At 53.0% G+C, this 112,475-nt stretch carries 119 protein-coding genes and 1 pseudogene (2 of these 120 only partly in view); 60 read left to right on the forward strand and 60 right to left on the reverse strand.

All coding sequences use genetic code 11. From position 1 onward, the window contains the following. The 3 genes from rsmF to yebS all read right to left on the reverse strand — a co-directional run. Positions 1-1,371, reverse strand: partial view of a 16S rRNA (cytosine(1407)-C(5))-methyltransferase RsmF gene (rsmF, locus tag O3S68_RS03525; RefSeq protein ID WP_269230798.1) — the 5' portion only. It extends 69 nt beyond the left edge of the window; only the first 1,371 of its 1,440 coding nucleotides appear in the window; it begins with the start codon at positions 1,369-1,371; its stop codon lies off the left edge, out of view. A 78-nt stretch (positions 1,372-1,449) separates the two neighbouring features. Continuing rightward, positions 1,450-4,083 (reverse strand): PqiB family protein, encoded by a 2,634-nt coding sequence (locus tag O3S68_RS03530; protein ID WP_269230799.1) that lies wholly within the window; start codon positions 4,081-4,083, stop codon positions 1,450-1,452. After that, a complete protein-coding gene (gene yebS / locus O3S68_RS03535; protein WP_269230800.1) occupies positions 4,052-5,335 on the reverse strand; it encodes a membrane integrity lipid transport subunit YebS in 1,284 nt (427 codons plus the stop codon). Before yebS ends, O3S68_RS03530 begins: the two co-directional genes overlap by 32 nt. Before the next feature lie 132 nt (positions 5,336-5,467). Here yebS and O3S68_RS03540 point away from each other — a divergent pair, with 132 nt between their 5' ends. The 4 genes from O3S68_RS03540 (at position 5,468) to htpX (ending at position 9,891) form a co-directional block, all read left to right on the forward strand. After that, positions 5,468-5,965, forward strand: coding sequence for a GAF domain-containing protein (locus O3S68_RS03540; RefSeq protein WP_160269710.1), 498 nt, complete (start codon positions 5,468-5,470; stop codon positions 5,963-5,965). A gap of 96 nt (positions 5,966-6,061) precedes the next feature. Continuing rightward, complete coding sequence (proQ, locus tag O3S68_RS03545) at positions 6,062-6,748, forward strand: RNA chaperone ProQ (protein WP_020454095.1); 687 nt, start codon at positions 6,062-6,064, stop codon at positions 6,746-6,748. A gap of 19 nt (positions 6,749-6,767) precedes the next feature. Further along, positions 6,768-8,816: a carboxy terminal-processing peptidase gene (gene prc / locus O3S68_RS03550; RefSeq protein WP_045511371.1), complete on the forward strand. Its 2,049-nt coding sequence runs from the start codon at positions 6,768-6,770 to the stop codon at positions 8,814-8,816. A 193-nt stretch (positions 8,817-9,009) separates the two neighbouring features. Continuing rightward, positions 9,010-9,891 (forward strand): protease HtpX, encoded by an 882-nt coding sequence (gene htpX / locus O3S68_RS03555; protein ID WP_044489388.1) that lies wholly within the window; start codon positions 9,010-9,012, stop codon positions 9,889-9,891. 177 nt (positions 9,892-10,068) lie between these two features. On the opposite strand, the gene O3S68_RS03560 is transcribed toward htpX, so the two are convergent. Beyond that, positions 10,069-11,442 (reverse strand): MFS transporter, encoded by a 1,374-nt coding sequence (locus tag O3S68_RS03560; RefSeq protein WP_020454092.1) that lies wholly within the window; start codon positions 11,440-11,442, stop codon positions 10,069-10,071. Positions 11,443-11,619: 177 nt separating this feature from the next. Here O3S68_RS03560 and kdgR point away from each other — a divergent pair, with 177 nt between their 5' ends. Beyond that, positions 11,620-12,411 carry a DNA-binding transcriptional regulator KdgR gene (kdgR, locus tag O3S68_RS03565; RefSeq protein WP_017456967.1) on the forward strand — a complete coding sequence of 264 codons (792 nt, stop codon included), beginning with the start codon at positions 11,620-11,622 and terminating at the stop codon, positions 12,409-12,411. Positions 12,412-12,462: 51 nt separating this feature from the next. Here kdgR and O3S68_RS03570 read toward each other — a convergent pair whose 3' ends face one another. Further along, a complete protein-coding gene (locus O3S68_RS03570; RefSeq protein ID WP_097399583.1) occupies positions 12,463-12,702 on the reverse strand; it encodes a YobH family protein in 240 nt (79 codons plus the stop codon). A 161-nt stretch (positions 12,703-12,863) separates the two neighbouring features. On the opposite strand from O3S68_RS03570, the gene mgrB reads away from it, so the two are divergent. From mgrB to rlmA, 6 genes and pseudogenes are all read left to right on the forward strand, one after another. Further along, positions 12,864-13,007, forward strand: a complete 144-nt coding sequence (gene mgrB / locus O3S68_RS03575; protein WP_017456969.1) for a PhoP/PhoQ regulator MgrB — start codon at positions 12,864-12,866, stop codon at positions 13,005-13,007. Positions 13,008-13,081: 74 nt separating this feature from the next. Next, complete coding sequence (locus tag O3S68_RS03580) at positions 13,082-13,369, forward strand: YebO family protein (RefSeq protein WP_269230801.1); 288 nt, start codon at positions 13,082-13,084, stop codon at positions 13,367-13,369. Between the two features lie 18 nt (positions 13,370-13,387). Next, on the forward strand, positions 13,388-14,377 hold the full coding sequence (locus O3S68_RS03585; RefSeq protein WP_269230802.1) for an MBL fold metallo-hydrolase: 990 nt from the start codon (positions 13,388-13,390) through the stop codon (positions 14,375-14,377). Between the two features lie 511 nt (positions 14,378-14,888). Continuing rightward, positions 14,889-15,030 (forward strand): annotated as a pseudogene (locus tag O3S68_RS03590) (DUF2627 domain-containing protein). Between the two features lie 12 nt (positions 15,031-15,042). Further along, the gene (gene cspE / locus O3S68_RS03595) at positions 15,043-15,252 is read left to right on the forward strand and encodes a transcription antiterminator/RNA stability regulator CspE (protein ID WP_001062678.1); all 210 of its coding nucleotides are present in this window, start codon (positions 15,043-15,045) and stop codon (positions 15,250-15,252) included. A gap of 140 nt (positions 15,253-15,392) precedes the next feature. Further along, positions 15,393-16,208, forward strand: coding sequence for a 23S rRNA (guanine(745)-N(1))-methyltransferase (gene rlmA / locus O3S68_RS03600; protein WP_269230803.1), 816 nt, complete (start codon positions 15,393-15,395; stop codon positions 16,206-16,208). Here rlmA and mntP read toward each other — a convergent pair. The 5 genes from mntP to manX all read right to left on the reverse strand — a co-directional run bounded on the left by mntP (position 16,205) and on the right by manX (position 20,352). Then, complete coding sequence (gene mntP, locus O3S68_RS03605; protein WP_045511389.1) at positions 16,205-16,771, reverse strand: manganese efflux pump MntP; 567 nt, start codon at positions 16,769-16,771, stop codon at positions 16,205-16,207. The two genes, rlmA and mntP, sit on opposite strands and share 4 nt — an antisense overlap. 375 nt (positions 16,772-17,146) lie before the next feature. After that, positions 17,147-17,605 (reverse strand): DUF986 family protein, encoded by a 459-nt coding sequence (locus O3S68_RS03610; RefSeq protein ID WP_269230804.1) that lies wholly within the window; start codon positions 17,603-17,605, stop codon positions 17,147-17,149. Positions 17,606-17,661: 56 nt separating this feature from the next. Further along, complete coding sequence (locus O3S68_RS03615) at positions 17,662-18,513, reverse strand: PTS mannose transporter subunit IID (protein WP_020454084.1); 852 nt, start codon at positions 18,511-18,513, stop codon at positions 17,662-17,664. Positions 18,514-18,525: 12 nt separating this feature from the next. After that, complete coding sequence (locus tag O3S68_RS03620) at positions 18,526-19,326, reverse strand: PTS mannose/fructose/sorbose transporter subunit IIC (protein ID WP_017456976.1); 801 nt, start codon at positions 19,324-19,326, stop codon at positions 18,526-18,528. A gap of 63 nt (positions 19,327-19,389) precedes the next feature. Next, positions 19,390-20,352 (reverse strand): PTS mannose transporter subunit IIAB, encoded by a 963-nt coding sequence (gene manX / locus O3S68_RS03625; protein WP_020454083.1) that lies wholly within the window; start codon positions 20,350-20,352, stop codon positions 19,390-19,392. A 314-nt stretch (positions 20,353-20,666) separates the two neighbouring features. Here manX and O3S68_RS24250 point away from each other — a divergent pair, with 314 nt between their 5' ends. Both O3S68_RS24250 and yoaE read left to right on the forward strand, forming a co-directional pair. After that, entirely contained in the window at positions 20,667-20,822 is a 156-nt protein-coding gene (locus O3S68_RS24250) for a protein YoaL (RefSeq protein WP_409521875.1), read from the forward strand. Continuing rightward, positions 20,810-22,369 carry a CNNM family cation transport protein YoaE gene (yoaE, locus tag O3S68_RS03630; protein WP_160269716.1) on the forward strand — a complete coding sequence of 520 codons (1,560 nt, stop codon included), beginning with the start codon at positions 20,810-20,812 and terminating at the stop codon, positions 22,367-22,369. The genes O3S68_RS24250 and yoaE overlap by 13 nt, the downstream gene beginning before the upstream one ends. Positions 22,370-22,372: 3 nt before the next feature. Here yoaE and O3S68_RS03635 read toward each other — a convergent pair whose 3' ends face one another. The 4 genes from O3S68_RS03635 to pabB all read right to left on the reverse strand — a co-directional run bounded on the left by O3S68_RS03635 (position 22,373) and on the right by pabB (position 27,603). After that, entirely contained in the window at positions 22,373-23,971 is a 1,599-nt protein-coding gene (locus O3S68_RS03635; RefSeq protein ID WP_045509876.1) for an EAL domain-containing protein, read from the reverse strand. Positions 23,972-24,129: 158 nt separating this feature from the next. Next, the gene (sdaA, locus tag O3S68_RS03640; protein WP_044489386.1) at positions 24,130-25,494 is read right to left on the reverse strand and encodes an L-serine ammonia-lyase; all 1,365 of its coding nucleotides are present in this window, start codon (positions 25,492-25,494) and stop codon (positions 24,130-24,132) included. A gap of 174 nt (positions 25,495-25,668) precedes the next feature. Continuing rightward, a complete protein-coding gene (locus O3S68_RS03645; RefSeq protein WP_020454079.1) occupies positions 25,669-26,247 on the reverse strand; it encodes a CoA pyrophosphatase in 579 nt (192 codons plus the stop codon). 3 nt (positions 26,248-26,250) lie between these two features. Next, positions 26,251-27,603, reverse strand: a complete 1,353-nt coding sequence (gene pabB / locus O3S68_RS03650; RefSeq protein ID WP_269230805.1) for an aminodeoxychorismate synthase component 1 — start codon at positions 27,601-27,603, stop codon at positions 26,251-26,253. A gap of 84 nt (positions 27,604-27,687) precedes the next feature. On the opposite strand from pabB, the gene O3S68_RS03655 reads away from it, so the two are divergent. Beyond that, entirely contained in the window at positions 27,688-27,870 is a 183-nt protein-coding gene (locus tag O3S68_RS03655) for a YoaH family protein (protein WP_017456983.1), read from the forward strand. Here the strand turns inward: O3S68_RS03655 and O3S68_RS03660 are convergent, their stop codons facing one another. Next, a complete protein-coding gene (locus O3S68_RS03660) occupies positions 27,871-28,215 on the reverse strand; it encodes a RidA family protein (RefSeq protein WP_269230806.1) in 345 nt (114 codons plus the stop codon). A 113-nt stretch (positions 28,216-28,328) separates the two neighbouring features. Between O3S68_RS03660 and O3S68_RS03665 the strand changes: the two genes are divergently transcribed. The 5 genes from O3S68_RS03665 to rnd all read left to right on the forward strand — a co-directional run bounded on the left by O3S68_RS03665 (position 28,329) and on the right by rnd (position 34,712). After that, positions 28,329-30,239 (forward strand): ATP-dependent DNA helicase, encoded by a 1,911-nt coding sequence (locus O3S68_RS03665; protein ID WP_045509869.1) that lies wholly within the window; start codon positions 28,329-28,331, stop codon positions 30,237-30,239. Positions 30,240-30,297: 58 nt separating this feature from the next. Beyond that, entirely contained in the window at positions 30,298-30,993 is a 696-nt protein-coding gene (tsaB, locus tag O3S68_RS03670) for a tRNA (adenosine(37)-N6)-threonylcarbamoyltransferase complex dimerization subunit type 1 TsaB (protein WP_269230807.1), read from the forward strand. A 36-nt stretch (positions 30,994-31,029) separates the two neighbouring features. Further along, the gene (locus O3S68_RS03675) at positions 31,030-31,623 is read left to right on the forward strand and encodes a Slp family lipoprotein (protein WP_269230808.1); all 594 of its coding nucleotides are present in this window, start codon (positions 31,030-31,032) and stop codon (positions 31,621-31,623) included. Between the two features lie 206 nt (positions 31,624-31,829). Next, entirely contained in the window at positions 31,830-33,515 is a 1,686-nt protein-coding gene (gene fadD / locus O3S68_RS03680) for a long-chain-fatty-acid--CoA ligase FadD (protein WP_269230809.1), read from the forward strand. A gap of 69 nt (positions 33,516-33,584) precedes the next feature. Beyond that, positions 33,585-34,712 (forward strand): ribonuclease D, encoded by a 1,128-nt coding sequence (gene rnd, locus O3S68_RS03685; protein ID WP_269230810.1) that lies wholly within the window; start codon positions 33,585-33,587, stop codon positions 34,710-34,712. A gap of 89 nt (positions 34,713-34,801) precedes the next feature. Here the strand turns inward: rnd and minE are convergent, their stop codons facing one another. Genes minE through minC form a run of 3 tightly spaced genes read right to left on the reverse strand, consistent with a single transcriptional unit; the run spans position 34,802 to position 36,599 of the window. Next, positions 34,802-35,068 (reverse strand): cell division topological specificity factor MinE, encoded by a 267-nt coding sequence (gene minE / locus O3S68_RS03690; RefSeq protein WP_017456990.1) that lies wholly within the window; start codon positions 35,066-35,068, stop codon positions 34,802-34,804. Between the two features lie 3 nt (positions 35,069-35,071). Further along, positions 35,072-35,884, reverse strand: a complete 813-nt coding sequence (gene minD / locus O3S68_RS03695; RefSeq protein WP_017456991.1) for a septum site-determining protein MinD — start codon at positions 35,882-35,884, stop codon at positions 35,072-35,074. A 22-nt stretch (positions 35,885-35,906) separates the two neighbouring features. Beyond that, entirely contained in the window at positions 35,907-36,599 is a 693-nt protein-coding gene (gene minC / locus O3S68_RS03700; RefSeq protein ID WP_269231652.1) for a septum site-determining protein MinC, read from the reverse strand. Positions 36,600-36,721: 122 nt separating this feature from the next. Between minC and O3S68_RS03705 the strand changes: the two genes are divergently transcribed. From O3S68_RS03705 to O3S68_RS03715, 3 genes are all read left to right on the forward strand, one after another. Beyond that, entirely contained in the window at positions 36,722-36,997 is a 276-nt protein-coding gene (locus O3S68_RS03705) for a YcgL domain-containing protein (protein ID WP_045509846.1), read from the forward strand. Positions 36,998-37,143: 146 nt separating this feature from the next. Then, on the forward strand, positions 37,144-37,803 hold the full coding sequence (locus O3S68_RS03710) for a fumarylacetoacetate hydrolase family protein (protein ID WP_269230811.1): 660 nt from the start codon (positions 37,144-37,146) through the stop codon (positions 37,801-37,803). A gap of 92 nt (positions 37,804-37,895) precedes the next feature. Next, positions 37,896-38,342, forward strand: a complete 447-nt coding sequence (locus O3S68_RS03715; RefSeq protein ID WP_269230812.1) for a YcgN family cysteine cluster protein — start codon at positions 37,896-37,898, stop codon at positions 38,340-38,342. A 127-nt stretch (positions 38,343-38,469) separates the two neighbouring features. Here the strand turns inward: O3S68_RS03715 and O3S68_RS03720 are convergent. Beyond that, a protein-coding gene (locus tag O3S68_RS03720) for an IS3 family transposase (protein WP_269230813.1) occupies positions 38,470-39,590 on the reverse strand; the annotation gives its coding sequence in 2 pieces (ribosomal slippage) (positions 38,470-39,332 and positions 39,332-39,590; 1,122 coding nt in all). A 318-nt stretch (positions 39,591-39,908) separates the two neighbouring features. Between O3S68_RS03720 and O3S68_RS03725 the strand changes: the two genes are divergently transcribed. Together O3S68_RS03725 and tolA are read left to right on the forward strand one after the other, a co-directional pair. After that, on the forward strand, positions 39,909-40,409 hold the full coding sequence (locus tag O3S68_RS03725; protein ID WP_269230814.1) for an anti-virulence regulator CigR family protein: 501 nt from the start codon (positions 39,909-39,911) through the stop codon (positions 40,407-40,409). Positions 40,410-40,710: 301 nt separating this feature from the next. Next, on the forward strand, positions 40,711-41,130 hold the full coding sequence (gene tolA / locus O3S68_RS03730; protein ID WP_269230815.1) for a cell envelope integrity protein TolA: 420 nt from the start codon (positions 40,711-40,713) through the stop codon (positions 41,128-41,130). A 71-nt stretch (positions 41,131-41,201) separates the two neighbouring features. Here tolA and O3S68_RS03735 read toward each other — a convergent pair whose 3' ends face one another. Continuing rightward, positions 41,202-41,441 carry a DinI family protein gene (locus tag O3S68_RS03735; protein ID WP_020454063.1) on the reverse strand — a complete coding sequence of 80 codons (240 nt, stop codon included), beginning with the start codon at positions 41,439-41,441 and terminating at the stop codon, positions 41,202-41,204. 552 nt (positions 41,442-41,993) lie between these two features. On the opposite strand from O3S68_RS03735, the gene leuE reads away from it, so the two are divergent. Next, positions 41,994-42,632, forward strand: coding sequence for a leucine efflux protein LeuE (gene leuE / locus O3S68_RS03740; protein WP_269230816.1), 639 nt, complete (start codon positions 41,994-41,996; stop codon positions 42,630-42,632). Next, a complete protein-coding gene (locus O3S68_RS03745; protein WP_269230817.1) occupies positions 42,592-42,939 on the forward strand; it encodes a hypothetical protein in 348 nt (115 codons plus the stop codon). The genes leuE and O3S68_RS03745 overlap by 41 nt, the downstream gene beginning before the upstream one ends. Positions 42,940-43,002: 63 nt before the next feature. On the opposite strand, the gene O3S68_RS03750 is transcribed toward O3S68_RS03745, so the two are convergent. The 3 genes from O3S68_RS03750 to O3S68_RS03760 all read right to left on the reverse strand — a co-directional run bounded on the left by O3S68_RS03750 (position 43,003) and on the right by O3S68_RS03760 (position 45,497). Further along, positions 43,003-43,317, reverse strand: a complete 315-nt coding sequence (locus tag O3S68_RS03750) for a PTS sugar transporter subunit IIB (RefSeq protein WP_020454059.1) — start codon at positions 43,315-43,317, stop codon at positions 43,003-43,005. Between the two features lie 108 nt (positions 43,318-43,425). Next, positions 43,426-43,896, reverse strand: a complete 471-nt coding sequence (locus tag O3S68_RS03755) for a GNAT family N-acetyltransferase (protein WP_269230818.1) — start codon at positions 43,894-43,896, stop codon at positions 43,426-43,428. Positions 43,897-43,952: 56 nt separating this feature from the next. After that, positions 43,953-45,497 carry a methyl-accepting chemotaxis protein gene (locus O3S68_RS03760; protein WP_160270624.1) on the reverse strand — a complete coding sequence of 515 codons (1,545 nt, stop codon included), beginning with the start codon at positions 45,495-45,497 and terminating at the stop codon, positions 43,953-43,955. 395 nt (positions 45,498-45,892) lie between these two features. Here O3S68_RS03760 and O3S68_RS03765 point away from each other — a divergent pair, with 395 nt between their 5' ends. Together O3S68_RS03765 and O3S68_RS03770 are read left to right on the forward strand one after the other, a co-directional pair. Beyond that, positions 45,893-46,147: a hypothetical protein gene (locus O3S68_RS03765; RefSeq protein WP_020454056.1), complete on the forward strand. Its 255-nt coding sequence runs from the start codon at positions 45,893-45,895 to the stop codon at positions 46,145-46,147. A 299-nt stretch (positions 46,148-46,446) separates the two neighbouring features. Beyond that, positions 46,447-47,301: a glycosyltransferase family 32 protein gene (locus O3S68_RS03770; RefSeq protein WP_269230819.1), complete on the forward strand. Its 855-nt coding sequence runs from the start codon at positions 46,447-46,449 to the stop codon at positions 47,299-47,301. Between the two features lie 237 nt (positions 47,302-47,538). Here O3S68_RS03770 and O3S68_RS03775 read toward each other — a convergent pair whose 3' ends face one another. The 4 genes from O3S68_RS03775 to O3S68_RS03785 form a co-directional block, all read right to left on the reverse strand. Then, positions 47,539-49,128 (reverse strand): methyl-accepting chemotaxis protein, encoded by a 1,590-nt coding sequence (locus O3S68_RS03775; RefSeq protein ID WP_269230820.1) that lies wholly within the window; start codon positions 49,126-49,128, stop codon positions 47,539-47,541. Positions 49,129-49,338: 210 nt separating this feature from the next. Beyond that, complete coding sequence (locus tag O3S68_RS03780) at positions 49,339-51,171, reverse strand: EAL domain-containing protein (protein WP_045511613.1); 1,833 nt, start codon at positions 51,169-51,171, stop codon at positions 49,339-49,341. A 98-nt stretch (positions 51,172-51,269) separates the two neighbouring features. Next, positions 51,270-51,323: a hypothetical protein gene (locus O3S68_RS24255; protein WP_071925284.1), complete on the reverse strand. Its 54-nt coding sequence runs from the start codon at positions 51,321-51,323 to the stop codon at positions 51,270-51,272. Positions 51,324-51,441: 118 nt separating this feature from the next. Beyond that, entirely contained in the window at positions 51,442-52,470 is a 1,029-nt protein-coding gene (locus O3S68_RS03785; RefSeq protein ID WP_045511611.1) for a sensor domain-containing diguanylate cyclase, read from the reverse strand. Between the two features lie 318 nt (positions 52,471-52,788). On the opposite strand from O3S68_RS03785, the gene O3S68_RS03790 reads away from it, so the two are divergent. Then, positions 52,789-53,022 carry a putative hemolysin gene (locus O3S68_RS03790; protein ID WP_020454050.1) on the forward strand — a complete coding sequence of 78 codons (234 nt, stop codon included), beginning with the start codon at positions 52,789-52,791 and terminating at the stop codon, positions 53,020-53,022. Between the two features lie 92 nt (positions 53,023-53,114). Continuing rightward, a complete protein-coding gene (locus O3S68_RS03795; RefSeq protein WP_020454049.1) occupies positions 53,115-53,420 on the forward strand; it encodes a hypothetical protein in 306 nt (101 codons plus the stop codon). On the opposite strand, the gene O3S68_RS03800 is transcribed toward O3S68_RS03795, so the two are convergent. Further along, entirely contained in the window at positions 53,417-53,764 is a 348-nt protein-coding gene (locus O3S68_RS03800; protein ID WP_020454048.1) for a DUF488 domain-containing protein, read from the reverse strand. The genes O3S68_RS03795 and O3S68_RS03800 overlap by 4 nt on opposite strands. Next, positions 53,761-54,264: a DUF523 domain-containing protein gene (locus O3S68_RS03805; protein WP_045511650.1), complete on the reverse strand. Its 504-nt coding sequence runs from the start codon at positions 54,262-54,264 to the stop codon at positions 53,761-53,763. The genes O3S68_RS03800 and O3S68_RS03805 overlap by 4 nt, the downstream gene beginning before the upstream one ends. A 154-nt stretch (positions 54,265-54,418) precedes the next feature. Here O3S68_RS03805 and O3S68_RS03810 point away from each other — a divergent pair, with 154 nt between their 5' ends. Beyond that, positions 54,419-55,126 (forward strand): CTP synthase C-terminal region-related (seleno)protein, encoded by a 708-nt coding sequence (locus O3S68_RS03810; RefSeq protein WP_020454046.1) that lies wholly within the window; start codon positions 54,419-54,421, stop codon positions 55,124-55,126. A 76-nt stretch (positions 55,127-55,202) separates the two neighbouring features. On the opposite strand, the gene O3S68_RS03815 is transcribed toward O3S68_RS03810, so the two are convergent. Next, the gene (locus O3S68_RS03815; protein WP_269230821.1) at positions 55,203-56,384 is read right to left on the reverse strand and encodes a CynX/NimT family MFS transporter; all 1,182 of its coding nucleotides are present in this window, start codon (positions 56,382-56,384) and stop codon (positions 55,203-55,205) included. Positions 56,385-56,483: 99 nt separating this feature from the next. Between O3S68_RS03815 and O3S68_RS03820 the strand changes: the two genes are divergently transcribed. The 5 genes from O3S68_RS03820 to O3S68_RS03840 all read left to right on the forward strand — a co-directional run bounded on the left by O3S68_RS03820 (position 56,484) and on the right by O3S68_RS03840 (position 60,561). After that, a complete protein-coding gene (locus O3S68_RS03820) occupies positions 56,484-57,269 on the forward strand; it encodes an AraC family transcriptional regulator (RefSeq protein ID WP_020454044.1) in 786 nt (261 codons plus the stop codon). A 203-nt stretch (positions 57,270-57,472) separates the two neighbouring features. Then, positions 57,473-58,297 carry an ABC transporter substrate-binding protein gene (locus O3S68_RS03825; RefSeq protein WP_269230822.1) on the forward strand — a complete coding sequence of 275 codons (825 nt, stop codon included), beginning with the start codon at positions 57,473-57,475 and terminating at the stop codon, positions 58,295-58,297. A gap of 2 nt (positions 58,298-58,299) precedes the next feature. After that, on the forward strand, positions 58,300-59,121 hold the full coding sequence (locus tag O3S68_RS03830; protein WP_269230823.1) for an amino acid ABC transporter ATP-binding protein: 822 nt from the start codon (positions 58,300-58,302) through the stop codon (positions 59,119-59,121). Continuing rightward, entirely contained in the window at positions 59,121-59,879 is a 759-nt protein-coding gene (locus O3S68_RS03835) for an amino acid ABC transporter permease (RefSeq protein ID WP_269230824.1), read from the forward strand. The genes O3S68_RS03830 and O3S68_RS03835 overlap by 1 nt, the downstream gene beginning before the upstream one ends. Continuing rightward, entirely contained in the window at positions 59,869-60,561 is a 693-nt protein-coding gene (locus O3S68_RS03840) for an amino acid ABC transporter permease (protein WP_269230825.1), read from the forward strand. Before O3S68_RS03835 ends, O3S68_RS03840 begins: the two co-directional genes overlap by 11 nt. Here O3S68_RS03840 and O3S68_RS03845 read toward each other — a convergent pair. Then, positions 60,544-60,990, reverse strand: coding sequence for a DUF441 domain-containing protein (locus O3S68_RS03845; RefSeq protein ID WP_020454039.1), 447 nt, complete (start codon positions 60,988-60,990; stop codon positions 60,544-60,546). The genes O3S68_RS03840 and O3S68_RS03845 overlap by 18 nt on opposite strands. A 204-nt stretch (positions 60,991-61,194) precedes the next feature. On the opposite strand from O3S68_RS03845, the gene O3S68_RS24260 reads away from it, so the two are divergent. Next, positions 61,195-61,290, forward strand: coding sequence for a hypothetical protein (locus tag O3S68_RS24260; RefSeq protein ID WP_020454038.1), 96 nt, complete (start codon positions 61,195-61,197; stop codon positions 61,288-61,290). Positions 61,291-61,304: 14 nt separating this feature from the next. On the opposite strand, the gene O3S68_RS03850 is transcribed toward O3S68_RS24260, so the two are convergent. The 7 genes from O3S68_RS03850 to O3S68_RS03880 all read right to left on the reverse strand — a co-directional run bounded on the left by O3S68_RS03850 (position 61,305) and on the right by O3S68_RS03880 (position 70,025). Continuing rightward, positions 61,305-61,802 carry a YbaK/prolyl-tRNA synthetase associated domain-containing protein gene (locus O3S68_RS03850; RefSeq protein WP_020454037.1) on the reverse strand — a complete coding sequence of 166 codons (498 nt, stop codon included), beginning with the start codon at positions 61,800-61,802 and terminating at the stop codon, positions 61,305-61,307. A gap of 398 nt (positions 61,803-62,200) precedes the next feature. Beyond that, the gene (locus tag O3S68_RS03855) at positions 62,201-63,481 is read right to left on the reverse strand and encodes a YeaH/YhbH family protein (RefSeq protein ID WP_020454036.1); all 1,281 of its coding nucleotides are present in this window, start codon (positions 63,479-63,481) and stop codon (positions 62,201-62,203) included. Positions 63,482-63,546: 65 nt separating this feature from the next. Continuing rightward, a complete protein-coding gene (gene yeaG, locus O3S68_RS03860; RefSeq protein ID WP_020454035.1) occupies positions 63,547-65,481 on the reverse strand; it encodes a protein kinase YeaG in 1,935 nt (644 codons plus the stop codon). 491 nt (positions 65,482-65,972) lie between these two features. Beyond that, the gene (locus O3S68_RS03865) at positions 65,973-66,194 is read right to left on the reverse strand and encodes an acyl carrier protein (protein WP_020454034.1); all 222 of its coding nucleotides are present in this window, start codon (positions 66,192-66,194) and stop codon (positions 65,973-65,975) included. Positions 66,195-66,210: 16 nt separating this feature from the next. Beyond that, positions 66,211-67,644 carry an AMP-binding protein gene (locus O3S68_RS03870; protein WP_269230826.1) on the reverse strand — a complete coding sequence of 478 codons (1,434 nt, stop codon included), beginning with the start codon at positions 67,642-67,644 and terminating at the stop codon, positions 66,211-66,213. Continuing rightward, positions 67,641-68,759, reverse strand: coding sequence for an MBOAT family O-acyltransferase (locus tag O3S68_RS03875; RefSeq protein ID WP_269231653.1), 1,119 nt, complete (start codon positions 68,757-68,759; stop codon positions 67,641-67,643). Before O3S68_RS03875 ends, O3S68_RS03870 begins: the two co-directional genes overlap by 4 nt. Positions 68,760-68,885: 126 nt before the next feature. After that, on the reverse strand, positions 68,886-70,025 hold the full coding sequence (locus O3S68_RS03880) for a D-alanyl-lipoteichoic acid biosynthesis protein DltD (protein WP_269230827.1): 1,140 nt from the start codon (positions 70,023-70,025) through the stop codon (positions 68,886-68,888). Positions 70,026-70,365: 340 nt separating this feature from the next. Between O3S68_RS03880 and O3S68_RS03885 the strand changes: the two genes are divergently transcribed. Further along, positions 70,366-71,112 carry a MipA/OmpV family protein gene (locus tag O3S68_RS03885; RefSeq protein ID WP_020454030.1) on the forward strand — a complete coding sequence of 249 codons (747 nt, stop codon included), beginning with the start codon at positions 70,366-70,368 and terminating at the stop codon, positions 71,110-71,112. An 89-nt stretch (positions 71,113-71,201) separates the two neighbouring features. Further along, entirely contained in the window at positions 71,202-72,059 is an 858-nt protein-coding gene (locus O3S68_RS03890) for an aldo/keto reductase (RefSeq protein WP_269230828.1), read from the forward strand. A 42-nt stretch (positions 72,060-72,101) separates the two neighbouring features. On the opposite strand, the gene O3S68_RS03895 is transcribed toward O3S68_RS03890, so the two are convergent. Continuing rightward, positions 72,102-72,986, reverse strand: coding sequence for a D-hexose-6-phosphate mutarotase (locus O3S68_RS03895; protein ID WP_269230829.1), 885 nt, complete (start codon positions 72,984-72,986; stop codon positions 72,102-72,104). 75 nt (positions 72,987-73,061) lie between these two features. Continuing rightward, positions 73,062-74,057 (reverse strand): glyceraldehyde-3-phosphate dehydrogenase, encoded by a 996-nt coding sequence (gapA, locus tag O3S68_RS03900; protein WP_020454027.1) that lies wholly within the window; start codon positions 74,055-74,057, stop codon positions 73,062-73,064. 343 nt (positions 74,058-74,400) lie between these two features. Between gapA and msrB the strand changes: the two genes are divergently transcribed. After that, positions 74,401-74,814, forward strand: a complete 414-nt coding sequence (gene msrB / locus O3S68_RS03905) for a peptide-methionine (R)-S-oxide reductase MsrB (protein WP_020454026.1) — start codon at positions 74,401-74,403, stop codon at positions 74,812-74,814. 38 nt (positions 74,815-74,852) lie between these two features. After that, positions 74,853-75,128 carry a YeaC family protein gene (locus O3S68_RS03910; RefSeq protein WP_269230830.1) on the forward strand — a complete coding sequence of 92 codons (276 nt, stop codon included), beginning with the start codon at positions 74,853-74,855 and terminating at the stop codon, positions 75,126-75,128. A gap of 42 nt (positions 75,129-75,170) precedes the next feature. On the opposite strand, the gene pncA is transcribed toward O3S68_RS03910, so the two are convergent. The 3 genes from pncA to sppA all read right to left on the reverse strand — a co-directional run bounded on the left by pncA (position 75,171) and on the right by sppA (position 78,754). Next, positions 75,171-75,812, reverse strand: coding sequence for a bifunctional nicotinamidase/pyrazinamidase (pncA, locus tag O3S68_RS03915; RefSeq protein WP_269230831.1), 642 nt, complete (start codon positions 75,810-75,812; stop codon positions 75,171-75,173). Positions 75,813-75,822: 10 nt separating this feature from the next. Beyond that, on the reverse strand, positions 75,823-76,839 hold the full coding sequence (gene ansA, locus O3S68_RS03920; RefSeq protein ID WP_086869499.1) for an asparaginase: 1,017 nt from the start codon (positions 76,837-76,839) through the stop codon (positions 75,823-75,825). 61 nt (positions 76,840-76,900) lie between these two features. Beyond that, a complete protein-coding gene (gene sppA / locus O3S68_RS03925) occupies positions 76,901-78,754 on the reverse strand; it encodes a signal peptide peptidase SppA (RefSeq protein WP_269230832.1) in 1,854 nt (617 codons plus the stop codon). Between the two features lie 162 nt (positions 78,755-78,916). Between sppA and O3S68_RS03930 the strand changes: the two genes are divergently transcribed. From O3S68_RS03930 to O3S68_RS03940, 3 genes are all read left to right on the forward strand, one after another. Continuing rightward, positions 78,917-79,468, forward strand: a complete 552-nt coding sequence (locus tag O3S68_RS03930; RefSeq protein ID WP_097407034.1) for an NAD(P)H nitroreductase — start codon at positions 78,917-78,919, stop codon at positions 79,466-79,468. A gap of 109 nt (positions 79,469-79,577) precedes the next feature. Further along, positions 79,578-80,156 carry a hypothetical protein gene (locus O3S68_RS03935; RefSeq protein WP_233500381.1) on the forward strand — a complete coding sequence of 193 codons (579 nt, stop codon included), beginning with the start codon at positions 79,578-79,580 and terminating at the stop codon, positions 80,154-80,156. A gap of 14 nt (positions 80,157-80,170) precedes the next feature. Next, a complete protein-coding gene (locus O3S68_RS03940; protein ID WP_269230833.1) occupies positions 80,171-80,749 on the forward strand; it encodes a hypothetical protein in 579 nt (192 codons plus the stop codon). A 25-nt stretch (positions 80,750-80,774) separates the two neighbouring features. Here the strand turns inward: O3S68_RS03940 and phoC are convergent, their stop codons facing one another. After that, positions 80,775-81,521, reverse strand: a complete 747-nt coding sequence (phoC, locus tag O3S68_RS03945) for an acid phosphatase PhoC (protein WP_020454018.1) — start codon at positions 81,519-81,521, stop codon at positions 80,775-80,777. A gap of 264 nt (positions 81,522-81,785) precedes the next feature. Between phoC and selD the strand changes: the two genes are divergently transcribed. Together selD and O3S68_RS03955 are read left to right on the forward strand one after the other, a co-directional pair. Then, the gene (gene selD, locus O3S68_RS03950; protein WP_269230834.1) at positions 81,786-82,829 is read left to right on the forward strand and encodes a selenide, water dikinase SelD; all 1,044 of its coding nucleotides are present in this window, start codon (positions 81,786-81,788) and stop codon (positions 82,827-82,829) included. A 4-nt stretch (positions 82,830-82,833) separates the two neighbouring features. Then, positions 82,834-84,789, forward strand: a complete 1,956-nt coding sequence (locus tag O3S68_RS03955) for a DNA topoisomerase III (protein ID WP_269230835.1) — start codon at positions 82,834-82,836, stop codon at positions 84,787-84,789. Positions 84,790-84,818: 29 nt separating this feature from the next. Here the strand turns inward: O3S68_RS03955 and gdhA are convergent, their stop codons facing one another. Continuing rightward, positions 84,819-86,162, reverse strand: a complete 1,344-nt coding sequence (gene gdhA / locus O3S68_RS03960) for an NADP-specific glutamate dehydrogenase (protein WP_269230836.1) — start codon at positions 86,160-86,162, stop codon at positions 84,819-84,821. A gap of 236 nt (positions 86,163-86,398) precedes the next feature. Here gdhA and O3S68_RS03965 point away from each other — a divergent pair, with 236 nt between their 5' ends. Then, a complete protein-coding gene (locus tag O3S68_RS03965; RefSeq protein ID WP_020454014.1) occupies positions 86,399-86,686 on the forward strand; it encodes a DUF1496 domain-containing protein in 288 nt (95 codons plus the stop codon). Here O3S68_RS03965 and O3S68_RS03970 read toward each other — a convergent pair. The 4 genes from O3S68_RS03970 to xthA are packed head-to-tail and all read right to left on the reverse strand — an operon-like array spanning position 86,652 to position 88,740. Then, on the reverse strand, positions 86,652-87,068 hold the full coding sequence (locus tag O3S68_RS03970; protein ID WP_020454013.1) for a pyrimidine (deoxy)nucleoside triphosphate diphosphatase: 417 nt from the start codon (positions 87,066-87,068) through the stop codon (positions 86,652-86,654). The two genes, O3S68_RS03965 and O3S68_RS03970, sit on opposite strands and share 35 nt — an antisense overlap. Continuing rightward, on the reverse strand, positions 87,068-87,457 hold the full coding sequence (locus O3S68_RS03975) for a sulfurtransferase (RefSeq protein ID WP_269231654.1): 390 nt from the start codon (positions 87,455-87,457) through the stop codon (positions 87,068-87,070). The genes O3S68_RS03970 and O3S68_RS03975 overlap by 1 nt, the downstream gene beginning before the upstream one ends. Positions 87,458-87,489: 32 nt before the next feature. Next, the gene (locus tag O3S68_RS03980; protein WP_269230837.1) at positions 87,490-87,930 is read right to left on the reverse strand and encodes a hypothetical protein; all 441 of its coding nucleotides are present in this window, start codon (positions 87,928-87,930) and stop codon (positions 87,490-87,492) included. A gap of 3 nt (positions 87,931-87,933) precedes the next feature. Then, complete coding sequence (gene xthA, locus O3S68_RS03985) at positions 87,934-88,740, reverse strand: exodeoxyribonuclease III (protein ID WP_020454011.1); 807 nt, start codon at positions 88,738-88,740, stop codon at positions 87,934-87,936. A 434-nt stretch (positions 88,741-89,174) separates the two neighbouring features. Here xthA and astC point away from each other — a divergent pair, with 434 nt between their 5' ends. The 7 genes from astC (at position 89,175) to ves (ending at position 96,876) form a co-directional block, all read left to right on the forward strand. Continuing rightward, positions 89,175-90,395: a succinylornithine/acetylornithine transaminase gene (astC, locus tag O3S68_RS03990; protein WP_269230838.1), complete on the forward strand. Its 1,221-nt coding sequence runs from the start codon at positions 89,175-89,177 to the stop codon at positions 90,393-90,395. Beyond that, complete coding sequence (gene astA, locus O3S68_RS03995; protein WP_269230839.1) at positions 90,392-91,441, forward strand: arginine N-succinyltransferase; 1,050 nt, start codon at positions 90,392-90,394, stop codon at positions 91,439-91,441. Before astC ends, astA begins: the two co-directional genes overlap by 4 nt. Next, positions 91,438-92,916, forward strand: coding sequence for a succinylglutamate-semialdehyde dehydrogenase (gene astD / locus O3S68_RS04000; protein ID WP_269230840.1), 1,479 nt, complete (start codon positions 91,438-91,440; stop codon positions 92,914-92,916). Before astA ends, astD begins: the two co-directional genes overlap by 4 nt. After that, positions 92,913-94,238, forward strand: coding sequence for an N-succinylarginine dihydrolase (gene astB / locus O3S68_RS04005; protein WP_269230841.1), 1,326 nt, complete (start codon positions 92,913-92,915; stop codon positions 94,236-94,238). Before astD ends, astB begins: the two co-directional genes overlap by 4 nt. A gap of 11 nt (positions 94,239-94,249) precedes the next feature. Continuing rightward, entirely contained in the window at positions 94,250-95,215 is a 966-nt protein-coding gene (astE, locus tag O3S68_RS04010) for a succinylglutamate desuccinylase (RefSeq protein ID WP_269230842.1), read from the forward strand. A gap of 314 nt (positions 95,216-95,529) precedes the next feature. Next, positions 95,530-96,009: an ATP-independent periplasmic protein-refolding chaperone Spy gene (gene spy / locus O3S68_RS04015; RefSeq protein ID WP_045511546.1), complete on the forward strand. Its 480-nt coding sequence runs from the start codon at positions 95,530-95,532 to the stop codon at positions 96,007-96,009. A 309-nt stretch (positions 96,010-96,318) separates the two neighbouring features. Then, positions 96,319-96,876 carry an environmental stress-induced protein Ves gene (ves, locus tag O3S68_RS04020; RefSeq protein ID WP_020454004.1) on the forward strand — a complete coding sequence of 186 codons (558 nt, stop codon included), beginning with the start codon at positions 96,319-96,321 and terminating at the stop codon, positions 96,874-96,876. Here the strand turns inward: ves and cho are convergent. Both cho and nadE read right to left on the reverse strand, forming a co-directional pair. Continuing rightward, entirely contained in the window at positions 96,873-97,736 is an 864-nt protein-coding gene (cho, locus tag O3S68_RS04025; RefSeq protein ID WP_020454003.1) for an excinuclease Cho, read from the reverse strand. The genes ves and cho overlap by 4 nt on opposite strands. Before the next feature lie 82 nt (positions 97,737-97,818). Then, on the reverse strand, positions 97,819-98,649 hold the full coding sequence (gene nadE, locus O3S68_RS04030; protein ID WP_020454002.1) for an ammonia-dependent NAD(+) synthetase: 831 nt from the start codon (positions 98,647-98,649) through the stop codon (positions 97,819-97,821). 253 nt (positions 98,650-98,902) lie between these two features. On the opposite strand from nadE, the gene osmE reads away from it, so the two are divergent. After that, complete coding sequence (gene osmE, locus O3S68_RS04035) at positions 98,903-99,241, forward strand: osmotically-inducible lipoprotein OsmE (protein ID WP_017456537.1); 339 nt, start codon at positions 98,903-98,905, stop codon at positions 99,239-99,241. Positions 99,242-99,309: 68 nt separating this feature from the next. Here the strand turns inward: osmE and katE are convergent, their stop codons facing one another. After that, the gene (gene katE / locus O3S68_RS04040; protein WP_269230843.1) at positions 99,310-101,565 is read right to left on the reverse strand and encodes a catalase HPII; all 2,256 of its coding nucleotides are present in this window, start codon (positions 101,563-101,565) and stop codon (positions 99,310-99,312) included. 215 nt (positions 101,566-101,780) lie between these two features. On the opposite strand from katE, the gene cedA reads away from it, so the two are divergent. Further along, positions 101,781-102,023, forward strand: a complete 243-nt coding sequence (gene cedA / locus O3S68_RS04045) for a cell division activator CedA (protein WP_017456539.1) — start codon at positions 101,781-101,783, stop codon at positions 102,021-102,023. Between the two features lie 86 nt (positions 102,024-102,109). Here the strand turns inward: cedA and O3S68_RS04050 are convergent, their stop codons facing one another. The 4 genes from O3S68_RS04050 to hxpB all read right to left on the reverse strand — a co-directional run bounded on the left by O3S68_RS04050 (position 102,110) and on the right by hxpB (position 105,897). After that, a complete protein-coding gene (locus O3S68_RS04050; protein WP_269230844.1) occupies positions 102,110-103,501 on the reverse strand; it encodes an L-cystine transporter in 1,392 nt (463 codons plus the stop codon). A gap of 130 nt (positions 103,502-103,631) precedes the next feature. Continuing rightward, positions 103,632-104,222: a metal-dependent hydrolase gene (locus O3S68_RS04055; protein ID WP_020453999.1), complete on the reverse strand. Its 591-nt coding sequence runs from the start codon at positions 104,220-104,222 to the stop codon at positions 103,632-103,634. Between the two features lie 97 nt (positions 104,223-104,319). Then, entirely contained in the window at positions 104,320-105,081 is a 762-nt protein-coding gene (kduD, locus tag O3S68_RS04060) for a 2-dehydro-3-deoxy-D-gluconate 5-dehydrogenase KduD (RefSeq protein WP_269230845.1), read from the reverse strand. 147 nt (positions 105,082-105,228) lie between these two features. Next, positions 105,229-105,897 carry a hexitol phosphatase HxpB gene (gene hxpB / locus O3S68_RS04065; RefSeq protein ID WP_269230846.1) on the reverse strand — a complete coding sequence of 223 codons (669 nt, stop codon included), beginning with the start codon at positions 105,895-105,897 and terminating at the stop codon, positions 105,229-105,231. A gap of 144 nt (positions 105,898-106,041) precedes the next feature. Here hxpB and O3S68_RS04070 point away from each other — a divergent pair, with 144 nt between their 5' ends. Next, the gene (locus tag O3S68_RS04070) at positions 106,042-106,578 is read left to right on the forward strand and encodes a YniB family protein (protein ID WP_097407048.1); all 537 of its coding nucleotides are present in this window, start codon (positions 106,042-106,044) and stop codon (positions 106,576-106,578) included. Between the two features lie 44 nt (positions 106,579-106,622). On the opposite strand, the gene O3S68_RS04075 is transcribed toward O3S68_RS04070, so the two are convergent. The 3 genes from O3S68_RS04075 to pfkB form a co-directional block, all read right to left on the reverse strand. Then, positions 106,623-107,483, reverse strand: coding sequence for a fructosamine kinase family protein (locus O3S68_RS04075; RefSeq protein ID WP_045511531.1), 861 nt, complete (start codon positions 107,481-107,483; stop codon positions 106,623-106,625). A gap of 104 nt (positions 107,484-107,587) precedes the next feature. Further along, positions 107,588-107,878, reverse strand: a complete 291-nt coding sequence (ghoS, locus tag O3S68_RS04080; protein ID WP_249882108.1) for a type V toxin-antitoxin system endoribonuclease antitoxin GhoS — start codon at positions 107,876-107,878, stop codon at positions 107,588-107,590. 111 nt (positions 107,879-107,989) lie between these two features. After that, positions 107,990-108,922 (reverse strand): 6-phosphofructokinase II, encoded by a 933-nt coding sequence (gene pfkB / locus O3S68_RS04085; protein WP_269230847.1) that lies wholly within the window; start codon positions 108,920-108,922, stop codon positions 107,990-107,992. Positions 108,923-109,213: 291 nt separating this feature from the next. Between pfkB and O3S68_RS04090 the strand changes: the two genes are divergently transcribed. Together O3S68_RS04090 and O3S68_RS04095 are read left to right on the forward strand one after the other, a co-directional pair. Next, on the forward strand, positions 109,214-109,969 hold the full coding sequence (locus O3S68_RS04090; protein ID WP_044489379.1) for a DUF481 domain-containing protein: 756 nt from the start codon (positions 109,214-109,216) through the stop codon (positions 109,967-109,969). Between the two features lie 263 nt (positions 109,970-110,232). Continuing rightward, entirely contained in the window at positions 110,233-110,448 is a 216-nt protein-coding gene (locus O3S68_RS04095; RefSeq protein ID WP_269230848.1) for a hypothetical protein, read from the forward strand. 166 nt (positions 110,449-110,614) lie between these two features. Here O3S68_RS04095 and O3S68_RS04100 read toward each other — a convergent pair whose 3' ends face one another. Beyond that, complete coding sequence (locus O3S68_RS04100; RefSeq protein WP_269231655.1) at positions 110,615-112,060, reverse strand: flagellin N-terminal helical domain-containing protein; 1,446 nt, start codon at positions 112,058-112,060, stop codon at positions 110,615-110,617. Positions 112,061-112,338: 278 nt separating this feature from the next. Here O3S68_RS04100 and fumD point away from each other — a divergent pair, with 278 nt between their 5' ends. Further along, a protein-coding gene (fumD, locus tag O3S68_RS04105) for a fumarate hydratase FumD (RefSeq protein ID WP_097407051.1) crosses the window boundary here: on the forward strand, positions 112,339-112,475 show its 5' portion. Its footprint extends 76 nt past the window's final position; 137 of the gene's 213 nt are visible here — the first part of the coding sequence; it begins with the start codon at positions 112,339-112,341; the stop codon falls past the right edge of the window.

Genomic DNA, 112,475 nt, shown 5'->3' on the forward strand with positions numbered 1-112,475 from the left:
ACCAATTTTTTTGGCAAGCCCCAGAGGCTGGCCCTGGAAAGTGACAATCACTTCATCATTTTTGGGAGGATTTTGCGGGTAAATATCGCGCCCGCGATACCACTCTTCCGCCTCCGCGAGCGTCAGCGCAAACGCCAGCGGATTATTAAGACCGGCGAGAGCAATAACGGCCTCATGCTGCCAGCGATACCCTTTGTTATAGGTCTCAGCAAGACGAATACCAATACGCGAAAAACGGACTTTGCCAATCAGTGGCTCGATCTGCGCCGGGAACAGCCAAATCTCTTTATCCCGCTGCCATAATGCAAGCTCGTCGCTCCATTGAAGACCAACCTGCGCAGCTGCTGCTGCCACCTGCGCGGCGTCTTTGGGTTTCAGCGGGGTAAAGGGAAAATTACCGACCTTGTAAGTCGGCGCGGGCAACGGCGCTATCGCGGCGGTTTTGCGCAGGCGGGCAACAAAAAAACCTTCACAGTCGTAAATCTGCGGGAACACATGCAGAAAACCTTCTGCGGTGAGCGCCTGGCTGGCTTGCGGGAACAGTTCACCGAGCGGCAAAAATTGTACAGCATGCGGGTACTTAGCCTGCAGCCAGTGGCAGATCGCTTCGTTTTCGTCACGATTAAGGGTGCAGGTTGAGTAGACCAGGGTTCCCCCGGGTTTTAAGGCGTGGAATGCGCTGTCGATCAACTCGCGTTGGGTGGCGGCAATCTCAAGGTTACTTGCAACAGACCAGTTTTTTAACGCGTCAGCATCTTTACGTACCACGCCTTCGCCTGAGCAGGGCGCATCAAGCAAAACGGCATCGAACATTTCTGGTAATGCCGGACCGAATACGCGTCCGTCAAAATGGGTCAGCGCCACGTTGCTGATGCCGTTGCGACTGATGTTGGCATGCAATACTTTTACGCGGCTGGCGGAAAACTCATTTGCGAGGATCGCGCCCTTGTTGCCCATCCGTGCGGCAATCTGCGTGGTTTTAGAACCGGGGGCTGCGGCGACATCTATCACCCGCTGCGGCATTTCCCCGTCGGCAAAAAGCGCTGCTACGGGCAACATTGAACTGGCTTCCTGAATATAAAACAGGCCGCTCAGGTGCTCGGCGGTGCTGCCCAGTGGCAATGTGTCTTCATCATCGCGCTCGATCCAGAAACCTTCCGCACACCACGGTACCGGCGTTAATTGCCAGCCATAAGGCGCGACCAGTTCCAGAAAGTCGTTAACGGCAATTTTCAGCGTATTGACGCGGATACTGCGCCGCAGTGGGCGTTGACAGGCAGCAATAAATTCATCGAATGAGAGATGTTCCGGCATGGCTTGACGCATTTGCGCCAGAAATTCATCCGGAAGATAGACAGCGTTTTGAGCCACGGGGCGTACCACAGGAGTAAAAACAGGCGCGCAGTGTAACACAAAGGCTCCGGCGCAAGCACGCCGGAGCCTGCTGGCTTAACGCGGCAGGGCGGTGCCCCACTGGCGCCACTCTTTGGGTTCGCTTTCGAGCAGCAGGAAGTGTTTACCCGGTTGCGCTTTCGGCGCCAGTGGTGTTTCCGGCGGCGTAGCGAAGGCGATACCACCGCGAATAAACTGGTTGAAAGTCCCTGTTTTCACCACACCGCCAACCAGACCAAAGTCCAGCGAGTAACCGGAAGCGAGCCAGAACACCGAGTTATTCCGTACCAGGTGCTGATAGCGTTTACTGATCCGCATGCCAATCATCACGCGATCGGAAAGCGTTCCCAGCATCATGCCGGTAACGGTGCCAACTTCGATACCGCGGAATAACACCGGGGTGCCGATGTTGATCGAACCCGCTTCCGGCGCTTCGACAACGATATTCAGACCATCGAGGTAGCGGGAATCGGTAATGGTGGCTTCTGAAATTTCAAAGTCGCGCCGCGCGTCGCCGCGTCCTGGCTCCACATTGATATAGGGCTGCAACAAGGTATCGAGGTGTTCGACACCCGCAGCGGAGATTTGCGGGGTGATCACCGAGAAGCGTGACCCGGCGCGGGCAAACGTCTGGACATATTCCGGATACAGCACGGCGCTCGCCTGGACTTCGTTCTTATCGGTAATCAGTTGCAGGTCCTGAATCTGGCCGATATCGATTCCCAGATAACGAATAGGCATGCCCGCCGCCATTTTTCCGGCGTCAAATGCATGTAATGTAATCTGCCCACCGACCGCGCGAGCCGCGGTTTCTGAAGCATAAAGTACGCGTTTATCACCTTTGCGCACACGTCCACTGGCACCGCTAAGGTTATCGAAACTGATAGCGCCCTTGATGGCGCGCGAGAGCGGGGCGGCCTGCACGGTGAGGCCGCTACCGTTCAGTTGTACTTTCGCGCCACCTTCAGCCCAGAAAACGCTATTGCTGGTCAGTAAGTTGCGGTATTCCGGTTTGATATGCAGTTCAATATCAAACGCATTCGCGCGCGGACGCACGGTAATCACTTCGCCGACTTCAAACTTGCGGTACAGCACCACTGAACCGGCCTGAACGTCCGGTAGCGTGTCCGCCGTCAGCGTCAGCGTGGTGGTTGGCAGGTCGCTCAGGCTGTTTTCGAGAGCCTTATCGAGATTGGCGAACAGAGGGTAACTGTTTTTCATCTCGCCTTTGGCACCAGGCAGAATGCGGATGCCGCCGCTGAGCCACTCATTAGCGCTGGCGGCGAGGAACTCAACGCCATCCAGTCCTACTTTGACATCAACACGGCTGTTGACGACGAACTTACTGTCGCCGTGCACTAAATCGCGATACTGCGGATCAATAGCGACAGCAAACGTAACGCCCTGGCTCGTCAGGTTGCGCTCCAGCACCTGGCCGACCTGCACGCCATGGAGCACCAGCGGTTGTCCGGCGTCAATACCGTAGCTTTCCGGTGCGGTGAGTGTCAGGGTTACCACACCAGGTTCCTGCAACAGGTTTTTGTCCGCCGGCAGGACAACAAACTGATTACGCGGTTGACCTTCACCCGGCACCAGCTCCAGCGTGCTGCCGGTCAGCAGGGAGCTGAGATTGGTATTGCTCAGTGAAATTTTGGGATTGTGCATTTCGATGCGCGTGTTATCGCGCAACAGGTTCACCACACTCGGATCAACCGTTAATTCGCCGCTGACAGCGCCGCCAGGGTTGAGGTTAATTTTAGTCAGTTGCCCCACTTCCAGCCCCTGATACATCAGCGGTGTTGAACCGGCTTTTAATCCCTGGCCGCCCGGCAAATCGAGTTTCACCAGTACGCCGCGCTGGCTGTGCGCCAGGTCTTCGTATAAGCCATATTCGTCGTCCTGGGCGGCGGGTTGCGAGGCTTCAGGCGAGTCAAAAGCGATTGCACCGTTGACCAGTGCCGCCAGACTTTCAAGTTCGAATTTTGCACCGCTCAAGCCGACATCGGCTTTCACACCGGAAACGTTCCAGAAACGGCTGCCTTTTTTCACCAGATTGGTAAAACGGCGCTCGATCAGTACATCAATGGTGACGCCCTGTTTATTGGTGTTGATCGAATAGTCATACACGCGCCCGACCGGAATTTTACGGAAGTAGACCAGTGAACCGCTGTTCAGCGCCCCTAAGTCCGGAGCATGAAGATGGATCATTAATTCGCCGTTGTTCAGGCGATATTTCGGTTGCGTATCCAGCGCGGTGAAGTGCTCCTGCGGTTCGCCTTTGCCTGGCATCATGCCAATATAGTTACCGCCTACCAGCGCATCGAGCCCTGAAACGCCCGCCAGCGACGCTTTCGGCGTAACCAGCCAGAACTGAGTTTCACTGCGCAAGGCGTCTTTCATATTGGATTTGATACTGGCGCGGACTTCGATTTTCTTCAGATCTTCGCTCAGGCGGATGTCCTGCACCGTGCCGACTTCAACGCCCTGATAGCGGACAGGGGTACGCCCTGCAACAATGCCATCGGCAGACATAAAATCAATCGTGATGGTGTTGCCGCGATCTTCATAACTGCTCCAGATAAGCCAGCCCGCAATGAGCAGGGCGATGACCGGGAGCAACCAGAAAGGCGAAATGCGCCGTTTTGTTTTAATACGCGCTTCAGTCGGCGAAGCGGGGGTTTCCTGACTCATGTGCATCCCAAAGTAAGCGGCTGTCCAGCCATTCCACAGCAAGAATAGTCAAAATTACCGCTGCACCGAAATAAAACGCAGCGGGTCCCATAGTAAAAGCGAGGAGTTGGTCGCGGTTAATCAGTGACATCATTAATGAAATGACAAACAGATCGAGCATCGACCAACGCCCAATCCAGGTCACAAAGCGCAAAAGTAAAATACGAGTGCGTAACCCCTGTTCAAATTTGAAATGGATGCTAAGAAGCAGTGTAAACAGCACGATCACTTTGGTAAACGGCACCAGAATACTGGCGATAAACACCACACCCGCCACGGCAACATTGCTGTGCGCCAGCGAAATTATCCCCGACATAATCGTATCTGCTTGTCGTGTGCCGTTGACGTAAATAACGGAGATTGGGAGCAGGTTTGCCGGAAACAGAAAGATCAATGATGCGAGAAGTGATGCCCAGCATTTCTGCAAACTCTGTTTACGACGATGCGTTAATGGAATGTGGCAGCGAGGGCAGCGACCGCGAACGTCCGGATAACCGGTAAAATGGCAACCCAGACAGATCAGTAACTTGGGATCGGGGCGTCTCGCCGGGCGTTGCGGATAAAAGCGCTCCCACAGCTGTTCAACGTTCAAATGGATGAGCGTCATTACGCTTAAAATCACGAGCGCGACAAACGCAAACAACCCGATACCCGGTTGGATGTAGGCATAGTCCTGCACTTTAATCGAGGCGACGCCAACGCCAACCAGATAGATATCCAGCATCACCCACTCTTTCAGTTTTTCCAGCATTAACAACACCGGGCGCAGGTTCATGCCGAGGATGTTGCCAAGCCATAAATAGGCGATAGCTGTAACCAGCACCAGCGGCGCGCCAACGGTGCAAAACAGCACCATCGCGCCGGTGATCGGCGAGCCTTGGGCGGTCATTTGCCAGATACCCTGCAACAAATTGGCGTCAATACGAACACCGAGTAAATAGAGATGTAGCAGCGGTTCACCCCAGGCGAAGGGCATCAAGAGGATCATAGTCACCGCCATCGCACCGAGGCGCGTTAATGACCAGTCCCGTCCGTCACGAACTTTCGCATCACAACTGGGGCAAAATGCACTTTGGTGCGATTTCATAACCGGTAACGCAAAAAGCGTATCGCACTGGGGGCAGCGCTGGTAATGTGCGCGTGGCAGCGCTTCACCCACGCGATGAACGGCGATTTTTTTCCCCGGCGTAATTTGTTGTATCTTTAGTGCCATTGCGGGTATCAGAAAATGTTTAGATGCATCTATCTTAACTCATGAATGGAACATCTTGAGCATCAACGCATTTAATGCTTATTTTAATAGGCTAAGCAGTTTTTCGAAGTAAGACACCAAAGTGGTTGGATAATGAACAAAACAGAATTTTACGCGGATTTAAACCGCGATTTTCAGGCGTTAATGGCAGGTGAAACCAGTTTTTTAGCGACGCTCGCGAATACCAGTGCGCTGTTATTTGAACGCCTTGATGGGGTGAACTGGGCCGGTTTTTATCTTCTGGAAGTGGATACGCTGGTGTTAGGGCCGTTCCAGGGCAAAATTGCCTGTGTGCGCATTCCGGTTGGGCGAGGAGTTTGCGGCACTGCGGTTGCGCAAAATCGCGTACAGCGTGTGGAAGATGTGCATCAGTTCGATGGTCATATTGCCTGTGATGCGGCAAGTAATTCTGAAATCGTACTGCCGGTAACGGTAAATAATCAGATTGTTGGCGTGCTGGATATCGACAGCGTCGTCTTTTCTCGCTTCACCGCCGAGGATGAACAGGGGCTGCGCGAACTGGTTTCGCATCTTGAAAATGTTCTTGCGGCGACCGATTATCAAAAAATCTTTGCACCCGTCGCAGGATAATCAACGGATAACGTAGCATTTACCGATAGCGTCATTATAATGACGCCTGTTCATGCCTGCGCTTGTTGGCAACGTCCGTTGTAATCAGGAAATTTCATGGAAAATCAACCTAAGTTGAATAGCAGTAAAGAAGTTATCGCTTTTTTGGCCGAACGTTTCCCTCACTGTTTCAGTGCTGAAGGCGAAGCACGCCCCCTGAAAATCGGTATTTTTCAGGATCTCGTCGAGCGTGTTGAGGGTGAGATGAATCTCAGCAAAACCCAACTTCGTTCCGCTTTACGTCTTTATACTTCAAGCTGGCGTTACCTCTACGGTATCAAAGCTGGTGCGGCGCGTGTGGATCTCGATGGCAACGCGTGTGGCGTGCTGGATGAGCAACACGTAGAACATGCCCGCAAACAGCTTGAAGAAGCCAAAGCGCGCGTTCAGGCACAACGTGCTGAACAGCAAGCTAAAAAACGAGAAGCCGCTGCTGCCGCAGGTCAAGAAGAGACGCCACGCCGTGAGCGCAAAGCTCGCCCGGCTCCGCGTCGTAAAGAGGGTGCTGAACGCAAACCTCGTACTGACAAACCTGTCGCGAAAACCCAGCGTGCACCTCAGCAGGAAGAGCGCCATACACCAGTTTCAGATTTATCTGTGCTGAGCGTTGGTCAAAACCTGAAGGTGAAAGCAGGGAATAATGCGATGGACGCCACGGTGCTGGAAATCACTAAAGATGGCGTTCGCGTACAGCTTAGCTCGGGTATGTCGATGATTGTACGCGCAGAACATTTAATGTTCTGAAACGGAGGCCTGGCCTGGCATGAACACTTTGTTTAAGCGCACAGCATTGGCTGGTCTGTTATTCGTAACAGGCCACGCTCTGGCTGTGGAAGATATTACCCGTGCCGATCAAATTCCGGTATTAAAGGAAGAGACCCAGCACGCGACGGTGAGCGAACGCGTTACCTCGCGTTTCACCCGCTCTCACTACCGTCAGTTTGATTTAGACGCCGCTTTTTCGGCGAAGATTTTCAATCGTTATCTCAATCTGCTCGACTACAGCCACAATGTGCTGTTGGCGAGCGATGTTGAACAGTTCTCCCAGAAAAAAAGCCTGATTGGCGACGAACTGCGCAGCGGTAAACTGGACGTATTTTACGACCTGTACAACCTGGCGCAGAAACGTCGTTTTGAGCGCTACCAGTACGCGCTGAAGGTGCTTGAGCGCCCAATGGATTTTTCCGGCAATGACACCTTTAACCTTGACCGTAGCAAAGCGCCATGGCCAAAAGATGAAGCGGAACTGAATGCGCTGTGGGACGGCAAAGTTAAGTACGATGAGCTTAGCCTGAAGCTGACCGGAAAAGACGAGAAAGAGATCCGCGACACGCTGACGCGTCGTTATAAGTTTGCGATTCGCCGTTTGGCGCAAACCAATAGCGAAGACGTGTTCTCGTTAGCCATGACCTCTTTTGCGCGTGAAATTGACCCGCATACCAACTACCTTTCTCCACGTAATACCGAGCAATTTAACACCGAAATGAGCCTGTCTCTTGAGGGGATTGGCGCGGTGTTGCAGGGAGATGATGACTATACCGTGATCAACTCTATGGTCGCGGGCGGCCCGGCGGCGAAAAGCAAAGCTATCAGCGTTGGCGATCGCATCGTAGGTGTAGGTCAAACTGGCCAGAACATGGTTGATGTTATCGGCTGGCGTCTTGACGATGTGGTTGCGCTGATTAAAGGACCAAAAGGCAGTAAAGTGCGCCTCGAAATCCTGCCGGCGGGTAAGGGCACCAAAACGCGTATTGTTACCCTGACGCGTGAACGGATTCGTCTCGAAGATCGCGCCGTGAAAATGTCAGTGAAGAGCGTCGGCAAAGAAAAAGTTGGCGTTCTCGACATCCCTGGCTTCTACGTTGGTCTGACTGACGATGTTAAAGTCCAGTTGCAAAAACTTGAAAAACAAAACGTTAGCAGCGTGGTTATCGACCTGCGTACTAACGGCGGCGGCGCGCTGACGGAAGCGGTATCGCTCTCCGGTCTGTTTATTCCGTCCGGCCCGGTAGTACAGGTTCGTGATAACAACGGTAAAGTGCGTGAAGACAGCGATACCGACGGCGTGGTCTATTATAAAGGCCCGCTGGTGGTGCTGGTTGACCGCTTTAGCGCCTCTGCATCAGAAATCTTTGCAGCTGCAATGCAGGACTATGGTCGCGCGCTGATCGTCGGCGAACCGACGTTCGGTAAAGGGACTGTTCAGCAATATCGCTCGCTCAACCGTATTTACGATCAGATGCTTCGTCCTGAGTGGCCGGCGCTGGGATCGGTGCAGTACACCATCCAGAAATTCTATCGTGTTAACGGTGGGAGCACGCAGCGCAAAGGCGTAACGCCGGACATTATTATGCCAACGGGCACGCAGGTTACTGAAACCGGTGAAAAATTTGAAGACAACGCACTGCCGTGGGACAGCATTAACGCGGCTACGTTCGTCAAGTCTGGCGATTTAAAACCGTTTGGCGCGGAGCTGCTCAAAGATCATGAGGAACGGATCGCCAAAGATCCTGAGTTCCAGTACATCATGAAAGACATTGCGCGTTTCGATGCATTGAAAGATAAACGTAACATCGTTTCTCTTAACCTGGCGCAGCGTGAGAAAGAGAATGCGGAAGATGATGCCATTCGTCTCTCTCGTCTCAACGATCGCTTCAAACGCGAAGGCAAACCGTTACTGAAAAAACTGGATGATTTGCCAAAGGATTATCAGGAGCCCGATCCGTATCTCGATGAAACGGTTCATATTGCCCTGGATCTGGCGCATCTGGAAAAAGATCAACCAGCGGAACAGCCCGCTCCCGCCAAGTAAAATAAAACAGGCACAAGAAATTGTGCCTGTTTTTTTTAACAACTCCTCTCTGGCGTAAGCAATGTACTACAAAATGTAAAGTTGTGTTTTTCTCGTGACTTACGCCGCTCGGATGCTTGAAAATAACCGCTATGCCCATACGATGTGGGTAATCGCACAGTGCGTTTTGTTAAGTCGAGGTTAAAAGAAAATTATGATGCGAATCGCGCTCTTCCTGTTGACTAACCTGGCCGTCATGTTGGTGTTCGGTCTGGTACTTAGCCTGACGGGCATTCAGTCGAGCAGCGTTCAGGGCTTGTTAATTATGGCGCTGCTGTTTGGTTTTGGCGGCTCGTTCATTTCGCTGTTGATGTCGAAATGGATGGCGCTGAAATCTGTCGGTGGTGAAGTGATTGAACAGCCACGTAACGATATGGAGCGCTGGCTGATTGACACCGTTGCCCGGCAGTCTCGCCAGGCGGGTATCGCGATGCCGCAGGTGGCTATTTACCATGCGCCGGATATCAATGCCTTCGCAACTGGTGCGCGCCGTGATGCTTCGCTGGTTGCTGTCAGCACCGGCCTGCTGCAAAACATGAGCCGCGATGAGGCCGAAGCCGTTATCGCCCATGAAATCAGCCACATTGCGAATGGCGACATGGTCACCATGACGCTGATTCAGGGTATCGTGAACACCTTTGTTATCTTCATTTCACGTATCATTGCGCAAATAGCGTCAGGTTTCCTCAGTGGCAACCGTGATGATGGCGAAGAAACTAACGGCAACCCGCTGATCTACTTCGCTGTTGCAACCGTGCTGGAGCTGGTGTTTGGTATTCTGGCGAGCATTATCACCATGTGGTTCTCGCGTTACCGCGAATTCCATGCCGATGCCGGATCTGCAAAATTGGTTGGCCGTGAGAAGATGATTGCTGCCCTCCAGCGTTTGAAAACCAGTTATGAACCGCAGGAAGCAAGCAGCATGATGGCTTTCTGTATCAACGGTAAGTCAAAATCGCTGAGTGAACTGTTCATGACTCACCCGCCGCTGGATAAACGTATTGAAGCATTGCGTTCTGGCGAATATCTGAAATAACAGGTTACCTGGAATAAAAAACGCGTCGAATGACGCGTTTTTTATTGCCCAGCTAAAACCACGTTCTGTGGATGCGGTAAGCACTAGATTGAGCTTTGCCCTACAGCATCCGGATTTAAAGCTTACCGAACGGGCAGGGCGTTAATTCCTTCGACGATGTGCTATACAAGCGATTCTTTACTCACTGGCGCGCGGCTGTGTAATACGTAGACTGCTGATTACGGCGGCGATCGTGGCGAGTGTTCCTGCCAGTAGCAACGAGATATGCGTCCCATGTGTTTCAAAAAGATTAAACATCAACGCTACCAGCGCAGCTCCGGCGCTTTGTCCCAGCAACCTCGCCGTACCCAGCATGCCGCTGGCACCACCGCTGCGCTGTCGTGGCGCTGCAGTGATAATAGTGTGGTTGTTGGGCGACTGAAACAGACCGAAACCTGCACCGCATAATGCCATTCGCCAGATGATATCAGTATCAGCCGGTGCCGATGGTAGCAACGCCAGTGCAAATAACCCGCCCGCCATCATGACCATTCCTAACCCACCCAGAAGCCCGGCATGAACGCGCTCAATCAGATATCCTGCCAGCGGAGCCATTACCATTGTCGCCAGCGGCCAGGGCGTTAACAGCAAACCTGTTTCCACTTCACTGCGCCCAAGCACCGTCTGCAAAAAGAAGGGCAGGGAAACCAGTGCCAGCATCTGTGCGCAAAATGAACAGACCGAAGTGCCAATCGACAAAGAAAAAAGCGGGATCCGCAGCAAATCTACTGGTAATAAGGGCACCGGTAATTTCAACTGTCGGCGAATAAAAAGTGAGCCAATCAGCAACAATGCGGCCAACTCCACCAACACTAACACCGTGGATTGCCCCTGTGCGAAGCTGCTAAGAGCAGTGATTAACAGGCCGAATGTCAGCGCGTTCATCACTGCGCTGGGCAGGTCGAATTTAGGTTTTGCACTGCGTGCCGCATTGGGAGGTAAATATTTTATTGCCAGCAGCAAGGCGAGAATACCCAGCGGTACATTGATCAGGAATAACCATTGCCAGGAAGCAACAGAAAGAATGGCCGCTGCAATGGTCGGCCCTGCTGCAGATGATACGGCGACAACGAACGAGTTAATGCCCATGCCGCGTCCCAGGCTTCGATAGGGGTAAATCAGCCGAATGAGCGCAGTATTAACGCTCATCAGCGCGGCACCGCCAAAGCCCTGCGCAACACGCGCTAGTGTCAAGGTCAATAACGAGTCGGAAAGCGCGCAAAATAGCGAGGTAAGCGTAAAGAGCACCAGGCCACATTGATAAACCCGGCGATAACCAAACATATCGCCAAGGAATGAAAGGGTCAGTAGTGAAACGACGATCGCAATTTGATAGGCATTCACAATCCAGATTGAACTGGCAGCGGAAGCATTGAGATCCCGGGCAATGGTCGGTAGAGCAACGTTTGCAATTGCACCGTCCAGCACGGCCATGGCGATGCCAATAATAATTGTCAGAATTGCGCCGTAACGCTGTGGAATGGGCAAGCCATCAAGGGAAGTTTTATCCATGGAAATTTCAGGGCTAATGTCACAAAGTTATTTGTATAATAATTCTATCATTGGCATTCCGGTTTTATGTCGCAGATTTGTAACGAAGTTGACAAACGCGCATTGCGGTGACCGGATGACGAATTTATAATAAAAACCGATTCTGAATTTTATAAAACACAGGCGATGAGGTGATTAATGGCAATCGCAGATTTGGACAAGCAGCCAGATTCTGTCTCTTCTGTATTGAAGGTATTTGGCATTCTGCAGGCGCTCGGAGAAGAGCGTGAAATCGGCATCACCGAGCTTTCGCAACGTGTCATGATGTCGAAAAGCACCGTTTATCGCTTTTTGCAAACCATGAAATCGTTAGGTTATGTCGCGCAGGAAGGGGAGTCTGAAAAATATTCCCTGACGCTGAAGCTTTTTGAGCTTGGTGCGCGCGCATTGCAAAACGTTGATTTGATCCGCAGCGCGGATATCCAAATGCGTGAGCTTTCTCGTCTGACGAAAGAGACCATCCACCTGGGCGCGCTGGATGAAGATAGCATCGTCTACATCCATAAAATTGATTCAATGTACAATCTGCGCATGTATTCGCGCATTGGTCGCCGTAATCCGCTGTACAGTACCGCGATTGGTAAAGTCCTGCTGGCATGGCGCGATCGTGAAGAAGTGAAGCAGATTCTTGAAGGTGTTGAGTATAAGCGCAGCACTGAGCGCACTATCACCAGTACCGAAGATCTGTTGCCGATGCTGGATATTGTGCGTCAGCAGGGTTATGGCGAAGACAACGAAGAGCAGGAAGAAGGCTTACGCTGTATTGGTGTACCGGTTTTTGACCGTTTCGGCGTTGTGATTGCTGGTTTAAGTATTTCTTTTCCGACATTGCGCTTTTCGGAAGAACGCCTGCATGAGTACGTAGAAATGCTGCACAATGCCGCGCGTAAAATTTCCGAACAGATGGGTTATAACGACTATCCGTTCTGAATGAAGATAAAAAAAGCCGCCTGAAGAGGCGGCTTTTTTTTGTGTAAAGGATTAGCCGTTATCGACTACGGTATCGCTTTTACGCAACAGCGGGCAGTTTGCCAGACCAAAAAAACCATTACTGGAATGCACATATTGTGCGGTGCTGGTGCCTCGTGCAGTAGCATATTTACATTGCAAGCCCAGCCCAGCAGCGTTTTCCGTACTGTTAATCAACACCCCGTAACCGCTCAGCAAGAGCCCAATCCACAGCAGCGCCAGAATAATAACGCTTCGTATGAGTGTACGCATATTTGCTCCTTGCACATCGGTAGACTGTATCACAAGGCTACGGTATTTACCTGGTGAAACAAGTCCAGCATTCCTAAAAATACCGAAAGGAGATACAGTTAGTCGCGGTTTAAGGAAGCCATGATAACCTGGTTACACCTTGCAACGTATCGGAGAGTGGAGTGAGAAAATATAGATGGCTGATTCTGGCTGCCGTATTGGTAGTCTGCCTGCTGCTCTGGACTCAAATGCTTAACGTAATGTGTGATCAAGATGTACAATTCTTCAGCGGCATCTGCGTCATCAATAAATTCATCCCCTGGTAATGGCATTTTTTCAGTGAGAGATTTCCTTCCTTGACGTCAGTGGTAGAATGCCGCGTCTATATAGAGGTGGTGAAATGAACGAAGTATTAAATTCAGGCGCGATCAACCTTGCGTCAATAGTCCTTTCTTTGGTGGTTCTGCTTGTCGGTCTGGTTTTGTGGTTCTTTATCAATCGCGCCAGTTCACGTACGAATGAACAAATCGAGTTACTCGAAGCTCTGCTGGATCAGCAAAAACGACAAAATGCCTTGCTGCGCCGGCTGTGCGAGTCAAATGAACCTGAAAAAGAAGAAGCGGTTGAGCCAGCAAAAGCGCAACAAAAAGGCGATGATGATTTCATTCGCCTGGTCGCAGAGCGCTAGCCAGACCGGGAGTGCGAGATGGCGTGGAGAAACCCCTGGTATAACCCTGCAATCTCGCACCACACGCTGGAAGGTTTTAGCAATTCGACCTCTGTCGCCCATCAAGCCGGAGATGTTAAGCGCTGGCGGAAAGAGCGCAAAGCCGCCGGGCTTCCCAGACCACCCTCCAGTGGTTACCCGGGGTTTATCGAACAGTGGTGGCAAAAAGCCAATATTACTGGTGATGCTGATGGCCTCTGGTGGTTAGGCCATGCCAGTATGCTCTTGCGCCTGCAGGGCCAATATCTCCTCACCGATCCCGTCTTTTCCCACCGTGCTTCACCTGTTAGTTTTGCGGGTCCTCAGCGGCATACACCGCCAGCACTCGCGATTGCCGACATTCCGCAACTGGACGCGATCCTTATTTCCCACAACCACTACGATCACCTGGACGCGTGGACGGTGCGTGCGCTGCTGTGTCGCTTTCCGGATGTGCATTTCTTTGTGCCTCTGGGGGTGGGCGATTGGCTTCGTCGTCGCGGTGCACAGCATGTTACTGAGTTAGACTGGTGGCAAAGTTTTACATTTCAGGGAATGACCTACACCGCGGTGCCTGCACAACATTGGAGCATGCGCACTTTGTGGGATCGCAATCGCTCGCTGTGGTGCGGCTGGGTCATTGAATCATTAACGCAGCGTTTTTGGTTTGCTGGTGATACAGGTTACACGCCAGAATTGCTCACCATTCCTCAACGATTAGGTCAACTGGATACTATCGCGCTGCCGATTGGGGTTTATGCGCCACGCTGGTTTATGGCAATGAATCATATGGATCCGCAAAGGGCTGTCGCGCTTTGGCAACAACTGGGGGCACCACTTGCGATTCCCATTCATTGGGGGGTATTTGAGCTGGCGGACGAATCGCTTGATGAGCCTGTAACAGAGTTACAGCGAGCATTAACCGAAACGGCAGCAGAGAATGATAACTTTCGGATCTTAAAAATTGGGCAGTATTTGCCCTTTTGTTAATTCAGACTCTCCTCCAAAAAGATGAGTTCTTTTATAATCATGTTGTTTTATTTATATCGAAACGTTTTCTTTGCCTTTTTATGAGGCAGTGTCATCATAATTTCATTATTTTGGTGCACAACTTTGCTTATTTGCACAAGAAATATCCATACCGGTTTAAGGTAATAGTTTCTCCGATGCGTATATTTGTTTAAGAATCTTCCTGGTCTCAGAAAAAAGCATAAGTATGCTCAAAAAGTTCTTACGATATACGCTATATGCATAGCGGGGATGGAGCTGACATGGAGCAACGGAACTTATTGAGCTATAGTAATAAATTGGCTGCTTTGAGTATTGGTATTGGTGTTCAGAGCGTCTGTTATAGCGTTCAATGTTATGCATAAACGTGCACAACAAGTCTCGGTTCCTGTTGAATTTGTGCGACGGATCCAGACATGTTTAAAAATGGCTTGCCATAATTTACGTATTATGTGATAACACGTTTTGGGTCAATCGAGGTACAGTTCTGTTTATGTGTGGCATTTTCAGTAAAGAAGTCCTGAGTAAACACGTTTCGTTGAATACAGCTTCTCTGCCGAACCTTATATTAGTGCCTCAAGCAGTAATGTCTCAGTTTTCTCAGTCAATGCCTGCGGGCGAAGTATATACATTAAGGAATTTTGCAAATGGCAAAGATTAAAGGTCAAGTTAAGTGGTTCAACGAGTCTAAAGGTTTTGGTTTCATTACTCCGGCTGACGGCAGCAAAGATGTATTCGTACACTTCTCTGCGATCCAGGGTAACGGCTTCAAAACTCTGGCCGAAGGCCAGAACGTTGAGTTTGAAATTCAGGACGGCCAGAAAGGCCCGGCTGCAGTTAACGTAACTGCTATCTGATTTCGACACCCCTGAGCTTGAAGCGCATGTAGCGCATCAATGTCAGACATAAAGCCTCGCCTTAGTGCGGGGCTTTTTAATTTCCACGGCATAACAAATGGCGGTACACTTTCGCCCTTTAAGAACGCCCCGGAGTTTTTATGGCTTTCAGTTGTCCGCTCTGCCACGAACCTTTGCACCGTCGAGATAAATCCTTCTTTTGCGCACAGCGACATCAGTTTGATATTGCGAAAGAGGGGTATGTCAATCTTTTGCCCGTTCAGCATAAACGCTCGAAAGATCCTGGTGACAGTGCGGAGATGATGCAAGCGCGCCGTGCCTTTCTGGATGCGGGGCATTACCAGCCACTGCGTGATGCGATTGGCGACATTTTGCATGCGCGGCTACCGTCGTTAGCCGATGCGGTGCTGGATATAGGCTGTGGAGAAGGGTATTACACCCAGGCTTTTGCCGCGATTGCTCAGCGACATGGTGCACAAATGTTAGGTCTGGATGTTTCAAAAGCGGCGATCCGTGCAGCGGCAAAACGCTATTCGGCGATCATGTTTTGTGTTGCATCCAGCCACCGCTTGCCTTTTGAGGATGGTTGCATTGACGGGCTGGTGCGTATTTATGCGCCCTGTAAGGCGCAAGAACTGGCACGCGTAATGAAACCAGACGGTATTGTTATCACTGCATCACCTGGGCCACGCCATCTGATGGAACTTAAGGGGCTTATCTATGATGAGGTGCATTTACATGCGGAAAACAGCGGCGATATTGCGGGATTCAAACTGCTGGAACAGCAATCGCTCTCTTATGAGATGACATTGACGGGCCAGCAAGCCGTTGCGTTATTGCAGATGACGCCTTTTGCCTGGCGGGCAAAACCGGAGGTGTGGGAAAAGTTAGCGGCAATGGAGCAGTTCCACTGCCAGACCGACTTTACAATCCACTGCTTACAGCGGGAAAGTTAAGCGGCGAAGTGGCTCCACAAGATCTGCGCGCCTATGCCAATGAGTACGATCCCACCGAGGATCTCGGCGCGCTTTCCAAGCAAGGGGCCAATAAAGCGACCAATCATTATTCCTAACGTGGACATAATAAAAGTGGCGCAGCCAATCGCCAGCGCAGTTGCGAGAATATTGACTTGCAGGAACGCGAGGCCAACGCCAACCGCCATCGCGTCGAGACTGGTAGCAATTGCGGTGGTTACCAGCAACCAGAAACCATGACGATGGGGCGTTTCCGCTTCACAGTCGTCATCGCCACGTATTCCCTCAAGCACCATTCGACCACCGAGAAACACCAGCAGCACAAACGCTATCCAGTGATTCCATTCCAGAACGAATTTTGTGGCCAGCAGGCCCAACCCCCAGCCAATCAGCGGCGTCAGGGTTTCAATCACGCCAAAGATAAGGCCAGTGCGCAATGCTTCGGAAAACTTCGGTTTATGTAAGGTGGCACCCTTACCGATAGAAGCCGCGAAAGCATCCATCGACATGCCAAAAGCGAGGAGAAGAGTGGCAGATAAATTCATGTGAGCATCCTGACCGGGAATTCCATATAACACATCTCTGCCCCCAGTAAACAGCAGTTGATGTGCCAATGGTCTCGCCTGACTGATGGTTTCAGTCCGTACGCGCCACGTTTTGCAACGAGTATGTTGACACGTACATTTCCGGGTGGTGGAAATCGGCTACTCCCCAACGACGGACGCACCTTAACATATTTTGAGAATATAAAACAACAACGGCAATATATAATGTTGCTTGCCGTGTGATAACGATTAGCGTTTAGATTTATTGGTGAAAGTTACGTTAAAAAATATAAGTAAATCTCCCATAAATATAGCAATGGCTATAACTCTGCTGATTATTTGCGCGGAGCGATTTTCGCCCTCTCAAATGCTAACTTACTGAGTTTTAAGTAAAACTGTTGAGATCTTTTCCAGGTCGTCGATATTTCGTACGCGAATAAGCAAACGTCGTTGCTCTAATTGCATCACTAACACACCATCTTCCGATAAATTCATCTCTTTTATACGGCTATATTCAATCCAGGCATTAGCAAAGAAAAAACCACGCATTTTAAAGATGATTTTGGGGGCGCGGATCCAGAATAGATAAATACCCAGCAAAGCCAGGGCAAATAATAACCACATGGTTAATGATGAACCGCCATTGGCTGTGTTGTTATAGATAAGGATCACCAGTAGGCCGACAAAAATAGCCCCATCGGTACGGCTTCTGCGTAACAGGGGAACCGCCAGGAGCGTGGCACCATTGCGGCGTGGCATGATGAATTCATCATAGATGGCGAAAGCCAGCAGGGCGGCGATAAACAGTACCAATACGATATCCGTAATCGTCATTGTTTCTCCTTACATAAAAAAAACCGGGGGCAAGCCCCCGGTTATCACATCACATATTAAAGACCCAGAAGACCGATAGCGTAACCCACAATCCCGATGACGAAGAAGCCAACGATGATCCACAGCGGGTTAACTTTCTTACGCAGCAGCCACATACAAGCGAAAGTCAGCAGCAGCGGTACCAGGCCTGGCATCAATTGATCGAGAATGGTTTGTACTGTCGTAACGTTGGTTTTACCGGTCTGATCGGTAATTTCTGATACCACCAGTGGAATGTTCACATGCGTCCACTTGTTAACCAACGCCCCCATAACAAACAGGCCGAGAATTGACGCCCCCTCGGTCAGTTTTTGCAGGAAACCACCGCCCATATCTTTAACAATATCGATACCTTTACGGTAGCCGTACGCCACGCCGTAATAACGTGTTGCCAGACGGACGATATTGAACAAGACGAAGAACAGCAGTGGCCCGAGCAGGCTACCGCTCATGGCAATCCCTGCTCCGAGCGCTGCAAATACCGGGCGCACCGTACCCCAGAAAATCGGGTCACCGACACCTGCCAGCGGCCCCATCAGACCAACTTTAATACCGTTAATCGCGCCATCGTCGATCTCTGCACCATTCGCACGCTGCTCTTCCATTGCCAGCGTAACGCCCAGTACCGGCGCTGCAACGTACGGATGGGTGTTAAAGAACTCCAGATGACGTTTAATAGCCTGACGGCGCGCTTCGTTATTTTCCGGGTACAGGCGTTTAATCGCCGGCACCATTGAGAAGCAGAAGCCCAATGCCTGCATACGTTCGAAGTTCCATGACCCCTGGAACAGGTTAGAACGCAGGAACACGCCACGAATGTCACTCTGGGTGAGTTTTTTCTCAGTCGGAGTTTTTGTCATATCAACCATGTCGTTCACCTGTTAATCCAGTTCGTTATCAAGATCGTTGGAACCCGCAGCCGGAGCAGCGCCGCCTGCTGAACGGTTATATTTCGGGCTGAGCTGAATGTAGAGGATCGCCATGACTGCACCAATAACACCCAGCGAGACGAGGTTGAAATTGGTGAATGCCGCCGTCACGAAGCCGAGATAGAAGAACGGCATCAGGTAGCCTGCGCGCATCATATTGATGACCATCGCATAACCTACCACCACGATCATACCACCGGCGATATTCAGACCGCTGGTCACGACTTCAGGAATGGCGTTCAGCATGCTCTGAACTTCACTGGTACCGACAGAGATAGCGACAATGACCGCCGGGATAGCGATACGCATAGCTTGCAGGAACAGGGAAGAGACGTGGATCCAGGAAAGTGCCGTCAGGTTGCCGGTTTCGGCTGCCTTATCCGCGGCATGCTGGAAGCCGACGGTAATGGTACGAACAATAATGGTCAGAACCTGGCCTGCTGCCGCCAGCGGAATGGCCAGCGCGATACCAGCACCGATGCTCTGATGACCGCCAATGACCAGAATGGTCGAGATAATCGACGCCAGCGCCGCATCGGGAGCGACCGCCGCACCGATGTTCATCCAGCCCAGAGCAATCATTTCCAGCGTACCGCCGATAATAATACCGGTTTTCATATCACCCAGAACGATGCCCACCAGCGTACATGCCACCAACGGACGGTGGAACTGGAATTCATCGAGTATCGACTCCATACCGGCAATACACGCGACGACGAACACCAGCACAATCTGAAGAGTGGTAATCTCCATTGTACTTCTCCTATAGCTAAATCAGACGTAAGTGTGAAAACTGAGTCAATCAGGCCGCCGCGGTTATTTCGCCACTTTGCTGATTAAATCCATCATTTTCAGTTTCGGATCGTTTGAAACTTTGCGGACTTCCAGCTCAATATTGCGTTCGTTCAATTTCCTGAAGGCGGCAATATCTTTCTCGTCCACCGAAACTGCGTTATTCACCTGGGTTTTACCCTGACGATAAGCCATACCGCCAATGTTGACGGAGGTGATTTTTACCCCTTCTTCAACGACGCGCAGCACATCCGTCGGATTGGTGAACAACAGCATCACGCGCTCGCCCGCGTATTTAGGGTTGTTGTACACACGCACCATTTTGGCGACATCAACGACATGCGCCGTCACACCTGGAGGCGCAACCTGAGTCAGCAGGGTTTTACGGACATTATCTGCTGCCACTTCGTCGCTCACGACGATAATACGCGTAACGTTAGTCTCTTTTGTCCAGCGGGTAGCAACCTGGCCATGGATCAGACGGTCATCGATACGGGCAAGGCCGATAACCATATAATCATTAGGCCCCATAGGTTTGGCCGGTGCTGCCGCTTTCGGTGCCACAGGAGCCGGTGTGGGTTTTGCCACCGGTTGTGCTTTCAGCGCTTTCACGCCTTCACGTCCGGTTTCCACCGCCAGCGCCACCAGTTCGTCAAACGTCGGGTTGTCATCGCGGGCCATCAGTGTTTCCACCAGCATCGGAATATTGACGCCAGCAATAACTTCATAATGCTCTTTATCGACGACAATACGGCTGGCAGCGTTAAACGGACTGCCGCCCCATGTATCAACGAGAAACAGCACACCTTTGCCGGTATCCAGCTTCGCCAGCTGTGCGTTGTACTTTTCGATCAACGTTTCCGCATTTTCACCGGGAACAAAATCAATCCAACCGACGTTCTCCTGCTCGCCCAGCAGCATCTCGGCGGTTTTGAGCAACTGTTCCGCAGCCCAACCATGTGTGCCTATAACAATAGCAATGGTCACTTGCTACCTCCTTCTTCTTGTCGTTAACACACCATTAATTGATGTATTGTGAATCTGTCCCGGTAACGGTAAACCGAATCGATTCAGATAAGGGTTAAAGAGAACACCTATGACTTTCGGGAATTATTTTAGATAGCGAAAAAATAATTTATGTGATGAAGATCCGTAATTTAGGTTTCCTCTTCGTGAAATTTCGAAGCGCAAAATATCCACACAAATTGCAAATTCCGGTAAATCTTTGCAAATGCCAAAGTCTCTCTGATATGTTTATCCTCCGTTTAATGAGTCAGGAGTATAGGGCAGCAGCCCACCGTATGGATCGTCACCGACGTCAGTTCACTTTTTGGCCTTCTCGTGCCACGCAGCCCGGCGTTTTCCGCCATTTCCCAACGACGTTCAATGTCACATTTGTGCGTTTGTGCACACTGAATAACGCATCTCTTCTCAGGAGCCTGTCATGGAATTCTTAATGGATCCCTCGATTTGGGCGGGATTATTGACGCTGGTTGTTCTGGAAATTGTTCTCGGTATCGACAACCTGGTGTTTATTGCCATCCTTGCCGACAAACTGCCGCCGAAACAGCGTGATAAAGCGCGTCTCATTGGTCTGTCGCTCGCGTTGGTGATGCGACTGGGGCTGTTGTCGCTGATCTCGTGGATGGTCACGCTGACACAACCGCTTTTTTCCGTCTGGGATTTCACCTTCTCCGGGCGCGATCTGATTATGTTATTCGGCGGTGTGTTCCTGTTATTTAAGGCGACGACGGAGCTGCACGAACGACTGGAAAACCGCGAGCATGACAGCGGGCATGGCAAAGGCTACGCCAGTTTCTGGGTAGTGGTCGTGCAGATCGTTATTCTTGACGCCGTCTTCTCACTCGATGCGGTCATCACCGCAGTAGGCATGGTCAATCACCTGCCAGTAATGATGGCGGCTGTCGTTATTGCGATGGCAATGATGTTACTGGCGTCAAAACCGCTGACGCGTTTTGTGAACCAACATCCCACGGTGGTCGTGCTCTGTCTGAGCTTCCTGCTGATGATTGGTTTGAGCCTGGTGGCTGAAGGTTTTGGCTTCCATATTCCGAAAGGTTACCTGTACGCGGCGATTGGTTTCTCTATCATCATTGAGTTCTTTAACCAGATTGCGCGCCGCAATTTTATTCGCCATCAGTCGCATCTGCCGCTGCGCGCCCGTACGGCTGATGCCATCCTGCGTTTAATGGGCGGCCGCCGTCAGTCGAACCCGCAAATTGAAGCTGATAGCCAGGCCTCTGTACCGGTGCCGGAAGGGGCGTTTGCGGAAGAAGAGCGTTATATGATTAACGGCGTATTAACGCTGGCTTCACGCTCGCTTCGCAGCATTATGACGCCGCGCGGTGATATCAGTTGGGTGGATGCCAACCTCGGTATTGAACAGATCCGCCAGCAATTGCTGTCCTCGCCGCACAGCTTGTTCCCGGTTTGCCGTGGTGAGCTGGATGAAGTCATTGGCATTGTGCGCGCAAAAGAGATACTGGTGGCGCTGGAAGAGGGCGTGGATGTTGCGGCGATCGCTTCGGCAACACCGGCGATTGTGGTGCCGGAGACGCTGGATCCGATTAAGCTGCTGGCCGTATTGCGCCGGGCGCGCGGGAGTTTTGTTATCGTCACCAATGAGTTTGGTGTCGTGCAAGGCCTGGTAACGCCGCTGGACGTGCTGGAAGCTATCGCCGGTGAATTCCCGGACGCGGATGAAACGCCAGAAATCGTTGCCGATGGTGACGGCTGGCTGGTGAAAGGCACCACAGACTTGCATGCGCTGCAACACACGCTGGGTCTGGACAACTTCATCGATGAAGACGAAGACATTGCCACCGTGGCGGGTCTGGTGATTGCCGCGCGAGGGCAAATCCCGCCAGTGGGCGAAACCTTCGAAATGGCACCGTTGCATATCACCGTGCTGGAAGCCAACGATTACCGTGTTGATCTGGTCCGTATTGTTAAAGAGCAACCTGCTCACGACGAAGAAGAGTAATCTTTACCCCGGCATTAACGGCGCGACATGACCGTTATGCCGTTCCGGCGGCGGGGAGATATTCCCCGCCAGCCAGGCCGGAAAATCCTTCACCGGCATCGGTGCTGCAAAAAGAAATCCCTGCAACATATGCACACCCTGTTGACGTAAATACAGCGCTTGTTGCGTTGTCTCCACCCCTTCCGCGACCAGCTCAATATTCAACCGTTGGCCGAGCGCGATAATCATATCGGTTACCGTCGAGTTCACCGCATCCGTACCAATAGCCGCGGTATAAGACTTATCAATTTTCAGGATGTCCGGGTGTAATTTCTCCAGCCACGAAAGCGAACTATTACCCGTACCGAAATCATCAATGGCAATCTTCGCGCCATGGCGATGAAGCTCACGCAGCATGCGGGATTCGACATCCAGCAACGCATCGCGCTCCGTGAGTTCAATGGTTAACTGCTGGGCAGGATTTTTGTTAAACCAGAGCTGGACGAGATCTTTTAACAATTCACCGTGGCGCAAATGGCTTGGTGCGGCGTTGATGCCGATATGAAAGTGAGGATCATCAGGAAAGAGCGCCAGTTGACGCTGGGTTTCAGCCAGCACATAACGTGTCAGTGGGGCAATCAGATGCTGCTCTTCGGCAATCGGGATAAATATCTCCGGCGGGATCCAGCCCTGACGCGGATTGTGCCAGCGCAACAAAATTTCGACGCCCGCACACTGCATATTGTGTGCATTGAGTAATGGCTGGCAAAACAGCTCAAACTCATGCCCGGCAAGCCCGAGGTTTATCTCGCGGGAAAAACTCATCCGGCTGGCGGTGGCAAACCAGGCAATAAAACCGGTCAATAAACTCATCATCAGCGCCAGCGGCAACTGCGAAGGCAAATGCCACAGCGCCAGTCGCGTAGAGCCCGGCCCGGTTACGCTAATGGTAAAAGGAAAATGGGCAGAAGTACGCTGGTAGCGCTTTTCGTTTTCCAGCGGCGGCAAGTTATCCAGCACACCTTTGCCTTCGACCAGATGTTTGCCGCCGACGCTGAGGCTGACGCTGGTAATCAATGGCGCTTGCGGCTCCAGCATTAAATTACTCAGCAGCTCAATATTTACCGCCTCCATCACGCCACTTTGTCCGTCCTCACTGGTGGGATACCACATGATCAAGATAGGGCGATCTTTTAGCAGTGACTGATCGGTGGTGAGCACCAGCTTTTGCGAACGTGAAGGCAGCGAGGGCTGAAGCTGGTGAATGGCAACATCGCGCTGGCCAAAGATACTCGAACAGTAGAGCGTTCCGTTCTGAATCAGGCCGATAGAGCGCACGGTTTGCAGGCTTGCTGCCAGCTTGCGAAGCTGCAGGTGAATATCGCTACAGGGAATGCCAACCAGCGGCACCAGCACACTGCGACCCGCCTCCAGCGGCAGCATCAATCGCTCAAGGGTTTTAACCGCGTGGTTGGTAAAGGCGTAAATACGCTGATGATTTAAATTACGCTCCGAAATAAAGCGAAACGTGAGGGTTAAAAATAGTGCGACAGCGCCAACCAGCACGCAAACAATGGCGCGCCGTCGTCGGTAACTTTTAATGATCCGTTGAGCCGTCTGCATGCCGCTGCCGCCTGTAAAATCCCTGGCCTGATTTCCATGCCAGAACACTCAAAGTGTAGTGGGGAATTACCGGAGCGACGATAAATCGGTGAAAGCTCACTTTACTGCAGTAAACATGAAAAAACGCCGTTCGGCTGAACGGCGTTGATAAGCAAGAATTAATCACACTGTACTTTGATGGCTAGCCCGCCACGCGATGTTTCACGGTATTTGGCGTTCATATCTTTACCGGTCTCATACATCGTTTCGATCACTTTATCGAGCGAAACGCGCGGCGCGCTGGTTCGGCGCATCGCCATGCGCGAGGCGTTAATCGCTTTCACTGAAGCAATAGCGTTACGCTCAATGCACGGCACCTGGACTTGCCCGGCCACCGGATCGCAGGTCAGGCCAAGGTTGTGTTCCATGCCAATTTCCGCCGCCACGCAGACCTGTTCCGGGCTGGCACCCAGCAGTTCTGCCAGACCCGCCGCAGCCATCGAACAGGCAACGCCCACTTCGCCCTGGCAGCCAACTTCGGCACCAGAAATGGAAGCGTTCATTTTATACAAAGCGCCGATAGCGCCAGCGGCGAGAAAATAGCGGATATAAATATCCGGGCTGACGGATTCAATAAAGTGATCGTAATAGGCCAGCACCGCCGGAACGATACCGCAGGCACCGTTAGTTGGTGCGGTTACCACGCGGCCACCGGCGGCGTTTTCTTCGTTAACCGCCAGCGCAAACATGTTCACCCAGTCGATAACGTTCATTGGATCGCTGGAGAGCTTATCGCTGGCAACCAACATGCGGCGCAGTGCGGAAGCACGGCGCGGAACGCGCAGCGGCCCCGGTAATACGCCTTCCGTATTCATGCCGCGATCGATACAGGCGCGCATGGTGGACCAGACATTACCGAAGTACTCTTCAATCTCTTTTTTCGAGTGCAATGCCAGTTCGTTCTGCATAACCATGCCAGAAAGCGACAGGCCGGTTTCTTTGCAATACTCCAGCATCTGGGTAGCGGAATTGAACGGATAAGGGACATCGACCGAGCTGGTGGTCTCTTTACCAAAATGCTCTTCATCGACGATAAAGCCCCCGCCGATGGAATAATAGGTTTTGCTGTAAATGACGCTTTCGCCATTCAGCGCGGTGATACGCATGCCATTCTCATGCAACGACAGGTTATCGCTGTGAAAACGCATCCCGTCATCTTTCGGGAAATCGACTTCATGACGCCCCTGCGCCAGCAACAGACGACCGCGATTTTCCACATCACGGATAAAACCCGGAATTGCATCGATATCGACTGTGGCCGGCTCGTTACCCGCCAGTCCCATAATGATCGCGATATCGGTATGGTGGCCTTTCCCGGTAAGGGAGAGCGAGCCGTACACATCCACTACCACGCGGGTGACGTCATCCAGCAATCCTTTTTCGACCAGATCATCGACGAACTGCTTACCGGCCTTCATCGGGCCTACAGTGTGGGAAGATGAGGGACCAATCCCCACCTTAAACATGTCGAATAGACTAATCACATTAACGCTCCTGACAGGGTTACCGGCGTTTCCAGTAACGATGTAATAACTGCGCATAGTGTAAGAGGGAAGGCCATCATCAGCTTAACTATTCACATGAATTAAACTAATGGCTAACCCTGATTTTACTAATAGCGCGTACGCTGTCACAAAAGTGCTATATGTAAAGTATAGTCAAGGTCTGCGCCCAATCTGCAGCGCCAGCGAGCGAATAATTCCTGCCGTCATGCCCCAGACAAAATAATGCTGATACCAGGATAACCACACCCGATGCGCATTGCCGTGGCGGTGGATATCCAGCGGATGATAGCGGCCAAGACGCAGCGCTTCGGCGAGCGGCATTTCAAACACCGCCGCCACTTCATCTTCACTGGCGTGATAGGGCAAATCCGGCGGGATAATGCCGACCACTGGCGTAACCTGAAAACCGGTCACGCTATCAACTGGCGGCAAAACGCCAATCACCTCGACGGCCTCAGGCGGAATGGCGACCTCTTCCTGCGCTTCGCGCAGTGCCGCAGCGATTAGCGACGCATCCGTGCTGTCAACCGCGCCCCCGGGGAACGCTACCTGACCGGCATGCTTGCGAAGCAGAGGCGAGCGTTGCGTCAGTAATAAGCCGGGCTGCTCACGGCGCACTACCGGCACCAGTACCGCCGCCTGACGTGTATTTGCCACCGCCGGGTTGAGTTGCGGGCGTAAAAGCTGAAAGCGCGATAAAAAATCATCCAGAGTTAAAGCCGGTTGCTCCACGAATCATCTCTCCAGTTGCCGCAGGATACGGTTAACTTTATCAAAAGTTTCCTGATACTCCGCCTCTTCCAGGCTGTCGGCCACAATGCCGCCGCCTGCGGAACAGTAAATTTTCCCCGCACAGGCGCTGAGCGTGCGAATGGTAATGCTGGTATCCATGTTCCCGCAGAAACTGAGATAACCAATCGAACCGCACCAGGCGTTACGCCGCTGCGGTTCAAGCTCATCGATAATTTCCATCGCCCGCACTTTCGGTGCGCCGGTGATCGAGCCGCCCGGAAACGCCGCGCGCAGCAGATCGCTGGCATGGCGTCCGGCGGGCAATTTCGCCGTTACAGTGCTGACCAGATGGTGCACGGCAGGAAAAGGTTCGACCACGAACAGTTCCGGCACGCGCACCGACCCCGGTGTCGCCACGCGACCGATATCGTTGCGCATCAAATCAACAATCATCAGGTTTTCGGCCTGATCTTTGGGTGAGGCGGCGAGTTTCTGTGCCTGCTGCGCATCGGCCTGCGGGTCGGCAAGCCTTGGCAACGTGCCTTTAATCGGCCGTGTTTCGATATTGTCGCGTTCAAGGCGAATAAAACGCTCCGGCGACAGGCTCAGGATCGCGCCGTGTTCAAGGCGTAGAAAAGCGCTGAACGGCGCGCGGTTTTCGCGATTGAGTTGGCTAAACGCCAGCCACTCATCCCCGCAATAGTCGGCAGCAAAACGTTGCGCCAGATTGACCTGGTAGCAGTCGCCGCTGTGTAACCATGCCTGAACCTGGCGGAATTTTTCGCCATATTCGACACGCGTCATATTGGCCTGCCAGGCGGAAGTCAGCCGAAACGGTTGGCGCTGCGGTTCACTTTGCGCCTGTAACCATGCCAGCCTGGCGTTAACATCGCTATGGCTGAGCAATGTCACACGCTGCAACTGATGATCGACAATCAGCGCCCAGTCATAAATCCCGACCGCCATATCCGCGATGCGAATGTCCTGTTCGGCAATCGCGGGCAGCTTTTCGAAACGACGGCCTAAATCATAGCCAAACAGCCCCAACGCACCACCCTGAAACGGCAGATCGGCATGAGGTTCGCATCGAAACGGGTAAGCATCCAGACGTTGTTGCAGCAGGTGTAGCGGATCTTCCTGCGATATCTCGCTACCATTAAGGGTAGTGGCCTCGCCGTGTGTCGTCAGTGTCTCCAGCGGATCGGCAACCACAATATCAAAACGATTATGCGGATGTTCAGCATGGCCAGAATGCAACAGCATGGCCCAGGGCTGGTGGCTGAGTGGCGCAAAGTAGTGTTCGGCGGCGTCCTGGCGCCACGGCAGCGAAATAACGGCGGGGGATAACGTCTTCATTGATCCTGACTCATGTGCGTCTGCGCTGGTGAAGCGCGCCGACGCATGGAATAATTAGCGCCAACAATTTAGCAGGAGTTGACAATGTTTGCAGGTTTACCTTCCCTCAGCCACGAGCAGCAGCAAAAAGCGGTAGAGCGTATCCAGGAATTAATGTCCGGTGGCATGAGCAGCGGGCAGGCGATTGCGCAGGTTGCTGAAGAGTTACGCGCCAGCCATACCGGCGAACGGATCGTGGCGCGCTTTGAAGATGACGATGACGAGTAATTACACCGCGGCGATGATTTTGATTTCCACTTTATAACGCGGGTTCATCAGTTTTGCCTGCACGGTGCAGCGCACCGGTGCATGGCCCGCAACAACCCAGGCATCCCACGCTCTATTCATGGCGGCGAAGTCGTCGCCATCGGCCAGAAAAATGGTGGCATCAAGAATGCGCGTTTTATCGCTGCCTTGCTTGAGCAGAACCGCATCAATTTGCGCCAGCGTGTTGGCCGTCTGTTCAAACGCATCGGCATCGAGGTTTTCCGGCACGCCAGTGTAGTAAAGCGTCTGATTGTTGATAACCACATCAGACCAGCGGTCTGCCGCATCAATACGCACAATTGTCATTGTCTTTTCCTTCTTATTGGCCATGAATTCGCGGGCAAGAGTGCCATAAAAACCTGGCTGGCGTAAATCCGCTCACCCTGACATAATCACTGGCGATTTAACCAGGGGGTAGTGTGACGGACGATTTTGCAACAGACGGCCAGTTAGCCAAAGCCATTGCGGGATTCAAACCGCGTGAACCGCAGCGCCAGATGGCGCAAGCCGTCACACAGGCGATTGAGAATACGCAGCCGCTGGTGGTGGAAGCGGGAACCGGTACCGGTAAAACCTACGCCTACCTCGCGCCTGCGCTGCGCGCCGGGAAAAAAGTGATCATCTCCACCGGTTCGAAAGCCTTGCAGGATCAGCTTTACAGCCGCGATTTACCTACCGTCGCCAAGGCGCTTGAGTTCACCGGGCGTACCGCGCTGCTGAAAGGGCGCTCCAACTACCTCTGTATTGAACGTCTGGAGCAGCAAGCGCTGGCCGGTGGCGATCTGCCGGTACAAACGTTAAGCGATGTGATTTTGCTGCGCTCCTGGTCGAATCAAACCACCGATGGTGACATCAGTACCTGCGTCAGTGTGGCGGAGGATTCGCAGGCGTGGCCGCTGGTGACCAGTACCAACGATAACTGTCTGGGTAGCGACTGCCCGATGTATAAAGACTGTTTCGTGGTCAAAGCGCGCAAAAAAGCGATGGATGCCGACGTGGTGGTGGTCAACCATCACCTGTTTCTTGCCGATATGGTGGTGAAAGAGAGCGGCTTCGGGGAGCTGATCCCGGAAGCCGAAGTGATGATCTTTGACGAAGCGCACCAGCTTCCTGATATCGCCAGCCAGTATTTTGGTCAGTCACTCTCCAGCCGCCAGCTTCTTGATCTCGCTAAAGATTTCACCATTGCCTACCGCACCGAACTGAAAGATACCGCGCAGTTACAGAAGTGCGCCGATCGTCTGGCGCAGAGCACGCAGGATTTTCGCTTGCAGTTAGGTGAGCCGGGTTATCGCGGTAACCTGCGCGAGCTGCTGGCAGATGCGCATATTCAACGTGCGCTGTTGCTGCTCGATGATGCGCTGGAACTCTGTTACGACGTGGCGAAGCTGTCGCTGGGCCGCTCCGCACTGCTGGATGCCGCGTTCGAACGCGCGACGACATATCGTGCCAGGCTGAAACGGCTCAAAGAGATCAACCAGCCAGGTTACAGCTACTGGTATGAATGTACTTCACGTAACTTCACGCTGGCGTTAACGCCGCTGACCGTAGCGGATAAGTTTACCGAGGTAATGGCGCAGAAAAAGGGCAGCTGGATTTTCACCTCTGCAACGCTTTCGGTGAATGACGATCTGCACCACTTTACCGCGCGACTTGGCATTGAAGGGGCGCAATCGCTGTTGCTGCCAAGCCCCTTTGATTATGAGCGCCAGGCATTGCTGTGCGTACCGCGCAATCTTCCCCAGACCAATCAGCCAGGCGCTGCACGCCAGCTGGCAGCGATGCTCAGACCGATGATCGAAGCCAACAATGGCCGCTGCTTTATGCTGTGCACCTCGCACGCCATGATGCGTGACCTCGCCGAGCAATTTCGCGCCACCATGAGCTTGCCCGTCTTGCTGCAGGGAGAAACCAGCAAAGGGCAACTGTTGCAGCAATTTGTGAATGCCGGTAACGCGTTACTGGTGGCAACCAGCAGTTTCTGGGAAGGGGTGGACGTGCGTGGTGACACGTTATCGCTGGTCATTATTGATAAGCTGCCGTTTACGTCTCCGGAAGATCCGTTGTTAAAAGCGCGGATGGAAGATTGCCGTCTGCGTGGAGGCGATCCGTTTGATGAAGTTCAACTGCCGGACGCGGTGATTACCCTGAAACAAGGCGTCGGGCGCCTGATACGTGATATTGACGATCGCGGCGTGCTGGTCATTTGCGATAACCGTCTGGTGATGCGCCCCTATGGCGCGGTGTTTCTCGCCAGTCTGCCGCCTGCGCCGCGAACCCGTGATATTCGCCGCGCGGTTGAATTCCTCGCCTCTCCCCCGGCGCAGTAATTTTCTGTGGACTGTGGTAAGATGCGCGCCATTTTGTTTTTCATGGACCGCTATACCCATGCGCATTCTGGCTATTGATACTGCCACAGAAGCTTGTTCTGTCGCCTTATGGAACGATGGAACCACCTTCGCTCACTTCGAACTTTGCCCACGCGAACACACGCAACGCATCCTGCCACTGGTCAGGGATGTGCTTGGCGACGCTGAACTTAACCTGACGCAACTGGACGCACTGGCGTTTGGTCGTGGTCCGGGAAGTTTTACCGGCGTGCGCATCGGCATTGGCATTGCGCAGGGGCTGGCGCTCGGCGCTGATCTGCCGATGATTGGCGTTTCAACGCTGGCGACGATGGCGCAGGGCGCGTGGCGCAAAACGGGCGCGCCCCGCGTGCTGGCGGCGATTGACGCACGCATGGGCGAAGTCTATTGGGCAGAATATCAGCGCGATGAAAATGGCGTCTGGCACGGCGAAGAGACGGAAGCGGTATTAAAACCGCAAGCCGTCACTGAACGTTTGCAGCAGCTGGATGGCGAGTGGGCGATGGTTGGTACTGGCTGGCCCGCATGGCCTGAGATGGGCAACAACAGTACGGCAACCCTGCGTGATGGTGAGATCTTATTGCCCGCCGCGGAAGATATGTTGCCCATCGCTCGTCAATTGTTGGCTGCGCAGAAAACCGTCGCCGTCGAGCATGCCGAGCCGGTTTATTTGCGTAACGAAGTGGCATGGAAGAAACTTCCTGGCCGGGAATGAATCTCAGTAGTATCCACTGGGGTAAGGAGTCGCATCATGGCGGGTCAAAAAAAGGTTGTGCGCAGGTTGCTGGCAGGGCTGGCAATTGCGGTATTAAGCGGTTGTGTTTCTGTGCCTGACGTGATTAAAGGAACCAGTCCCACGCCGCAGGATGATTTAGTGCGCGTGATGAGTGCGCCGTCGCTGTATGTCGGCCAGGAAGCCCGTTTCGGTGGCAAAGTGGTGGATATTCAGAATCAGCAGGGGAAAACCCGGCTGGAGATCGCTGCCGTACCGCTCGACAGCGGCGCGCGTCCGGTTCTGGGCGAGCCATCCGTTGGGCGAATTTTTGCTGATGTGAACGGTTTTCTCGATCCGGTCGATTTCCGCAATCAGCTGGTCACCGTGGTTGGCCCGATAACCGGCACGGCAGACGGCAAAATTGGCAACGCGCCGTATAAATTTATGGTGATGCAGGCAAATGGTTACAAACGCTGGCGGTTAACCCAGCAGGTGATGTTGCCGCCGCAGCCAATCGACCCGTGGTACTGGGGGCCGGGGCCGCATCCGCGTGCGTGGCACGGCGGGTACGGTGGATGGGGCTGGTTCCCCCCTGAACCTGCACGAGTTGAGACGGTCGTAACAGAGTAATTTCTTGTTTTATCAGGAAAACGAAACAGCGGCTAAGCCGCTGTTTTTTATATTGGGCTTTGTATAAGAAAAATAATTAGTGACGCGCTTCGCAACCTTCAATCCGCTTAATTAATAAACTGGTACGCTGAGTTAATATTATGTTAACGACTTGTTTGTTAACTGGGGTTGTGATGACCAAGAATACTCATTTTAGAGGTGATGCATTGAAGAAGGTTTGGCTAAACCGGTATCCCGCCGATGTTCCGGCGGAGATCAATCCTGACCGTTATCAATCCCTGGTTGAATTATTTGAACACTCCACGGCGCGTTACGCCGACCAGCCTGCGTTTATCAACATGGGCGAGGTCATGACGTTCCGTAAACTTGAAGAGCGCAGCCGGGCGTTTGCGGCTTACTTACAGCAGGGGCTGGGGCTGCAAAAAGGCGATCGCGTCGCGTTGATGATGCCGAACCTGTTGCAATACCCGGTGGCGCTGTTTGGTATCTTGCGCGCCGGGATGATCGTGGTGAACGTCAACCCGCTTTATACGCCGCGTGAACTGGAACACCAGCTTAATGACAGCGGGGCTGCCGCGATTGTTATTGTGTCGAATTTCGCCCATACGCTGGAAAAGATCGTTGATAAAACGCAGGTGCGGCATGTCATTTTGACGCGCATGGGCGACCAGCTTTCCCCGGCAAAAGGGACGCTGGTGAACTTCGTGGTGAAATACGTGAAACGGCTGGTGCCCAAGTATCATCTGCCGGACGCCATCTCCTTCCGTCGGGCGCTGCAGACCGGTTACCGCATGCAGTACATCAAACCGGAAGTGGTCGCCGACGATCTCGCCTTCCTGCAATACACTGGCGGCACAACCGGCGTGGCAAAAGGGGCAATGCTGACGCACCGCAATATGCTGGCAAACCTTGAACAGGTGAACGCGACTTACGGGCCGTTGCTGCATCGCGGGAAAGAGCTGGTGGTCACTGCGCTGCCGCTGTACCACATTTTCGCCCTGACCATGAACTGCCTGCTGTTTATTGAGCTCGGCGGGCAAAACTTATTGATCACCAACCCGCGCGATATTCCGGGGCTGGTGAAGGAGCTTGGCAAATATCCGTTTACGGCCATGACCGGCGTGAACACGCTATTCAATGCCTTGCTCAATAACGACGATTTCCGCAAGCTGGACTTCTCCTCGCTGCACCTGTCCGCTGGTGGCGGGATGCCTATTCAGCAGGCGGTTGCCGATCGGTGGGTGAAATTAACCGGGCAGTATCTGCTGGAAGGTTACGGTCTGACCGAATGTGCGCCGCTGGTCAGTGTGAACCCGCATGATATTGACTACCACAGTGGCAGCATTGGCCTGCCGGTTCCCTCAACGGAAGCCAAACTGGTCGATGACGACAACAATGAAGTCTCACCGGGCGAACCGGGCGAGTTGTGCGTGAAAGGGCCGCAGGTCATGCTGGGATACTGGCAGCGCCCGGACGCCACGGATGAGATCCTGCGTGACGGCTGGCTGCACACTGGCGATATTGCGGTGATGGATGACGAAGGCTTCCTGCGCATCGTCGATCGCAAAAAAGATATGATTCTGGTGTCCGGTTTTAATGTCTATCCGAATGAAATCGAGGATGTGGTGATGCAACATGCCGGCGTGCAGGAAGTGGCGGCTGTCGGCGTACCGTCGGAAAACAGCGGCGAAGCGGTGAAGATTTTCGTGGTGAAAAAGGACGCTTCGCTAAGCGAAGAGGCATTGATCGCTTTCTGTCGCCGTCAGCTGACCGGATATAAAGTGCCGAAGCTGGTTGAATTTCGCAATGAACTGCCAAAATCGAATGTCGGTAAGATTTTAAGGCGAGAATTGCGTGACGAAGCGCGTGGCAAAGTGGACAATAAAGCCTGAGCTATGCGTGAGTCCCCTAACGCCGGTTAAGCCGGCGTTTTTTATGGGCGCAACTAAAGAGAAAATGACGTGAATTACCAGATGATAACGACGAACGATGCGCTGGCAGCAGTATGTGAAGCCGCCCGCGCATTTCCAGCGATTGCCCTGGACACCGAGTTTGTCCGCACCCGCACCTATTATCCGCAACTGGGGTTGATCCAGTTGTATGACGGTGAACATGTGGCGCTGATTGATCCGCTGACCATCACCGACTGGACGCCGTTTCGCGATTTGCTCATCAACACCGCCGTGACCAAATATTTGCATGCGGGAAGTGAAGATCTGGAAGTGTTCCTCAATACGTTTGGCGTACAGCCACAGCCGATGATTGACACGCAGATCCTCGCCGCGTTCTGCGGCCGCCCGCTGTCGTGGGGCTTTGCAGCGATGGTGGAAGAGTTTACCGGGCTGGTGATTGATAAGAGCGAATCCCGTACTGACTGGCTGGCGCGTCCGCTGACCGAACGCCAGTGCGATTACGCCGCCGCCGATGTGTGGTACCTGCTGCCTATCGCCGGTAAATTGCTGGCGGAAACCGATCAGGCGGGAAGACTGGATGCCGCGCTGGATGAGTGCCGCCTGATGATGCAACGCCGCCAGGAAGTGTTAGCCCCGGAAGAGGCGTGGCGCGAGATTACCAACGCATGGCAATTACGTACGCGCCAGCTTGCCTGTCTGCGCTTACTTGCCGACTGGCGGCTGCGCAAAGCGCGTGAGCGCGATTTAGCCGTCAACTTTGTGGTGCGTGAAGAGAACCTGTGGGCCGTGGCGCGTTATATGCCTGGCAGTATGGGCGAACTGGACAGTATTGGTCTTTCCGGGAGCGAAATCCGCTTCCATGGCAAAACGCTGCTGGCGCTGGTTGCGCAGGCGCAGGCATTGCCGGAAGAGGCGCTGCCAGAGCCGCTGCTTAATCTGATGGATATGCCGGGTTATCGTAAAGCGTTCAAAGCTATCAAAGCGCTGGTGCAGACCATCAGCGAGAGTCAGGGTATTAGCGCTGAGCTACTGGCATCACGCCGGCAGATTAATCAATTACTCAACTGGCACTGGAAATTGAAACCGCAAAATTCGTTGCCGGAATTAATTAGCGGCTGGCGTGGGGAATTGATGGCCGATCAGCTGAAAATATTACTTGCGGAATACCCGCGTTAAATACTGTAAATAAATACAGCTTATTTGCGGAAATAAAATAAAAAAGGCAGAAAATATTCTGCCTTTTTTTATCCCGGTACTTGGGAAATCTATTTTGTCTCTTCGGTTTCCGGTAGGGTGACGTTCAGTTCCAGAATGGAAATATCATCCCCTTTTTGCTCCAGTTGCACCGACACCATTTCCGGATCGATTTGCACGTATTTGCAGATCACTTCCAGAATGTCCCGCTTCAATTGCGGTAAATAATGCGGTTCAGCATCGCTGCGGCGGCGTTCAGCAACAATTATCTGCAGACGCTCTTTCGCAATGCTAGCGGTGTTCTTTTTTCTGGAGAGAAAAAAGTCGAGTAATGCCATAACTTATCCTCCGAACAGGCGTTTGAGGAAACCTTTCTTCTCTTCTTCAATGAAGCGGAAAGGACGATCTTCTCCCAGCAGACGTTCCACGGCATCGGCATAAGCTTTGCCGGCGTCAGCATTGGTATCCAAAATAACCGGCTCACCCTGGTTCGACGCACGTAACACCGACTGATCTTCCGGGATCACGCCAATCAGTTTGATACGCAGGATTTCCAGTACATCTTCCATACTGAGCATGTCACCACGGTTTACGCGACCCGGGTTATAACGGGTGAGCAGCAGGTGCTCTTTAATCGGCTCTTCGCCATTTTCCGCGCGGCGGGATTTCGACGCCAGAATACCGAGAATTCGGTCAGAGTCGCGCACGGAAGAGACTTCCGGGTTGGTGGTAATAATCGCTTCATCAGCGAAGTAGAGCGCCATCAATGCGCCTGTCTCAATGCCTGCCGGGGAGTCGCAGACGATAAAATCGAAGTCCATTTTCTTCAGGTCTTCCAGCACCTTATCGACGCCTTCGCGAGTCAGGGCGTCTTTATCACGCGTTTGCGATGCCGGGAGAATGTAGAGGTTCTCAGTGCGTTTATCTTTGATTAACGCCTGATTGAGTGTGGCATCGCCCTGAATAACGTTAACGAAATCATAAACCACGCGGCGCTCGCAGCCCATAATCAGGTCGAGGTTACGCAGGCCGATATCGAAGTCGATAACGACGGTCTTTTTGCCCTTCTGGGCTAAACCAGTAGCGATGGCCGCGCTGGAGGTGGTCTTGCCAACGCCCCCTTTACCCGAAGTAACAACAATAATGCGTGCCATAGGAGTTCCTTGTTAAAAGGGCTTAATTTAAGGGTTGAATTGTCAAAGCGTCGTTGGCCAACTGCAAACGCGCCGCTTTGCCATAAAATTCGGCCGGGATTTGATCGCTCAGCCAGTATTCCCCCGCAATGGAGACCAGCTCCGGCGTGAGATGAGAACAGAATATTTGGGCGTCTTTATCGCCACTGGCGCCTGCCAGCGCCCGGCCGCGCATCATGCCATAGACATGAATATTGCCATCGGCGATGAGTTCTGCGCCCGCGCTGACGTGGCTGGTCACAATCAAATCACAATTTGGCGCATAAATGCGCTGGCCAGAACGCACCGGCGCGTCAATTAAGCGTGTTTTTGTGATCGGCGCCGCAACCGGCGTCGGTTCCGGTGCGCACTCGTTACGCGCTGCTTTCTCTTTTCCTTCCGTCAGCAGCGGAAGACCGGCGCGTTCAACTTCAGCCTTCAGTTCTGGATCTTTGCAACCGCTAATGCCAACCACATGTAAATCTGTCGTGGTAATAGCCTGCAACAGCGCGGGCCAGTTAACAGCGCCTTCCAGCGCGGAAACATTGACAACAATAGGAGCGTGCAGCAAAAAAGCGGGAGCCTGAGCGATTTTGTCTTCTAACGCCTGACGTATAACCTCGGGTTTTGCATCATGCAAGTGAACCACTGATAAGGTAAAACTACTGCCTTTTAGCTCGATGGGCGTATTTGACATCCTGACCTTACTCATTTTGCTATTATCACCCGCATCTTGAGTGATATTCCGAAGACTATCAGGCATGTTATAGTCACTATTATTTTCAGGCAAGTAACCTCCCGATAATTCCGAGTAAAAGTATGTTTTGTGTGATCTACCGAAGTGCCCGACGCGATCAGACTTATCTGTACGTCGAAAAAAGAGACGATTTTTCCCGCGTGCCGGAAGCATTAATGCAAAGTTTCGGTCAGCCTCAGTTGGCAATGATTCTGCCGCTCGATGGCCGTAAAAAATTGGTCGGCGCAGATTTAGAAAAAGTAAAAGAGGCGTTAATTTCGCAGGGCTATTATTTGCAACTTCCTCCGCCGCAGGAAAATTTATTGAAGCAGCATCTCGCCGCTCAGGGTAAAGAATAATCCTACGGCAATAACGGCGGATCGCTCCGCCGTTTCTTAATTATGGCTATTGTATCGCCGTAACATATTGGCATTTGACAAACCGCCGGGTGGCGCGGATAGTCATTTTTCGCTCATGTTCAATGTGTTACCGGAGGTCGTACACCATGTATCAACATCATAACTGGCAGGGCGCTCTGCTGGATTTCCCGGTGAGTAAAGTGGTTTGCGTTGGCAGCAACTATGCGAAACATATTCAAGAGATGGGGAGCGCTACCCCGGAAGAGCCGGTACTGTTTATTAAGCCCGAAACGGCGTTGTGCGATCTTCGCCAGCCGCTGGCGTTGCCGCAGGATTTTGGGTCGGTTCACCATGAAGTTGAGCTGGCGGTGCTGATTGGTGCAACGCTGCGTCAGGCGACGGAAGATCATGTGAAAAAAGCGATTGCCGGTTATGGTGTCGCGCTTGATCTGACGCTGCGCGATCTGCAAGGCAAAATGAAAAAAGCCGGGCAGCCATGGGAAAAAGCGAAAGGGTTTGATAATTCCTGCCCCATTTCAGGGTTTATCCCGGCGGCGGAATTCCAGAGCGATCCGCAAAACACCACGCTTGGGCTGAAAATCAACGGCGAAGTGCGCCAGCAAGGTAACACGGCGGATATGATCCATAAAATTATTCCGCTGATTGCCTATATGAGCCGCTTCTTTACCTTAAAAGCCGGCGATGTCATTCTGACCGGCACGCCAGAAGGGGTAGGGCCATTGAACAGTGGTGATGAGCTGGAAGTGAGTTTCGACGGGCTTTCGTTGACGACTCGCGTCCTTTAAAGCAGTTTGCCGCCTTTCCTGGCGGCAAAACTTGCATCCGCATGCCAGACTGGTTATAAGGTGCACCCTGGATTTCAACGGCGGATTTCATCATGAGCGACACTCTTTTCTGGCAAAGCAAAACCCTTGAGCAAATGACGGACGCGGAGTGGGAGTCGCTGTGCGATGGCTGCGGGCAGTGCTGCCTGCATAAGTTAATGGATGAAGACACTGACGAAATCTATTTCACCAACGTTGCCTGTCGCCAGCTAAACATAAAAACCTGCCAGTGCCGCAACTACGAACGCCGCTTCGAGTATGAGCCGGACTGCATCAAGCTGACCCGTGAAAATCTTCCCACTTTCGAATGGCTGCCGCCAAGCTGCGCTTATCGCCTGCTGGCGGAAGGAAAGGCGTTGCCGCTGTGGCACCCTTTGCGTACAGGCTCGAAAGCCGCCATGCATGCCGAGCGTATTTCGGTGCGCCACATTGCGGTGAAAGAGTCAGAAGTCCGCGACTGGCAGGAGCATATCCTTAACAAACCTGAGTGGGCGGATTGATGCGTTGATATGAAAGGGGTTTTTAATTACTAATTTTGTGCCTGGGGCATCTGCGGGATACTTCCTCCAAAGTTCGCGTTCAAAATATCCATTTAATTTGACCTGCCCCCATTATTAAACACAATAATCAGTTAGTAATGTCGGTTGATTTGCTCCCGTATTCTCCGTTTCGCCATCCCGCTGCAAACTCTGAAGGGGGCTGATAATTCAACGAAGAATGAGGCCGACATTCGTTATAGTCCTGCCGCCATGCGCTTATAATTGCTTTTGCATGAACAACATCATGGAACCAGTGCTCATTCAGGCATTCATCGCGAAAACGACCATTAAAACCCTCGATAAAGCCATTCTGTGTCGGCTTGCCCGGCTGAATAAGCCGCAGCTCAACATTATGTTCAAAGGCCCACTGCTCCAGCGCACGGCAGGTAAACTCAGGCCCCTGATCTGTTCTTATCGTCGCCGGATAGCCACGAAACAGCGCAACGCTGTCCAGAATGCGTGATACCTGAACGCCTGTAATCCCGAAAGCAACGCTGAGCGTCAGACATTCCTTCGTGAAATCATCAACGCAGGTCAGGCATTTAATCCGGCGACCACTGGCCAGCGCATCCATGACAAAATCCATTGACCACGTCAGGTTGGGACCTGCCGGACGCAACAGCGGAAGCCGCTCAGTTGCCAGCCCCTTACGGCGCCGTCTGCGTTTTACGCCCAGGCCATTGAGATGATAAATGCGGTAGACCCGTTTGTGGTTAACGCAAAGGCCTTCACGACGCAGAAGCTGCCAGATACGCCGGTAACCGAAGCGTCGGCGTTCCATTGCCAGTTCGGTGATACGTGCAGACAGATACGCATCAGTAGCCGGGCGGTGCGCATCATAACGGCAGGTCGACAGGGACAAACCTGTCAGCCTGCAGGCACGCCGTTGCGACAGACCTATCGCTTTGCACATCACTGTCACGGCTTCCCGCTTCTGGTCTGTCGTCAGTACTTTCGGCCCAGAGCCACCTGTAGTGCCTCTTTATCCAGCATGGCTTCGGCGAGCAACTTCTTGAGGCGGGCGTTCTCTTCTTCAAGTGACTTAAGCCTTTTTACTTCAGGTACTTCCATGCCACCAAACTTCTTACGCCACGTATAAAACGTGGCGTCGGAGATGGCGTACTTATGGCAAAGTTCACGGGCGGAAACACCCGCCCCGGCTTCGCGAAGAATATTGATGATCTGTTCGTCGGAAAAACGCTTCTTCATGGGGTTGTCCTCATGTTGCTGATGAAGACATTACTAACATCGTCGTGTGTTAATCAATGGGGGGCAGGTCACTCATCAACCATTATTACGTCACATGGGCTAGGTTGAGGCTGCAGATCAGATCGACAAAGGCATGAGCGACCCGATTATCGCGCACATGTGACCCAGTTTCTGGGGTAAATAAGAACAGGGCCCGGTTGGTTCCCGCTTTTTATGGTTATATACCAGCCTAATTAAAAATAAGAATCCGCTATATGGTTGAGGCAATAAATACTATTTACTCTAACAATGTGTGCTTACTTTAGAGGTATAAAGATCATGTTTAAACGTCGCACTCTTAATGCTGCACTTGCGGCGGTGATTTCGTTGGCCGTATTTTCCGCGCCTGTATTCGCAAATCCGGGAAACGGAAATGGTAATGGAAACGGCGGCGGTCATGGCAACAGTAACGGCAATCATGGCAATAGCGGTAACCATGCTAATAAAAGTAATAACCCTTCTTCCGATGACCAAATTAACCGTAAAAACTATGGAAAGCCGGACCATGTTGAGTCAGATATTAGTGCCTCGCGTGCCCGTTCCCTGGCAGTCAATTACGGCCTGACCGGCTATCAGTCTCTCCCGCCGGGGATTGCGAAAAATCTTGCCCGTGGCAAACCTTTGCCTCCGGGGATTGCGAAAAAAGCAGTACCGGCCTCCATGCTTGGCCAACTGCCTTACTATCCGGGTTATGAGTGGCGCATTGTCGGAGATGATCTGGTTCTGGTCGCGCTGAGCACCGCTATTGTTACCGCGATCATCAATGGTGTTTTTAATTAATACAGCTCACGTTTTACCCACAAAGCCTCGCAACCTGCGGGGCTTTTTTATACGCCGGAAAAAGAAAGATGCGAATTCTGTGAATACTTAACAAGTCCTTCTCAGCGTTGGCGTTTTTCAGACGAAAAGGCAAGGATTGAAAATTGCCTTCCGCTGCTCAATGAGCTCTACGCTTAGGGTGATGACAGACGAGTAGAATATTTTTTTGACTTAAGGTAAATCCAGGCTGGCGGAATATAATTGCCGGTCGCTATTTGTTAAATTGTTCCCTTTTATAAAATAAGCCTTACAAAGGAAGATAATGAAAATTAACGCCGGATATGCGGTGCTATTGGTAACGTCATTATTACTCCCGGGTTGCACAAAAACCGGTTCTGCAACGCAGCGCGCAGGGGTGAACGATAAGGTCGATAACATGTTTGCCGGGTATAAAGGGACACAGGTAACCGCGGCGGAAAGCGATATCAACCGCTATGCAGGGCAGATCAAATCGGCGACTGAAAGCCACCTTTTTGAGGGGGATCGTTACGCCGGGAAATCATGTACGCTGCAAATCAGTCTTGCTGAGAATGGCGCTTTAGAAGATGCGCGGCCGATAAGCGGCGATTTAGCGCTTTGCCGCGCGGCTATTATCGCTGTCACGCAAGCGAGACTCCCGAAACCACCTTCACCCGCGGCGTATGCGGCCTCAAAAAATGCGACGCTGGAATTCAAACTGTAATGGGGAATACAGGAGGCATAGATAAGCGACTCGCTTTTTCACTATTGCCTGCCGGTGCAGGGGGGAGAAAATTACTCCTGCACCAGCCACATGTCCGACTCTTCAAACATCTCTTCGAGCATACGGTTGAGCTTTTCACGATCGCTTTTGCTGGCGTCGCTGTTCAGGCCATTGGCCTGCATCGGTTTTACGCGCACGTCGGCATCAGGAAAGATACGGTGCACACGTTTAGTCAGTTCTTCGAGGATAATCTCTTTAGCGCCGGGTAAACCCGCAACATTACGCTTGTCATAAACCAGTTCAACAAACACAAGGCAGCCCTTTTCACTGTTTTTTCGTACAGCACTTATACTGGATGAAAAGCCAGTATTCAAGCAAAGAATCCTTTTGCGTTTAACGAGGGGGCGATCTTTGGGCAGTGATGGAAGGCGTTGCACAAAAAAATCCCACACGATGCGGGATGCTCAGGCGAGTTTAATAGACGCTCTTTTCCTTTATAAAATGCTCACCGTTTATCTCATGCTGGAACGAATCCCGTCACAAGCCTGATAGATCTTTGGGATGGTCTAAAGCGCACTATTTTTAGCGATCGGGTTCATGTCGGGCATGGCGGCATTAACATTGAGCACCTGACTATATTTCATTACCAGACCGGTGATAAAGACATATACCCGCTTAATAATGAAGACGAGCATTAACGTAGTTAATTTAACTTAAAACCTGCTTTCGCCAGGCACATTGAGCAATTATCGGCAGCGCTAATCTACGCTTCAACCGCATTTTGTGCGTACTCCTGTGCGCCGCGGCGGCGGTGTGATACTGTTGTATCTATAAGTTTTATGTATTGTTTTACAGGAGTTGTTGTGTTTGCCGAATATGGAGTTCTTAGTTACTGGTCCTATTTTATCGGTGCTATTTTCATCATTTTATTGCCGGGGCCGAATACCTTTTTTGTATTGAAAACCAGTGTTGCCCATGGATTACGAAATGGCTACGTTGCAGCGAGTGCCGTGTTTATTGGTGATGCGGTCCTGATGTTTCTGGCCTATGCAGGCGTTGCCACGTTGATTAAAACCACGCCGGTATTATTCAACATCGTTCGCTATCTTGGGGCGTTTTATCTGCTCTACCTTGGCGTCAAAATGTTGTACACCACGCTCAAACGCGGCGCGAAAGAAGAGGGCGACCATGACGTGCATAAAGGCGATATCTTCAAGCGGGCGCTGATATTAAGCCTGACGAATCCGAAAGCGATTTTGTTTTATGTCTCCTTCTTTGTGCAATTTATCGACATTTCTTTTGCAAGACCTGGGATGTCATTCTTTATTCTCGCCAGTACGCTGGAGTTGATCAGTTTCTGCTATTTCAGTTTCCTGATCGTTTCCGGTTCGTATCTCACACAGTGGGTAAAAACCAGGAAAAAGCTCACCCGGTTGGGTAACTCACTGCTGGGGCTGGTTTTTGTTGGTTTTGCCGCACGCCTGGCGATGCTGCAATCCTGAACCTGAGGCAATAGAGATGCGTTTCTACATCGCGGCTTACCGAAATGCTTTTCGCCGTAGCCATACATTGAGCGGAAAACAACTGGCCACATTTCTGCTTTATAGCGTTGTGGTTTTTGCGCTGTTGATGGGGTTGTATCTGCTGGCATGGCAAGTGGTGATTTATACGCCGGTGATAAATTATTTAACCGCGCCGGGCGTGATGCAATTTTCAGTTTATGCCATTCATTTTTTCCAGCTCATTGTCTTGGTACCCGTGGCTATCCACCTTTTGAAAATGGTGGTCGCTTATCTTTGTCGCAAATAATTATTCCAGTGCAATAACCTGATTGCTGAAAAAACCACGTCCGAAGACGTGGTTTTGACGGGTTCACTGCGTTAATTCAGGCATACGATCCATTACAAATCTCAATACTTTTTCTCCATCCATCGACGCGAAAGGGTAACTTTCAATAATGGCAATGGGGGCTTCTTCAGCTATGTGATTTTTGAGTTCACCAAGTTTGTACTGAATGTGCGGCGCAACTAAAAAACAGTCAAAAGCAGGGGCGACGCTGGCGAAGTTATCCACGCCGACAGCGCTGACGAGCAGGGGATAACCATGTTCATTAGCCGCTTTTTGCATCTTTTTGGCCAGTGATGTGGCGGTATTGCCAAAAAGACAACATATTAATAGTTTTTTCATAGGTGCCTCCTCTGGTAGTTGCGACCACACTATGCCCGTCGTTGGCGAGAAAATGAGCGCAATATCCAGGTTTACACCACCTAATACGAAAGTTTATGCAGGCATAATTCAAAGCAGTTTATTCATGTTATAGCCAGTAATCTGGTAACCATTCGCTTCATACACTTTTCTGGCATGTTCGTTTTCGGCCGCCACGCGAAGTTTAATTTGCCGAATCCCCGCCGCGCGAAGATTTGACTCCAGAGATTGCATTGCCTGGCTTCCCAAACCTTTGCCGCGAAAGGCAGGACGCAGGTAAAAATCATAAATAAAAGCGGATTTATCGATAAAGTCGGCTCTGTACCATAGCGATCCCACAATCCGGGTCATGCCGTTGTCGACAAGCGTAATCGTTGTCAATGAATGGCCGGGCGTTTTCTGCGCCTCCGGCAAACTGATTTCAATTTCTCGCCTGGCTTGTTCTGTCGCCTCATCCTGGGATAAACGGTAATTTGCTGCAATTTCTGTAGCATAATCAGGGATAAAATAAGCAATAAAATCAGTGAATTCAGCCGCTGACATGGGACGTAACCGAATCATTTTAGACCTCACTGTATTCTCCGGGCGTTTTCGCCCGGAGCCCGCTTTGCAAAGGGTTACCGAAACACCGATATCGCTTCCGCCAGGCGAATGGCCTGCTGGTTCAGGCGACCGGTTGCTTCCGCCCCTTCTTGTACTCGTTGTGCATTCTGGTGGGTGATCTTATCCAGATCTTCCACTGCCAGGCTGGCTTCACTCAACGCCGTTGCCTGCTCGGCGGTTGCCGCGCTGATCTGTGCTATCAGCGAGGTCACATTTTGCACTTGCTCAACGATCTCCTTCATGGTTTTTCCCGCGTCGTCCGCCAGTTGGCTGCCGGAATTAACATGCGTCACGCTATTCTCAATCAACGCTTTGATTTCGCTGGCGGCTCGCGCACTACGCTGCGCCAGACTGCGTACCTCTCCTGCGACAACGGCAAAACCTTTACCTTGTTCACCCGCTCGCGCCGCCTCAACTGCCGCGTTCAGCGCCAGAATGTTGGTCTGGAAGGCGATGCTGTCGATAATACTGGTGATACTGGCGATTTGCCGTGAGCTTTCTGCAATCGCCGTCATCATTTCTATCATCTGGTGCATTACCTGGCCACCTTGCCGTGCGGCATCGCGCGTACCTTGTGACAAGGCGGTGACTTCGGCGGCGGTTTCCCGGTTACTTTTTACCGTGGCGGTTAATTCGTTCATCGTCGCGGCCGTTTGCTCAACGTTCGCCGCCGCCTGTTCTGTCTGGCGGCTCAGGTCATCATTGCCTTGTCTCAGAGACTCCGAGGCTTTCAGCACGGTCATCGCCTGGCCGCTGACATCGTTGACCAGCCAGCGAAACATCAGGCCGAGCTGGCTTATCGCGCGCAATGTCATACCGACTTCATCTACCCGATTGGGTTGATCGACTTGATGTGCTTCGCCACTCGCCACCTGTAAAGCCTGGCGGTACAAGCGCTCAATCGGGCGGACAATTTGCAGCTCCAGCCAGATATTGATAAACAGCAGCAGGAGCGTCATAAAACTGGCGAAACTGACCAGTTGACCGGGCGTCAGATCGTGACCCCAGGCAGCGGCAAGGCTGAATAGCAACGCGATGATCAACGCCGAACGTAACCGCCAGCGCAGAGGCATGGTGACAAACAGGGAGCGCCAGCGCATCAGGCCCGTGCGGATAATTAACCCTTTATGGAAACGCCGGCCGTTCGCCTGGCCTTCACGAAACTGGCGATAAACCTCTTCGGCGGCAGTAACTTCTTCTGCCGCTGGTCGGGTACGCACCGACATGTAACCCTTCACTTTTCCCTGGCGAATCACCGGAATCGCGTTAGCGCGCACCCAGTAATGATCGCCATTACTGCGGCGGTTTTTTACCAGTGCTGTCCAGGGTTCTCCCTGTTTCAATGTCGACCACATATCGGCAAACGCCTGCTTTGGCATATCCGGATGGCGCACCAGATTGTGCGGCTGGCCTTTGATCTCCTCCAGTGAGAAGCCGCTGACATCAATAAATGCATCATTGGCATAATTGATGTAACTGTCCGGATCGGTGGTGGACATTAACGTTGCATCATTATCGAAAACGTACTCTTGCTGTGTAACGGGCTCATTGTTGCGCATAGTGAGTATTCTCGGGAAAAAGGAAGGGCGTGGGATATTGCTAAATTCTTATATCTATTTACGGCATGGTTCACTCTGAGCTTTATATTTTTTGACGCACTTCTGATAACCGTAAAACAAAAAGAGGTTTTGCGCCATAAACATAGCCATACAAAATAAAAGTGCTTTAATTATGGTTAGATTGAAAAAACATTATATATCTGAATTTTTTATCGCCTGGTCAGAAAGGCCGTTTGTGAACATGCCAGATAGTTAGTGTGCTGACGAATATTTAAGATAAGGCACATAAATAAATAGCTGAATCGTTCTCTGGCTCACTAAATACAGCAATGAGCATTTCCGCTGCGTACGGATTCAGCTAATCTGAAATGAACAACAACGAAAGGATTGTTCATATGAAAGGTAATGTCGTTCATCACGAACACCGCATTGGGTTTATTGTTATCCGCGATGAGAACGGCGAGTTCGCTGTCGCGGAGCTACTGGGGAGCTACGATGTCGAAAGGGGCGATGTCGTGTCCGGCGAGCTGCAGACCAGCGGCGGCGGAACGTTATTCAATGAGACGCAGGATGAGTCGATGGATGTTTTTATGAAGGGGTACGGGCTATCGGAACAGGATGCGATAAGCTATATCCTGCGTACGCATTAAACCGCAACAGCGAGCGTGGCTCGCCTCTGCCGGGCGAGCTGACGCAACCCTTCACTTTTTTCCGGACCGGGCATTTTTCCACCGGGAAAGCCGTTTTTCCGTGGTCATGCAGAACCTTAAGTTAAATTTCCTCTCTCTTGACTGAGAACAGGCAAGGGCAGTTGCAGACGATTCTGCAAGACAATTATCCGACTCTGCGTAATGCTAATGTCAGATTAACGCATTATCTTTTTTCTCATACTTTAGCCGTTTTTATGTTTTTACCTTTCAGGTATTTAAAGTTAATGAGCTTAGGATAGATGATGAATACGATCCCGCATAAGATCCACCAGGTCTACACCCGGGGGATGGCAGCGCTACCGGCAGAGGTGCATGCCTCCATCGACAGTCTCAGGCAATTAAATCCCGACTGGGAATATTATTTTTACGACGAGAAAAAAATGCTGGCCTATCTGCATGAGCATTATGGTCAGGAGATGCTGGCATTATATGAAAAAATAAATCCGCAGTATGGCGCTGCGCGCGCGGATTTTTTTCGCTATTTATTGATGTATCGTGAAGGTGGCGTTTATTTAGATATCAAAAGCTCTTGCACTGTTCCGTTTAGCGAAGTTATTCCGCCAGATTGCGAAATATTATTATGTAACTGGGATAATAAACCGCAGGGTTGCGATAATAATATGGGCAAACATGAAGAACTCGCTTTTCTGAAAAATGGCGAGTACCAGCAATGGAATATTATTGTCGCTCCGGCTTCACCTTATATTAAAGCTGTTATTGATGAGGTCGTTGAGCGGCTTAAACGCTATAAGCCGTGGCGCTATGGTGTCGGAATGCGGGGGGTGTTAAATACCACCGGGCCAATTCCGTTTACGCTGGGTATAGAAAAAGTGCGTAAGTGTGAGCGTTTTCGTCAGCGGGAAAATCACCGTGACGTGGGGCTGGTCTATCGCAACGTCAGTAAAAAAGTCATTAAGCAATTTAATGCAAGCCACTACAGCAAATTACGAACGCCTGTTGTTACGTTGACCGGAGCGGATCATTTCTATTATTTACTCTGGCGCGCTTTTGTTTTTCCGTTCTGGCGTTTGAAGAAAAATACGATTAATGAGAGCAGGAAGGTGCTGAGCAAGCTGAAGTCGCGTTGTACCTGAAGGGAAGAGAAAAGTAAAAGAAAGATGGCAGTTTCGACATCAAAACTGCCAGCGAAGATTTTTTGAGATTGTTAAAGCGTATATCCATCACTTGCGCACTTTATAACCTGTAGGCATAAAGTGCGCAAACGCAAATTTTTCTGCGGTTGGATTGATAAAATTTATGATCAGCGTATTAATTCATCACTATTGCTGATTGACCAGCCCGGAGCCGTGCCCGGAGCTGGTCATCAGGAGCTATGCCGGGGTGCGCTGCTCATGCAGTTTGAAAATTTGCACCATCTCCAGCAGATTCTCAGCCTGCTGCTGCATCGCGTGCGCGGCGGCTGAAGATTCCTGCGACAGCGTAGCGTTCTGCTGCGTGGCGGCATCCATCTGGGTAATAGCGATGTGTACCTGATCGATGCCCGTACTTTGCTCATTACTGGCCAGCGAAATCGTCTCCACTAACTGGCTGACACGTCCTACGCTTTGCATGATCTCTTCCATGGCGTTACCGGCGTTTTTCACCAGCGTATTGCCTTCATCAATACGACTGACTGAGCGCTGGATCAAATCACTGATCTCTTTCGCCGCTGTCGCGGAACGTTGTGCCAGCGCACGAACTTCAGAGGCGACAACCGCAAAGCCGCGGCCTTCGGTTCCTGCGCGTGCGGCTTCCACGGCAGCGTTCAGCGCCAGGATATTGGTCTGGAAGGCGATACTGTCGATTACGCCAATAATGTTGCTGATTTCGCCGGAGAGCTGATTAATTTCACTCATCGTGGTGACAACTTTTTCCACCACTTCGCCGCCCTGGTTTGCCACACGGGTCGCTTCCCGGGTGATATCGCTGGCAACACGCGAATTCTCGGCGTTGTTTTTTACCACCGAGGTGAGCTCTTCCATCGATGCCGCCGTCTGTTCCAGCGCGCTGGCCTGCGCTTCATTACGCGACGAAAGCTCACGGCTGCCGCTGGCGATTTGCTGCGACGCACCGGCAATCGTTTCGGTGCCGGAACGCACGCCGGTAACGATGCGTGTCAGATTACCGTTCATCTCCTGCAGGGCCTGCATCAGTTCGGCGGTTTCATCGCGTCCGGATACCACGATAGCAGACTGTAAATCACCGGCTGCGACATTGCGGGCAACCGATACCGCCTGTGCCAGCGGGTGAGTGATACTGCGGATCAGCCACCAGGTGATCAGCATACCGACCATCAACGTGAACGCCATTACCAGCATGAGCATCAGGCGTGTCTGCTGGTAATGCTCATGATTACTCGCGTCGGTCTGCGCACGGATAAGCTCCGCTTGTTTCAGCGTGCTGGCGACCATCTCATCAATCATTCGTGTCGGTTCACGATCGATTCCTGTCACCAGATGATCGACGCGTTGGGCGCTGGTGGCATCCTGAACACTGTATTGCTGCAGCGCAGCCAGATAATGGCTTTCCAGTTCAGCATGTAAATTGATGGTCTTGATGGCCTCGGTATTGGGCAGCCCAATTTGCGGCAGCAGTTCGCTGAGCGTTTTCAACAGCGCCTGCGTTTTCTGGCTCTGTTCGACAAAGGCGTTTTTATACTTGTCGAACGCTTGTTGTCCCTGCGTGCCGCGCAGCAGGGTGTTTTTCCACTCCTGCACCTGAATCTTAAACTGCACCTGCGCGTTGCGGGCCGTGTCGATACTCTCCGCAACCACCTTCTCCGTGGCCATGATCTGTTGGTTTTGTACTAATCCGCTGGCGTTAATCGACAACCCGCGAATACCCATAAACAGCGTTGCCAGTAAAAGAATGGCCGCCAGGAAACCGAGCCGTTGCCCGATAGTGAGATGGTTGAGTTTCATCAATCGATACTTCCCATAGTCAGTGAGGCGCAAAAAAGAGCGCACACCAGCAATATCGACGGGTTTAAGCACAGCTTTAATGAGGGAAGGGCAGTAAACACGCAGAATTTGAGTTAACTACTTGAAGCGGAATGTGATCGGTTTTTTATGACATTTTCGTGACAAAGCCTGACTGTTGGGAAATACAACAGTCAGGCTAATTTATCGGCATTACGAACCGTACAAATGTTGCTGCTGCGGCTCTGTCGCCATCTTCGATAATAAGCGGAACGGTTTGTTATCCGCGAGCCAGGCCGGGATCTCCTCGGGTGATAGCGGACGTGAGAAAAGATAGCCCTGCGCTTCATCGCAGCCGTATTCGGCAAGCATTCGCGCGGTTTCCAGATCTTCAATCCCTTCCGCCAGCACCACATAATGCAACTCTTTGAGCATCATAATGACGTTGCGGGCGATAATCCGGCTGCCGGTGTCAGTGGTGACCTGGCTTACCAGCGAACGGTCGAGCTTAATCACATCGATGGGAATGCGGCGTAAATAACTGATATTGCTGTATCCTGCGCCAAAGTCATCCAGCAAAATGGTAAAGCCAAGCAATTTTAAACGATCAAGTTCTTCCAGTGCCGGATCGCTTTCCAGCACTTTCTCAGTCTCCAGGCATTCAATACGGACATCCGAGGTGAACAGCCCGGCGGCCAGCACGTTCTGTTCCAGTTCATCGGCAAATCCGGGGCGCGAAAAATCACTGACCGTGACGTTAATGGACACCGGCAGCAGAATACCTTGCTGTTTCCACTGTTTAAGCTGAGAAATCACAGACTTAATCACCCACTGCGTCAAGTCCGTCATCAGCGTGGTTTTTTCCGCCAGCGCCACAATCACTGCCGGTGAGATCTGTCCCAGTTCCGGGTGCTTCCAGCGTAACAGCGCTTCCACGCCTTCGGTTTTGCCAGAACGCAGCGAAATCTTAGGTTGAAAAACGAGGTAGAGCTGATCGGTGGCTTTGATTGCCTCGCTGAGATCGTAGAGCAGCTTAAAATCTTTATTCCGCTTGTGATCGAGAATCGGATTGAACTGCAACACCCGGATCTTTTCGCGGATTGATTCATGCAGCGCGCTGATGCCCTGGCGTACAATCTCCTGCACGTTATCGTCCTGCGGCGAAAATTTTACATAGCCTGCGTGGATCGTCAGATTGATATCGATGTCGCCGGTGATTTTCGCTTTTATTCCAGGCAATTTTTCCGCCCGTTTTGCCAGCGTCAGCGCATAGTCCATATCGACCAGCACAGCGTAGCGCCCGGTGGTGAAAGCATACAGCGTGGTCTCTTCTTTCAGCTTTAAGCGCAAGCGCAGCAGTGGCCCGAAACTGCGCAGCATCTTCTCCAGCGCTTCCACGCCCAGGTAACGGGATAATTCATACGCGCGCGGCATATCAATACAGTCAAAAATCATCAGGGCGTAGCTGCCGCTCGTTTTTTCCAGCGTCAGTCGCTCCATCTCTTTCACCAGAAACTGACGATTCGGTAAACCGGTGAGGGCATCGATTAACCCAATGGTATAGCAGGATTCAAGATAAACGGTGGCGAGCGCGGCGACGCGGTGGAAATTGGTTATCTGGCGTGATGTCGGCGTATAGATTTCAGGATGACTGACACATAACGTGCCCAGCACCGTGCCGTCTTTATTTATCATTGGTGCCGATGCGTAAAAAAGAATATTGCCGCTTTTTACCAAAGGTTGATGATTAAATCGTTCATCGAGCCGGGTATCGGAACTAATAACGGTCTGGCAACCGTGCAGCGAATATTGGCACATGGTCTGTTCGATACGAATTTTGACGTGCTCAATCGGGATATTCTTAACATATTTGATATATTGATATTCGTCGTCGAATGTTGTGATAAAACATCCTTCGACGCCCATCACTTCACATGCCAGACGCGCAAACTCGGCTAGTGCTGCATCGCGGGATTTATCTTCCTTACTCAGCAGCTCCAGTGCGGCAAGCCGTTTGCTTTCGCTTTTTTTGAGACCAGTGAACATAGCGAGCTCCTGCCCAAATCAATGAGACGGTGGTGTTCTGTTCAGATGACTCCATCATGCGCTTAGGCTTACCGCTTAATAAAAATCCTGACGCGCAATTACCACCAACCGAATTGGGTTCCGGCCACAGCAATAACCGCCACGACGAGCATAATGATGGTTGTCTTTCTCACGAAAACTCCTTTGCTGGCGATAATCGCCAGAAATCAATTGTATAAGAAATAGAAGAAAATGAGATTTTTCTCAAGCCTGTATATCACAGAGATATGCTTAATCGAGACGAATAAAAGGTTTTTTTTCTTTATTCTTCTTCACGTGATACATCGCTTCATCCGCCGCTTGTAACGCACCCTCGGCATCGGTCAATTTCGGGTTGATTTCGATGACGCCCACGCTGGCGCCCGGGTAGAAAATTCGTTTTTCCCCGAGCTGATATTCGCCGGTAATGCGTTTGTCGAGGCTCTTTTTCAGCGACGTTAAATGGATACCTTCCGCCTGCTTCAGCGGCCCGCCCAGGCAGGCGAGTAAAAACTCATCACCGCCAAGACGCCCGACGATATCGTCTTTACCGCGATCCGTCGCCAGCCGTTTACCCACTTCAATAAGAAACTGATCGCCAGCCTCATGTCCCAACTGGTCATTGATGCCTTTGAAATTATCGAGATCGATAAAAGCGATAATCACGTGCATTTCCAGATGGCGGGCGAGGGAAAATAGCGCTGCGAGATTTTCGAAGATAGCGCGCCGGTTGGGTAGCCCGGTCAGCGCATCGGTATAGGAGTAGGCGATCAGCGCCGCGTTAGCTTCGCGCAACTGATCAACGAGACTCTCTTTTTCAATGAATTGCGCAATCAGCCTGGCAAACAGTCGCAGGACCTGTTTACCACGCATGCTCAGTGATTTTCTGGCATGGCTGGCAGCGCATAACGTGCCATAAAGCGAACCGTCGGCCAGATGCACCGGGGTACTTAAATAGGTGGTGATGCCCAGCGCCTGCGCCGCTTCGCAATCTTTCCAGCGGTTGGCTACGTCATTGCTGAACGGGCAGCCATCATCCAGTGCGCGTTTGCACAGGCTATCGCCCCACGGCAGGGAGAACCCTTCCGGGATATCAAGCTGTTTACTGTTGCGGGAATAGACAATGTGCTGCAGGCGGGGGTTGTCACTAATTTTCGTTAAGTACGTCGATTCCATATCTGTCACCATTTCCAGCATTTCCAGAAACTGGCGAACTAACCCTTCAAGCGAGTGTTCTTTTGACAGCGTTTCAGAGACACGGGCGAGAATGAAATCGGACATGACTTTTTTACTCCTGTGCCCTGGTGATATGGACATTAAAGCTGAAGATTTTATGGCGCGTCATTAAATCATGAAAAAAACATGATTTACATATCGTAGCGGGATGGCATTAAAAAGTTGCAGGCGAGAACGAAAAAAAGCCCCGTTGATGAAGCGGGGCAAAAACTCATTGATTACGGAATGATGTTCTCTGGTCATGGGTGAGAACGAGGCTAACTATACCCGCTGAAAGTGCAGTAAGAATGGAGAAATCATGGAGATATCGCTGTTGCATGGCTATGCTGGAAAGCGGTTTACAGGCGATTTAAGGAAAAAAAGATGCGTTATTGGTTACTGGCGTTACCTGTTGTTCTCGCGGCGTGTTCTGCCACACAGCCTGAATCTCCCCGCCCCCCACAAATCGGTATGGCTAACCCGGCGGCGGTTTATTGCCAGCAGCGGGGCGGCGAGCGCGTGCCGGTGCAAAGCCCGCAGGGCGTACGCACGGAGTGCAAATTGCCGGGCGGCGAAGTGATCGATGAATGGGCGCTGTGGCGGCGCGATCACCCGTAATCGCACCACGTGACAATCGCCGGGTCGCCAGGGTACACTTCTCTCTAAGAATTATCCTATTTTCAGCTGGCGCGGGAGCGCATGAGAGAAGCATGTTCCAGTTACGTCCGGGCAGCCCGGCTTTAATTATCGGTGCCCAAACCGCCAATGGCCGCAGCAATATTGGCAAATCCGTTGAGCTTTTTGGGCTGTGTCAGCCCGGCGAGCGTTTTCTTAATCCGGTGAACGGCGTGGTAACAGAAATGCCACGTAATGCCGCGCGTGCGCTGTGGCTGGTCACCGGCGATGTGACCGCTTTTGATGGTCAGCATGGCTTCGCGTTTGTGCGCGCCGAACATCTGATGCCGCTGCAGCCGGACAGCGAACCTCAGGATGTGCGCGAGCGCGTTATCGGTTAAGCCAGCGAGCGCAACCACTGAGCCAGCACCAGCGCGTGGTTCTGCTCACTGTTTTTTGCCGCGTATAACAGCGTCACGGTACCTTTTTTCCCGCGTGCCGCCAGCGTTTTTCCTGCCTCTTCCTGCGCGGCAAGTTCCTGACGGTAGCTTTCACTGAACGCGGCGAAATCAATGGCTTCGCCGTGAAACGCTTTGCGCAGTTCTGTTGATGGTGCCAGCGTTTTATTCCATTCATCGCAGGCCAAATCCGTTTTCCTGATGCCGCGCGGCCAGAGCCTGTCGACTAACACCCGATAGCCGTCGTCATCGGCGGCGGGATCATATACCCGTTTGCACTGGATCATTGTGACCTCTCCATCTCTTCAATCCACGCCACCAACGCCGGTAATTGCCGATCAGAAAAGACGCGAATGCCGTGTTCTTCCAGTAGCGCGGCCGCTACGCCCATACCTTGCCGACGCGTGCCGCTAAAGGTTCCATTATAGATAAACTGGCTGCCGCAGGTGGGGCTGCCATCGGTGAGCAGGGCTGCGCGACATCCCGCGTTCTGCGCAGCCTGCAGCGCCAGCCAGGCGGCTAACTGATAGTGTGCGGTAACGTCCCGCCCATCGTTTTCGACAATCCGCGCCTGTTCACGCATCACGTCTGCGCCGTGGCCGGCGATAATTTCCGCCGGTCTTCGCGGCACGGGTAAACCGGCGGCCAGTTCCGGACAGTGGATCACCAGACGATCTTCCTGCTGCCAGCGTCGTAGCGCCTCATGTAGCGCCGCTTTAGCACTGCCGTTGTAACGCACGTTGAAACCCATCAGGCACGCGCTGACAAGAATTTTAGTTTGGTGCATCTCATTTGCCCTAATGCCTTGCCGGAAAACTATTTTTTCATAATTTTGCATGATATATGCCTGCTGATTTTAAGGTGTTGTGATTACATTAAAAGACAGCTAATGTGATATTCCTTATGTTATTCGTTATCCGCTCCGGCATAAGGACACTTTCATGCATCACATTCCTCCGAAAAAAACATTACGCATCGCATTGGTCGGCGATTACAGCCACGATGTTGTTGCACATCAGGCGATCCCACTGGCGATTGATGATGCCGCTGCCGTGCTGGAAATCACTGCGGATTACGACTGGTTACCCACCAGCGAAATCAACAGCGATGAAGATCTGGTTGGCTATGACGCCATCTGGGTTGTACCGGGAAGCCCCTATAAAAACGCCAATGGCGCGTTTATCGCCATTAAATACGCACGTGAAAACGCGGTGCCGTTCCTCGGGACGTGCGGCGGCTTCCAGCATGCGGTCATTGAATATGCCCGCAATGTACTGGGCTGGGCAGATGCGGCGCACGCCGAAACGGAAAACGTCGGCCGGATGGTGATCACGCCGCTGACCTGTGCGCTGGTGGACCAAAACGGTGCTATCGAACTGCGACCTAACACGTTAATTGCCCGCGCTTACGGCCGTGAACTGATTGAAGAAGCCTACCGGTGTAGCTTTGGCGTAGCAGAAGAGTTTGCCCGTGAACTGGAAAGCGGCGATCTGCGGGTTACCGGTTGGGATGAAGACGGAGAGATCCGTGCCGTGGAGCTGGTGACGCACCCGTTTTTTGTCGCTACCTTGTTCCAGCATGAACGCGCGGCGCTCGCCGGGCGTCCGGTACCGCTGGTTCAGGCGATGCTGCGCGCGGCATGTGAATAAAAAAACAGGCCTTCGGGCCTGTTTTTTTTCTACCTCTGAACCACCTCCGGAAGCGGTGGTGAGTGGCTGGCACGCCTTACGCCATTTCGCGATCGCGCCCGGCGAATGCCCCGCAAACCGCCATAACCACCGATAACACAGCACAGGCCAGCAGCGGAAGATGCCAGTCGCCGCTGGCATCATGAATTTTCCCCATCAGCGGCGGCCCGCAAGCCGCCAGCAGATAACCGACCGATTGCGCCATACCGGAAAGCGCGGCCGCCTGGTGAGCGGAGCTGGCACGCAGACCGATAAACGTTAACCCGAGGATCATCGTCGCGCCGGAGCCAAAGCCAAAAACAAGGGTCCAGAGCGTGGCATGTTCCGGAACCAGCCACAATCCCAGTGAACCGACAGCACACAGCAGCGCGACCACGACAGCGATACCGCGCTGATCTTTCAGCCGGTGCAGAACCAGCGGCACCAGCAGACCCGGCATTGCTGTCGCCAGTTGCAGAATGCCATGTACTGATCCCGCCTGCGCTTCACTGAAGCCGTGCGCTATCAGAATCGACGGCAGCCAGCCAATGACGATGTAATAGATTAATGAGTTGATCCCTAAAAACAGTGTGACCTGCCAGGCAAGCCAGGAGCGCCAGATCCTGCGACTATGCAGCGCGCCGGCGTTACTGAGTGCCGCAGGTGCGCCGTGGCGCAGCCGGGGGAGCCACAGCAACAGCGCCAGTAATGGAAAGATCATCAGCATCAATAATGCGCCATGCCAGCCTGCACCGTATTGCGCCAGCGGCACAACGACCGACGAGCCGAGCGCCGCCGCTGCGCCCATAGTGAGTGAGTAAGCGCCTGTCAGTTTCGCCACATGTTGGGCGAAGTCGCGTTTTATTATCCCCGGCAGCAGCACGTTGCCGAGTGCGATCCCGCAGCCGATGATCGCTGTACCCGTAAACAGCAGCAGTGCTGAGGGCAGGGAACGAAGGGCGATACCAAGGCAAATCAGCACCATCGCCGCGAACAGGCTGCGTTCCATGCCGAAACGGCGCGCCACACCCGCCGCCAGTGGCGATATCAAGGCAAAAGCCAGCAGTGGCAGGGTGGTGAGCATGCCGGTTTGCGCGGTGGTTAACCCATATTCCGCGCGAATCGCATCCAGCAGCGGCGCTGCGCCAGTAAAGGTGACGCGCAGCGTGGTGGCAATCATCAGGATCCCGGCAATCAGCAGCACGCTTTGCTTACCGCGGGAGGGGAGGCTGTTAGTCATTGTCTTCTCTGAAAAAATAACAGGCCGCTACGATAACGTTTTTTTCTCCGGTTTGAATCAAGCTAGAATGACACTTTATCGCTAAAGTCGGACAAATTAATGCACGGACTTGGGCTCGGCGGCTACGATCCGGATAGCCAGCAGGAAATGGCGGTGGCGTTCAGCATCACCGTTGAAGAGAGTGAACAATTGATCCCGGCGCATCACCATCGCAAAGGGCAACTCATTCTGGCGTTGAAAGGCGCGATTACCTGCGAGGTCGAACATGCCCGCTGGATGGTGCCGCCGCATCATGCGATGTGGCTTCCCGGGCAGGTGCTGCACAGTAACCGCGCCACGGCGAATGCGCAGCTCTGTTTCCTGTTTATTGAACCCTGGTCGGTGGTGATGCCGGATCACTGCTGTACGCTCAAAGTTTCGGCACTGGTACGCGAATTGATCCTCACATTAGCCACGCGCACGCCTGCCCAGCGGCGGCAACCCGCCACCCAGCGGCTGGTGCAGGTGCTGTTTGATGAACTGCCGGCACAGCCGCAAATGCACTTACAGCTTCCGGTTTCCGCACACCCGAAGATCCGCCAGATGGTCGACAGCATGGAAAGCAACCCGGCAGACAGGCAGACACTGGCGCAGTGGGCGCAGGTGTTTGCCATGAGTGAGCGCAATCTGGCGCGGCTGGTTGTCAGGGAAACGGGGTTAAGCTTTCGTCGCTGGCGGCACCAGATGCAGCTGATCCTCGCGTTACGGTTATTAATTGACGGCCATCCGGTGCAGCATATTGCGCAGGCGCTCGGGTATGACTCGACGACCGCGTTTATCACCATGTTTAAAAAGGGGCTTGGGCAGACGCCGGGGCGTTACCTGGCGGCGCTCGGCGAAGCGTGACATTTTCTGCTCTCTATTCCGTTGTTTTTATGTGGACTTGGCATGTTTGTTCTGCCAGGACGGGCAAGATAAGCAGTAAGTATGGGAGGTTTGTTTTTAATAACTTTTACGGATAATCAATGCACTTTTTGATATTTGTCTGATGAATAAGGTTGTGTGACCTTAGCGCTGCGTTAACACAATAACAGGGCATAAGGATTAGCATGGCAACCTCATCACATACGAAAAAAACAGGCGCAATCAGCGCCCTGGCGCTGCTTTCAGCGCTCTCTTTTTCCGCGCACGCGGACAAACTGGCGGATATCAAAGCCGCGGGCGTCGTCAAAGTGGCGACCTTTGACGCCAACCCACCGTTCGGCGCTATCGATGCGAAATCCCATGACATCGTGGGTTATGACGTCGATTTTGCTAAAGCGCTGGCAAAAAGCCTCGGCGTAAAACTGCAACTGGTGGCGACGAACCCGGCGAACCGCATTCCGCTGCTGCAATCCGGCAAAGTGGATTTGATCGTTGCGGATATCACCATCACCCCGGAACGCGCGCAGGTGATCGACTTCTCCACGCCGTATTTTGTCACCGGTCAGCAATTCCTCGTACCGACTACTGCGGCCGATAAGCTGGACGCCTACAGCAAAGCGCGCATTGGCGCGGTTAAAGGCACCACTGGCGAGCAGACGCTACACCAGCGTTTCCCGCAATCTCGCGTGCTGGCTTATGACGATATCCCGCTGGCGCTGACCGCGTTGCGTAACGGCAACGTGCAGGCCATCACCCAGGACAGCACCATTCTGGCCGGTTTGCTGGCGGAAGCGCCGGATAAAGCGAAATTCAAAATCCTGCCGGACTTGTTGTCCAAAGAGGAGATCGGTGTCGGTGTGAGTAAAGGCGAAACCGCATTGCTTAACGCGGTGAATACTGAACTGGTCAACCTTGAGAAAAACGGCGAAGCGGCAAAAATCTACGATACCTGGTTTGGTCCGCAAACCAAAACGCCCGCTCCACGCAGCTTTACCATAGAAGCGAAGTAACTATGCTGGCAGGTCTGTTTTCTACCTCTGTGGCGGATGCCACAGAGGTGTTGCCCGTGGCGAAAGGCACGGTGGAGTTTCGCCAGGCGAGCAAACGCTACGGCGACAACGTGGTATTAAAGTCGATTGATTTACAGGTTGCCGCCGGCGAAGTGCTGGCGGTGTGCGGGCCTTCGGGTTCCGGTAAATCAACGCTTATCCGTTTGATTAACCAACTCGAAACCCTGAGCGGCGGGGAGATCTATGTTGACGGTCAGCCGACCAGCCAACTGAAAGGGCGCCAGCTTCGCGAGTTGCGCCGCCATGTCGGTTTCGTTTTTCAGCAGTTTAATCTTTATGCCCACCTCAACGCGCTGGATAACATTACGCTGGCGTTACGCCGTATTCACGGCAAAAGCGCCGCCGAGGCGCAGGCCATCGCGCTGGCGCTACTGGCGCGCGTTGATTTGCAGGATAAAGCGCATCACTATCCTGCGCAGCTTTCCGGCGGGCAACAGCAACGCGTGGCAATCGCCCGCACGCTGGCCGCCGATCCGCATATCATTCTGTTTGATGAGCCAACCTCGGCGCTTGATCCGGAGATGATCGGCGAAGTGCTGCAGGTGATGAAATCGCTGGCGCACAGCGGCATTACGCTGATTGTGGTGACCCATGAAATGCAGTTTGCCCGTGAAATCGCCGATCGCGTGATCTTTATCGACGGGGGCGAAATCCTTGAGCAGGCAGCACCGGCGCAATTCTTTTCTGCCCCGCAGCACCCGCGCGCGCAGCGCTTCTTACAGAAAGTGCTCAACCCGCTGCACGCGGATAGCAAGGAGTTGTAATGGCGCTGCATCTCGACTGGGCGGGCGTGCTGACCGGGCAGCCCGTACAATGGATCATTTCCGGTTTTCTTACCACCATCTGGGTTACCGTCGCGGGAACCGTACTGGCGACGGTATTAACGATACTGCTGCTGGCGCTGCGTCTGGCCGGTGGCAAGGTCGGGCGAGGCGCGGTGGCGGCGTGGGTATCGCTGTTTCGCAATACGCCGCTTCTGGTGCAGCTATTGTTCTGGTATTTCGCCGCCTGGAATGTGTTGCCGCTGAGTTTCCGCCAGTACGTTAACGACGATCACGCGTTCAGCATTTTGCCGGGCGATGTCTGGTGGTTGACGCCAGAGTTTCTCTCGTCGGCCTGGGCGCTGGGGCTGTTTACCGCGGCCTTTCTGGTTGAAGAGATCCAGGCGGGTTTGCACGCGGTGCCGCGTGGACAGGTTGAAGCCGCGCAATCGCAGGGGTTTAGCCCGCTGGCGTTGTTCCGCTGGGTGCTGCTGCCGCAGGGACTACAAAATGCCTGGCAGCCGGTAGTGGGGCAGTATCTGAATCTGATGAAGCTCTCTTCGCTGGCGACCGGTATCGGGCTGGGGGAATTAACCTACCAGACCCGGCAGATCGAGAGTTTTAACGCCCACGCGCTGGAAGCGTTTGCCATCGGCAGCGCGCTCTATTTGCTGCTGGGGCTGGTGATGAGCGTGTTGTTCAACGTGCCACGTAACTGGCGGGCGCTGCGCCGTGCAGCGGAGGTGCAACATGATCGCTAACATCACCGTGATCACCGATAACCTCGATTACTTACTGTGGGGGCGAGCGGCGCAGGGCGAGCCGGGCGGGGTACTGTTATCGCTGCTGATGACCGTCGGCGCGGCGGTTCTGGCGTTTCCCGGTGGTGTGCTGCTGGCGTGCTGCGCATGGCGGTTTCGCGGCTGGCCACGCAAAGTGCTCTTTCTCTGGGCGGAGCTGATTCGCGGCATTCCGCTGATCTTCGTGATCTTCTGGCTGTGGTTTTTACTGCCCTGGTTAACCGGCGCCGATCTCCCCGGTGCGGTGACCGTGACGCTGGCGCTGGCGTGGTTTACCTCGGCGGCGGTGATGTATTCGACCCTTGCCGCGCTTGGGGCACTGCCGAAAGGGCAGTACGAAGCCGCGCTCAGTAGCGGGTTTGGCAGTGCGCAAATCCTGAGGCTGGTGCTGTTGCCGCAGGCATTACGCAACGCGTTGCCGTCGTATATCGGTTTGCTTATCGCGCTGCTGAAAGACACCTCGCTGGCGTTTATTGTCAACGTACCGGAACTGACGACAGTCGCAGGCCAGGTGAATAACCGGGTGCAGGTCTATCCTGCCGCGCTGTTTGTCTTTACCGGCCTGGTCTATTACCTGCTGTGCAGCGCGCTGGAGTTTACGGTCAAACAGTGGCAGCGGCGTCACTCACTGCCGGCCAATTAGCAGCGAAACCAACCCGGCAGCAATCAGTGGCCCGACCGGAACGCCCCGGAACAGGGCCACACCCAACACGGTGCCGACCAGTAATCCCGCCACCAGCGACGGTTGTGAACTCATCAACGTTACGCCGCGTCCGCCCAGCCACGAGACAAAAACACCAACCGCAATCGCCACCAGCGATTTCCAGTTCACAAACGAGTGCAGCAGCGTCGAGGGCGGCAATGAGCCGCTGGCGATCGGCGCCATCACGCCAATGGTGAGGATAATAATGCCAACGGTCAGCCCCTGCTTTTCAATCCACGGAAAGAAGGTATTGAGCGGGGTGATGCGTACAATGATCAACACCAGAATAGAGACCGCAACGGTGGTGTTATGGCTGACAAAACCCAGCGCCGCGAGCGCCAGCAGAATAAACAGCGTGGTATCAAACATCAGAAATTCCTTGCCAACAAAGAAACCTGTTTACTCTACGCATAAACCGGTGATGAAACAGGCTTTTTTCGTGCAGGCAGATAATTTCAGGCAGTTGCCAGAAGCGAAGGGCGGTTTTTAATCAAAAGTCAGCTGAATTGTCATCAACGATTCATAATTCAGAGATATGAATTAGGCACCGACAGGCCTTTGCGAGTTACCATCATGCCTTCAGATGTGTTGATTATCACCGCACTGTTCTTCACGCTGGCCGCCGGGCTGGTGATTTCCGTCTTGATTCTGGAAAGGAGCGGCTGGTAAGCCGCACAAGCGCGTTATTCGCGGCGAAAATCCACCAGTTCCGGCCTGGCGATGCGCAGGTAGTCGCCGGTATTCATGATCACCGATTTCTCCAGTAACCCGGCGTTAAACGCGATGTCATCAAAGCGCTGAAACAGTACCGGGTCGGCGACCAGATGCAGATCCGGGTGAAAGCTGAACGGGGGAATGGCGCCAAATACGCACGCCGTTAACGCATCCACTTCCGCCGGGCTTGCCAGCGAGGCTTTACTGCCACCAAAGTGCTGCGCTAAGCGGGAAAGGTCGGCCTGTAAGTCGGCGGCCAGAATCGCCAGCACATGCTTCTTCACTCCGTTACCTTTGATCTTACACAGCAGCGCTTTCGCGCCCTGGCCCAGCGCGGTACCGCGAATTTCACTGACGGCCTCGCATTTGCCGACGGCCTCGTGTTCAACAACGCGAAAGCGCGCGTCGTGCTGTTCAAGCAGGTTTATCAAATGCTGGTGGATGTTACGGCTGGCAATTTCAGACATATTCACTCCCGATGAAGACGTTGAAGATTAAGAATAATTCACGCACCGGGAGATGAAAATAAAAAAGCCGCCCTAAAGAGGCGGCGAAAAAATACAAGCACTACAAACAACGCTTTTTGTGTGTACTGTTAGTTTCTTTTCAAAAGGCAGCCATATGCCACCAGGCTCAAGGTGTTCACAGGATGAACTGAGCGCAACAGCACCGACGTAAACGTTATCCACGCCCGCCGTGCCACAAATGTTTCGATGGGATTACTGTGCCACATTTACGCGCAGGCAAGAGGACAAATAGCCGCTATTTTGTACGGCAATTCAGCCATTAGCCCGGCGAAATGCGGTTTTTTTACGCAGATGCGCAATAAAGAGAGGCAGCCGGAAAGGGTTCCGGCTGCGGAAGGTTAGCTGGTGGATGTCGTTTGTTTATGGAAAAGTTCGCGGAATACCGGGTAGATATCCTCCTGATCGCGAATATGCTGGATGGCGAAATTATCGAACATCGTTTGCAGGTGTTCATACTCGCGCCATAACGTCTGGTGCGCCCGGCGGGTGATCTCGATATAACTGTAGTAACGCACCACCGGCAGGATCTTCTTCGCCAGGATTTCGTGACACAGCGGTGAGTCGTCCGCCCAGTTATCGCCGTCCGACGCCTGCGCGGCGTAAATATTCCACTGCGCCGGGTCGTAACGCTCTTTTACCACTTCATCCATCAGTTTCAGCGCGCTGGAAACAATGGTGCCGCCTGTTTCCTGCGAGTAGAAGAACTCATGTTCATCCACCTCTTTCGCCTGCGTATGATGGCGGATATAGACCACCTCGACGTTTTTATAGGTTCGGCTCAGGAACAGATAGAGCAGAATGTAAAAACGCTTGGCCATATCTTTGGTCGCTTGATCCATCGAACCGGAAACGTCCATCAGGCAGAACATCACCGCCTGGCTGGAAGGTTCTGGCCGTTTTTCGTAGTTTTTGTAGCGTAAATCAAAGGTGTCGATAAACGGTACGCGCTCAATTTTTGCCCGCAGTTCGGCAATCTCTTTACGCAGACGCTCCTCTTCAAGTAATTGTGCAGGTTCGCTTTTTGCCACCGTTTCGAGGCTGCTTTCCAGTTCGCGCAGCTCACGACGTTTTCCTGCCGTCATGGCGGTGCGGCGCGCCAGCGAGTTTTGCAACGAACGCACAACGCTGATATTCGCCGGTACGCCGTTGGCGGTGTAGCCCGCGCGGTGCGTTTTGAACTCATTAAGCTGCCGTTGCTGGTTCTTTTTCAGGTTCGGCAGCGCCAGATCCTCAAACAGCAAATCGAGATACTCATCTTTGGAGATCTGGAAAACAAACTCATCCTGGCCTTCGCCGTCAGGGCTGGCTTCGCCCTGGCCGCCGCCACCACCACCACCGCCGCCTTGTGGGCGCTCGATGCGGTCATTTTGCACAAAATGATCGTTTCCCGGATGTACGCGGTGGCGCAGGCCGCCACGCCCCTGATGGAACATCGGTTCGCTGATATCTTCCGTCGGGATGGAGACGGATTCGCCATTCTCCACGTCGGTTACCGAACGCTTGTTGATCGCTTCGGAGATCGACTGCTTTATTTGCGCTTTATAACGGCGTAAAAATCGCTGGCGGTTAACCGTGCTTTTATTTTTACCGTTCAAACGCCGGTCAATGAACCAGGTCATAGTTCCCTCCCGCTGCGTATGCCAACGTTGCAACTGGCCGCGCACAGGGCGCGGCCAGCGCGTTGTTATGATGATTTACGTACACGCAGATACCATTCGCACAACAGGCGAACCTGTTTGCGGGTGTAGCCTTTCTCCATCATACGGTCGACAAAATCGTCGTGCTTTTTCTGCTCGTCGGTAGAGGTTTTGGCGTTGAACGAAATCACCGGCAACAGCTCTTCGGTGTTCGAGAACATTTTCTTCTCGATAACCGTGCGCAGTTTTTCGTAGCTGGTCCAGTTCGGGTTGCGTCCGTTGTTGTTAGCGCGGGCGCGCAGCACGAAGTTAACGATCTCATTACGGAAATCTTTCGGGTTGCTGATCCCGGCCGGTTTTTCAATTTTTTCCAGTTCCGCGTTCAGGGATTCACGGTCAAACAACTGGCCGGTATCCGGGTCGCGGTACTCCTGATCCTGGATCCAGAAATCCGCGTAGGTGACATAACGATCGAAGATGTTCTGTCCATATTCGGAATAGGATTCGAGGTAAGCGGTCTGGATCTCTTTGCCGATAAACTCGGCGTATTTCGGGATCAGATAGCCTTTCAGGAATTCCAGGTAACGTTCAGCCAGCTCCTGCGGGAACTGCTCACGTTCAATTTGTTGTTCCAGTACGTAGAACAGGTGCACCGGGTTGGCTGCCACTTCGACGTGGTCAAAGTTGAACACACGTGAGAGGATCTTAAAGGCAAAACGTGTCGACAGGCCGTTCATCCCTTCATCAACACCGGCGTAATCGCGGTATTCCTGATAGGACTTCGCTTTCGGATCGGTATCTTTCAGGCTTTCACCGTCGTAGACACGCATTTTCGAGTAGATGCTGGAGTTCTCCGGTTCTTTCAGTCGCGAAAGAATCGAGAAGCGGGCCAGCGTTTCGAGCGTTCCCGGTGCGCACGGCGCATGGGAGAGCTCACTGTGGTTGAGCAGTTTTTCGTAAATTTTCATCTCTTCAGAGATGCGCAAGCAATAAGGCACTTTGACGATGTAAACACGGTCAAGGAACGCCTCGTTGTTTTTGTTGTTACGGAACTGCACCCATTCGGATTCGTTCGAGTGGGCGAGGATGATGCCGTTAAACGGCAGGGCGGAGATGCCTTCCGTACCGTTGTAGTTGCCCTCCTGCGTGGCGGTCAGCAGTGGGTGCAGCACCTTGATCGGCGCTTTAAACATTTCGACGAACTCCATGATGCCCTGGTTCGCCCGGCACAGCGCGCCGGAGTAGCCATAGGCGTCTGGATCGTTTTGCGCGTGGTTTTCCAGTTTGCGGATATCCACTTTACCGACCAGCGCTGAAATGTCCTGGTTGTTCTCATCGCCCGGTTCTGTTTTGGCAATCGCAATCTGTTCCAGAATCGACGGCCAGACTTTTACCACGCGGAATTTGCTGATATCTCCGCCAAACTCGTGCAGGCGTTTGGCGGCCCACGGCGACATGATCGTGCCGAGATAACGGCGCGGGACGCTGTACTCTTTTTCCAGGATCTGTGCGTCTTCCTGCGGGTTAAACAGGCACAACGGGTGGTCGTTAACCGGGCTGCGCTCGCCATTGGCGCTCAACACGTAAATTGGCACCCGTTGCATTAAGGATTTCAGGCGTTCGGCCAGGGACGATTTACCCCCGCCCACCGGGCCGAGCAGATAGAGGATCTGTTTCTTCTCTTCCAGACCCTGCGCAGCGTGTTTGAGGTATGAGACGATTTGCTCAATCGCCTCTTCCATTCCATAAAATTCCTCGAACGCGGGGTAGCGTCCGATAACCCGGTTCGAAAAGAGACGGGAAAGCCGTGGCTCCTGGGCAGTGTCTACCATCACAGGTTCCCCTATGGCCATCAGCAGCCTTTCAGCAGCATTTGCATAGGCGCTGCGATCTTGCTTACAGATGGCAAGAAACTCCTGCAGAGTGAACTCTTCGTCCTTGGCAGCTTCATAACGCTGGCGATAGTGATCGAATATATTCATGGCATGCCGTCCTTTCGTAATCTGTGGGAACAGTACAGCTATCAGTTTTTCCACTTTTAGCGTCGCAAACCAACGGGATAAAAATTATGCTCCGTCCTATTTGTTATGAGCGTGTATCCAGCTTTGATCAAGTTATCGCTGAAGAAGATTCTGATGGCAGAGGGCCTTTTTTTGCCCCATATTTGGATTAAATATCTATTGAGTTAGATTTATACAGATTTTTTATATTTGATATCGGGATTCTGCATTGGAAAATGCCAACATTTTACATCAGGCGAATGTTGGTAAATTTTTACAGGATGTGCGGGATCGCAAGTATAGAAAAAGTGACGCCATCATGGTCACTTCGCCGAAGCGGAAAGATTATCGACAACAGAAGTACGCGAGCTGTGTTAAAGGATGATGACAGGCAGGATTAACAGGGCGGTTGTCGCCAGCAAAACGAAAGACGCGGTGCCAGGCGGCAATGCCCGGCACCGTAAAATGACATGTTAGCTGCGGTGCTCTTCAATGTATTGCGCGAGATCCGCTGGGGTTTTCAGCACGCTGGCGACTTCTGTTGGTGGGATCATGCAGCCGTAAACGTCCTGCACTTCCAGCACCATATCGACGGCGAGGATGGAGTCGAGAATATCGGACTCAATCAGCTCATCGTGAAAGCCCACTTTGCGGGATAAAATCTTTTCAAACAGCGCGAGAATTTCTTGTTCCATGATTTGTCCTGTGTATTCAGTTGCTGCGGGCATGGGTGTCCAGCAGTTTGCGGTCGATTTTGCCGTTAGGGTTCAGCGGCAAAGCCTCCTGGATGATGATTTGCGACGGCACCATGTATGGCGGCACCACTTGTGAAAGCGAGTGTTTAATCGCGTCCGGCGCCAGATTTGTTACGCAGAATGCCGCGATACGCAGCACGCCGCCGCCCGCTTTCATTAGCGGTAATACCACCGCTTCACGAATGCCGGACATCGCCAGCAGGCGGTTTTCAATCTCGTTAATTTCGATGCGATAACCGTTGAGCTTGATCTGGCTGTCGTTGCGGCCCTGGCAGTAAATAAGCCCATCTTCGTAGCCCAGATCACCGGTCTTGTAGCCGCGCCAGGCTTCGCCCTCACGGTGCAGCAGTTTCGCCGCATTCTCCTGCGGCAGGCCGAGATAACCGCGCATCACGTTTTTGCCCCAAATAACCAGCTCACCGTCGGCGGTAATCTCCATTCTGCTCTCTGGCATCATGGTGCCGACCGGCAGCAGATCGTTTTCGCTGGCGAGGATGTCGTCCGTGATTTCGACAACGGTAGTGGCGATAGTCGCTTCGGTCGGGCCGTAGGAGTTGAGGATTTTGGCCTGCGGGAAGCGGCGGCGAAGCTGTTTGACCAGCGCTTTGTTTAGCACTTCGCCGATAAACACAAACACGCCGAGCGCGGGCAAATAATCACTGTTGAATTGCGGGGAGAGCAGTTTCTGGTAAGCGAAAGAGGGGGTGGAAACCCAGACTGAGACCGCGTTACTTTTCAGGCGATCAAGCCAGTTTTCTGCCGCGATATCCTCTTTGGCGTTCAGCACGATATGGCCGCCGGTTGCCAGGTTTGCCAGCAATGGGATCAGTGACAGGTCAAAGCTGAACACCGCGTGATTCATCAATACCGGTACTTCCGGCAAGGCAAAATCCTGACGCACCCATTGCATAAAGTGCCACACGCTTTCACGGCCGATCTGCACGCCTTTCGGTTTACCCGTGCTGCCGGATGTGAACATGATATAGGCGAGATCCGGCTCTGCCAGCGGCTGGGCGATTTCACCGGTCGGCACAAACTGCCGGGTCGCTACGTCGTAGTAGTACGGCGCGCTGGCGAGATGGCAAATCTCTTTCAACCGTTCCTGCGGGTAGATGCAATCTACCGGAATGTAAGGAATGTTATGCAGCATACAGCTATAGATAGCGACGGCGAATTCCGCCTGCTGGTGGCCGTACAACACCACTGGCGTCGCCGGCGAAGGCTGACAGCGCTGATAGCGTTCGGCCCAGTCTGTCACCGCGCCAGAGAGCTGTTGCCAGTTAAGTGCTTCATCGCTGCCGCTTATCGCTAACTGATGCGGGCGGGCGGGATCGAGTAATGCCGCACGCAGGAAATCCTGCAGCGCCTGGAGGTCAGAGTGTAGGTTCATAGAGGTGACATTCCGCTAAAAATGTAAAGAGATGCCGCAGCGCTTGCCAGCGTTAACAGGCGTCCCAAAAAGAGGATCGTGGGGAATTGCAGCCAGCGGTTCAGCACCGGGCTACGTTTGGCTGACCACAGCAGCATGTTGTGCGCCACAGAAATGGCGCCAAACAGCGCGCCGCTAATCACATAGTGCCGTTCGAGCCCGTTCCATGCCCCCATACAAAACAGCGTGCAGAAAATACCAATATTCTGCGCCAGTGTTTTGTTCTGACGGAAAAAGTCGAGCTTCATTAAATTCATATAAATCGGCATAAACACCACATCGCGCAGCCACTCTGAAAGGCTGATGTGGAAACGACGCCAGAAATCCTGCGGATTTTTCGCCAGAATCGGCATATTAAAGTTTGCCGGAACGTTGAGGCCAAACAGACGAGCGGCACCGATGGCCATATTGCTGTAACCGGCGAAATCAAAATAGAGGTAAGCGCTGTAGGCGAGCGACATCACGACGCCGACACTTAATGTAAACGGGCGGTGGCTCCAGTCCTGGATCACCAGGTTATCGATCAGCATGGCGAATAAAAATTTCTGCACGATGCCGGTGAAAATTTGCTCTGCGGCGATGAGAAATTGCTCACGCGTGAGCGTAAACACCGGTTTATTAATATCCGTTATCCACGTCCGCCAGCGGTACATTGGACCGGCCAGAATAATAAACGGCATAAACAGGTAACAGAAGTAGTGCAAAACATTGTTGCCGTCTTTTTTATTGCGATAGAGCAAAACATCGATGGCGCGAAAGGTCATAAAAGATAAACCAATCATGCCCCAATGGTTATTCAGGTGTAATTTCACCGCAAACAAAGGCACTAATGTTAAACTTACCGCCTGCCAGGTTTTTAACCAGCCTTTCTCTTTTAAGGTAACGAGAATATAAAAGCTGATAAAAACCGTGACGGGAACGATATAGTCGCCCTGAAATATATATCCCCAGCCAAAGGCCGCCAGCACGGAAAAAGCGCATAAGTAAGTTAACCGATAGCGCAGCACGCGGTTAACCAGCGCAAATAACAACGCCGAGGAAAAGAGAAAAAAGAAAAAGGTTCCGGAGCTGTACATCATTCATTCCTCAGAACTTTTGATATTCAAAGTGCACTTTTAAATTCATGCTTTCATCAACAGAGGACCACGCGATAACGGTGACCGCCAGTAAGAGATAAAGGAAAAACAGACGAATAGCGCATTTCATCGTTTAAAACTCTCAATAATAAAGCGGTCCATCGGTACCCATGCCAGATCGGTAGGATGCAGGCGATCCCAGTTCCAGCCGTCCTGATACGGCATGGAGTACATATCAAAATAGGGGATCTGGTTTTCTTTCAGGATGGCGGTGGTTTGCGTTACCGCAGGCTGCACCAGCTCAGGGTTTTGCACCGCACGACGGTTTATCGCATCGATAATGACTACCACCTGAACGTGGTGCTCTTTCAGCAACTTAATCATGGCGCGAAACGCTTTCAACTGTTCCGGCTCAACGGGCGAATCGTCCCATACTTCTGGTTTTTCGCCGGGTTGATAAACCGTTTTGTCCATCCACAAGGTGTCTGCGCTTTCCTGGCGCGCCTCGTTCAGTTCGCGGGCGTGGGCCAGTTCATGTTCCCAGTTCGGCGTGATATCAACAGCGGGTTGTACAGGCCAGGGGCGTGCGGGTGACGCTTCAACATCCAGCAACGCCAGCCAGTCGTTTTTAATCAGTGTGCAGAAATTAGCAAATTCGTAACTGACTTCTTGCCAGATATTATCCAGATCCCAGCCAGCTATTTTCATTTGCTCAAAGGTTAAATGGCTGGTCTCTTTTTTATTGATATGGCGTAAGTAGTTGACCAGGAATGGGCGTGTTTGTTCATCCTGCATTAAAGGATTAAAAACCGGTGCCGGAAAATTATTCGCGAAAATAGCCGGAGGTACGCCGGTTGAATAAAAACTATCGGGCGCGAGCAGTAAAACGACTTTACTGTTTGCGTTAAGGTCATTCTTAAAGCGAGACAGCAGAAGAAAATGGGTGACGCTATCATCAAAACTGTCGCCAAATGCAACAACATTACGGTGTAAATCATTATTAAGGTAATTATATACAGCGTAAGGTTCATCTTCTGAGGTGGCGACTTCCGATGCGCCGATGAAAAAAATCGCATTACCCTGCAGGGCATGAGAAATAGTGGCTATCTTTTCCGCCTGTTCTTTTGCCGTACCGTCCATTGCTTTAATCAGCGGCTGGAATTTAAGCGGCGGATCAAAACGGGTCAACAGCGGATGAACGCAGAGGAACAGGATGGCGAGAAACGCCATCAGGAAATGTAGGCAGAAAGTATTTTTGATTTTCATTATAAAATTAAAACTACTTGATATTCATTTGTTTAAAATATGTTGTTTTTTAACATTACAGAGGAATTGATCTCTGTTTCCGCGACACTATATACCAGCCTTATGACAGATGATGAGCACTGCCGTGTAACGGTATGTACAGCGCGTCATTTATCACCAGAAATGGCCGAACAGGTTTAATGAACAGAGGGGGAAGTGTTTTATTGCCCCCGATGATGGCGGGCTTTTCGCCTATCGAATTTGCGTTTTTTTGTAATGTTTAGGTAAAAAAATTTGGGTAGGCTGGCGCGGGCGGTTAAACTTCTTGCGCCAATTATTTGACTACAGGAAAGAAAGGACTGTGACCAAAATCAAACTCGTGGCACTGGGCGTGCTGACCGCGTCCTGCGCTTTTGCAGCAAATGCAGAAAATACCTTTTCACTGGGCGCTGGCGTAGGCGTCGTTGAATCCCCGTATAAACAGTATGATAAACGTGTCCTGCCGGTTCCTGTTATCACCTATGAAAGTGATAATTTCTGGTTTCGCGGCTTAGGCGGCGGTTATTACCTGTGGAATGACCAGGCGGATAAACTCTCCATCACCGCGTTTTACTTCCCATGGGAGTTCAAACCAAAAGACAGTGATAATAACCAGTTGCGTCAGTTGGATCGCCGTAAAGCGACGATGATGGCGGGGCTTTCATACATTCACAATACCGAGTACGGTTTCCTGCGCACCACACTGGCGGGCGATGTGCTGGATAACAGCAACGGCGTTCTGTGGGATATCGGCTGGTTGTACAACTACAACAATGGTGCGCTGAGCGTCACGCCGGGCGTCGGTGTTGAGTGGGCCAGCGATAACCTGAACCAATACTACTACGGTGTGTCGCGCGATGAAGCGCGTCGCAGCGGGCTGAAAAGCTACGATCCGGATAATGGCTGGAGTCCCTATCTGGAGCTAACGGTCAGCTACCGTCTGACGGACAGCTGGACCGTGTACGGCACGGGCCGTTACACCCATCTGTCGGATGAGATCAAAGACAGCCCGATGGTGGATAAATCCTGGGGCGGTCTGCTGTCTACCGGGGTGACGTACCGCTTCTGATTGTGCAGTTGAATAGTGCGATCTGTGCAATAAAACAGGGCCATTGGCCCTGTTTTGCTTTACGGTGCAACGTTTAGCAGGAGGAGAATATGGCAGACAAAAAAGTGGTTTTTGCTGGCCAGGTTTCACAACCCGCCATTGGCCAGGGCACATGGTACATGGGGGAAAACACGCGACTGCGTCAGAAAGAAGTGGATGCGCTGCGCGCGGGTGTCGATCTGGGATTAACGTTGATTGATACGGCGGAAATGTACGCTGACGGCGGAGCGGAAGAAGTGGTCGGCGAAGCCTTACAGGGCGGTTTGCGTGACAAAGTGTTCCTGGTTTCCAAAGTTTATCCATGGAATGCGGGCGGCAAGAAAACCATCGAGGCTTGCGAAGCCAGCCTGCGTCGCCTGAAAACAGAGGTTCTCGATCTCTATCTGCTGCACTGGCGTGGTAACTACTCCCTCGCTGAAACCGTCGAGGTGATGGAAACGTTGATCGCGCAGGGCAAAATACGCCGCTGGGGCGTTTCAAATCTGGATCACAGCGATATGCAGGAGCTGATGCGCGTGCGCGGCGGGGACGCCTGTGCGACAAATCAGGTGCTGTATCATCTTGGTTCACGCGGCATTGAATATGATCTGCTGCCGTGGTGCCAGCAACGGGCAATGCCAGTGATGGCCTATTGTCCGCTGGCTCAGGCTGGCCGCCTGCGCGATGGTTTGCTGGAAAACAGCACGGTGCGCGAGATTGCCGCAGCTCATGGGGTGAGTGCTGCGCAAATTTTACTGGCATGGGTGATTAGCCATCAGGGCGTGATTGCCATTCCCAAGGCGTCCAGCGTAGCGCATGTGCAGGAAAATGCGGCGGCATTGAATATCACGTTAAGTAGCGAAGAGTTAATACGGCTGGACAACGCGTTCCCGGCACCAGGCCGTAAAACGCCACTCGACGTGGTGTGACAGGAGTAATAACCCTCTCCTGTCGGGAGAGGGTCGGCAGGATCAGCGTTTAACGACGCGGATAGTCTGCGCCAGGCGGGACGGCTTCTCTTCAGTGGTTTTCTGCGGCACGGTCGCGTTAACCGATTCCACACAGACAAACGTTTTGTAACCGTCATCCGGCATGTCAGTCATGCTGACGGAGAGTGCCGGGCCGGGGTTCCACGCCACGACGTTTGCGTTATGGCTGTGGATGACTTCAATGGTGCGGTTAAGCGCGCTGTCGTGGATCAGGCTGCAGGCTTCCGCATTCAGATAGACGCGGTCGGTGCGATCCGGGAACGTCTGTATACCATCGGCCAGTACATCTTCTTTCGCATCATTGACTTTGTCGATAAAGCGATCGCCAAGACCACTCACTTTTACGGCTGCGATATCACCGACATTGAAATAGGTGTGCAGCGCCGAGGTGGTTTCAAACTCACCATGAGCTTCCAGCTCCATTTCGCAGGTCGCGCCCAGTTTGTAACGGGCATACACCGTAAAGTCGTGTGGCCAGAATTTGCGCGATGCATCGCTGCTCTGCAGTTCAAAGGTCAGTACAACGCCGCTGGCGTCTTCGTTATGCGCCTTCAGCGCCCATGGCAGATTGCGCGCAAAACCATGCGCTGGCAGACCTTGCTGTTTTGCCGGGCCGAACCACGGCCAGCAGACCGGCACGCCGCCGCGCAGTGCGACGCCATTTTTAAACGGCGTGTTGCCACTCAGCCACAGGACTTCTTCTTCGCCCTGCGGTTTCCATGAGAGCAGATGTGCGCCCTGTAAGGCGAATGAACCTTTAACCTGCGGATGGTCAACGACGATAACGTCCAGCTCGTCCATTTTGCGCAGGGTGAGAGTAGGGGTAATTTGTTCGACTACCGGAAGTGCAAAAATTTTATTAATCATTAACGCAATCCTCTGTCTTCAAAACAAAAAAAGAGCGACCGAAGTCGCTCTTTCAGATCATGTTCTCATCTCAACTTATTTGGAGATGTGAGCGATCAGATCCAGAACTTTGTTGGAGTAACCAGTTTCGTTGTCGTACCAGGAAACCAGTTTCACGAAGTTGTCGTTCAGTGCAATACCAGCTTTAGCATCGAACACGGAAGTGCAAACTTCACCGTTGAAATCGGTAGAAACCACGTCGTCTTCGGTGTAACCCAGAACGCCTTTCATCGGGCCTTCAGAAGCGGCTTTGATGGCTTTCTTGATTTCTTCGTAGGACGCAGCTTTTTCCAGACGAACGGTCAGGTCAACAACAGATACGTTCGGAGTCGGAACGCGGAACGCCATACCAGTCAGTTTGCCGTTCAGTTCCGGCAGTACTTTACCTACAGCTTTAGCAGCACCGGTAGAGGACGGGATGATGTTCTGGGATGCGCCGCGGCCGCCGCGCCAGTCTTTGTGAGACGGGCCATCAACGGTTTTCTGAGTGGCGGTGGTCGCGTGAACAGTAGTCATCAGACCTTCGATGATGCCGAAGTTGTCGTTGATAACTTTTGCCAGCGGAGCCAGGCAGTTAGTGGTGCAGGAAGCGTTGGAAACGATGTCCTGGCCAGCATATTTGTCGAAGTTAGCGCCACGTACGAACATTGGGGTGTTGTCTTTGGACGGGCCAGTCAGAACAACTTTTTTCGCGCCAGCGGTGATGTGTTTACGAGCGGTTTCGTCGGTCAGGAAGATACCGGTAGCTTCAGCAACAACGTCAACGCCGATTTCGTTCCATTTCAGGTTAGCCGGGTCTTTCTCAGCAGTAACACGGATGGTTTTGCCGTTAACAACCAGGTGGCCGTCTTTCACTTCTACGGTACCGTTGAAACGACCGTGAGTGGAGTCATACTTCAGCATGTACGCCATGTAATCAGCGTCCAACAGATCGTTGATACCAACGATTTCGATGTCAGAACGTTCCTGAGCAGCACGGAAAACAATGCGACCGATACGGCCAAAACCGTTGATACCTACTTTGATAGTCATATATTCCACCAGCTATTTGTTAGTGAATAAAAGGTTGGCTGTAAAATTACAAAAACCTTACGCAGCGTCAAGCGGAATCGTGTCAATCATTGCGACAAATCAATCCTCCGCATAACCTTTGTTCGACTGACTCGCCTCACTCTTCCTTTGAGCATGCTCCCCATATAGGGGCGCCGCCCGGAATTTTAAAGGTCAGACAGGATAAAAATGTGAGATTAATCACAATTCACCGGCTGCTTTACCGCAACAAATAAGTTTAGAACAAAAGTTAACGCCGCAGTGTTAATGTTTTGTTAGAATCAGGGTGAAAAGTTGTCGAGTTTTTATCGTGAGGCGTGATCAAATGGCGCATAATTCTTCTGAAGACGACCTGAAAAAAACACTGACTGAAATGCAGTTTTACGTGACGCAGAACCATGGCACCGAGCCGCCGTTCACCGGGCGTTTTCTGCATAACAAACGCGACGGGGTTTATCACTGTCTGGTGTGCGACGCCGCGCTGTTCAATTCGCAAACCAAGTATGATTCTGGCTGCGGCTGGCCAAGTTTCTTTGAGCCGGTGAGCGAAGACGCTATTCGCTATATCAACGATTATTCGCATGGCATGCAACGCGTGGAAATCCGCTGTGGAAAATGTGATGCGCATCTGGGGCACGTCTTTCCGGATGGTCCGCAACCGACCGGCGAACGCTATTGCGTCAACTCTGCTTCCCTGAGTTTTACGGATGACGAAAACGGTGAACGATCTCAGGGTTGAAAAAACGATTCAGCAATTATTCCACGGAGTTTTCAAAGATGAATCTTGATCAAATCGTTAACAGCATGACGCCGGAGATCTACCAGCGCCTGGTAACGGCCGTTGAGTTAGGTAAATGGCCAGATGGCGTTGCGCTGACAACAGAGCAAAAAGAGAACAGTCTGCAACTGGTGATGCTGTGGCAGGCGCGCAATAACACGCAGGCGCAGCACATGACCATTGATACCAACGGCCAGATGGTGATGAAAAGTAAGCAGCAATTAAAAGAGGATTTTGGCATTTCGCCAAAGCCGATCGCGACGTTTAAATCGTAAGTCGCCATGCCGGAGGCGCAACGCCATCCGGCAGGGGCATCATCAGGCGTGCGTTTCCTGCCAGTCCGCGAGCGTATAGAGCGTCGCGCCAGCCGCTGACATCTCCATAAACGCCTGCGTGCTGTCCTGCGGATTCAGGTTCACGCCACGGCAACCGTCGGTAATGACATTCACCTCGTATCCAAGTTGTAGCGCATCCAGCACGGTAAATTTCACGCAGTAATCGGTGGCTAAACCGAGAATTACCAGTTCGCGGATGCCGTGCTGCTGCAACCAGTTGTGCAGGGCGGTTTCCTGACGATGGCCGTTATCGAAAAACGCGCTGTAACTGTCAATCAGCGGGTTTTCCCCTTTGTAAAACACCGCATCGATAGCTTTCTGGTTTAGCAACGGATGCAGCGCTGCGCCTTCGCTGTTTTGTACACAGTGATCGGGCCAAAACGTTTGGGTTAACCCGGCCAGTTCGCCAGTTGTGAACGGCGCGACGTGGTGCTGACTGGCGAAACTGCCATGTCCGGCCGGGTGCCAGTCCTGGCTTGCCACGATGGCATTGCCGCGTGTCTTACACCACGTCATCATGGCATTAGCAACATCAACCGTGCTGTCACCTTCAGCTACCGCCAGCGCGCCGCCAGCGCAAAAATCATTCTGCATATCAACCAGCAGCAGTGCGCGTTGTGTCATTCGAGCCTCCTCATTCATCCGGCGTCAGTTCACCGCGCAGGTTTTGTGTCATGGCGGTGCGAATGGAATCAGCGTCCAGATCCTGGCTTAACAGGTAGTGAAGTTTTGTCAACGTCGCTTCCACTGTCATGTCTGCGCCGCCAATCACACCTGCATGGGCGAGGGCGTTGCCGGTGGCGTAGCCGCCCATGTTGACCTTGCCGGACATACATTGTGTCAGGTTGACCACGACAATGCCGCGGGCGCTGGCTTCCTGTAACTCTTTCAGAAACTCACCGTTTTGCGGTGCATTACCCACGCCGTAAGAACGCAGGATCAGCGCTTTTACCGGCTGACGCAGGAAGTTACGCACCACATCGGCGGAAATGCCCGGATAAATCGTTACCACGCCAATCGGTTGCGGGGTGATCGGGTGGACAACCAGTTCTCCCGTGGTGTGCGGCGCGGGCGGCGTGCCCAGGCGGCGAATATGAATACCCGCTTCCAGTAATGGCGCAAGGTTAGGCGAAGCGAACGCGTCGAAACCATCAGCGTGCGCTTTGGTGGTGCGGTTGCCGCGATACAGACGGTTATTGAAGAACAGCGTCACTTCGTTAATCGGGAAATTCGCCGCCACATATAACGCATTAAGCAGGTTGATTTGGCCATCAGAACGCAGTTCGGCGAGCGGGATTTGTGACCCTGTCACAATAACCGGTTTGCCTAAGTTTTCCAGCATAAACGACAGTGCCGATGCGGTGTAGGCCATCGTGTCTGTACCGTGCAGAATGACAAAACCATCGTAATCGTCATAGTGCGCTTTCACATCGTCTGCGATATGTTGCCAGTCTTCCGGTGTCATATCGGACGAATCCATCAGCGGCTCATATTCATGGATGGTGAAATCAGGCATCTCCGGGCGATGGAATTCAGGCATCAGCGCCAGTTGACGTTGCAGGTGACCGGAAACCGGCACATAGCCGTGTTCTGAGCGTTGCATACCGATAGTACCGCCCGTGTAGGCAACGTAAATGGATTTTTTTTGCATAGTTATATTCTGGCTTCATCAAAAAAATCCCCTCCGGTGGAGGGGACGTGGTCAGGTGATTTTAGCGGATATTGGCGCAGTTCAGACAGAGCGCATAACGATTTTGTGGATCGTTAAACACCGCCAGTTTGTCGGTTTCAGCTTTCATCTGTAGCGCAGCGCTTGCCAGTGGCGCGGGCAAATATGCCTGCAATGCTTTTGGCAGCATGGCGCTTACCGAACCGGACATGCTATCCATTAGCCGATCAAAGAATGTCGGCTCTTCCTCGTAGTAATCGATATGCCACTGTTTCAGTTTCGCAAGCTCAGCCGCTTTCGCCAGCGCGTCGTCGAAATCGCCCAACGCATCAACCAGCCCGTTATTTTTCGCATCCTGGCCGGTCCAGACGTGACCCTGGGCGATTTTATCAACCTGCTCAGGCGTGCTGTTGCGCGACTGCGCCACCAGCGTGATAAAGCGTTTGTAGCCATTCTCGATGCTCAACTGCATCATCTGCGAAACTTCGTCCGGCAGCGCTTTGGTCATGCTGACATCTGCCAGCGGCGAGGTTGCTACGCCATCGGTATGCACGCCGATGCTGTCGAGGCTGTTTTCCAGCGTGTTGATAACCCCGAAGATACCAATCGAGCCGGTCAGCGTGCTGGCACTGGCGATAATGTAGTTCGCCGGTGTCGAGATCCAGTAACCGCCGGAGGCCGCCATGCCGCCCATTGATACCACGACAGGTTTACCTGCCGCGCGGGCTGCCGCCAGCTCGGAGCGGATCACTTCCGATGCGCTGACGCTGCCGCCTGGGCTGTTGACGCGCAGCACAATGGCTTTCACTTTCGGATCCAGACGTGCGTCGCGGATCTGTGCGGCAGTGGTGTCGCCGCCTACGTTCCCCGGCGTCTCTTCGCCGTCCATGATCGCGCCGTTAGCGAAAATCACTGCCACAGTATCGCCGACATCGCTCGGTTTTTTCGCCTGGTAATCATACATGCTGACCGCGCGGAAGTTCTTATCCTCCGTGCTCCAGCCAAACTGTTTAACCATTGCTTTTTCCGCATCGGTTGCCGAGCCCAGCTCATCCACCAGCTTGTTGTCCAGCGCATATTTTGCCGTGTCGCCATCCACTTTACGCAGTCCATCCAGCATCGCTTGCGCGCCCGGGAAGACCTGCTGCGCGGTGATTTGGCGGTTAGCGGCAACGGTGTTGAGGTAGTTCTGCCACAACTCATTAATCCAGCGGCTATCTGCCTCGCGCGCTGCCGGGGACATATCGTCGCGAATAAACGGCTCAACGGCGGATTTATAGGTGCCGACGCGGAATACGTGGGTGGTGACTTTCAGCTTATCAAGCAGCGATTTATAGTAGAGGCCGTTGGTGGCAAAGCCATGCAGATCAACCACACCCTGCGGCGACAGCCAGATCTTGTTGGCGAAGCTGGCAAGGTAATACTGGCCCTGACTGTAATTGTCGCCCACGGCATAAACCGGCTTACCGCTGTCGCGGAACTCACGCAGCGCTTTGCCGATATACTGCATCGACGGTTGATCGGCACCAGCGAAATTTTTCAGATCCATCACAATCCCGGTGATATTCCGGTCATGCTGCGCCTGGCGAATGGTATCGACGATGTCAAACAGTGAGTTTTCCTGCAGACGATCCGAACTGGCACCAAACAACTGGCGGCCCAGTGCGCCAAGCCGGCTGCTGGCCGAGGTTTTGTCCACCACTACGCCGGAAATATCCAGCAGCAATGCGCCCCGACTGTTACTGCTGGTTTTGCTGTCGCTCATTTGCATCCACACGCCTGCGACAACCAGCACCAACAAAATAAAGAAAAGATTGAGCACCAGCTTGCGGATAAAGTTCAGCAATCGCCAGCTCCACTTGAAAAAACCGGCAATAATACGCCAAAGGGTTCGCATGTATTCTCCCTGGTAGTTAACGACCACCGCTGCCCGAGCGGCAAAGTGTGGTTATCCTAATTACCCCGCTGCCACTTGTCAGCAGGAATCGCCTCCGGCGCTGTAACAATTTCTACGCCCGTGTTAATTTTGTGAACAAATTTCAATACAGGAGTTTAACTAATGGACGCACTTGAGCTGCTCGTCAATCGTCGTAGCGCATCCCGGCTGGCAGAACCGGCCCCGGCAGGTGAACAACTGGATAACATTGTGCGTGCGGGGATGCGCGCGCCGGATCACGGTACGCTTCAGCCATGGCACTTTTTTGTCATCGAAGGGGAAGGGCGCGAACGTTTCAGTCAGACGCTGGAGCAGGCCGCGATTGCCGCAGGCCAGGATGAAAAAGGCGTCGAAAAAGCGCGTACATCGCCTTTTCGCGCACCGTTAATCATCGCGGTGGTGGCAAAATGCGACATTCACCATAAAGTCCCGCAGTGGGAGCAGTTGCTCTCTGCCGGCTGCGCGGTAATGGCGATGCAGATGGCGGCGCTGGCGCAGGGGTTTAACGGAATCTGGCGCACAGGCCCGCTGACCGACAGCCCGGTGGTTCGCCAGGCATTTGATTGCCGCGAACAGGATAAAATCGTCGGTTTTCTGTATCTCGGCACACCGCAACTGAAAGCCTCGACTACTGTCACCGTACCGGATACCACGCCGTTCGTGACACGTTTCTAAGCTCCGCCTGATATCGGACGGCTGCGACAACTCTGCCGCAGCCGTTTTCTTTTAAAGTCCAGTCTGCTTTCGCCGATAACGTGTTCTTATTAAGGAAAAATAAGGAAAGATGATGCGTGGCGAAATGAAAGCAGGGATGGTAATTGTGGGGGCAATGACGCTGGCAGGTTGCACCATCTCCACTTCCACGATGGACGATTACTCAGCAGCGGATGCGGCAAAGCTACGCGTTGAAAACTATGCGACACCATTGGTGGCAGAAATTTACCAGCAGTCGGGAAGTTGCCTTCGTCAGGTCGATCAAAAATCGCTGACATCCGCAGTGAATATCCTTGGCATTAAATCCACCCGCAATAAAAAAATCGCTGGTATTGCCCCGTTACCCGCCAGCTCGCCATTACAGGGCAAAGATGTGATGGAGTTTTCCGTTAAGCCTGGCCAGTTCTTGCGCATCGGCTATGTCACCGTTTCGCAAACCACCTATTCGCAAACCGTGCATGAATCATTTCGCAGCGTATCGCCAAAAGCGGGGCACAGCTACGAGGTATACACCTTGCCCGGCGGCTACTACACCCACGAAATTATGATCACGGACGTTACCGAAGGCAAAGATACTCCGGCACCGGTGTGGGCACTGAATGAGTGCCCGTATGATTACAATCTGTTCCACACCAAAGTTTATCGCTAAGCGGTGGAATGCTGATGAAACGTCTGATATCCACTGCCGTGATGCTGCTGTTGGCTGGCTCACTGACGGGCTGCATTGAGGTAACGAATAAAGTCGATAAAGTTATGACATTGCGCACCTGGGAGACGGAAAACAGTCCGGTCATCTATGCCACATTCAATGCGGCAACTGGCGTGCGCGTTAGTTTTTCGACGCGCACATTCCCGGTGCAAATCGCCGATAGTGATGCGTGGTTACGTTTTACCATTGATTACGGTAATGCTTTTGTTCAGTTGCACAAAATCGAAGTCACTCACCTGACACGCGATCTGCAGCCCTTTGACGCGTTTCTGGCATGGGCTGATAAGCCGCTGGCCACCCGACAGGCTGAAAAGGCGCAGATTAATGCGCGTGCGGACTATGTCAGCAATCACTATTCCGTGGTTAATGAAGCGGGTACGGATGAACCGTTGTTTATTTTCAGAGGGGATATTTTCCTGTTCTCTGACCCCGTCCAGCTGGCGCTCACGCGTGAAGATGTAGCCAACATCATCGTAGAGGCGCAGCGGGTACAACGCCTCTATAACCTGAAAAACGCGAAGGGATCATCGTAAAAGCACGCCCGTCCGGGCGTGCGGTTTACTTATGCTGGGCGGCAAACTCGTCCTTGGCTTTCTGCAACTGTTGCTGGAACGCCGGATTAGTATGCAAAGTGGCAACGACAGCGGAGCCAACAATGCGCGCGGCGTCCACGTCACTTTGCCAGTGGTAGCCACAAATCACCCGGCTTTGCCCCAGGTCGTAGCCGCGTTTGAGGATCTGATCCTGACGCTGTGGGTTAATCTCTGCCAGCACCAGTGCGGTAGCCCAACCGATAGAGGTATGACCGGACGGATAAGAGCCGTTTTTCGCCAGTGAATCCTGCTCTTTAGTGTTGCAGGTTGGTACGCCGTAGAAGGCAAACGGGCGGATACGCATATATTTTTGCTTCGCGCCGCGGGTTGCCAGATCGCCTGCATCTTCGATCATATTGGTCAACAGCTTATGCAACTGCGGGGAGTCTTTCTCGGTGATCGGTGAGCCAAATGCGCCGGAGAAGGCGTTTGCCACGCCGCCGCTGCTCAGGTTTGCGTCTTCCGCTGCCTGTTTGCCGCGCTCGGTGTTACGGAGCAAGCGGCCCTGCTCGTACATCGCCTGATCGTTTAAAAACGCGATGCTACCGACTTCCGGCGGTGGTGGTAACAGCGCCAGGCTATCAATCGCCTGCGCATTTTTCAGGTAATAAAGATCAGGTTTGGTGGTGGCATCATTCCCGGATGGAACCAGAGCAAAAGCGCTGGTAGAGAGCAAACTAGCAAGACAAAACGCGAGGATATTTTTTTTCATGAGCGGTTCCTTTGTGTAAAAAAGCATCTGTAGCCCTCAGTGGCTGCTGTCATATTTCTGTCATGAAAAGCCAAAAAGAACATTGCGGTGACTCCCAAAATGGCCGATGTAGTTATAAATATGAAGTTTACGAGCGAAAAATCATCGTATGCAATCTCTGTTTCGTTTGCTTAATGAGCAATAACGCGCGAATTAAGGTTGCCAGACTTACCAGCTCCGCATTTGAGCGCTACCATAGCGCGATTGCAATGACAGGAGATGTCCATGAGCGAGCAAGCCATTCGTTTAACGCAATACAGCCACGGAGCCGGTTGCGGTTGTAAAATTTCCCCCAAAGTGCTGGATACCATTCTGCATAGCGAGCAGGCGAAGTTTCTCGACCCGAACCTGCTTGTCGGCAACGAAACGCGTGATGACGCCGCCGTTTACGATTTGGGTAACGGTACCTGCATTATCAGCACCACCGACTTCTTTATGCCGATTGTCGATAACCCCTTCGACTTTGGCCGCATTGCCGCGACCAACGCCATTAGCGACGTTTTCGCGATGGGCGGCAAACCGATTATGGCGATTGCCATTCTGGGCTGGCCACTCGACAAACTGGCACCGGAAATCGCGCGTGAGGTGATCGACGGTGGGCGTTTTGCCTGCCAGCAGGCGGGGATCGCGCTGGCGGGCGGTCACTCAATCGACGCGCCGGAGCCGATTTTCGGCCTTGCCGTAACTGGCGTGGTACCAACCGAACGCGTGAAGAAAAACAGCACCGCCCAGGCGGGCTGCAAACTGTTCCTCACCAAGCCGCTGGGCATTGGCGTATTAACCACGGCGGAGAAAAAATCGCTGCTCAAACCGGAACACGTTGGTCTGGCAACGGAAGTGATGTGCCGCATGAACCTTGCCGGTGCCGCCTTTGCCGGGATCGACGGCGTAAAAGCGATGACCGATGTCACCGGCTTTGGCCTGCTCGGTCACCTGAGTGAAATGTGCCAGGGCGCGGGTGTACAGGCGCAGGTCTGGTATCAGGATGTGCCGAAATTGCCGGGTGTGGAAGAGTACATCGCCCAGGGCGCCGTGCCGGGTGGTACCCAGCGTAACTTCGCCAGCTATGGTCATCTGATGGGTGAGATGCCAACGGCGGTGCGCGATTTACTGTGCGATCCGCAAACTTCCGGCGGTTTGCTGCTGGCGGTGGCACCGTGTGCAGAAGAGGAAGTTAAAGCGACGGCAGCGGAATACGGTATTCAACTGAGCGCGATTGGTGAACTGGTCAGCGCACGCGGCGGTCGCCCGATGATCGAGATCCGTTAATCCTATGCGGTTATTTATTGCCGAAAAGCCCAGTCTGGCGCGTGCCATTGCCGATGTGCTGCCGAAGCCGCATCGCAAAGGCGACGGCTATATTGAGTGCGGTAATGGTCAGGTGGTGACCTGGTGCATTGGTCACCTGCTTGAGCAGGCGCAGCCGGACGTCTACGACAGCCGCTATGCACGCTGGAATCTGGCCGATCTTCCAATCGTGCCGGAAAAGTGGCAGTTGCAGCCGCGCCCGTCGGTGCTTAAGCAAATCAATGTTATCAAACGCCTGCTCGCCGATGCCGAACAGGTGGTGCACGCCGGTGACCCGGATCGAGAAGGGCAGTTGCTGGTTGACGAAGTGATTGACTACCTGCAACTGCCAGCTGAAAAACGCCAGCAGGTGCAGCGGTGCCTGATTAACGATCTCAATCCGCAGGCGGTAGAGCGCGCGATTGAGCGCCTGCGGGCAAATAGCGAATTTATTCCACTGTGTGTGTCGGCGCTGGCGCGCGCCCGTGCCGACTGGCTCTATGGCATCAACATGACCCGCGCTTATACGCTGCTGGGGCGCAATGCCGGCTATCAGGGCGTGCTCTCCGTTGGACGCGTGCAAACGCCGGTGCTGGGGCTGGTGGTGCGTCGTGACGAAGAGATTGAGAACTTCGTGGCGAAAGATTTCTTTGAGGTGAAAGCGCATATCGTCACGCCAGCCGGGGAGCGCTTTACCGCTTTGTGGCAGCCGAGCGAGGCGTGTGAACCTTATCAGGACGAAGAGGGGCGCTTATTGCATCGTCCGCTGGCGGAGCATGTGGTGAACCGCATTAGCGGCCAACCCGCGCTGGTGACGGCCTATAACGATAAACGGGAATCAGAACTCGCGCCGCTGCCGTTTTCGCTTTCGGCGTTGCAAATTGAAGCGGCAAAACGCTATGGGCTTAGTGCGCAGAATGTGCTCGATATTTGCCAGAAACTCTACGAAACCCACAAGCTGATCACCTATCCGCGTTCTGATTGTCGTTATTTACCGGAAGAGCATTTTGCCGGACGACACGCGGTGATGAACGCGATTGGTGCGCATGCTCCGGATTTGTTGCCGCAGCCGGTGGTGAACCCGGACACGCGCAACCGCTGCTGGGATGATAAAAAAGTCGATGCCCACCATGCGATTATCCCGACGGCCCGCGCCTCGAAGGTCAATCTCAGCGATAACGAAGCTAACGTTTATAACCTGATTGCTCGCCAGTATCTGATGCAGTTCTGCCCGGATGCGGTGTTCCGCAAATGCCAGATCGATCTCGACATCGCCAACGGCAAGTTTATCGCCAAAGCGCGTTTTCTGGCGGAGGCCGGGTGGCGCACGCTGCTTGGTTCGAAAGAGCGCGATGAAGAGAACGACGGCACTCCGCTGCCGGTGGTGGCAAAAGGCGACGAATTATTGTGCGAAAAAGGCGAAGTAGTGGCGCGCCAGACCCAGCCGCCGCGCCACTTTACCGATGCAACATTGCTGTCGGCGATGACCGGGATTGCGCGTTTCGTACAGGACAAGGAGCTAAAGAAAATTCTGCGTGCTACCGATGGTCTGGGCACCGAGGCGACGCGCGCCGGGATTATCGAACTGCTGTTTAAGCGCGGTTTTCTGGTGAAAAAAGGGCGCTACATCCACTCGACCGAACCGGGACGGGCGTTGATCCATTCGCTGCCGGAGATGGCGGCGCGGCCTGATATGACCGCGCACTGGGAGTCGGTGCTGACGCAAATCAGTGAGAAAGAGTGCCGCTATCAGGACTTTATGCAGCCGCTGGTGGGGACACTGCACGAGTTGATTCACCAGGCGCGCAACACGCCGGTGCGTCAGTTCCGTGGGCTGGTGGCACCGGGCGGTGAGAAGAAAAAACCGTTTGCCAAAGGTCGCGGGAAGAAACGCCCGCCATCAGCAGAGGCGGGCGGTGACGCGGCATCTGCGGCCGGATAACGCGTTTTCGCTGTTACCCGGCCAGCTTATTAAATCACGCCCTGCGCCAGCATCGCGTCGGCGACTTTCACGAAGCCCGCGATGTTGGCACCGCGCACATAGTGCGTCTGTTTGCCTTCGCCACCGTACTCAACGCAAGCCTGGTGAATATCCAGCATGATGTGATGCAAACGCGCATCCACTTTTTCCGCTTTCCAGCCCATACGTGCGGCATTCTGCGCCATCTCCAGACCGGAGGTGGCAACCCCGCCTGCATTCGCCGCCTTCCCCGGCGCGAACAGCACGCCCGCCTCGAGGAACAGTTCGGTGGCATCAATGGTGGCAGGCATATTGGCACCTTCCGCCACCGCTTTTACGCCGTTGGCAATCAATACGCGCGCCGCGTCGGTATCCAGCTCATTTTGCGTGGCACACGGCAGCGCGATGTCGACCGGCACTGACCACGGTTGTTTGCCTTCGAGGTATGTCAGACCAAATTCCCGTGCGTAATCGGCTATACGGCCGTCGCGGCTGGTTTTGATCTCGCACAGACGGGTCAGTTTTTCACGGTTAAATCCGGCTTCATCTACCACCGTACCGGCAGAGTCCGACGCGGTAATCACCCGTGCGCCAAAAGCTATCGCTTTTTCAATCGCGTACTGCGCCACGTTGCCGGAGCCGGAAACCGCCACACGCATCCCTTCAAAGCCAAGACCGTGACGCTTGAGCATCGCTTCAGTGAAATAGACCAGGCCGTAACCCGTCGCTTCCGGGCGGATCAGACTGCCGCCAAACGACAGCCCCTTCCCGGTAAACACACAAGCGGTATTGTTGGAGAGCTTTTTCATCATCCCGGCCATAAAACCGACTTCGCGTGCGCCGACGCCAATATCTCCGGCGGGCACGTCGGTATCCGCGCCAAGATGACGATACAATTCGCTTATCAGCGCCTGGCAGAAGCGCATCACTTCGCCATCGCTCTTGCCTTTCGGATCGAAATCACTGCCGCCTTTGCCACCGCCCATCGGCAGGGTAGTGAGCGCGTTTTTGAACGTTTGTTCGAAGCCGAGGAATTTGAGGATCGACAAATTTACCGACGGGTGAAAACGCATACCGCCTTTATAGGGGCCAATAGCCGAACTGAACTGTACGCGCCACGCGCGGTTAACCTGCACCTGATTGCGGTCATCAACCCAGGCGACGCGAAACTGGATCACGCGCTCCGGTTCAACGAGGCGTTCGAGTAAAGACATCTGGCGGTAACGCGGGTGAGCTTCAAGGAAGGGCCAGAGGGTAGTCATCACTTCACGAACGGCCTGGGAGAACTCCGGCTGGTGCGGGTCACGCTGTTCGACATACTGGAGAAATGATGCAAGAGAGTGCGTCTGATCCATAGATATAAGAGTCTCTTATTGTTGTGGTGAATTTGTTGTGATGGTGGTGCGCAAAAAGCAGGCACTTCCGGACTATAACATCCGCAAAGCTATATGCCGCAAGGGAAAAAAAACGCACTCCAGGCAAATTAATAATTGGCAATCTGTCATAACTAAAAACGATGATCGGTGTAATTAAAGTCCTGCCGCAGAGATCCGTTATAGTAATGAGTGGCGTCAATCAAAAAGGACAAGTTATGGCTCGAATTAAGTGGATAGCAGCAGCGTTACTGGTTGCTGCCTCAACCAGCGTGCTGGCTGAACGTTTACCGTCGCCGGGAATCGAGGTGAATGTGCCGCCGGAAGTGTTCAGCTCCGGTGGGCAGACGCAGACCACGCAGCCCTGCATGCAATGCTGCGTATACGGTAATCAAAACTACAGCGAAGGGGCGGTTATCAAAACCGAGGGGGTGTTATTACAATGCCAGCGCGATGAGAGAGCCATTTCCACTAACCCGCTGGTGTGGCGGCGCGTGAAGCCATAAACGCTTCCAGCAGCGGAATATCCGCCGGAGCCAGCGGCAGTTTTAGCGCTTCGGCGGGTAAGCACCACAATAACGCGCGGTGATAGTGACGTACCGGTTCACCGCTAAAATTCACCACATGCCAGGCGTGCAAATGAATCAGCCGCCCGGAAACCTCCCGCTGATGGCTGGCAACATAGCGCGCAGGTACAGCATCAATACCCAACTCTTCCCGCAACTCGCGCGTTAGCGCCTGCGGCTGTGTTTCCCCGGCTTCTACTTTTCCACCGGCAAATTCCCACAGACCGGCCTGATCGGCATGGTCGGGTCGCTGCGCCAGTAAAATGTTGCCGTCGCGCTCAATGATGGCGGCCACGACATCCAGGGTTTTCAGAAGGGTCATTACTGCGTTCCGTTAGTGTGCTGGCTCCATTCGAACCAGCCGCCATCATACACGGCGATATCTGCCCAGCCGAGCGCGCGGGCAATAAAAAAGGCAAACGAGGCGCGCCAGCCGGTACCGCAATAAAAAATCACCGGGTTATCGCCAGTGATGTGCTGTTGTTGCCAGAGTGCGGCGATCTCTGACGGGTTTCGCACCGTGCCGTCCGCATGGTGAAAATTGGTAATCAACTGGCTGTCGCCTGCTGCCTGCCCCCAGCGGGCGCCGGGAATATCGCCGACAGCGGCGATATAGTCGTAACCGCTTATCTGACCGCTAAACTCAGGCCAACTGCGGATACTGACCAGCAATGTGCCGGGCTGCGCCAGACGCTGCTCGGTTTGCGCCATATTGAGCAGAAGCTCAGGCCGCGCCGGGATATTCACGCCAAAATCCAATTGCGGGTTGATGCCTGACGCTGCACCGGTTTGCCGGGCGAAACCGGCGCGCAACCAGCTCTGCCAGCCGCCATCCAGTAAGCGAACATCTCTGATCCCGGCGTATAACAAAATGTGCGCCATCCGCTCCGCCGCATAATTGCCGCGGCCGTAAAGGATGCGGTACTCTCCGCGCGCAGGCCATGACTGAGCAGCACCTGGCGTAATTGTTCTGGCTTGAGCACATTCCACAGCGGCAGGCTTTCTACTTCGCGGGTGTCGATATAATCCGCGCCGGGAATATGCCCGGCGCGATAGCGGTGTTCAGCGTCACAGCCCACTTCCAGCAGCCGCCACTCGCCCTGCGGGCCAGCGGTAACCGGGCGGTGTTGCAGCAGATCCGCCAGCCACGTTGCACAAACCCACGGAGAACGCGCAGGCGTCATCGGTCAGACCTTAAATTTGGCCCACACCGGTGCGTGGTCGGACGGTTTTTCCATGCTGCGAATGTCGTAATCGATACCCGTCTCAATGCAGCGCTCCGCCAGCGGTTGGCTTGCCAGCAGCAGATCGATACGCAGGCCGCGGTTATCATCGAAGCCTTTTGAGCGGTAATCAAACCACGAGAAGCGATCCTGAGTTTCCGGGTTGGCTTCGCGGAACGTATCCACCAGCCCCCAGCCTTTCAGACGCTCCATCCATTCGCGCTCTTCCGGCAGGAAGGAGCATTTACCGGTGCGCAGCCAGCGTTTGCGGTTCTCTTCACCGATACCGATATCAAGGTCTGTCGGGCTGATATTCATATCGCCCATGATCAACACCGGTTTTGTTTTATCGAGTTCTGTATCGAGATAGTTCTGCAAGTCCTGGTAGAACTTCTCTTTCGCCGGGAACTTCAGCGGGTGGTCGCGGCTTTCGCCCTGCGGGAAATAGCCATTAATCACCGTGATATCGCCGATAGGCGAGGGGATCTCCGCCATGATAATGCGGCGCTGCGCTTCTTCACCGTCGTTCGGCCAGCCGCGACGCACGGAAATCGGCGTCTCTTTGGTCAGCAATGCCACGCCGTAGTGGCCTTTCTGTCCGTGATAAAAAACGTTGTAACCCAGCCGTGCGACATCTTCGAGCGGAAACATATCGTCGTGGACTTTGGTCTCCTGCAGGCCGATGACGTCCGGCTGATGTTGCTCAACCAGCGCTTCAAGCTGGTGAGGGCGGGCGCGCAGGCCATTGATATTAAAAGAGACAAATTTCATAGTCGCAGCCATTTAGCAGAGTGAAAGATGCAGAGATGTTAGCAGAATTTACATTTAACCACCGCCACTTATTGATATCGCCGCCGCCGATGCGCACTGGCGCATCACGCGCCCTTATTTAGGGCGAAACGCACTAAAACAGGGCGCACGCTGTAAATTAATTTCGCTGATGATCACAGTTCTATAATTAAAATTTCTAATTGCATAAACAGGCGTCTTTCCTCCCTCTCCACCTCATTTGGATCTCTGGTTATTCACTTTTTATGCAAATAAAGTGAATGGCGATAGGTTTTAAGTTATTGAAATTTCGTTGCTGAAAGTCGTTTATGCAGTTTTATCGCTGGCTGGCACGAACCGTGCAATCTACATTTACAGCGAAAACGTTCATATTCGTTAACATTTTTTCAACTATTTATTTACCGGATGAGGTCGCTATGTCTCTGTCAATTACGCGTGAAAACTTTGATCAATGGATGCTGCCTGTCTACGCGCCTGCACCTTTTATTCCGGTACGCGGTGAGGGCTCCCGCTTGTGGGATCTGCAGGGTAAAGAGTATGTCGACTTTGCCGGAGGGATTGCGGTGAATGCGCTGGGGCATGCGCATCCCGCGCTGTGTAAAGCGCTCAGCGAGCAGGCGGCGAAGTTCTGGCATACCGGCAACGGTTACACCAACGAGCCGGTGCTGAAACTGGCGAAACGCCTGCTGGACGCGACCTTTGCCGATCGCGCCTTCTTTTGTAACTCCGGTGCCGAGGCAAACGAAGCGGCGCTGAAGCTGGCGCGCAAATATGCCCACGATACCTTTGGCCCGCATAAAAGCGGCATTGTCGCGTTCAAGAATGCGTTCCATGGACGCACCTTATTTACCGTTAGCGCGGGCGGGCAACCGGCTTATTCGCAAGATTTTGCGCCGTTGCCGCCGCAAATCCAGCATGCGCAGTTCAACGATCTGGCCTCCGCCAGCGCCTTAATTAATGACGATACCTGTGCCGTTATTGTCGAGCCGATGCAGGGTGAAGGCGGCGTGGTGCCAGCCAGCCAGGCGTTTTTGCAAGGGTTGCGCGAGCTGTGTACCCGTCATAACGCGCTGCTGATTTTTGATGAGGTGCAAACCGGCGTTGGTCGCACCGGCGAGCTGTATGCCTATATGCATTATGGTGTGACGCCGGATGCGCTGACTACGGCAAAAGCGTTGGGCGGTGGTTTCCCGATTGGCGCGATGCTGACCACCGAACAGTTTGGCAAAGTGATGAATGTCGGTACTCACGGTACGACCTACGGCGGTAACCCGCTGGCCGGCGCGGTGGCGGGTGCGTTGCTCGATATCGTCAACACGCGGGAAACCCTGACTGGCGTGAAGCAACGCCATCAATGGTTTACGGAGCAGCTTGCGGCGATCAATGACCGTTATCACCTGTTCAGTGAAATCCGCGGCTTAGGGTTGCTGATCGGTTGTCAACTGGCTCCTGAGTATGCCGGAAAAGCAAAACAACTTTCACAACTGGCGGCGGCAGAAGGCGCAATGGTGTTGATTGCCGGTGGCAATGTGCTGCGCTTTGCTCCGGCGTTGAATATCAGCGAAGAAGAGATCCGCGACGGGCTTGCGCGTGTTGCCCGCGCCTGTGAAAAATTCATTGCGGAGAACGCATCATGATGGTGATCCGTCCTGTCGCCGAAGGCGATTTACCGGCGCTGATGCGGCTGGCCGGAAAAACCGGTGGCGGCCTGACGTCGTTGCCGGTTGATGAAGCAACGCTTGCTGCGCGGATTGAACGTTCGCGCCGTACCTGGCAGGGCGAGCTGCCGAAGGGTGAGCAAGGGTATGTTTTTGTGCTGGAAGAGACGCAAAGCGGCGAGGTGGCGGGCATTTGCGCCATTGAGGTCGCGGTGGGTCTGAACGATCCCTGGTATAACTACCGGGTCGGGACCCAGGTTCATGCCTCGAAAGAGCTGAATGTCTATAACGCGCTGCCAACGCTGTTTCTTAGTAACGACCACACCGGTAGCAGCGAACTCTGCACACTGTTTCTCGATCCCGCCTGGCGTAAAGAGGGCAACGGTTATCTGTTGTCGAAATCCCGCTTTCTGTTTATGGCGGCATTCCGCGAGCGCTTTAATGAGAAAGTAGTGGCCGAGATGCGCGGCGTGATTGACGAGCACGGTTATTCGCCATTCTGGGAGAGCCTGGGCAAGCGTTTCTTTTCGATGGAGTTCAGCCGGGCGGATTACCTGTGCGGCACCGGGCAAAAAGCCTTTATCGCGGAGCTGATGCCAAAGCACCCTATTTATACCCACTTCCTTTCACAAGAGGCGCAAGCGGTGATTGGCGAGGTGCATCCACAGACGGCACCGGCCCGTGCGGTGCTGGAAAAAGAGGGCTTTCGCTACCGTAACTATGTCGACATTTTTGATGGCGGGCCGACGCTCGAATGCGATGTTGACCGGGTGCGGGCGATTCGCAAAAGCCGCCTGGTGACGGGAGGCGAAGGCCAGCGTGCACCGGGTGAATGGCCCGCGTGTATGGTCTCCAATGAGCAGTACCAGCAATTCCGCGCCATGCTTATTTACGCGGATCCAAACACCGAGCGTTTGCTCTTAACGGCTGCCGAACTGGATGCGCTGAAGTGCCAGCCGGGGGATACCGTGCGGCTGGTGCGCCTGTGTGCCGAAGAGAAAAGTGGCGAGGAGAAAACAAAATGAGTTTATGGATTAAGGGTGACTGGGTAACAGGCCAGGGCGAACGCCGCGTCAAAACCAACCCGGTAAGCCACGAAGCGTTGTGGCACGGCTTTGATGCCGATAGCGAGCAAGTGGCGCTGGCGTATCAGGCCGCGCGCGACGCTTTCCCGCAGTGGGCGCGGCAGGCTTTTACTGAGCGACAGGCGATTGTCGAGAAATTCGCGGCGCTACTGGAGACCAACAAAGCGGCGCTGGCCGAAATCATCGCCCGCGAAACCGGTAAGCCGCGCTGGGAAGCGGCGACCGAAGTGACGGCGATGATCAACAAAGCCTCAATATCGGTAAAGGCGTACCACGTGCGTACCGGGGAACAACACACGGAGATGGCAGATGGTGCCGCAACACTGCGCCATCGCCCGCATGGCGTGCTGGCCGTTTTCGGGCCGTATAACTTCCCTGGTCATCTGCCGAATGGGCATATTATCCCGGCGTTGCTCGCGGGTAATACTTTGATTTTTAAACCCAGCGAACTCACACCGTGGACCGGTGAAGCGGTGGTCAAACTCTGGGAGCAAGCGGGTTTGCCTGCAGGTGTGCTGAATCTGGTGCAGGGCGGGCGTGAGACCGGCCAGGCGCTGAGCGCACTGCCGGGGCTGGACGGATTGTTATTTACCGGCAGCGCCAATACGGGATATCAGCTTCACCGCCAGCTTGCCGGGCAGCCAGAAAAAATTCTCGCACTGGAGATGGGGGGGAATAACCCGCTAATTGTTGAAGATCCTGACGATACCGATGCCGCCGTCCATCTGGCGATCCAGTCAGCATTTATTACCGCCGGGCAGCGCTGCACCTGCGCACGCCGCTTACTGGTTAAGCGTTCTAAAGCGGGCGATGACTTTCTGGCGCGGCTGGTGGAAGTGAGCGCGCGGCTGCAACCGCAGGCCTGGGATGCGGAACCCGCGCCGTTTTTCGGTGGCCTGATTTCACCCCAGGCGGCGCAGCAGGTTTACCAGGCCTGGCAGGCGCACGAAGCTCGCGGCGGTAAAACTTTGCTGGCACCGCGCCTGTTAGCGGAAGGAACCTCGCTGCTGACGCCGGGGATTATCGAGATGACGGACGTGGCGGGAGTGCCGGACGAAGAAGTTTTTGGCCCGCTGCTGTGTGTCTGGCGCTATGACGATTTTGATCAGGCAATCCGTATGGCGAACGACACGCGCTACGGGCTGGCCTGCGGGTTAATTTCACCGGATCGGCAAAAATTTGATCAACTGCTGCTGGAAGCGCGCGCCGGGATCGTCAACTGGAATAAACCGTTGACCGGTGCGGCCAGTACCGCGCCGTTTGGCGGCGTGGGCGCCTCGGGTAACCATCGCGCCAGCGCGTGGTACGCAGCGGATTACTGCGCCTGGCCGATGGCGAGTCTTGAATCTCCCGCGTTGATGTTGCCACAGACGCTCAGTCCGGGACTGGATTTCTCTCGCGAGGCGCAGCCATGAAAGCACGTGAGGTTAACTTCGATGGCCTGGTTGGGCTAACGCACCATTACGCCGGATTATCTTTTGGTAATGAGGCCTCGACCCGCCACCGTTTTCAGGTTTCTAACCCGAAACTGGCGGCAAAGCAGGGGCTACTGAAAATGAAAGCGCTCGCCGACGCGGGTTTCCCGCAGGCGGTGATCCCGCCGCAGGAGCGCCCTAATATCGCGGTCTTGCGGCAGCTTGGTTTCAGCGGCAGCGATGAGCAGGTAGTGGAAAAAGCTGCCGCACAAGCGCCGCAGATCCTCTCCGCTGCCAGTTCGGCATCGTCGATGTGGGTCGCAAACGCGGCTACCGTCTGCCCGTCGGCGGATGCGCTGGATGGCAAAGTGCATCTCACGGTTGCTAACCTGAATAATAAATTCCACCGCGCAATGGAAGCCCCGACCACAGAAGCCCTGCTGCGCGCCATCTTTCGCGATGAAACAGCGTTTGCTGTCCACCCGGCGCTGCCGCAGGTTGCCATGTTTGGCGATGAAGGCGCGGCGAACCATAACCGCTTTGGCGGTGATTACGGCGAAGCGGGTGTGCAACTCTTCGTTTACGGTCGGGAGTACGCAAGCCATGATGCCCCGGCGCGCTATCCGGCGCGCCAGACGCGCGAAGCCAGCGAGGCGGTGGCACGTATTAATCAGGTGCGCGCGGAGCAGGTGGTTTTCGCCCGGCAAAACCCGGACGTTATCGATCTGGGCGTGTTTCATAACGATGTGATTGCCGTTTCGAACCGACAGGTGCTTTTTTGTCACGAACTGGCCTTTGCTAACCAGGCTCGTGTGCTGGCCGAGCTACACTCTAAAGTACCGGGATTTATGGCAATTGAAGTTCCGCAGCAGGCTGTTTCGGTTAGTGATGCGGTGGCAACGTATCTGTTTAACAGCCAACTGCTGAGTCGTGATGATGGCAGCATGTTGCTGGTATTGCCGCAGGAGTCGCAGGAACATGCCGGGGTGTGGCGCTATCTGAACACGCTGCTGGCGCAGGATAACCCGATCAGTGAGCTTAAAGTATTTGACCTGCGTGAAAGTATGGCGAACGGCGGTGGTCCGGCGTGCCTGCGCTTGCGTGTGGTGCTTACCGAGGCGGAGCAGCAGGCCGTTAACCCGGCAGTAATGATGAATGACAGTCTGTTTGCCACCCTCAATGACTGGGTGGATCGGTACTATCGCGATCGGCTGACGCAAGCGGATTTAGCCGATCCGCAGCTTTTACGCGAGGGGCGGGAAGCGCTGGACCGATTAACGCAGTTGTTGAATCTGGGATCGGTGTATCCCTTCCAGCGTTAACCGGAGGCCGTATGGATAACTTTCTTGCTGCAACGCTTGCGGGCGATATCCCGCGAAAAATGTCAGGGGAGTCGGGCGGTATTCACTGGTTGTGGCACGAACAAGGGATACTGGAACTGATCCCGAAACAATCCGTCGGGCGATCGCTGGTCATCTCGTGTGCTATCCACGGTAATGAAACCGCGCCGGTGGAGATGCTGGATCAGTTGCTTAAAAATGTCTTTGCGGGCGAACAGCCACTCACCTGGCGGCTGCTGGTGATCCTTGGAAATCCGCAGGCGCTGGCGCAAAACAAACGATTTTTGCATAACGATCTCAACCGGATGTTTGGTGGCCGCTGGCAGCAGTTGCCGCCCAACGATGAAACAGTGCGCGCCGCCCAGCTTGAACGAGCGGTGACGCATTTCTTTGCGGCGGGCGATGAGGTGCGCTGGCATCTGGATTTACATACCGCGATCCGCGGTTCGCATCATGTGCGCTTTGGCGTGCTGCCACAGCGAGCAGAGCCCTGGGATGAACCGTTTCTGGAATGGCTGGGTGACGCAGGACTGGAGGCGCTGGTGTTTCACCAGGCGCCGGGCGGCACCTTTACCCATTACAGCTGTGAGCATTTTAATGCGCTGGCTTGCACACTGGAGCTTGGCAAAGCGTTACCATTTGGTGAAAACGATCTAAGCCAGTTCCAGCGCACGGCCTGGGCGCTGGCGGCGTTACTGGCGGGCGAACCCGCACCGGATACGGAAAACACGCCGCTGCGCTATCGGGTGGTGCAGCAACTGACCCGCCACAGTGAAGAATTTAAACTCTTCATGAGTGCGGATACACTCAATTTTACGGCCTTCAGTGCGGGTACTTTGCTGGCAGAAGATCGCGGCGAGCGGTATGTGGTGCAACATGAACAGGAGTATGTTTTGTTTCCGAATCCGAATGTTGCCATTGGCTTACGTGCCGGACTTATGCTCGAGAAAATTAATTAAACAGCAAGCCCTGTTCACGCAGGGCTTATTTTTATGGTTTTCTTAAATAAATTGCAGAATTATCCTGTTGAAGCGCTTTATTAATAAATCACGTTGATTTAAGATTATCCACAATTCCTTTTTAATCAGCATATTGAATATTTAATTTTCGACTCTCCACGCTTTATCCTTATTTCCTTCACATTTGACGTAAAAATGATATTTACACTTTCATTGTTTTACCGTCGCTCTGATTAATTGACGATAAAGCCAGTAAAGTGATTAGCGTCAACACGGCAACCGCCGTAAGTAAAACCGAAGTAAGGAATAAAATTATGCGTAAATTGACTGCTCTGTTTGTTGCCTCTACCCTGGCTTTTGGCGCTGCAGGTCTGGCTCATGCTGCGGATACCACCGCCGCACCCGCTGACGCGCAACCCATGATGCACCACAAAGGTAAAGGCCCGCACGATATGATGTTCAAAGGCCTGAACCTGACCGATGCGCAGAAACAGCAAATCCGCGAGATCATGAAAAGCCAGCGCGAAGAGATGAAACGTCCGCCGGTGGAAGAGATGCGCGCAATGCATGACATCATTACCAGCGACAGCTTTGACCGCGCGAAAGCCGAAGCGCAAATCACCAAAATGGAACAGCAGCATAAAGACGTTATGCTGAAACGTATGGAGACGCAGAACAAGATTTACAACATTCTGACCCCGGAACAGAAAAAGCAGTTCAATGCCAATTTTGAGAAGCGTCTGACAGAACATCCGGCAGCGGAAGGTAAAATGCCTCCTGCACCTGCTGAATAATTCAGCACCCCTCCTTAAGACCGCCGGTTTTGCTCATCGCTTGTTTTACGTGATGGGCAGAACCGGCGGTTTTTTCTTGTTTCCCTCTTGCCAGCCGCTACTGGCGCGGTATCCTCGTTAAACCCGTTTTTGCGGCGATGTTACTTATCTGAAATTTATGATTTTTTACATGTCTGATTGCGCAGTAGCCTAAGGCAAATCGCGTCGGCTGCCGATAACTCACACATGGCAAAGTAAACAATAACAATGATGCAGGCTGTCCGAAGAGGCAGCGGCGCAGGTGAAGCACCGCGCCCTTCAGGAGTGATGATGGAATTCTTTGATATCCGTAAAATGCCGGTAAATCTCTGGCGTAATGGGGCGGGCGAAACCCGAGAAATTTGCTGTTTTCCGCCCGCAACACGTGATTTTAACTGGCGAGCCAGTATCGCTTCGCTGGCCAGCAACGGTGATTTTCCGCAATTTCCCGGTGTGGATCGAGTAATAACCCTTATTGAAGGCGGCGAAGTGACGCTGAACGGCGGAGGCGCTTTCAGCCACACGCTTAAACACCACCAGCCCTTTACTTTTGCCGGTGAGCAGCCGGTCAGGGCTGAACTTTCAGACGGGCGCATGTCGCTGGATTTTAATGTGATGACGCGCCGCGATCGCTGCCAGGCGAAAGTGCGTATCGCCGATCGCACCTTTACCACTATTGGTACACGCGGCGGCGTTATTTTCGTTCTGAGCGGGGCGTGGCAATTGGGCGATAAATTGTTGACCGCCGATCAGGGCGCCTACTGGCAGGAAGGGCGACAAACTCTGCGGTTGCTAAAGTCAGAAGGGCAATTACTGTTCAGTGAAATCACCTGGCTGCCCGGCCATTAACCCAGTTCAATGATTTCGTACTCCCCGGAAAGCAGCGGCTTGCAGAGAATTTTGTAGCCGTCATGATCGAAACCCGCCGGTAAACGCAGCAGTTGCGCGGCAGCGGCGGGCTCATCAACTGAACCTAACCATAGCCAGTTGTGAATAATGTGATATTGCGTCATTCCCGCAGCGCTCTCTTTTAGCCCGATTGGGCCGCGCCATGGCCAGCAGACCAGTTGCAGGCGTGCCATCGCAGCAGCTAAGCGTTCATCATGTGCTTCACGCGTCTCTTTGCCGCAACATGCGCCGGCACAGCGCTGTAATGCGGATCGAAAACAAGCCCGGCCGCGACTTAGCGATTCCAGACCCAGCAGCCCGTAGCACAGCTTTTCGTCATCAGCGATCGACTGCAGCGCTTGCAATGCGGCGCGACGGTTGGCAAACAGGCCATACAGATTGGGAGAGGAGGAGAAATCCACCTCTTTGGCATACACCACCTGCGGTTTTTCACCGCTAAGGCGAAGCGAGCAGAGCTGGCGATTACGGCGCAGACGCTTATTAAATAGCGGCTGTTGTTCTTTAATCAGCCGCGCTTCGAGCAACAGCGCGCCAATCTCCCCGGCGGTACAAATCCAGGTAATACGCCGCGACTGACGCAGCATCGCCGCTTCATCGGGCGTGCGCAGGTGTGACAGCACACGACTGCGGATATTGACGCTTTTACCGATATAAAGCGGCATCGCCTCGCTTTCGCCGTGAAAAATATAGACGCCGGGCTGTTTGGGCATTGCTTCCAGCCACGGACGAAGATGTTCCGGATATTCATAGATTGCCGCCGCTTCGAATTCAAGACGCGGGGCGGATTGACGCCTGACCACAAAAGACTCCTGATACTGTTTACCTATCCAGTATAGCAGCCAATAAGTGCCTAAAAAAGAGGCGGCTTGCGCCGCCTGTAGGTTATTTCTGTTTCCAGAAATCGTCGAATACGGTAATAGGCGGGCGGCGCTTGTGCTCCGTTTTCACATACCAGCCTTCAATGATTTTCGCGATACTGGCGTCCAGCGTTTTCCCTTCCAGATAATCATCGATATTTTCGTAAGTTACGCCCAGTGCGGCTTCATCGGGCAGTGAAGGGCGATCGTCTTCCAGGTCGGCCGTTGGCGCTTTTTTATAAAGATGTTCCGGGCAGCCCAGGTAAGCCAGCAACTGTTTACCCTGGCGTTTGTTCAGACGGAAAAGCGGGTTGATATCAGTGCCGCCATCGCCATATTTGGTGAAGAAACCGGTCACCGCTTCGGCGGCATGGTCGGTACCAACCACCACGCCTTTCGTCATGCCCGCAATGCTGTATTGCGCTTTCATACGTTCGCGCGCTTTTTCATTGCCGCGCACGAAATCGCTCAGTTCGATGCCTGTGTCACGGAGCGCCTGCTCGCTTGCCAGCACTGAGGCTTTGATATTGACGGTCAGAACGCGATCCGGCTGAATAAACGCGATGGCATCCTGGCAATCCTGTTCATCCGCTTGCTTACCGTAAGGCAGGCGGACGGCGATAAACTGATATGCTTGATTACCCGTTTCCTGGCGCAGTTCGCTGATTGCCATCTGGCTGATTTTCCCGGCCAGCGTGGAATCCTGGCCACCGCTAATGCCAAGCACCAGCGTTTGCAAAAAAGGATAGGTTTTCAGATAGGTTTTCAGAAAGTCCACGCTGCGGCGAACTTCTTCTTCGGCATTGACCGTGGGCTTCACGCCTAACGCCTGAATAATCTCTTGTTGCAGAGTCATTTACCCCTCCGTTGTGTTGTCCTGCTTTGCAGGGTGCAAATAGATAATAGGGCCAAATTAACCCTTTGGCGGTAAAACGACAAGGATCACAGATTTGAGTGCCGCAATTTACGGCGTTTTAGCAGCTTATCTCACTTTTATTAGATTTCTCCGAAAGTTATACCAATGCCGTCTGTTAGTTGAAAAATGCAATTTTATATTCCAGGCTTAGATAACACGCTGATACACAAGCGGATACAAAAGAGGATGGAATATGAATAAGAACATCGCAGGAATTCTGGGCGCAGCTGCAGTGCTGACTATGCTGGCGGGTTGTACGGCTTACGATCGTGCAAAAGATCAGGTTTCTCAGCCGGTGGTGAAAGATGTGAAAAAAGGCATGAGCCGCCAGCAGGTTATGCAGGTTGCTGGCCGTCCTTCTTCTGAAGTTACGATGATCCACGCGCGCGGTACTTGCCAGACCTATATTCTGGGTCAACGTGACGGCAAAACCGAAACCTATTTCGTTGCGCTGGATGAAACTGGTCACGTCATGAACTCCGGCTACCAGACCTGCGCCGAGTATGATACCGACCCGCAAGCTAAGCAGTAATTTCGGTTTTTAGCCTGAGCAAATAAAAAACCGGCCAGTTGGCCGGTTTTTTATGGCTGCAATAACGCTTACGCCGGGATGCTATCGATTTTGCTGATGCGCGACCAGACGCGGTGCGCCGCAAGATGCGTCAGAAAATCATCCATAAAATTCGCCGTGGCGTTATCCGCCTCGACAATACCGTCCTCTCCCTGATCATCCACCTCCAGTAAGCGCTTAAACTGCCGTGCATCACCCGCAAGCGCGATAGTTTTCAGGTGTTTATAGGCTTCCAGCAGATAATATTTCGCGTCGCCATTCTGCAGGATATCGCTGATATCGCCGCCGGGAACAATGACGCCATCTACGGTCAGCGACGGCGATCCGGCGAAGGTAGCGGCAATCGGTAATTCGGAGCCATCATCCGCAATCACGTTGCCCATTCGCGCATAGAGCAGCTTGCTATGAACGCCTTTGGCTTTCAGCCCCTGCAATACGTTGAGTACATCCGCTGCGCTAACCTTATCATGCAGTAAAACTGCCACCACCCGGCCTTTCACGTTGCCATCCGGGATGGCATAAAGACTCAGCGAAGGATCTTTTTTCAATCCATTCACTTCCGGCGGCGGGGCGATATTTAACTGATCGTCGCTCAGGGTGATACCAAGGTTTTCCGCTACACCTTGCGCCAGATGCACGTCAATGTGCGCCAGGTGATCCACCACACGTTCGCGAATATACGCGCGCACCACTTTGCTCAACTCGAAGCTGAAAGCGTCAATAATATGGCGTTGTTCAAACGGTGTCTGGCTTAACCAGAACAGGCGAGGATGTGCGTAATATTCACCGAAGGAGGGGCTGCGTTCGCGGATTTTTTCCCCTTCGACGCGCTCCTGGTAAGTCTCGAAACCACCGCGTTTCGGGCCGGGCGGTGTTTCCCGCGGCCAGTTATCATTGATGGAGTTCGGTTCATAGTTAGCGGGATTGGTGTCAATCTCCATGCGGTGCATGCCGTCGCGCTGCAAATTATGGTACGGACAAGTTGGGCGGTTGATGGGGATTTCATGGAAGTTCGGCCCGCCGAGTCGGCTGATTTGCGTATCGGTGTAGGAGAACAGACGCCCCTGCAGTAGCGGGTCATTGGTAAAATCCAGACCGGGCACGATATGCCCTGGGTGGAACGCAGCCTGCTCGTTTTCGGCAAAGAAGTTATCCGGGTTACGGTTTAACACCATTTTTCCGACGCGCTGCACGGGAATCAGTTCTTCGGGAATCAGTTTGGTTGGATCCAGCAGGTCGAAATCAAATTTGAATTCATCCTCTTCCGGGATCAGCTGTAACCCCAGCTCATATTCCGGATAATCGCCAGCTTCAATGGCTTCCCATAACTCGCGACGGTGGAAGTCCGGATCGCGCCCGGTCAGTTTTTGCGATTCGTCCCACACCAGTGATGCCTTGCCTGCCAGCGGTTTCCAGTGGAAGCGCACAAACGTAGCTTTGCCTTCGGCGTTGATCAGGCGAAATGTGTGGATGCCAAAACCTTCCATCGTGCGATAGCTGCGCGGAATGCCGCGATCGGACATCGCCCACATCACGTTATGTAAGGTTTCCGGTTGTAATGACACATAGTCCCAGAAGGTGTCATGCGCGCTTTGACCCTGCGGGATCGCCCAGTGCGGCTCTGGTTTTACCGCATGGACAAAATCGGGGAATTTATGCGCATCCTGGATGAAAAAGACCGGCGTATTGTTGCCAACCAGGTCAAAAATGCCTTCTTCGGTGTAGAACTTGGTGGCAAACCCGCGGATGTCACGAACGGTGTCCGCTGAACCCGCGCCGCCCTGCACGGTAGAAAAACGGACAAATACCGGGGTGATTTTATCCGCATCAGAGAGAAAATCCGCTTTGGTAATATCACTCAGGCTACGATAGGGCTGAAAGTAACCATGTGCCGCCGACCCGCGCGCATGCACGATACGTTCCGGGATGCGTTCATGGTCGAAATGGGTGATTTTCTCCCGCAGGATAAAGTCTTCCAGCAGTGTTGGGCCGCGTTTTCCCGCGCGCAGGGAGTTTTGGTCATCGGCAATGCGCACGCCCTGGTTAGTGGTAAGGGGATAATTTTCGCCGCCCTTGCGGTAAGGCTCCAGCGCGTTCAGTTTGTCATTCGACGTGTCCGGCGCTTTCATGCTCCCCGGCGCGGTCGGTTGCTCGCCAGGTGCTGTGGGGCGCGGGGAAGGGCGGTGCGAATTGTCCTCAGGGGCCAGGGAGTCCAGCCCTGGGCGGGATTCGTTAGCGTCATGAACCGGGGCGTGATGATGAGGGTCTTTCTCGTTGTGCGACATTGAACTCGTCTCCTGTTTTCATTGCTGAAAAATGGTCGATGTTTCCTTAAAACCCTTCTAACTATAGAACAACGTGCTGCGTTAACCTGGTTAATCAGGAGGCGGCAAGGAAGTGAAAAATCAGAGAAAGTGGTGCCAGGCGCGACGTACAGGCTCACAATCGGCTATGATAGGTCTTTAATGTTTGAAGAATTTGTCTGTAGAACGCATCGCTTATGAAATCTTATCGTCAACAAAACCGAGCCATTATCAGCTATGTCCCGCGTGTCGAACCGGCTCCCCCCGATCACGCCTCAAAAGTGGATGGCTATCGTGATGTCTGGTTGCTGCGTGGCAAGTATGTGGCGTTTGTGTTGATGGGGGAAAAGTTTCGCCGCTCGCCGATCTTTAGTGTCCCGGAAGCCGCGCAGCGCTGGGCGCTGCAAATGCGCCAGGAAGGCGAGATAGAAGAAGAGTAAAAAAAACCGCCTGACATTGCAGGCGGTTTTCATTGTCAATCAATGCCCCAGGGAGCGAGTGGCATTGTTTATTTCTTGCCGGGTGATTAACGGTGCGCCAGTTCGGCGTCCTCTTCACTGTCCAGCACCGCTTTATCGGTCTGTTTCAGCCACTGGCTGGTTAACGTACCGGCGGTCATGGAACCACTGACGTTCAGGGCGGTACGGCCCATATCGATAAGCGGTTCAACAGAGATAAGCAGTGCCACCAGCGTTACCGGCAGGCCCAGCGCAGGCAGCACGATAAGCGCGGCAAAAGTCGCACCACCACCAACGCCTGCTACGCCTGCGGAACTCACGGTGACAATCCCTACCAGAGTGGCAATCCACAGCGGATCCAGCGGGTTGATGCCAACAGTCGGGGCTACCATCACTGCCAGCATCGCCGGGTAAAGCCCCGCACAGCCGTTCTGCCCAATGGTTGCACCAAAAGAGGCGGAGAAGCTGGCGATGGATTCCGGTACGCCCAGACGACGCGTTTGCGCTTCCACGTTCAGCGGAATGGATGCAGCGCTGGAGCGGCTGGTGAAGGCAAATGTCAGTACCGGCCATACCTTACGGAAGAATTTCAGCGGGCTAACGCCGTTCACGCCAAGCAGCAGACCGTGCACTACAAACATAATGCCCAGGCCAAGATAAGAGGCGATAACGAAGCTGCCCAGCTTGATGATGTCCTGAATGTTAGAACCGGCGACAACTTTGGTCATCAGCGCCAGCACGCCATACGGTGTCAGTTGCATCACAAGGCGTACCAGTTTCATCACCCAGCTTTGCAGCGTATCGATAGCGGTCAGAACGCGCTGGCCTTTCGGCGCGTCATCTTTCAGCAGCTTGAGTGCCGCAACGCCAAGGAAAGCAGCGAAGATAACGATGCTGATAATTGATGTTGGGTTTGCGCCGGTCAGGTCGGCAAACGGGTTTTTCGGTACGAAAGAGAGCAGCAATTGCGGCACGGTGAGATCGGCCACTTTGCCGACATAGTTGCTCTGAATAGCATTCAAACGCGCAGTTTCTGCCATACCCTGCACCAGTCCTTCCGCCGTCAAACCGAACAGATTGGTCACCAGTACACCCACCAGCGCAGCGATAAGCGTGGTGAACAACAATGTACCGATGGTCAGAAAACTGATTTTGCCCAGTTGTGACGCGTTATGCAGCCGCGCAACGGCGCTCAAAATTGAGGCGAAAACCAGCGGCATGACAATCATTTGCAGCAACTGAACATAGCCATTGCCGACGACGTTGAACCACTGGATGGAATCTTTCAGTACCGGGTTATCAGAACCATAGATAGCCTGCAGCGCGAGACCAAAGATCACGCCAAGGCCTAAACCGACCAGTACTTTTTTTGCCAGGCTCCACTGTTTGTGACGCGCCTGCGCCAGCAAAAACAGCAGTGCCACGAACACTACAACGTTCGCGATGAGTGGAAAATTCATTCCCGTTCTCCTGATATCATTATTCGGTCGGCCTTCTCGGCCGCTCCTGTTGCGCAAGGTTAGCAGAAGTGCCGAAACGGGCTTATATCCAAATGGAATGGGTTATATCAAAAGCCTTAGAAATGCCGGTTTAATGTTCAGATTGCTGATGAATAAAGCGATTAAACTGATCTTGCAGCGACGTTATCATGTGCGATGACCAGCGCACTGCTCCGTTTTCGGGCAATGTTTGCGGCATCCATACCGCATAAGTAAATAGTGCCATACATAATACGCGCTCCAGTTGATTCCCTTTTTGCGGCACCAGCAGCGGCAGACGAAAGCGCCAGCGGCAGGGCCAGAGCAGCGGTACACCCGCAGGAGTAAGCATGTCCGCCAGAATATGGCTGAGATAACCCACCACCATTCCCTGTAGCGCATCGGCGGGCACTATCCAGCTTTCTGGTACTTTTAAATAAAAGAGCGTCAGTGCCAGAAAAACCGCCAGCAGGCTATGCGTAAATCCGCGATGCCCGAAAGCGCGGGCGACAGGTTTTGATATCCACTTCAGACGCTGCCCGAGAAAGGATTTGGGATGGTCGATATCCGGCAGCAGGCAGGTGAGAATAGCGGACGGGACAATATGCCACCAGTCACCCTGGGCGAGGACGGGCGTTAACTCAGCGTTTTTGGAAAACACCGCGCAAGCAATGGAAAAAAGCAGGTGTCCTTCCGCCGTCATGGTCAAACTCACTCAACTGTCGATGCATACAGTATAGGATGTTTGTACAGTAGGCGGAAGAGGTGACGGTGTAACTCTTTGTCACAATCCTGAGCGCTTAACGCGCCAGCCAGCCACCATCGACGGCAAGGGTGTAACCATTAATATAATCCGCCGCTTTTGAGGCCAGAAACACCGCAGCGCCTTTCAGATCTTCTGGTTCTCCCCAGCGTCCGGCCGGGATACGTTCAAGGATCTCCTGGCTGCGTTCCGTATCTTCGCGCAATTGCTGCGTATTATTGGTCGCCATATAGCCGGGTGCTATCGCGTTCACGTTAATCTGATGGGGCGCCCATTCGTTTGCCAGTAAACGTGTCAGCCCCATGACCCCGCTCTTGGACGCCGTATATGAAGGCACGCGGATACCGCCCTGGTACGAGAGCATCGAGGCGATGTTAATGATTTTACCGCCATTACCCTGAGCGATAAATTGCCGTGCCACCGCCTGAGAGAGAAAAAAGACCGTTTTCAGGTTCAGGTTCATCACGTCATCCCAGTCTTGCTCACTGAAATCAATGGCATCGCAGCGGCGGATCGTGCCCGCGTTATTCACCAGAATGTTGATGTGCCCAAATGTCGCAACGGCTTGCTTAACCACCTCCTCAAGACCCTGCTGGTGGCGAAGATCTGCCTGAATTGCATGGAAACGGCGTCCTAAGGCCTGCACGCGGGAGGCGGTTTCCTGCGGCACTTTGCGGCCAACACCAACGATATCGCAGCCCGCTTCCGCAAGCCCTAATGCCATTCCCTGACCCAGCCCGGTGTCGCACCCGGTGACGATAGCCACTTTACCCGCAAGCTTAAAGGCTTCCAGTATCATATTTACTCCGGCGTTATAAATTGTTGTCTGGGCATCTGCGCCTGAAGATCAGGATAGAAGGCGGACAGCGAAAATACAAATAAAAATGAAATGGCGTTTCAAAAAATGAGAGGTAATGGGGCGATCGATATCACCCCAGAGGAGAAATTAACCGAGCAAATGTGTGAGGGTAAGCTGTTCGAGGCTTTCGAGTTTCACGTTAGCGAGCACATAACGCAGGTCCGTGCGATGTTCGGCATCCGGCACAACGATGGAACGCATCCGCGCCGCTTTGCTGGCAATCATGCCGTTAACCGAATCTTCCAGCGCTACACACGTGAGCGGGTCTACGCCCAGTTTTGCCGCACAGTCCAGATAAACCTGCGGGTGCGGCTTGCTGTAGGGTAACTTTTCCGCGGAGGCGAGTGCGTCGAAACTGTCGCGTAGATCGAACATAGTCAGCACTTTTTCCAGCATATGCAGCGGCGACGCAGATGCCAGCCCTACCGTCAGTCCGCTGTTTTTACACAGCGCGACGGCTTCACGTACGCCAGGCAGCAACGGGCGCTCTTCCTCAACAAGGGAGATGGCGCGCTGAATGATGCGTTCGGTGACTTCCTGACGGCCCGGACCATTCCACGGCTGCTGGGCATACCACATTTCAACCACCATATCGATGCGCAGGCCAAGCGTATCCGGTAACTCATTGCGCCTTGAAATGTCGACGCCAAGACTTGCCACAACCTCGAGTTCGGCGCGATCCCAGAGCGGTTCAGAGTCAATCAGTAATCCATCCATATCAAAAATGGCAGCAAGAATTTGTCGCGGGGCAGACATAACACCTCTCTATTCACGGATTTTGCAGGGATAAAAGCGAAATTATGGTTAAGCATTCATCATACTGCCTTTAAAGATCAGGCGAAAATGGTTATCAGCAGGTAGACTAAGGCGCAAACAGTGCGTCACTTACAAGGGGAAACCATGACGTATCAACAAGCTGGACGCATCGCCGTACTGAAACGCGTTCTGGGTTGGGTGATTTTTATTCCAGCCGTCATTTCGACCATTATTTCTGTACTGAAGTTTATGTACGATCACAGCGAAAAACAGCCGGGCATCAATGCCGTGATGCTTGATTTCGCCCATGTGATCATTGAGATGATGCGTTTTAACACGCCATTCCTGAATCTTTTTTGGTACAACTCGCCAACGCCTGATTTCCACCAAAATCTGAACATCATGTTCTGGATTATCTATGTACTGATCTTTGTCGGGCTGGCGCTGCAGGCGTCCGGTGCGCGCATGAGCCGCCAGGCGCGTTTTCTGCGTGAAGGCGTGGAAAATCAGATGATCCTCGAGAAAGCCAAAGGACCGGAAGGGTTAACACGTGAGCAGATTGAAGCACGCATTGTCGTGCCTCATCACACCATCTTTCTGCAAATTTTCCCGCTCTATGTATTACCGGTGATAATCATTGTTGCAGGCTATTTCTTCTTTACGCTGCTCGGTTTTCTGTAACGCCTCAAACCCGAGGCGTTACGCCCCGGGTCTGAGCACAACACTCACGCCGCCAGCACGCGATCCAGCGCTTTTTGCGCATTCACCAGATGTTCGCCACCGAATAAGATTGCCCGATTAAACAAAGTGTAAAGCTGGTAAAGGGGTTGGCGATCGAGGAAATCTGGAGGAAGCGGGGAGATGGACTGGTAACCGTCATAGATTTGCGGCGGCTGGTCCGGGTGCAGCGGCAGCATCGCCAGGTCACACTCACGGTCGCCCCAGTAGCAAGCCGGGTCGTAGATGTAAGGGCCGTCAGGCCCAAGGGCGCAATTGGCCGACCAAAGATCGCCATGCAATAACGAGGGTTGCGGCTGGTGAGAACTCAGCCGTTGCTGAACGTGTTCGACAATCGCGTCGATATTGCCAAACTCCAGCCCTCTTTCCGCCGCCAGTTCTAACTGCCAGCCAATGCGTTGCTCGGCAAAAAACGTTGACCAGCGGCGCTGCCAGGCGTTGGGCTGCGGCGTGGTGGAAAGATCGTTGTCGAAATCGAGGCCAAACTGCGGCTGATCGCTCCACTGGTGCAGGCGCGCTAACTGCTGACCCAGCTGAAACGCGCTGTGCGCATCAAGCGGGCGGGCAGGAAGATACTCCATAACCAGAAAGCTGTAGTCGCGGTCGCTACCCACCGCCCAAACCGCAGGGACACGCACGGTATTGCTGCGTGCCAGCAGGGCGAGCTGATCGGCTTCGGCCGTAAAAATGGGGAGCAGTGCGCGATCATCACACTTTACGAAGAGATCGCGCCCGGCGTAGCGTACGTGCCACGCGGCATGGATTTCGCCACCGGGCAGTTCGTCGCGTTGTTCAATTTCGCCTTCACCCAGTTGTTCGCTTAACAGACCACTTATCGCTTGCCACATGATGTCTCTCCCATGTAATCAGCCAGATCATAAGGTTAGCGCACTACAGCTGTTGAAAAATCCGACTTAACGCACGCCCGGCATACGCAACGGTGGAAAGGCACTTAATGTTCCTGTTTCTGGAACGCCTCCCAGGTGGTGACAGTGATTTCCGTCTCTTCGTCCACGGCGCTTTCAGCAAGCCCACTTGCCAGCGCATGAACCTCTTTTTCATTTAGCGCACTGATGAAACCGAACGTATTGGTACCAAGATCGTGTACGTTGCCGTTATCATCAGCCATCGTGAGGAGAAAGCCGGCACGTGTAAAGTGGTTATTGATCTCATTGATGTCTGTCAGCGTCTGGTCATGAAATTTGACCTCAACTACGTAGCGGGTGATGCCATCGCTGCCCATCTTTCACCTCGTTGTTATCTTGATGTTTTTTTAGCATAGACGGCGAGTGACATTTGTCGACCACCGCGGAGATATTTGATATTTCCCCTTCCAGCCGGAAGGGGAGGTACGTCAGGCATGGCGCAAATAGTCGTAGATCTTTTGCGTGTCTTCCTGCGCGCACAAACGAGTACCCTGGTTGATGGTGGCTGCACTCCCGGCGGCGACGCCGAAACGCACCATGTCATCAAAAGGCGCATCTTGTGCAAGTTTGAGCGTCATTGCGCCAACCATGCTGTCGCCAGCGCCCACCGTGCTTTGGCTTTTCATCGGCGGCGGTACGACCTGAACACAGTTTTCAGCATCCACGCCCAGCGCTCCCTGCGGGCCAAGGGAGACGACCACGCGCAAGGCTTTGCCCGCCTGAACGATCTCCTGCGCGGCTTTGCGCACATCATCAGGCTGGGTAAGCTCTCTGCCGACCAGCGCGCTCAACTCCTTCTGGTTGGGTTTTACCAGCTCGATATTACCAATTGCGAGCGCTGCGGTTAGTGCCTCGCCCGAGCTATCGACAATGCAACGAATTCCCTGTTTTTGCGCGGACTTAACTAACTGTGTCAGCTTTTCAACCTCGATACCCGGAGGCAGACTGCCACTTATCACCAAAATCGCGCCGCGCTCAATAGTCAGGACTTTCTCTTCAATCTGGCGAAACTCGTCTTCATTCAATGCGGCACCAGGCATAACAAACCGGTATTGCTCACTGCTGGACTCGACATGAACGTGCAGGTTCTGCCGCGTCCAGTCTTGTGTGGCTACGGTTACGGTCGGTACGTTCTCATCGGCCAGTAATGCGGTGAGATGTTCACCCGTTGCGCCGCCAGTGGGAAATATTGCCGTTGCTTTACCGCCCAGATGGGCAATCGCGCGTGCAACATTAATGCCGCCGCCGCCAGGCTCAAAAACGGGTGCTGTACAACGCAGTTTACCTTCGGGATAAATTTGTGGCGTTAGCGTCGCACTATCAAGCGAAGGCGCCAGCGTAAGGGTGTATATAGCTGCCATGTTGACCTCCTTTTTCTCAGACTGATGTAAGCCTGGCACTGTTAAGGCAGAAGGGAAAGGAATTAAGGGCATGATTTCAAAATGATATTGATTTAATGCGCAGCAGTTATTAATAACCTTTTTTGCTGTTTTGAGATCCCTCTTATTCAAAAAATCAAATAAGATTTCATTGATCTGTTTAAGCGGCCTTTTTATAATTTGTTACCTTTCTTTGGACCGCTGATCATTGATCCTAATGAAAGTTTCCGGGACCGTGTTGGTCTCTTTTTTTGCTGTTCGGACTCTAAATAAATGAAGCTTTTGAAGACAGTACCCGTGCTTGTGATGGCGGCGGGTGTGTTTGTATCAATGCACGCGTTTGCAGATGATACCGTTTTTACTGTCATGGATGATCCCTCTACCGCTAAAGCGCCGTTTGAAGGCGGTGTAAACGGTGGTTATCTGGCTCAGTCCGGCAATACAAAGAGTTCCTCTTTGACTGCTGATTCCACCTTGACCTGGTACGGCGAGACTACCGCCTGGTCTTTGTGGGGCAACGCCAGCAATACATCGTCAAATGATGTGCGTTCGTCTGAAAAATACGCAGTAGGTGGCCGTAGCCGTTATAACATGACGGATTATGATTACCTGTTTGGCCAGGCGAGCTGGTTAACTGACCGCTATAACGGCTATAGCGATCGCGACGTGCTGACTGCTGGTTATGGTCGTCAGTTCCTGAATGGTCCGGTTCACAGCCTGCGCTTTGAATTCGGTCCTGGTGTTCGTTATGACAAGTACACCGACGGCAACACGAAAACGACTGGGCTCGGTTATGCTTCCGGCACCTACGCCTGGCAGATGACCGATACCACGAAATTCACGCAGGGTGTTTCCGTATTTGGTGCGGACGATACCACCGTGAACTCAGAAACAGCGCTGAACGTAGCGATTAACGCGCACTTTGCTCTGAAAGTTGCGTATAACCTGACCTGGAACTCCCAGCCACCGTCAACGGCGCCGGATCATACCGATCGCAGAACGACGGTAACGTTAGGCTATAAAATGTAATTTGTTGGGCCGAAAATATCGGCCCATCTTTTATTTGTTAATTTGTGCTCTTTTCATTCCACTATTCCTTTTTCAATTTCGTTTAAGTATTCTTTTCTCTTCATAATTTACTCACAATTAATATTTGGGTTACACATTCAGTTTATTTGACACGAATAGATAAATAAATTGACTGTGCAAAAGTGTGATCCAGATCTACACTAACAACACGGGCAAAAAAGCCCAGCCAGTTAATGTTGTTATTCAAGTATGAGAATTTAATTATGAAAAAAATCAAAACCGCTGCGGTCGCCGTCGTGCTTTCTGCACTCTCTTTTGGCGTTTTCGCGGCCCAGCCTGCAGTAACTGCCAGCCAGACTAACACTAACATCACCAACATTGAAGCGGGTTCCAATATGGTTCCGGTGTCTCATTCCACGCAGGATTCAAATGACAATGCGTTTAACGCACATACCCTGGTTGCGGGCGAGTGGAACTAAATACGTTTTCAGTTAATTCATTAACTTTGAAAAAAACCGGATTTAGTCGTGCCGGTTTTTTGTATTTGTGCGGCAATGTGGATTTTGTAAGATAAGGTTATTTCGCTGCGGGCGAAAAATGATTTTGTTATTAAGTGCTGTTATTAAATGAAGTGAAAATACCATGTTAGCTACCAAGAAGCGCCAGAATATTTTCTGCAGACTGGTTAGCGACTTTTAGCACCATATCCTGGCTCTGCTGTAATATCTGCGCTTTTGCCATCTTACTGACTTCCAGCGCGTAATCCGCATCTTCAATCCGGCTCTTCGCCGCTTGTGTTGCAACATTTTGCTGTGCCAGTACCGATTTATTCGATTCAAAACGATTGATATACGCGCCATATTGCGCGCGCCAGCCGCTTACTTTCTCGAGTGCTTTGTCAAGCGCACCCATTGCGACACCTGCTGAGGCCGCCGTTTGCAAGGATGTCGCGTTTAAACCCAGTGATTTCACATCAGCCGGAGTGGCTGGCATGGTTACGGATTGTATATCATCCCCAACGATCGCGCTGGTTACGACCTCCCACGGGCGACTCTGCTTTGGCGGTTCCGCCGGCGTTATTGTTGGTTTTGGCAGCGTTCCCCAGGTTAAGTTGCTGGTGAAAGAGCCACTGCCTACGATCATCACCACCAAATCTTCCGTAACGTTATCGATCTTTACGCGCTCAAGTCGGTTTGAACCGTTGCTACCATCATTGTAAGCATTGCCCGGTTCGTAACGGTCACCATCGCCGCTGTAAGCAATAGCCATACCGTTGTAATTCAGCGTTTCGCTACCGTTTAGCGCCCAGGCTGCGCCGCCATCAATCAGTAAAGAATCGTCGTAGGTAGCGCCATGCGCAAAACCGTTGGCTTCGGTCAGAACCCGGCTGGTCGCTTTCGCTGAATCCGTGATGCCACGACTTTTCCATGTATAGTCCGGGGCTGCGCCGTTAATTGGTGTACCGGCCAGATGCTTACCATCGCGCGTGAATAACTGGATGTCATCATCCAGGCCCAGTGAATCAATGGTAATAGCAATATTCGTCGAACCGGCAGGGATGTAGGCCAGCGAGACAATGCCTGAACTGAACGAATAATTGGTACCCTGAACCGGAAACTTGACGTTTAACGGCGGCACATCACCAATCAACTCCGGTGGCAGTTCGGGTGAATCAGTAGCCAACGGGTAGCGTCCAAAAATCTCGGTACCCTCTGAGATTGACTGAATATTGTTAAGAATATTTTGATATTCGTTCTGAATGCTTTGCCGGTCATTCTCCGGGAGAGTGCTATTTCCTGACTGTATGGCCAGGCTTTTTGCCCGGATCAGAAGTTCGCTAACAGTGTTCAAACTGCCATCGGCGGTCTGTGCCATACTGATAGCATCATCAAGACCACGCGATACCACGCTATCCGCACTGGCGTTAGAGCGCATGCGATTAGCGATAGACTGCCCGGCAGCATCATCCTTCGCGCCATTAATGCGCAACCCCGATGACAGACGTTCAATACTTTCCTGAAGCGAAGAGGACGTTTTTTTTCGGGCAGTGAGGTTCAGCCCGATAAACTCATTATGATTGATTGCCTGCATTACCGTCATTAATTCATTCAGACCGCTAATGAATTAATCATCGGCAAAGGGGTGAGTAACTTTAAGGTAAATTCGCAGGAAAATTTAACTTTGTGCAAGTGTCTGAAAATAGATGGCGTGCAGAAAAAAGCCTGTTGCGTTACCTCTTCACGCTGCCAGGGGATAGAGGCAGTGTACAGTTGTTGCTAACAATATGCTTTACTCACACTTTTTACAGATGTAAGCCGCATTCTTCGTGAGGCAGGCTGCTTATCAAAACCATCGCCACCGGAGGTGAAATGGGAACATCAAAAGACGAAGCGTTATATGACGAGATGTGCCGCGTAGTGGGGAAAGTCGTGCTGGAGATGCGCGATCTCGGACAAGAACCTAAACATATTGTGATTGCCGGGGTGGTGAGAACTATGTTGGCCAA

The sequence above is a fragment of the Kosakonia sp. SOY2 genome, assembly GCF_027109175.1.
Classification (GTDB): Bacteria; Pseudomonadota; Gammaproteobacteria; order Enterobacterales; family Enterobacteriaceae; genus Kosakonia.

Excerpts from the sequence above, each read along its gene's own strand:
- yeaG (WP_020454035.1), bottom strand. The coding sequence starts at position 65,481 with ATGAATATATTCGATCACTATCGCCAGCGTTATGAAGCTGCCAAGGAC.
- O3S68_RS04100 (WP_269231655.1), bottom strand. The coding sequence starts at position 112,060 with ATGCAGGCAATCAATCATAATGAGTTTATCGGGCTGAACCTCACTGCC.
- O3S68_RS03830 (WP_269230823.1), top strand. The coding sequence starts at position 58,300 with ATGCTGGCAGGTCTGTTTTCTACCTCTGTGGCGGATGCCACAGAGGTG.
- O3S68_RS03910 (WP_269230830.1), top strand. The coding sequence starts at position 74,853 with ATGAATCTTGATCAAATCGTTAACAGCATGACGCCGGAGATCTACCAG.
- O3S68_RS03825 (WP_269230822.1), top strand. The coding sequence starts at position 57,473 with ATGGCAACCTCATCACATACGAAAAAAACAGGCGCAATCAGCGCCCTG.
- O3S68_RS03610 (WP_269230804.1), bottom strand. The coding sequence starts at position 17,605 with ATGACGATTACGGATATCGTATTGGTACTGTTTATCGCCGCCCTGCTG.
- O3S68_RS03715 (WP_269230812.1), top strand. The coding sequence starts at position 37,896 with ATGAGCGACACTCTTTTCTGGCAAAGCAAAACCCTTGAGCAAATGACG.
- O3S68_RS03890 (WP_269230828.1), top strand. The coding sequence starts at position 71,202 with ATGGCAGACAAAAAAGTGGTTTTTGCTGGCCAGGTTTCACAACCCGCC.
- O3S68_RS03820 (WP_020454044.1), top strand. The coding sequence starts at position 56,484 with ATGCACGGACTTGGGCTCGGCGGCTACGATCCGGATAGCCAGCAGGAA.
- minE (WP_017456990.1), bottom strand. The coding sequence starts at position 35,068 with ATGGCATTACTCGACTTTTTTCTCTCCAGAAAAAAGAACACCGCTAGC.
- gdhA (WP_269230836.1), bottom strand. The coding sequence starts at position 86,162 with ATGGATCAGACGCACTCTCTTGCATCATTTCTCCAGTATGTCGAACAG.
- O3S68_RS03725 (WP_269230814.1), top strand. The coding sequence starts at position 39,909 with ATGTTTAAACGTCGCACTCTTAATGCTGCACTTGCGGCGGTGATTTCG.
- O3S68_RS03780 (WP_045511613.1), bottom strand. The coding sequence starts at position 51,171 with ATGTTCACTGGTCTCAAAAAAAGCGAAAGCAAACGGCTTGCCGCACTG.
- minC (WP_269231652.1), bottom strand. The coding sequence starts at position 36,599 with ATGTCAAATACGCCCATCGAGCTAAAAGGCAGTAGTTTTACCTTATCA.
- kdgR (WP_017456967.1), top strand. The coding sequence starts at position 11,620 with ATGGCAATCGCAGATTTGGACAAGCAGCCAGATTCTGTCTCTTCTGTA.
- O3S68_RS03935 (WP_233500381.1), top strand. The coding sequence starts at position 79,578 with ATGATGCGTGGCGAAATGAAAGCAGGGATGGTAATTGTGGGGGCAATG.
- yoaE (WP_160269716.1), top strand. The coding sequence starts at position 20,810 with ATGGAATTCTTAATGGATCCCTCGATTTGGGCGGGATTATTGACGCTG.
- pfkB (WP_269230847.1), bottom strand. The coding sequence starts at position 108,922 with ATGGCAGCTATATACACCCTTACGCTGGCGCCTTCGCTTGATAGTGCG.
- O3S68_RS03865 (WP_020454034.1), bottom strand. The coding sequence starts at position 66,194 with ATGGAACAAGAAATTCTCGCGCTGTTTGAAAAGATTTTATCCCGCAAA.
- ansA (WP_086869499.1), bottom strand. The coding sequence starts at position 76,839 with ATGCAAAAAAAATCCATTTACGTTGCCTACACGGGCGGTACTATCGGT.
- rlmA (WP_269230803.1), top strand. The coding sequence starts at position 15,393 with ATGGCTTTCAGTTGTCCGCTCTGCCACGAACCTTTGCACCGTCGAGAT.
- O3S68_RS03800 (WP_020454048.1), bottom strand. The coding sequence starts at position 53,764 with ATGATCCAGTGCAAACGGGTATATGATCCCGCCGCCGATGACGACGGC.
- tsaB (WP_269230807.1), top strand. The coding sequence starts at position 30,298 with ATGCGCATTCTGGCTATTGATACTGCCACAGAAGCTTGTTCTGTCGCC.
- pncA (WP_269230831.1), bottom strand. The coding sequence starts at position 75,812 with ATGACACAACGCGCACTGCTGCTGGTTGATATGCAGAATGATTTTTGC.
- osmE (WP_017456537.1), top strand. The coding sequence starts at position 98,903 with ATGAATAAGAACATCGCAGGAATTCTGGGCGCAGCTGCAGTGCTGACT.
- O3S68_RS03675 (WP_269230808.1), top strand. The coding sequence starts at position 31,030 with ATGGCGGGTCAAAAAAAGGTTGTGCGCAGGTTGCTGGCAGGGCTGGCA.
- O3S68_RS03705 (WP_045509846.1), top strand. The coding sequence starts at position 36,722 with ATGTTTTGTGTGATCTACCGAAGTGCCCGACGCGATCAGACTTATCTG.
- pabB (WP_269230805.1), bottom strand. The coding sequence starts at position 27,603 with ATGAAGACGTTATCCCCCGCCGTTATTTCGCTGCCGTGGCGCCAGGAC.
- O3S68_RS24250 (WP_409521875.1), top strand. The coding sequence starts at position 20,667 with ATGGATCGTCACCGACGTCAGTTCACTTTTTGGCCTTCTCGTGCCACG.
- sppA (WP_269230832.1), bottom strand. The coding sequence starts at position 78,754 with ATGCGAACCCTTTGGCGTATTATTGCCGGTTTTTTCAAGTGGAGCTGG.
- prc (WP_045511371.1), top strand. The coding sequence starts at position 6,768 with ATGAACACTTTGTTTAAGCGCACAGCATTGGCTGGTCTGTTATTCGTA.
- katE (WP_269230843.1), bottom strand. The coding sequence starts at position 101,565 with ATGTCGCACAACGAGAAAGACCCTCATCATCACGCCCCGGTTCATGAC.
- minD (WP_017456991.1), bottom strand. The coding sequence starts at position 35,884 with ATGGCACGCATTATTGTTGTTACTTCGGGTAAAGGGGGCGTTGGCAAG.
- O3S68_RS03585 (WP_269230802.1), top strand. The coding sequence starts at position 13,388 with ATGGCGTGGAGAAACCCCTGGTATAACCCTGCAATCTCGCACCACACG.
- astA (WP_269230839.1), top strand. The coding sequence starts at position 90,392 with ATGATGGTGATCCGTCCTGTCGCCGAAGGCGATTTACCGGCGCTGATG.
- O3S68_RS03775 (WP_269230820.1), bottom strand. The coding sequence starts at position 49,128 with ATGAAACTCAACCATCTCACTATCGGGCAACGGCTCGGTTTCCTGGCG.
- O3S68_RS03750 (WP_020454059.1), bottom strand. The coding sequence starts at position 43,317 with ATGAAAAAACTATTAATATGTTGTCTTTTTGGCAATACCGCCACATCA.
- selD (WP_269230834.1), top strand. The coding sequence starts at position 81,786 with ATGAGCGAGCAAGCCATTCGTTTAACGCAATACAGCCACGGAGCCGGT.
- hxpB (WP_269230846.1), bottom strand. The coding sequence starts at position 105,897 with ATGTCTGCCCCGCGACAAATTCTTGCTGCCATTTTTGATATGGATGGA.
- O3S68_RS03660 (WP_269230806.1), bottom strand. The coding sequence starts at position 28,215 with ATGACAATTGTGCGTATTGATGCGGCAGACCGCTGGTCTGATGTGGTT.
- O3S68_RS04095 (WP_269230848.1), top strand. The coding sequence starts at position 110,233 with ATGAAAAAAATCAAAACCGCTGCGGTCGCCGTCGTGCTTTCTGCACTC.
- O3S68_RS03760 (WP_160270624.1), bottom strand. The coding sequence starts at position 45,497 with ATGCGCAACAATGAGCCCGTTACACAGCAAGAGTACGTTTTCGATAAT.
- O3S68_RS03955 (WP_269230835.1), top strand. The coding sequence starts at position 82,834 with ATGCGGTTATTTATTGCCGAAAAGCCCAGTCTGGCGCGTGCCATTGCC.
- O3S68_RS03790 (WP_020454050.1), top strand. The coding sequence starts at position 52,789 with ATGCGTTATTGGTTACTGGCGTTACCTGTTGTTCTCGCGGCGTGTTCT.
- yebS (WP_269230800.1), bottom strand. The coding sequence starts at position 5,335 with ATGGCACTAAAGATACAACAAATTACGCCGGGGAAAAAAATCGCCGTT.
- O3S68_RS03530 (WP_269230799.1), bottom strand. The coding sequence starts at position 4,083 with ATGAGTCAGGAAACCCCCGCTTCGCCGACTGAAGCGCGTATTAAAACA.
- phoC (WP_020454018.1), bottom strand. The coding sequence starts at position 81,521 with ATGAAAAAAAATATCCTCGCGTTTTGTCTTGCTAGTTTGCTCTCTACC.
- O3S68_RS03880 (WP_269230827.1), bottom strand. The coding sequence starts at position 70,025 with ATGAAAATCAAAAATACTTTCTGCCTACATTTCCTGATGGCGTTTCTC.
- mntP (WP_045511389.1), bottom strand. The coding sequence starts at position 16,771 with ATGAATTTATCTGCCACTCTTCTCCTCGCTTTTGGCATGTCGATGGAT.
- gapA (WP_020454027.1), bottom strand. The coding sequence starts at position 74,057 with ATGACTATCAAAGTAGGTATCAACGGTTTTGGCCGTATCGGTCGCATT.
- astC (WP_269230838.1), top strand. The coding sequence starts at position 89,175 with ATGTCTCTGTCAATTACGCGTGAAAACTTTGATCAATGGATGCTGCCT.
- astE (WP_269230842.1), top strand. The coding sequence starts at position 94,250 with ATGGATAACTTTCTTGCTGCAACGCTTGCGGGCGATATCCCGCGAAAA.
- spy (WP_045511546.1), top strand. The coding sequence starts at position 95,530 with ATGCGTAAATTGACTGCTCTGTTTGTTGCCTCTACCCTGGCTTTTGGC.
- O3S68_RS03805 (WP_045511650.1), bottom strand. The coding sequence starts at position 54,264 with ATGCACCAAACTAAAATTCTTGTCAGCGCGTGCCTGATGGGTTTCAAC.
- O3S68_RS03810 (WP_020454046.1), top strand. The coding sequence starts at position 54,419 with ATGCATCACATTCCTCCGAAAAAAACATTACGCATCGCATTGGTCGGC.
- O3S68_RS03540 (WP_160269710.1), top strand. The coding sequence starts at position 5,468 with ATGAACAAAACAGAATTTTACGCGGATTTAAACCGCGATTTTCAGGCG.
- htpX (WP_044489388.1), top strand. The coding sequence starts at position 9,010 with ATGATGCGAATCGCGCTCTTCCTGTTGACTAACCTGGCCGTCATGTTG.
- O3S68_RS03655 (WP_017456983.1), top strand. The coding sequence starts at position 27,688 with ATGTTTGCAGGTTTACCTTCCCTCAGCCACGAGCAGCAGCAAAAAGCG.
- O3S68_RS03615 (WP_020454084.1), bottom strand. The coding sequence starts at position 18,513 with ATGGTTGATATGACAAAAACTCCGACTGAGAAAAAACTCACCCAGAGT.
- O3S68_RS03580 (WP_269230801.1), top strand. The coding sequence starts at position 13,082 with ATGAACGAAGTATTAAATTCAGGCGCGATCAACCTTGCGTCAATAGTC.
- O3S68_RS03975 (WP_269231654.1), bottom strand. The coding sequence starts at position 87,457 with ATGGCGCAAACCGAGCAGCGTCTGGCGCAGCCCGGCACATTGCTGGTC.
- msrB (WP_020454026.1), top strand. The coding sequence starts at position 74,401 with ATGGCGCATAATTCTTCTGAAGACGACCTGAAAAAAACACTGACTGAA.
- O3S68_RS03965 (WP_020454014.1), top strand. The coding sequence starts at position 86,399 with ATGGCTCGAATTAAGTGGATAGCAGCAGCGTTACTGGTTGCTGCCTCA.
- O3S68_RS03755 (WP_269230818.1), bottom strand. The coding sequence starts at position 43,896 with ATGATTCGGTTACGTCCCATGTCAGCGGCTGAATTCACTGATTTTATT.
- O3S68_RS03765 (WP_020454056.1), top strand. The coding sequence starts at position 45,893 with ATGAAAGGTAATGTCGTTCATCACGAACACCGCATTGGGTTTATTGTT.
- O3S68_RS04090 (WP_044489379.1), top strand. The coding sequence starts at position 109,214 with ATGAAGCTTTTGAAGACAGTACCCGTGCTTGTGATGGCGGCGGGTGTG.
- O3S68_RS03815 (WP_269230821.1), bottom strand. The coding sequence starts at position 56,384 with ATGACTAACAGCCTCCCCTCCCGCGGTAAGCAAAGCGTGCTGCTGATT.
- O3S68_RS03855 (WP_020454036.1), bottom strand. The coding sequence starts at position 63,481 with ATGACCTGGTTCATTGACCGGCGTTTGAACGGTAAAAATAAAAGCACG.
- O3S68_RS03710 (WP_269230811.1), top strand. The coding sequence starts at position 37,144 with ATGTATCAACATCATAACTGGCAGGGCGCTCTGCTGGATTTCCCGGTG.
- cedA (WP_017456539.1), top strand. The coding sequence starts at position 101,781 with ATGAAATCTTATCGTCAACAAAACCGAGCCATTATCAGCTATGTCCCG.
- O3S68_RS03930 (WP_097407034.1), top strand. The coding sequence starts at position 78,917 with ATGGACGCACTTGAGCTGCTCGTCAATCGTCGTAGCGCATCCCGGCTG.
- O3S68_RS03940 (WP_269230833.1), top strand. The coding sequence starts at position 80,171 with ATGAAACGTCTGATATCCACTGCCGTGATGCTGCTGTTGGCTGGCTCA.
- astD (WP_269230840.1), top strand. The coding sequence starts at position 91,438 with ATGAGTTTATGGATTAAGGGTGACTGGGTAACAGGCCAGGGCGAACGC.
- O3S68_RS03845 (WP_020454039.1), bottom strand. The coding sequence starts at position 60,990 with ATGTTTGATACCACGCTGTTTATTCTGCTGGCGCTCGCGGCGCTGGGT.
- O3S68_RS04050 (WP_269230844.1), bottom strand. The coding sequence starts at position 103,501 with ATGAATTTTCCACTCATCGCGAACGTTGTAGTGTTCGTGGCACTGCTG.
- O3S68_RS03620 (WP_017456976.1), bottom strand. The coding sequence starts at position 19,326 with ATGGAGATTACCACTCTTCAGATTGTGCTGGTGTTCGTCGTCGCGTGT.
- ves (WP_020454004.1), top strand. The coding sequence starts at position 96,319 with ATGGAATTCTTTGATATCCGTAAAATGCCGGTAAATCTCTGGCGTAAT.
- O3S68_RS24260 (WP_020454038.1), top strand. The coding sequence starts at position 61,195 with ATGCCTTCAGATGTGTTGATTATCACCGCACTGTTCTTCACGCTGGCC.
- O3S68_RS03870 (WP_269230826.1), bottom strand. The coding sequence starts at position 67,644 with ATGAACCTACACTCTGACCTCCAGGCGCTGCAGGATTTCCTGCGTGCG.
- O3S68_RS04055 (WP_020453999.1), bottom strand. The coding sequence starts at position 104,222 with ATGACGGCGGAAGGACACCTGCTTTTTTCCATTGCTTGCGCGGTGTTT.
- O3S68_RS03770 (WP_269230819.1), top strand. The coding sequence starts at position 46,447 with ATGATGAATACGATCCCGCATAAGATCCACCAGGTCTACACCCGGGGG.
- O3S68_RS03850 (WP_020454037.1), bottom strand. The coding sequence starts at position 61,802 with ATGTCTGAAATTGCCAGCCGTAACATCCACCAGCATTTGATAAACCTG.
- astB (WP_269230841.1), top strand. The coding sequence starts at position 92,913 with ATGAAAGCACGTGAGGTTAACTTCGATGGCCTGGTTGGGCTAACGCAC.
- O3S68_RS03795 (WP_020454049.1), top strand. The coding sequence starts at position 53,115 with ATGTTCCAGTTACGTCCGGGCAGCCCGGCTTTAATTATCGGTGCCCAA.
- xthA (WP_020454011.1), bottom strand. The coding sequence starts at position 88,740 with ATGAAATTTGTCTCTTTTAATATCAATGGCCTGCGCGCCCGCCCTCAC.
- nadE (WP_020454002.1), bottom strand. The coding sequence starts at position 98,649 with ATGACTCTGCAACAAGAGATTATTCAGGCGTTAGGCGTGAAGCCCACG.
- O3S68_RS04075 (WP_045511531.1), bottom strand. The coding sequence starts at position 107,483 with ATGTGGCAAGCGATAAGTGGTCTGTTAAGCGAACAACTGGGTGAAGGC.
- O3S68_RS03970 (WP_020454013.1), bottom strand. The coding sequence starts at position 87,068 with ATGACCCTTCTGAAAACCCTGGATGTCGTGGCCGCCATCATTGAGCGC.
- O3S68_RS03560 (WP_020454092.1), bottom strand. The coding sequence starts at position 11,442 with ATGGATAAAACTTCCCTTGATGGCTTGCCCATTCCACAGCGTTACGGC.
- O3S68_RS03835 (WP_269230824.1), top strand. The coding sequence starts at position 59,121 with ATGGCGCTGCATCTCGACTGGGCGGGCGTGCTGACCGGGCAGCCCGTA.
- O3S68_RS03875 (WP_269231653.1), bottom strand. The coding sequence starts at position 68,759 with ATGTACAGCTCCGGAACCTTTTTCTTTTTTCTCTTTTCCTCGGCGTTG.
- O3S68_RS04070 (WP_097407048.1), top strand. The coding sequence starts at position 106,042 with ATGACGTATCAACAAGCTGGACGCATCGCCGTACTGAAACGCGTTCTG.
- cspE (WP_001062678.1), top strand. The coding sequence starts at position 15,043 with ATGGCAAAGATTAAAGGTCAAGTTAAGTGGTTCAACGAGTCTAAAGGT.
- tolA (WP_269230815.1), top strand. The coding sequence starts at position 40,711 with ATGAAAATTAACGCCGGATATGCGGTGCTATTGGTAACGTCATTATTA.
- O3S68_RS03980 (WP_269230837.1), bottom strand. The coding sequence starts at position 87,930 with ATGACGCCTGCGCGTTCTCCGTGGGTTTGTGCAACGTGGCTGGCGGAT.
- ghoS (WP_249882108.1), bottom strand. The coding sequence starts at position 107,878 with ATGGGCAGCGATGGCATCACCCGCTACGTAGTTGAGGTCAAATTTCAT.
- O3S68_RS03895 (WP_269230829.1), bottom strand. The coding sequence starts at position 72,986 with ATGATTAATAAAATTTTTGCACTTCCGGTAGTCGAACAAATTACCCCT.
- O3S68_RS03840 (WP_269230825.1), top strand. The coding sequence starts at position 59,869 with ATGATCGCTAACATCACCGTGATCACCGATAACCTCGATTACTTACTG.
- kduD (WP_269230845.1), bottom strand. The coding sequence starts at position 105,081 with ATGATACTGGAAGCCTTTAAGCTTGCGGGTAAAGTGGCTATCGTCACC.
- O3S68_RS03785 (WP_045511611.1), bottom strand. The coding sequence starts at position 52,470 with ATGTCCGATTTCATTCTCGCCCGTGTCTCTGAAACGCTGTCAAAAGAA.
- proQ (WP_020454095.1), top strand. The coding sequence starts at position 6,062 with ATGGAAAATCAACCTAAGTTGAATAGCAGTAAAGAAGTTATCGCTTTT.
- O3S68_RS03570 (WP_097399583.1), bottom strand. The coding sequence starts at position 12,702 with ATGCGTACACTCATACGAAGCGTTATTATTCTGGCGCTGCTGTGGATT.
- O3S68_RS03635 (WP_045509876.1), bottom strand. The coding sequence starts at position 23,971 with ATGCAGACGGCTCAACGGATCATTAAAAGTTACCGACGACGGCGCGCC.